Raw genomic sequence first — 114,798 nt, forward strand, 5'->3', positions numbered from 1 at the left:
GGCTGGTGAGCGCCCGCCAAAGTCTTGATCAAAGTGGACTTCCCGGCACCGTTCTGGCCGAGCAGGCAGTGCACCTCGCCCGCGCGGACCTCCAGGTCGACGCCGTCGAGGGCGCGCACGCCGGGGAACTGCTTGACGATTCCTCGCATCACGAGGAGGGGTGCCGAGTCGGTTGACGGCTCCGGCATGGGGGGCCTCCGTGGATCTTTACGGCAGGATCTCGATGGGAACTTCGCTGCGGGTTTCGATGAGGGGGCGAGCTTCGGTGAAGGGGTGTGCTCCGGCGAAGCAGGGGGCTTCGACGAGAGGGTGAGAAGGGGATCCCGCCCGTCCGGCCGGGCCGGACAGCACCAGCGTGGCGCCGCCGAGGTCGGCGTGAACGACGGCGTCACGAATCCGGTTCTCCGGCCGGACGGACGGGATGTTCGGGGGGCGATACCGGGTTCTCACGAGGTATGGCGTCTCATTCGCGCTCCCTCTCGGACGCCGGTGCCGCCAGGCGGACATCGATGGCGGTGGGGTTGGAGAGCACCCTCTCCGTGACGATCCCGGCGGCGCCGCGCGAGGCCGCGCCGAAGCCGAGATCGGAGGCGACGAACTCGCAGCGGGCGACGGATCCCTCCACGCCCAGCCGCTTCAGCTCCGCCTGCGCCACCGGGATGAGCCGGTCGGCGAGCTTGGCGAAGTAGCCGCCGATGACGATGACGCGCGGGTTGAACAGGTTGACCAGCGTGGCCGAGCCGCGCCCGAGCCAGCGGCCCACCTCTCCGATGGCCAGGTCGACCCGGGGATCGCCGGCGGCCCAGCGCAGCTCGATCTCGGCCAGCCGCTCCTCCGGGTCGCGCATCACCCCGTCGTGCATGCCGTAGGCGTGGTCGGGGGTGGCCATCCGGACCAGCGCGGCCAGGCCGACCTTCGTCTCCCAGCAGCCGATCCGGCCGCAGCCGCAGCGCTCGCCCGAGGGGTCGACCATGACGTGGCCCACCTCGCCGGCGAAGCCGTCGGCGCCGCTCAGCAGGCGCCCGCCCGAGATCACGCCGCCGCCGATGCCCACCTCGCCGGTGAGGTAGACGAGATCGGAGGTGCCGGAGGCGACGCCTCCGGTGAACTCGGCGAGGGCCGCCAGGTTGGCGTCGTTGTCCACGCTGATCGGCACGTTCGGGGGCACTCCGGCGCGTACGAGCCACTCCGCCACCGGGACGCCGTACCAGCCGAGGTTGGGGGCGACGTCCACGACGCCGGTCGCGGTGTCGACGAGACCGGGGACGGCCACGGTGATCCCGGCGATCCTGACCTCCAGGAGGTCGAGTTCGGCCATCGCCTCCCCGATCACCCGGGCCAGCTCCGTCAGGGAGCGCTCGGAGTCGCATCCCATGGCGTCGAAGCTCACCCGCCGGTCGATCAGCACCCTGCCGCCCAGGTCGGTGGCGAAGGCGGCGATGTAGTCGACGTTGACCTCGAGGCCGAGGGCGCCGACACCGGAGCCGTCCAGCGCCAGGGCGAGCCCGGGGCGGCCGACGGCGCCCGCGTGCTGCGGGCCGATCTCCTTGAGGAGGCCGCGGGCCTGCAGCTCGCTGACGAGGCTGGTGACCGTGGTCTTGTTCAGGCCGGTCTCCGTGGCGACGACCGACCTGGACCGCGGGCCGTACTCGCTGACGTGACGCAGCACCAGGGACAGGTTGGACCGGCGCACGGTGGCCTGGTCGGCGGGGGTACCGGCCGACCTGTTCGAGCTCGTCGAACCGCCGTTGCGACTGCCGGTCCAGCTACGGTGCACGTCACTCCCCTCAATTAATTTGCATGACTGGCCGAATTAAAGGCTCAGTTCCGAGGCGGGCGCAAGGTTCGAAACGTTTCGATATGCGTAACGTTTTTGTAACATGGATGCCCGTTTGCCCGCTTACGGCACAGCTGGAGACAGATATCGAGTTGTTACCGGGCTCGTGGTGCGCGGCAGGACACCTCTGTGTTACAAATCCAATTAATTTCTATCCGAGACAAATAAAAGCCAGGTGACCGCGTGATCCAGGAGCAGCACCAGGCCCGCACGGTGGGCGGAACGCCCCAGGCCGCGGGCCACGCCTCGCTCCGCCGGACGAACCTCTCCCTGGTCCTGCGCCACCTGCGCGAGCACGGGTCCACCTCGCGCTCCGACATCGCGGAGGCCACCGGCCTGCACCGGGCCACCGTCTCCAACCTGATGGTCGAGCTCCTCGACCGGCGGCTGGTCCAGGAGGTGGGCGTCGACCACGCGGGCGCGGTCGGCCGCCCCCGGCGGGCGGTGGCGCTGCACGGCGCGCACATCGGCGCCCTCGGGCTGGAGCTCAACGTCGACTACATCGCCGTGCACGGCGTCGACCTCGGGGGCAACGTCCTGGTCGACCGCCGCCTGGGCTTCGACGCGGCGGGCAGCGGCTCCGGCAACTCGCTCCGCGAACTCGGCCTGACGGCCCGCGAGGCCATCGAGGAGATGACGCGCGCCGGGGCCACCCCGGCGGGCATCGGGGTGGCGGTCCCCGGCCTGGTCGACGTCGACCACGGGGTGGTGGCCTTCGCCCCCAACCTCGACTGGCACGACGTGCCGCTGGCCGCCCGGCTGTCCTCCGCCCTGGGCCCGCTGCGCGTGCCGGTGACGGTCGACAACGACGCGAACCTCGCCGCCCTCGCCGAGTACACCTCCGGGGTGGCGGCCGGTACGGCCGACATGGTCTACCTCACCGGCGAGGTCGGCGTGGGCGGCGGCATCATCGTGGACGGCAGGCTGCTGCGCGGGGCGGACGGCTTCTCCGGCGAGGTCGGGCACCTGCCGGTCGACCCGAGCGGCGGGCGCTGCGGCTGCGGGCGCTTCGGCTGCTGGGAGACGAAGGTCGGCCTGGCCGCGCTGGTGCGCATGGCGACCCCCGAGCGGGCGTACGGACCCGGCTCCGGCCCGGTGCCCGACCCCGAGGAGCGGGTCGCCGAGATCGCCCGCGACCTGGCCGCCGGTGAACGGCAGACGCTGGTCGCGGTCGCGGAGGCCGGCCGCTGGCTCGGGCTCGGCGGCTCGATACTGGTCAACCTCTTCAACCCGCGCGTGATCGTCGTGGGCGGCTACTTCGCCACCCTGGCCGACTGGATGCTCCCCTTCGCGCAGGCGGAGCTGGAGCGCCTGGTCGTCGCGGGCCCCGCCGCCCGCTGCCGGTTCGTCGCCTCCGACCACGGCTTCGGCGCGGCCTCCCGGGGTGCCGCGAACGTGGTGATCAACCAGATCGTCAACGATCCCACCGCGATCATGCGGCCCGCGCCGCAGCCCTCCGGCGCCTGACGCGCGCGGTCCTCTCCGTGTCCGTGGAAGGCACTCGCGGTTCTTTCTGCGCTCCCTGCGCTCCCGGCTCTCCCGGCTCTCCCGGAAAGGGTCAGAGCACGTCCTCCCGCAACCGCGGGAAGACCTTGGAGACCTTGGCCAGCAGATACTCACCGTAGGTTCCGGTGAAGGCGCGCAGGTCCTGGCCGTCCCAGCGGGCACGGCCGCCGCCGACGGCCTCCCGCGAGGGCAGCGGGGGCACCTCCGCGTCCCAGGCGGGATCGAAGAAGAACGGGAACGACAGTCGCTCGTTCCCGCTGACGTTGCGCACCCGGTGCGGCGTCGAGCGGTAGAAGCCGCCGGTGAGCCGGTCCAGCATGTCGCCGATGTTGCACACGAAGGTGCCGGGGATCGGCGGGGCCTCGATCCAGCCGCTGCGGGCGTGCACCTGGAGTCCTCCGTTGCGGTCCTGGGCCAGCAGGGTGAGCAGGCCGTAGTCGGTGTGCTCCCCCACCCCCCACCCGTCGGCGCCGGGCGGGGCCGGAGGGTAGTGGAAGATCCGGAACAGTACGGTGGGGTCGGCGGTGTAGCCGCCGGCGAAGTAGTCCTCCGCCAGCCCGAGGCTGAGCGCGACGCCGCGCATGACGGACTGCCCGAGACCGGTGAGCCGGTCGAGGTATCGCAGGACCGCCTCGCCCAGCTCGGGCACCTGGGCGGGAAACAGGTTGCGGCCGTGCAGCGGCAGCCGGGCGCGGGGGTCGTCCTCGGACAGCTCGGCCCCGAAGTAGACGCCCTCCTTCAGGTCGGGACGGCCGGAGGTGAGCTCACCGCCCACCGGGAAGAACCCCCGCCAGGCACGGCCTCCCCGCTCCATGGAGATCTCCGCCTTCACCTCGGGGGGCAGCGAGAAGAAGCGGCGCGCGGCGGTGTCGAGGCGGTCGAGCAGTGACGACGGCACCCCGTGGCCGGAGACGTAGAAGAACCCGGTGTCGCGGCAGGCCCGCTCGATCTCGCGGGCGACCCGCTCGCGTTCCGCGCGGGACCCGTCCCGCACCAGGGCACTGACATCGATCACCGGTAGCCGCTCCACCAGGCCATCATCACCCATCGATCCGCTCCCGCCACCCCCCGGTCCCGATCGGACCGGCCGAACCGACCGGACCGGTCGCGCGAGCCGAACCGATCGGGACCGGGTCCGCGAGTCGAGCCGATCGGGACCGGTTTCGTGAGCCGAACCGATCGGGACCGACCGCGCGAGCCGAGCCGGTCAGGCCGGTCGGACCCGCTGGAGCGGCCGGACCGGCCGTCGCGGGGTCGCCGGGGTCTTGCGGGACGGCGGGGCCGGGCGTACGGTCCGGCCATGACCGTCGTTCACCATCCGCGCGTGGCCTGGGACGGTGCGCGCGCCTTCGTCAACGCCGCCGACGACAACGTCTACTGGTGGCTCAGCGACATGGTCGGGCGCTCCCTCGGGGTCACCCACCAGACGAGGCTTTCCATGACGCGCCTGCGCCTGCAACGCGAGGACGCCTGGCTAGCCGAGACCGCGGCCTGGCGGGTGCGCCTGGAGGGCATGCTCCAGGAGCGGCCGGACCTCGCACCGGTCGTGCTCCAGCTGATCGCGGAGACGTCGCGCCGTCTCTCCCGCTGAGAACTCCCGCCGGGAACTCCCGCTGAGAACTCGCGCCGGGAACCCTCGTTGGGAACTCGCGCCGGTAACCGGCCCGCGAGGAGCAGGCCACGAGGCGGAGTGCCCCGTTCCACGATCTTCTACGATCGGGGACGTGACCGACCCGATCTCACGTGCCAGTGCCCGGATCCTGCTGGTCGACGCCGACGACCGCCTCCTGCTGTTCCGGTACCGGGCTCCCGCGCACCGGCCCGCCGAACATTACTGGATCACGCCGGGCGGAGGAGTGGACGACGGCGAGACACTGACCGCCGCGGCGGTCCGCGAGCTGCGCGAGGAGACCGGCCTGGAGGTCACGGAAGAGCGCCTGGGACCCGTCGTGGCCCGCTCCTCCGGACTGGTCTGGTTCGGCGACGTCCGGGTCGCCGCGGTCGACTCGTTCTTCCTCCTGCGCGTCGACGGCCACACCGTCGACGCCTCGGGACAGGAGGAGCTGGAGCGCTCGGTGATCTCGGCGCACCGCTGGTGGTCCCGGCACGACCTCCTCACCACCGGGGAAACGATCTTCCCTCTCGACCTGGGAACCCTGCTGCCCGGTTTCCTGGCCGGTGACCTCCCCGCCGAACCCCTCCTGCTGCCCTGGCCCCACGACGAGTAGTGCCAGGCCGCCGGGGCGGGCACGGGTGTGCCGGTCACCGCCGTTTCGCGTGCCGCCCCAGGGATTCGAACCCTGAACAACCAGGTCCTGAACCTGGCGCCTCTGCCGTTGGGCCAGAGCGGCCGGGCGTGCCTCACGGCACGCCGGTGTCACGATGTCGCTTTCACTGCTCGTACTGCTCGCACTGCTCGTGTCGTCGGAACGGCAGGGCTCGAACCTGCGGCCTTCCGGTCCCTGGCCGGATGCTCTCCCTCCTGAGCTACGCTCCGTCACGCGTCCGGCCCGGTTGGCGTGGGCCGTACCGGACGCGTCGCGGGCCTGCCGACCGGGCGGGGGTCGCCACTCCCTTCGCCGAGTCCCAGTCCCATGCCCCGCTCTCGCGAGGGCAGAGCCGCAGCGGGGGTTCGAACCCCGTCCTGCCGGGTGGAAGCCGGCTGCCTTACCGATTCGGCCTCTGCGGCGTGCCTCCCGGGATGTCCCGGGGTGAATCCTTTCGCGCCCTCCAGGGAGAGGACGTGAACGAATTCGCGTTCACAATGCGCTGCGCTTTTCATTTGTCGGGGGCGGGAGAACGAACTTCCGCCCGCCGCGATCAGAGCGTTGTCACCAGGTGCCGGAAATGGAGAAGCCGCCTGGACCGGTGTCTCGGGCGGCTCGGTGGTTTCCCTCGCGAGGGCTATCCACCTGGCCGTCCCAGGACCAGGACACCGCTGTCCAGCAGCGGGAACGCCTCAAGCCCTTCCCGCCACACCGGTGATGCGCCGTGCTTCACTGTCGTTCCTCTCCAGGTGCGGAGCGGTCGCTCCGGCCTTTCTCCATTGAAGGGCAAAGGCGGCCTCCGATGCCAATGGTTTTATCCACCTTTTCCGTCGGCGGTGTTTTCTCGTGGCCCGTGTGGAATTCACCGGAGGCGGCCACGACGGCCCGGCCCGGTTCTGCGACCTTCTCGTCGCGGATCCCGGAGAGCCGGATCCGTACCCGCGCACGCCGACGCCCTCGGTCGCCGTCGTGGGCGCCATCGCGAGGGCCCGCAGGATCCGCCGGGACCGTCCGCCGGTTGGCGGGCGGCGGGGCCCTCATCGCGGCCACCTTGCGGTTGTGAGGGAGGCCGGGCTCACACATGATCGGTGGAAAGGGCCGATCGCGCGAACCGGCGTCCCCCTCTTCTGGTTAGGTGAGTGACATGGCACTTCATCCGAATATCGATCCCGGCCTGGCCGCCGTCCTGGAGGCGAGCCCCCTGCCCGTCGCGGACTTCGGCGCCCTGCGACTGGAGGACCTGCCCGGCCTGCGGCTCCAGGCGGACGCGGCGCGTGCGGCGATGGCCCCGCTCGCGCCGGACGAGCGGGTCACGATCGAGAACCGGACGGTCCCGGGCCCCGACGGCGACCCCGACATCCGGCTGCGGATCTACCGGCCGGTCGGGCAGCGGGGCGCCGTCCCCGGCCTGTACTGGATCCACGGCGGCGGAATGATCATGGGCGACGTCGAGATGGAGGACTCGCGCCTCAACGCGTACGCCGCCGAGCTGGGATGCGTGGTCGTCTCGGTCAACTACCGCCTCGCGCCGGAGCACCCGGACCCCGCGCCGGTCGAGGACTGCTACGCGGGCCTGGTCTGGACCGCCAAGAACGCCGCCGAGCTGGGCATCGACCCGGAGCGCATCGCGGTGAGCGGGATCAGCGCGGGCGGCGGGCTCGCCGCGGGCACGGTGCTGCTGGCGCGCGACCGCGGCGGCCCGGCTCTGGTGTTCCAGCTCCTGATCTGCCCGATGCTGGACGACCGCAACACCACCCCCTCCAGCCACGAGTTCGCCGAGGCGGTCGTGTGGAACCGGGGGGCGAACCTGCTGGGCTGGGAGGCGCTGCTGGGCGAGCGGGCGGGCGGCGACGACGTCTCCCCGTACGCGGCCCCGGCCAGGGCGGCCGACCTGTCGGGCCTGCCCCCGGCGTACATCGACGTCGGCGAGCTGGAGGTCTTCAGGGACGAGTGCTTCGACTACGCGCTGCGGCTGGTGCGGGCGGGCGTCTCCACCGAGTTCCACCTCTACCCGGGGGCCTTCCACGGCTTCGACGCGATGATCCCCGAGGCGGAGATCAGCCGCCGGGCCGCCGCCGAGCGGGTGGTCGCGCTGCGCCGGGCCCTGTTTCACTGACGGCGGGACTCAGCCGCACCAGCCGCACCAGCCGCATGGCCAGGTGCGCCCTGAGCCGGCCCGCGGAGTCGGCGAGGGAGAAGCCGAGGACGGCCTCCGCCCGCGCGATGCGGGCGGCCAGCGAGCTGTGGTGCAGGTGCACGGCGACGGCGGCCCGGCGGACCGTGCCCTCCGCGCACAGCGCGCGCACCGCCTCCAGCGCCTCGGTGCCGTACGGCCGGCGTGCGAGCTCCTCGACGGCTCGCACGTCGGGCAGGGCGGCGATCTCCTCGTCCGGTACGTGGGTGGCGAGCAGGGCCAGCGCGCCGAGACCGGCCCATTCGACCACCCGGTCGGCCGGGTGCGGGCCGGTGAAGCGCAGGGCGGTGCGGGCCGCCGCCCAGGATTCGGCGGCCCCTGCTCCGCGCGTCTCCGGCCCGACGCCGACGCGCCAGGTGCCGGGCGTCCCGGGCAGCTCGCCGGGCCCGTCGATCGCCGGGCCGACCAGCAGCGCCACGGTGTCACCCAGCCGGGCGGCGCGGACGTGGCGGCCGGCGAACCGCAGCCGGGCGGCCACGGCTCCCCCGTCGCCCCCGTCGTCTCCAGCGCCCCCGCCCCCGTCGCCCCCGTCGTCTCCAGCGCCCCCGCCCCCGTCGCCCCCGTCGTCTCCAGCGCCCCCGCCCCCATCGGCCCCGTCGTGGCCGTGACCCTCCCGATCGTCGCCGGCGAGCACGGCGAGCACCTGGAGCGGGGCCGCCGGGGCGAAGCCGAGCAGCCGCAGGGCCCGTGCCCGCTCGGCCTCGCCGGCGTCGGCCGACAGGACCAGCTCCACCAGGGCGGGGTCGGTGCCGGCCTGGGCCTGGGCGGCGGCCCGCTCCAGGGTGACCTCCGCCGCGCCCGCGAAGCGCTCCAGGACGATCTCGTCGAGGCCGTGCGCCGTCCCCTCGCGTTCCATCCACACGGCGCCGAGCTCGGAGCCGAGCCGACGGTGGATCACCGGGCCGGCAGGCTCCTCGCACGGCTCGGGCACCCCGCCGGGAACGACCCGCGTCCGCCTGCCGGTGACCGCGTCGACGAGCCCGACCGGGCACTGCGCCAGGCGCGCGGTGGCCTGGAGCAGCACCGGGACGCCGGCGTGGTTCCGCACCAGCACGTCGAAGTAGGCGATGACGCGGACGGCGCTCTCCGCGTCGGAGTCGAGCGCCGACAGCCGCAGCAGTAGTCCCTGCACGGCTCCACCCTAGGTCGCCACCCGCACTCCCGGCCAGAAATGCACATATCAGACATAAAGCATTTAAAGCGGCATATCAGACAAAAAGCGGGACGGAGAGAGATGCGGTCAGCCGGCCGGGTTCCAGCCGTCCGAGCCGGCCAGATACCTCTGCGGCGTGTAGTTCGCGGCCTGGGAGTCGCTGAGCTGCGGCCGCTTGGAGAGGAGCCGGGGCCGTATGCCGGGGGCCGTATGCCTGGAACCGGTCCCGGCCGGCGCGGGGAGGTGTCGTCACACCCGCGCCCGTGGCGGACCTTGGAGAACTCCGGGCCGAAGGGGCGGAGCCGGAAGGGCGCCGGTCCGGCCGGGTTGTCGTTCCCGGCCGGACCGGCCTGTTTCGAGCCGTTACCGCTGCCGTTACCGGCTACGGGGCTACCAGCGCTGGTGGACCTGCGGGCGGATCAGCTCGTCGTAGATCTCCCGTACGCCCGCGAGGGTGGTCTCGGGCAGCGTGTCCACGGCGGCGGCGGCCGCGTTGGCGCGGGCCTGGGCGGGGTTGCGGGCACCGGGGATGACCACGGAGACACCGGGCTGGTCGATGATCCAGCGCAGCGCGAACTGCGCCATGGTGGTCTCCGCCGGCACCAGCGGGGCCAGGCGGCGGACCGCCTCCAGGCCGGTGGCGAAGTCGACCCCGGAGAAGGTCTCGCCGACGTCGAAGGACTCGCCGTGCCGGTTGTAGGTGCGGTGGTCGTCGGCGCCGAAGACGGTGGACTCGTCGTACTTGCCGGACAGCAGGCCGCTGGCCAGCGGTACGCGGGCGATGATGCCGACCCCGGCCTCGGCCGCCGCCGGGAGCACCTTCTCCAGCGGCTTGAGCCGGAAGGCGTTGAGGATGATCTGCACGGTGGCCACGCCCGGCCGGGCGATCGCGGTCAGCGCCTCGTCGCAGGTCTCCACGCTCACCCCGTAGGCGGCCACGCGGCCCTCCTGGACGAGGGTGTCGAGGTCGTCGAAGACCCGGTCCGTCGCGTAGACCGGGGTGGGCGGGCAGTGCAGCTGCACCAGGTCCAGGGTCTCGACGCCGAGGTTGGCGCGGGAGCGGTCGGTCCACGCCCGGAAGTTGTCCAGGGTGTAGGCCGACGGCTCCTGTGCGACGCGGCGGCCCATCTTGGTGGCCACGGTCAGTCCCGGCCTGGCCTTGATCAGCTGCGAGACGATCTGCTCGCTGCGCCCGTCGCCGTACACGTCGGCGGTGTCGACGAAGGTGACCCCGGCGTCCACGGCGGCGTCGAGGGTGGCCAGGGCCTCGTCCTCGCCGACCTCACCCCAGTCGGCCCCCAGCTGCCACGCGCCGAGCCCGACGACGCCGATCCGCCTGCCTGTTCTTCCCAATTCGCGCTGTTCCACATCAGCGATCGTAGCCCGCACGACGCGGTGGGAGTCACCGGCACCCAGGGCGGCGGGTCGGCGGGACGGGTCCCCGGAAGCTACCCCGACACGCTCGGCATCACGTGGGCGTCGGGACCGGGGAAGACGAGGCTCTCGTGCTCGTCGCCCTCCCAGCGGACCACGTAGGGCGGGCTTCCGTCCTCGTTGCGCAGCTCGATGATGAATCCGATCTTGCGGGGAGCGCCGTCATGGGCGCTCTCCACGATCAGTTTGTCGCCTACGGTTGCCTTCACTGTGGCCTCCTGGATCAGCCCGGGTCAGCGGAGTGCCGGTTCTCCGGCCGTCCTCCCCTTCCATGGCATCACCCTGTGGCACATTCGTCCAGGTCAGAGGCGCGGTAAGCCGACCGGACCGCCCCGTCGGCTTCAGACTTTACTTATATAAGCCGATCCTGAGACAGTGAGGTTATGCACGCGCTCGACGTTCTCGGCGATCCGGTCCGGCGCCGGATCCTGGAGCTGCTCGCCGACGGCGAGCGGGCGGCCGGTGAGATCAGCGCCGTGGTGCAGGAGGAGTTCGGGATCTCGCAGCCCGGCGTCTCCCAGCACCTGCGCGTGCTGCGCGACAACGGGTTCGCGACCGTGCGCGCCCAGGGCACCCGGCGGCTGTACGCCGTCGACCCCGCCCCGCTGCTGGAGGTGGACAGGTGGCTCGACCGCTACCGGCACTTCTGGAACCAGCGCCTCGACGCCCTGGGCACCGAGATCGCGCGGGGGAAGCGGGAGCGTCGCCTCAGGGAGGCGGAGAGCCCGCCGCCCCCGGGCGGCCCCTGACTCCCCTTCGCCCCCTCGACCCCCGACTCCCTTTCGCCCCCTCGGCCCCTGACTCCCTTTCGCCTCCTCGACCCCTCCCTCGGAAGCGGGGTCAGGACTTCCCCGTTCGGGAGGGGTCGGCCCACAGCCTGCGCACCGTGGCGAACACCCGCTGGTCGTGGGAGATCTCGACGACGTTGCCGTCGGGGTCCTTCAGGGCGCAGATGTAGCCGACCGGGCCGGGCATGTCGCGGGGTTCCCAGTGCAGGCAGCCCAGCTCGCGCGCCCGTTCGGCGATCTCCTCGACGTCGGCGCGCTCGGGCACCTCGACGCCGATGTGCGCGAACGGCGTCAGCAGCCCCAGCTCCCTCCCCCTGTCCTTGTCGAAGGAGACGAGCACCAGGACCATCGGGGTCTCGGCCTGCCCGTCGTTGGAGAGCCAGGCGCTCTCGCCGTCGGCGTCCTGGAAGCGCTCGACCACCACCAGCGGCGTCAGCGACGTGTAGAACGCGATCGCCCTGTCGAGATCGCCCGTGGGCAGGGCGAGGTGCGTCCAGCGTGCCGTCGTCAGGTCACTCATGAAGATCCTCCGCTTCCTCCACGCAGGTTCGGATGTTCTGTATCGATATATGCCCTTCCATGTTGGTTCGTGTCGGCATGCACCGGTTCTCGGTGTCCGGGGCTCAGGTGGAGCCCCTTTCGAAGGGCCGTCCCAGCGCCCCCGGTTCGCGGCGCCGGTTCGTGAAGAGCAGCATCGCGAGCAGCGCCACCAGGTACGGCGCCACGATGAGCAGTTGTGAGTTCAGCGTCAGGCCCAGCGCGGGCAGTGCCAGGCGCATGGCGTCGGCCAGGCCGAAGAGCGCGCAGCCGAGCAGGGTGCGTCCCAGCCGCCAGCCGCCGAAGATCACCGCCGCGATGACGATGTACCCACGACCGGCCGTCATGTTCTGGTTGAACGAGCCGACCTCGCCGACCGCGAGGTACGCGCCCCCCAGCCCGGCCAGCGCGCCGCACCACAGCAGTGCCTGGCGGCGGCGCGCGTCGACCCGGATGCCGGTGACGTCGGCGGCCCGCGGATGCTCGCCGACCGCCCGCAGCTCCAGACCCCACCTGCTGCGCTCGACCAGCCACCAGGTCAGCGGGACGATGACGATCAGCAGGTAGACCGGCCAGCGCTCGACGAAGAGCGGGGCGCCGATCAGCGGGATGTCGCGCAGCCAGGGGACGCTGACCTGCGACACCTGGTGGGAGTCGAAGTCGCTGACCGTGATCAGGTAGCCGGTCAGCCCGAGGACGAGGGCGTTGAGCACCAGCCCGACCACGAAGGTGTTGATCTCCAGGCGGTGGGAGAGGTTGCCGTGGACGAGGCCGACCAGCAGCCCGATCAGCACGCCCGCGACCAGCCCGGCGGTGGCGCTGCCGGTGACACCGGCCGTGGCGACCGAGCCGAACGCGGCGCCCAGCATCATCGCCTCGACGGAGATGTTCATGGCACCGGCCCGCTCGGCGAGATACTCCCCGCACGCCGCGAAGGCCAGCGGCACGGTGAGCCGTACCCCGCTGGACAGGATGGTGGAGACGTCGTCCGCGGCGATCACAGGGCGGCCCCCTCGGCGACGGGCGCGGACCGGTGCCCGGTGTGTCCGCCGCGGACACCGGCCCCGCGGCGCCGGATCGCGGCGAGGACGGCGGGCGGGGCGACGAAGGCCAGCACCAGCAGGGCCTTGACCACGTCCACGACGAACGGGGGCACGCCGGTCGCGGCGAGGAAGCCGCCGCCGGAGCGAAGCACGCCGAACAGCAGGGCGACGGGTATCGCCCGCGACGGCCGGTTGCGGGCGACCAGGGCGACCAGCAGGCCGTCCCAGCCGATGCCCATCGCCATACCGGGCTGCAGCCGGTGGACGCCCACCGGACTGGTCAGCAGCACGGCCCCGGCCAGCCCGGCGAAGGCGCCGGAGATCGCCAGCGCCGCGCCGCCCAGCGCGCCGACGCGCACCCCGGCGTGCCTGGCGGCGATCGGGTTGAGGCCGAGCATGGTGAGCCGGAACCCCCACCGGGTGCGGGCGACCACCACCGCGACGATCACGGCTCCGGCCAGCGCGATCAGCAGGCCCCCGTTGACCTGAAGGTCCGGGTACTCACCGATCGAGCCGAGCAGGGCGCTCCCCGGCAACGGGTTGGACTGCGGCGCGACGACGGCGTCGCCGACCCGCGTCTCCCGCAGCAGCCACGGCGTGTTGACCGCGAACGCGACGAGCTGCTGGGCGACGAAGGTCATCAGCAGCGTGCTGACCACGACGTCGACGCCGCGCAGCCGGTACATCAGCGAGCTGAGACCGGCCCACGCGCCACCGGCCAGCGCGGCGACCGCCAGCACGACCACCAGCAGCGCCGGGCCGGTGACCGCCAGGCGCAGCCCCACCCAGGCGGCGAGGAGGGCGCCGACGAGCACCTGGCCCTCCTGGCCGATGTTGAACACGCCGGACCTGGCGCTGACGCACGCGCCCACGGCGACGAGCAGCAGCGGCGCCGCGTACAGCAGGGTGGAGGTCCAGGCCGCCCGGTCGGCCACGCTGCCCTGGAAGAGGGCCTGTACGGACGCGAGGGGGGAACCGCCGGTCACGGCGATCAGCAGCGACGACAGGGCGAGCGCCACGACCACACCCGCGACGGTCGCCAGGCCGGTCTTCCAGCCGGACGCGCCGGGCCCGGGGACGAGAAGGGCGAGCAGGCGGCGGCCTGACAGGTCCCGGGCGCTGTCCCGGGCGGGGTCCAGGGCCGGGGTCTCGGCGTTCCGGGCGAGGTCGCGGGCCGGGTTTTCAGGATCCGGGGCGCGGTCCCGGGGGGTTTCGTTCACGCGGGGACCCCGCCCAGTAGCATTCCGAGCCGTTCGGCCGTGGCCTCCTCCGTGGGCAGGACGCCGGTGATCCTCCCCGAGGAGATCACCGCGATCCTGGAGGTCAGCGTCATGACCTCCTCCAGCTCGGTGGAGATCAGCAGCACGGCCACCCCTCCCGACGCGACGTCGCGCAGCCGCCGGTACATGTCCTCGGTGGCGCCCACGTCCAGCCCGTACGAGGGCCGCGCCGCGACCAGGACCGCCGGACGGGCCGAGAGCTCGCGGGCGAGCACGACCCGCTGCCGGTTGCCTCCCGACAGGTCGCGCACCGGGGTGTCCGTCGACGGGGTGACGATGCCGAACTCGACCACCAGGCGGCGGGCCAGGGCGTGCGCCCTTCCGCGGTCGAGGAACACCCGGCCGCTCACGGCGTCCAGCGACTTCATGACCAGGTTCTCGGCGACGCTCATGTCCAGCACCAGCCCGGAGCCGTGCCGGTCCTCCGGCACGATGCCGAGCCCGGCGGCGTGCAGCGCCCCCGGGCGGTCCGGCTCGACCGGGCGGCCGGAGACCTCGACCGACCCCGAGTCCGGTACGACGAGCCCGGACAGCAGGTCGCCCAGGGCCGACTGGCCGTTGCCCTCGACCCCGTACAGGCCGACGATCTCACCGGGGGCGACGTCCAGGCTGAGCTCGGACAGGACGGGCACGCCACCGACGGTGACGGTCAGGCCGCGCAGCCGCAGCGCGGGTGCCGCGGGCGCCGGGGCGGTCGCCCTTTCCACTGCCGCGGGCACCGGGACACCCGCCCTTTCCGCGCTCGCCGCGCCCGCCGCGGGTTCTCCGGTCGCCGTCTTGCCCGCCGTGGTTCTCCCGGTTCCGGCCTCGTCCTCGCCCGTCACGGACTCAGTGGACTCGGCGGGCTCACCCGTTCCCGAGGGCTCGACCGGCGGGCCGGGGGCGGCGGCCTCGGGGCCCGGGGAGACCTCCCCGCCGACCATCCGCCTGGCCAGCTCTCGCGGGTCCGTCCTCGCGGTGGCGCTGCGGAAGACGACCCTTCCGCCGCGCAGTACGGTCACCCGGTCGGTGGCCGCGGTGATCTCGTCCAGCTTGTGGCTGATCAGGATGACCGCGCGGTCCTCCGAGCGGACCACGCGGCGCAGTACGCCGAACAGCTCGGCCGACTCCGCCCGGGTCAGCACGGACGTCGGCTCGTCGAGGATGAGCACCGCGGGATCCGCGCGCAGGCACTTGATCAGCTCGACCCGCTGCCGCTCCCCCGCCGAGAGCCCCGCCACCCTGGCCAGCGGGTCGACCGGCAGGCCGTAGCGCCGGGAGATCTCCCGCACCTGGTCGCGGGCCGCGGCCCTGTCGATCCTCCCGGTGTCGCCCAGGATGACGTTCTCCCAGACCGTCAGCGGGTCGATCAGGCTGAAGTGCTGGTGCACCATGCCGATGCCGAGCGCCGCCGCCTCCCTCGGGCCGCCGATCTCGACGGGCTCCTCGTGGCGCAGGACGGTCCCGGAGTCCCTTCGGACGAGCCCCATCAGGATCTTCATGAGCGTCGACTTGCCGGCCCCGTTCTCGCCGAGCAGGCCGTGGATCTCGCCCCCGTACACGCTGAGGTCCACGGCGTCGCAGGCGACGACCCGACCGTAGCGCTTGCCGACCCCCCGCAGCCGGAGCGCGGGCACCGGTGGCGAGGGGAGATCCCTCGCCGGTCCGTCTTCCGTCATGTCAGGAACCGAGCCTCTTCACTTCCGCCTTGGGGTCGATCTTCCCGCTGCCGACGTCGGCGATGAACGCCTCCAGCCTCTCCTCCTGCTCGGGGGTGGGCTCGCAGATCCTCACGGTGGGGAACGGGTCGACGCCGAGCCTCCAGACCCTCTCCACGCCCATCCGCAGCTTCGCCGCGGCGAACTCCTCCAGCGCGGCCCCGAAGTAGTCCCCGGGGCTGAAGAGCACCGAGACGTCGAAGGTGGGCCGGGTGGAGGCGCACCGGTCGGTGCCCGGGGTGAGGGTGAGCACGCCGTTGGCGTCGGCCAGCTCCGCCGACGCGTCGGTGGCCCCGCCCAGGTAGGGGTAGACGACCTTGACGCCCTGGCTGATCTGGGCCTGGGTGGCCTCCTTGGCCTTGGCGGAGTCGTTGAGGTCGCCGCTGTAGGTGACCGTCAGCGTGGCCTCGGGGACCACCAGCCGGATGCCCGCCCTGAAGGCCCTGGCCGCCGCGGTGGTGAAGTCGACCTCGGGGCCGGTCACGAACCCGGCCTTGGTCATGCCCTTCTCCTTCATGAGCAGGCCCGCCGCGTACCCGGCGGCCAGCAGGCTCTGGTCCGCCTCGTCGGTGGAGAGCATGATCCTCGGGGTCTGCGGGACGTTGTCGGACGAGGGCACGTACCAGGCGGTGCCCGCGCACACCGGCTCCTCGGCGGCGGGGATCGCGTCCCTGAGGTCCGCGGCGCCGAGGGCGACCATGTCGACCTTCTGCCGGCAGAGCGCCCGCGCGGCGTTGAGCGCCTCGCTGGTGTTGACGCCGCCGCGCTTGATGATCGTCCAGCCCTTCGAGGTGGCGAACCTCTCCGCCGTGTCGACGAAGCTCTGGTAGTAGCCCTTGTCGTTGATGTCGCCGGGGCTCAGCACGCCGATGACGACCTTGCCGTCGCCGTTGACGTCCGGCTGGCCCGCGAGCACGGTGCCGCCGTCCGCCGCCGCGGTGCCGGCCGGGGCGGGGGGCGCGGCCCGGGGTGCCGTGGCGTCGCCGCTCGCGCACCCGGCCAGTGCCACCGCGGTGAGACAGGCGGTCAGCGCGGCCGTGACCCGGCCCGGTCGATGGTATGCGGCCATGACGATCCTCTCGATCTGATGCGCGGGCGCCGCCCACGGGGCGCGGGCGGGGAACGATGCCTGGTCGCGGGCGGGAGTCTACGGGCGTGCCGCGGACGGTTCGGGGGAGACGAAGCTCGGTCGGGGTGTACGGGCGCCCTGCGGGCGGTTCGGGACGCCGCCGTTCGGACGCTGCCATTTAACAGCCGCCGTCACCCTTCGCGTCCACCGCCCGGCGGGTTCCGGCCGGGCCTCCCTCTCCGGCCCCGGCGCGTCTCCGTCCCTGACGACCCGCGCGGATCCGGCGTACGATGCGGGCATGCCGAACCTCGGGCCCGTTGAGCTGCTGATCATCGTCGTTCTGCTCGCCGTGGTCCTGGCGGTCGTCATCGGTGCCGTCGTGGCGGCCCTGAAGATCGGCCGGGCGGCCTCGGGTGGCCCGGCGCCCGTCATGGCGCCGACGCCTCAGGGGCTGCACGAGGCCGTCACCAGGTTGACGCGCCAGGGGCAGAAGATCCATGCGATCAAGGAGTTGCGCAAGTACACCGGGCTCGGCCTGGCGGAGTCCAAGGCGGTCGTCGACGCCGTGGCCATGGGACACGACCTGTGGAGCCACCCCCTCATGGCCCGTTTCCGTCCCGCCGGTCCCGTGATCCCGCCGGGCGCCGGCGGCATCGCCGTCACCGGTCCCGACCTGGCCTCTCGCGTACGTGAGCTGAAGGCGGCCGGGCATGCCGAGCAGGCGGTCCACCTGGTGTGCGGTGAGACCGGCATGGGCGAACGTGAGGCCCAGCTGTTCGTCGAGGCTCTCTGAGCCCTCCCTCGGCTCCCCCGTCTCCGAGCCCGGTTTCCGGCCCCTGGGCGCTCAGTCCGGTCCGGCCGGCCGGTCCTCGACACCGCCGTCACCGCCGTCACTGCCGACGCCGACGCCGACGAACATGGTCCGGTGCAGCACCTCGACGTGGCGGCGGGTGACCTCGACCGCCTTCAGCGGGTCGCCCGCGGCCAGGGCGGCGACGAGCTCGGCGTGCCCGCGGTTGGACTCGCGCAGGTGGTCCAGGGGGAAGGGCAGGTAGTAGCGGTAGAGCTCCCGGACGACCGAGCCGTACTGCTCCACCGCGGACGGCAGGCCGGTGGCCTCGGCCACCCCCAGGTGGAAGCGCTCGTCGTGGGTGCGGAACTCGGCCCAGCTGGAGGCCTGGTCCATGTCGGTCACCAGCCGCTCCAGCTCCTCCAGCCGCCGCGGGCCCCGGTGCGTCGCGGCCAGGTGCGCGATGCCGCACTCCAGGAGAAGCCGCTGGTCGATCAGCCGGTGGACGTCGGCGGCGGCCGAGCGGTAGGCCTCGATCTCGCGCACCCCGCCGGGCGGGGGCCGCTCGGACACCAGGGTGCCGCCGCCGCGCCCGCGCCGCCGCTCCAGGATGCCCTGGTCGCAGAGTGAGACGAGTGCCCTGCGTACGGTGATCTCCCCGACGCCGAGGGCGCGGGCGATCTCCCCCGCGGGCGGCAGCCGCTCCCCGGGTTTCAGCAGGTCCAGCTCGACGGCCATCGCGATGCGGGCACGGACCGTGTCGAGCGCGTTGAGGCGCCGGATGCCGACCAGGGCGGGGGCCTTGAGCACGATGAGGGGGCTGCCGGACGACATGCCATCACCGTACTCGCCAAAAAACAGATCATAATGACCGAAATTGCATTAAATGCTCATAATGATATATTTTTTAGTGCCTAGCCGGGAAGCAGGTGTGCCATGTCGCGTCCCCTCTCCACAGCGCTCGCCCAGGCGGTTCCCCGGCAGGCCGGGGAGCAGGTCGCGGGCTTCGCGCGAGAGGTCGGGAAACTCGCCAAGGGCTTTCCCGGGGTGCGGTTCGCCGTCTTTCCCGAACTCCACCCGCACGGCACGCGCACCACGGCGGGCGAGCGGGCCGCCGAGCCGGAGGCGTCCGCGGAGCCGCTGGAGCGGAACCGGTTCACCGAGGCCGACAGGCCGACAGACCTCCCCCTCTACCAGGGACGGATCGACCCCTCCCGCTGGACTCCGGCGGAGGGTGACTCTTCGGGAAGAACCTCGCCATGTCATCCAACGGACCTGTCCTGAGGCGTGCTCTGACGCTCGGCGAGGTCGTGACGTTCGGTCTGGCCTACCTGACGCCGCTGATCGTCCTGGCCATCTTCGGCCTCGTGGCCGAGACCACCGGGGGCACGACCGCCGCCGCGTACGCGCTCGCGCTGGTGGCCATGCTGTTCACGGCCTTCAGCTACGGCAAGATGGCCGCGGTCTACCCGATCGCCGGATCGGCCTACACCTACGTGCGGCGGACCATCGACGCGCGGGCGGGCTTCCTGGTGGGCTGGGCGGTGCTGCTCGACTACTTCTTCCTGCCCATGGTCATCTGGCTGATCGGCGGCGCCTACCTGTCGGCGCAGTTCCCCGAGGTCGCCTCGTGGGCGTGGATCGTCCTGTTCATCGTCGTGACGACCGTGCTCAACCTGATGGGCATCAAGATCGCGGCCCGGGTGAACCTCCTGCTGATGACCTTCCAGATCGCGGTGCTGCTCTTCTTCGTGCTGCTGTCGATCGGCTACGTGGCCGGTTCGTGGGGGCCCGCCTCGCTGTTCGACCTGGCGCCGTTCGACAACCGGGCCACCACGATCTCCAGCGTCGCGGCGGGGGCCGCGATCGCCGCCTACGCCCTCCTCGGCTTCGACGCCGTCACCACCCTCGCGGAGGAGACCGTCGAGCCGGGCAGGACGATCCCCCGGGCGATCCTGCTGACCGCGCTCGCCGGTGGCGTGATCTTCATCGTGGTCGCGTACTTCACGCAGCTCGTGCATCCCGGCGGTATCTTCGAGGACTCCTCCTCGGCGGCCTTCGACATCGCCAGGCTGGTCGGCGGCAGCCTGTTCGGCGCGGTCTTCCTGGCCGGCCTGGTCGTCGCCCAGTTCGCCTCCGGCCTCGCCGCACAGGCCAGCACCTCGCGGTTGCTGTACGCGATGGGGCGCGACGGGGTGCTGCCCCGCAGGGTGTTCGGCCACCTGCACCCCGTGAGCCGTACGCCGGTGTTCGGCCTGGTGATCACCGGCGCCGCGGGCCTGATCGCGCTGTGGCTGAACATGACCACCTCCACGTCGTTCATCAACTTCGGCGCCTTCACCACCTTCACCTTCGTCAACCTCAGCGTGATCGCCCACTACGTCAGGGAACGCCGGGCGGGCCGGGCGCCGGGGGTGGTGCCCTACGTCCTGGTCCCGACGATCGGGGCGGGGGTCAACCTGTGGCTGCTCAGCCGCCTCGACGCGCACGCCGTCACCCTCGGCCTGATCTGGCTCGGCCTGGGCGTGATCTATCTCGCCTGCCTCACCCGCATGTTCCGGCGACCGCCTCCCGACCTGGAGTTCGCCGAGAAGGCGCCCGCCACCGCGGGCGCGGGCGACGGCCCGCGCCCGCTCTGGTAGCCGGCGGCGTGCTCCGGGTCAGCCGGTCGTGCCGAGCACGCCGTTCGGGTCGAGCACGAACTTGGACGCGGCGCCCTGGTCGAAGTCCGCGTACCCCTGGGGCGCCTGGTCCAGCGGGATCGTCACGGCGTTGACCGCCTTGGCGATCTGCACCCTGTCGTTCAGGATCGCCTGCATCAGGTAGTGGTTGTAGCGCATGACGGGGCACTGGCCCGTGCTGAAGGTGAGCGACTTGGCCCAGCCGAGGCCGAGCCGGATGGACAGCGCCCCACGCTTCGCCGCCTCGTCGTGGGCGCCCGGGTCGCCGGTCACGTACAGGCCGGGGATGCCGAGCGCGCCGCCCGCGCGGGTGACCTCCATGAGCGAGTTGAGCACGGTGGCGGGCTGTTCCCTCCCGGAGTCGCCGCCGTGGCCGCGGGCCTCGAAGCCCACGGCGTCGACGCCGCAGTCGACCTCCGGCTCGCCGAGGATCTGCTCGATCTGGTCCCTCGGCTCGCCCCGCGACACGTCGACGGTCTCGCAGCCGAAGCTGCGGGCCTGCTCCAGGCGTTCCTTGTTCAGGTCGCCGACGATCACCACGGCCGCCCCGAGAAGGAAGGCCGAGACGCCCGCGGCGAGCCCGACCGGGCCCGCGCCGGCGATGTAGACGGTCGACCCGGGCTTCACTCCGGCTGTGACGCAGCCGTGGAAGCCGGTGGGGAAGATGTCGGTGAGCATGGCCAGGTCGAGGATCTTCTCCATCGCCTGGTCCCTGTCGGGGAACTTTAGCAGGTTCCAGTCGGCGTAGGGCACCAGGACGTACTGCGCCTGCCCGCCGACCCAGCCGCCCATGTCGACGTAGCCGTACGCCGCGCCCGGCCGGTCGGGGTTGACATTCTCGCAGATCCCGGTCTTGCCCTCCTTGCAGTTGCGGCAGCGTCCGCAGGCGATGTTGAAGGGCACCGAGACGAGGTCGCCCACCTTCGTGAACTCCACGTCCGGGCCGGTCTCGACGACCTCGCCGGTGATCTCGTGGCCGAGGACGAGGCCGACGGGCGCGGTGGTGCGGCCACGGACCATGTGCTGGTCACTGCCGCAGATGTTGGTCGCGACGGTCTTGACGATCGCGCCGTGCGGCACCTTGCGGCCCACGTTGGCCGGGGGCACCCCCGGCCCCTCCTTGAGCTCGAACGCGGGATAGTCGATCTCCCGGACCTCCACCTTGCCCGGCCCCTGGTACGTGACGGCTTTGTTACTCGGCATGACGGCCTCCTGTCTCCTCGTGGTGCCCTTCCGCGCGACGCCGACGGAGCGGGCGGCCATCATTCGCGAGGGGACGTGAGGGGGACTGTGACCACCAAGTCCGAACCAAGAGTGATTTCTCACCTTTTTTAACCATATACCTGCTGGTCACGGCGATATCGGGGAGCCATCCCCATCCGGGATCCGGGATCGTGATCCGCCTCTTGTCGGATCATGATCCGCCCGCCCCCGGGCCGGTCCGTACCCCGGTACGGACCGGCCCGGCGGACGGGTGACCGCTACGCGACGAACCGGTGGCTCGGCTCGCCGCGCAAACGTCCCTCCGGCAGTTTCCGGCCGCACAGGACCAGGATGAGATCCTGCCCCGCCCCGTACATCGGCGTCCCGTCCCCGATGGACCAGTCGACGTCATCGGCACGCAACTCGATTCCCCGGATGTCGACCCCGAAGAACTTGAGGCTCTTCTCCGCCTCGAAGCCTCCCAGGACGATGCGCAGCCGATCCTCGGGGACGTGCCGGTCGAGGCCCAGCGGCACGGTGAAGTCCAGGCCGTGGATCACCTCGTGGGTCAGCGCGCCCTCGAACCCGCCCCCCGGCGGCTTCCACGCGAAGTCCGCGTTGTCCCTCAGCAGCGCGGCGAGCTCGCCGGACGACAGGGCGGCCGCGTCGCGCCGGGCGCACCGGTCGGCCATCCTGGCGAAGTTTCCCCGCGACCTGAGCATCTCGATCACGAAGCGCGGGGTCGAGTAGTGGAACGGCATGGTCATGTGGGCCACGACCTCCCGTACCCGCCACCCGGCGCACAGGGTCGGCTCGTCCCACCTCCGCTCCGGCAGGGCGGTGAGCACGTCCGCCAGGTCGCGGCGTTCGGCGGCGATCGCCTTCCTGACTTCACTCTCCGTCGTCATGTCGATCGGTGTCCTTCTCTCCAGAGTCCCGGGAGTTCCGGGAAGGTGCTCGCTCCACCGACGAACGAGCCCGGCGCCGACGGACACCCTGGGACTACGAACCGGCGACCTCGGCGAGCCGGCGGCCGAGATAACGGCGTTCGGTGTCGGTCGCCGCCAGCTCCAGCGCCTCGCGGTAGGCGTCCGCGGCCTCGGCGGAGCGGCCCAGGCGGCGCAGCAGGTCGGCCCGGGTCGCCGGCAGCAGGTGGTATCCGGCCAGCGCCCCCGACTCCCGCAGCGCCTCCACCAGCTCCAGCCCCGCCGCCGGTCCGGCGGCCATCCCCACCGCCACCGCCCGGTTCAGCTCCACCACCGGGGAGGGCGTGAACCGCGCGAGCCACCCGTACAGCGCGGCGATCTGGGCCCAGTCGGTGTCGGCCGCGTCGGCCGCGGTGGCGTGGCAGGCGGCGATGGCGGCCTGCACCTGGTACGGGCCCGGCCTGCCGCGCCGCAGGGCACGGCCGAGCAGCTCCTCGCCCTCGGTGATCGCCGAGGTGTCCCACAGGCCGCGGTCCTGCTCCTCCAGCGTCACCAGGTTACCGGCCGCGTCGAGCCGGGTGGCGCCGCGGGCGTCGTGCAGCAGCAGCAGCGCGAGCAGCCCCGCCGCCTCGGGCTCGTCGGGCATCAGCCGCGTCAGGACGCGGGCCAGCCGGATCGCCTCGGCGCTGAGGTCGCGCCGCAGCAGGTCGGCGCCCGCCGTGGCCGAGTATCCCTCGCCGAACAGCAGGTACAGCACGCCCAGCACGGCGGGTACCCGCTCGGGCAGCAGGTGCGCGGGCGGCACCCGGTACGGGATCCCGGCGTGCCTGATCTTCAGCTTGGCCCGGAGCAGGCGCTTGGACATCGTCTGCTCGCCGACCAGGAACGCCCTGGCGATCTCCGCGGTGGTCAGCCCGGCAAGGGTGCGCAGGGTGAGCGCGACCCGGGCCTCCAGCGCCAGCGCCGGGTGGCAGCAGGTGAAGATCAGCCGCAGCCGGTCGTCCGGCACGCCGCCGTCCTCCTCCGACGCTGGTTCGTACGACATGGCGGCCACCTCTCGCAGTTTGGCCGCGCCGACCGCCTCGCGGCGCAGCCTGTCGACGGCACGGTTGCGCGCGACCGTGGTGAGCCACGCGCCGGGCCTGCGCGGGACCCCGTCCTCGGCCCAGCGCCGCAGGGCCAGCGCGAACGCGTCCTGCGCGCACTCCTCGGCGAGGTCCCAGTCGCCGGTGACCCGGATCAGGGTCGCCACGACCTGGCCCCACTCGTCCCTGAACGCCTGGGCGACCGCCACCTCGACCTCGCCCGTCAGGCCGGCCCCGGTCCCGGTCCCGGTCACGACGGCAGGAGCGGCCGGATCTCGATCGAGCCGTAGCCGGAGGCCGGGTGCCTGGAGGCGATCTCGATGGCCTCGTCGAGATCGGCGCACTCGATCATGCAGAAGCCGCCCATCTGCTCCCTGGTCTCGGCGAACGGGCCGTCGGAGAGCAGGACCTCGTCGTCGCGTACCCGCACGGTCGTGGCGTCGGCCGGTGGCCGCAGCCCGGCGCCGCCCCGCAGCACCCCGCGGCGTTCCATCTCCTCGCTCCATCCGCCGCAGCCGTCCTGGGCGTGCGCCGCCGCGGACTCGTCACCGCAGATCAGCAACATGTACTTCACGCGTCCTCCTTCTCGGGGTCCCCGTGGCCCTGGTGGCCCTGGTGGCCCTGGTGGTCCTGGTGGTCCTCGTGGTGCCGCACCCATGGTGCCGCTCCACCGACCCGACGAACAGGAACACCCGAAAAGGACAGCTCCGCCCAGGATCTTTCGCCCGCCAAGGGCGCGGCCCCGCCCTTGGCGTTCCCTCCCGTGAGCCGCCGGATCACCGGCCGGGCTCGCAGAGCGCCATCTCGCGCTCCGGCGCGGAGAAGGCCCGGTAGTTCCCCGAATGGAAGACCAGCGGCTCGCCCTCCCCTCTCCGGAAGTGCTCGACCTCCCCGACGAAGATCAGGTGGTCGCCCCCGTCGTACGTGGCCACCGAGCGGCAGGCGAAGTGGGCGAGGGTCCCGGCGAGCAGCGGCACCCCGCCCGGGGAGAGAAGGGTCTCCACCCCGGCGAACTTGTCGGGCAGCGGCGTGGCGAACCGCCGCGACAGGTGCTCCTGGCCCGCGGCCAGGACGTTGACCGCGAACCGCCCGGCCTCGGCGAAGGCCGGCGCGCTGGGAGCCCGCCGGGACAGGCACCACAGGACCAGCGGCGGGTCGAGCGAGACGGAGGTGAAGGAGTTGACGGTCACGCCCAGCCGCTCACCCCGCGGGGTGGCGGCGGTGACCACCGCCACCCCGGTGGCGAACTGCCCGAGGGCGTCGCGCAGGGATCTCATGACGCCCTCTCACTTCCCGGCCCGGGCCAGGTACTCGGCCGCGCCGGCCGGGTCCAGGAACCAGCCCGCGTAGTCGGACGGGTCGTCGAAGCCGTTGACGAAGCGGGAGGCCACCTCGGGCAGCCCTCCCGCCGCTCCCAGGATCTCCAGCACGTGCGGCGGCGGGGGCGCGAGGAGCGCGTTCGTCCAGGTGGTGGCGTGCCGGGCGTCCCGCCAGTAGCGCTCGAAGGCCCGCTCCATCCACGCCGCGTCGTACGGCCGGTCGCCGCGCTCCAGGATGTCGGACAGGTAGGAGGCCGCGCACTTGGCGGCGTTGTTGGACCCCTGCCCGGTGATCGGGTCGTTGAGCACGACCACGTCCGCCACGCCCAGGACCGTTGCGCCCGACGGGAGCGTCGCCACCGGCCTGCGCACGACCGGGGTGAAGCGCCCGGACAGGACGCCGCCCTCGTCGGTGAGCTCGACCCCGGTGGCGCGCTCGGCCTCCCAGGGCAGGAAGGTCTCCAGGATCCGCCTGCTCGTGGCCAGGTGCTCGGCGGGGGTGCGGACGTCCGCCCAGCAGTCCATCGGCCCGCCGGGGACGCCCTCGAACACCATGATCTCGCAGGGGCCGGTGACGGTGAGCGCGGGGAACACGAAGTACTCGCCGACCCCGGGGACCACGTTGAAGCACACCGCGGAGTGGTCGGGCCGCGGCGCGAGGCCGTTGACGTAGGTGAGGGCCAGGGCCCGCTGCGGGGCGCGGTACGGCGAGCGCGGCGCGTCCCGCTCGAAGAGCGAGGCGATCGGCCCCTTGCCCGCGGCGACCAGGACCAGGTCGTACTGGGCGGCGTAGTCCTCCAGGTCCTCCACGGTGGCGTCGTGGATGACGACCTTCCCGCCGAGCCGCTCCACCTCGGCCATCCAGGCGGGCATCTTCAGCCGCTGGTCGACCGAGCGGGCGGGGGCGTCGAGCCGGGCGGCCCAGCGGATCGCCGGATCGCCGTCGGGGCCGGCCACCGCGAACTGGATGCCGTCGATCGGCGGGCAGCCGTCCGCCCACAGGTCCAGGCCGAGATCACGCTCGTGGCCGAGGGCGGTGCCGAACATGGCCTGGCTGGACATGACCCGGCCGCCCCGGATGTCCTCCGGGGTCCGGTTGGAGACGACGGTGACGTCGTAGCCGTTCCGCAGCAGGCCGAGGGCGAGGTGGAGTCCCGCCTGACCGGCGCCGACGACGAGGATTCTGCGCATGGTGATGTGTCCTTCCAATGAGGGTTCGGGAGCCTCCGGGAAGCCCTGAGAAGGCTTCGGGGAAGCGGGGGAAACGGTCGATCGGCGCCTGGTGAAAAGGTACGACGGCCGCCGCCGCCCGTGCCATCCGCTCAGCGCGGGTTCCATCCACCTGACGCGAACCTTCCCGGGCCTTTCCGGAACCTCGCCACGAAGTCGTCAAGGGACACGCCGCAGGCCTGGGAACGACAAGCGCGAACACCGGGCGACGGACGTCGGGCGGTGCGGCGACCGGTGGCGGGGCGCTTACGGGCGAGGGTTGTCAGTTGCCGCGCAGCGTCTGTGACGGCGCCTGGCCGTACCGCGCGCGGTAGAGGGCGGCGAAGCGCCCCTGGTGCGGGAAGCCCCACTGGGCCGCCACGTTCGTCACGGTGCACCTGGCCGGATCGCCGGCCGCCAGCTCGTCGTGCACCCTGCCCAGGCGCACGTCCCTGAGGTAGGTCATCGGGGTCAGGCCGAGATGGCGGCGGAAGCCCTCCTGGAGCGAGCGGCCGCTGACCGCCACGGCGCGCGCGACGTCTTCGGTCGTCAGCGGCAGGTGGGCGTTGTCGTCGATGTACCGCATCGCCCGGCGCACCACCTTGGGCAGGGCGGGGGGCCGGGGCGCGGTCAGCCGTTCCAGGTAGTTGGACGGCTGCCCGGTGAGCAGGGAGGAGAGCATCGCGTTCTCCAGGTGGGCGATCGCCAGCGGCTGCGCGGCGAGCCCGTCGCCGTGCTCGGCCTCCCTGACGATCAGGTCGGCCATCGCCCTCCAGGCACGCGCCCAGCCGGTGGTCATGTCCATGCCCAGGTCGAAGACGACCGGGCGGTCGAGGCGCTCCCCGAGCATCCGCTCCAGGGCCTCCTCGACGACCGGCCGGTCGAACTTGACGATCAGCTGGGGGCAGCCCGCTCCCCAGCGCATGTCGAGATACTCCGAAGGCGACGGCAGGGACGCCAGGTCCGGTGTCGACACGATCTCCTGGCCGCCGCACCGGATCAGGCTGCGCCCGGCCAGCGGGATCTGCACCAGGAAGAAGGATTCGAGCTCCCCGGGCTCGATGCGGACGTCCGCCCCGTAGTCGAGGTAGTTCACCCGTACGGTGCCGAGCTGGACCGAGTTGAGCCGCGCGGCCAGCCGGGAGGCGTCTCCGGTGAGCTCCAGCCGGTGAGGGCAGAACACCCGGCCCACCAGCTCGCGGGTCTCGTCGAGGTCCGCGGTGTCGAAGACCGGCCTGTTGCCGAGCGGGACCGGCCCTCGCACCTCGCCCATCGACACTCCAACCCTCTGTGCCCTTGTGTGCCTGTACGCATCCGCGTGCGCCGTCGCACGCGTAGGGCGACACGAGACCGCACGCGACCGATCCCCACATGATCCACCGGCCGGACCCGGCCGACTATGGAGAAATACGCAAAGCCTCCGGGAACCGTGTCCAATAGTGGACAGGGCTCACGAGCGGGGCGCACCGGACCGCTCACGGGCGCGCGAAGCCGGCGTGAGCCACCCCCGGAGTGCCTTCATCAGGTGCCGGCGCCCTGCCCACCTTTCGAGTGAGGGCGCGTGGCCCGGCTTTGCCGTGGCTTTCACCCGCCGGTCCTACCGTGTGCTGATGACGTCTTTTCACCGGTATCTCGCGGAGGAGGTCGCGGTCGACCACGCGGCGGGGCTCATCCCCCGGCGCGAGGCGCTGCACCGCCTGACCCTTCTCGGGCTCGCGGCACCCGCCGCCGTCGCGCTGCTCGCGACCTGGGAAACCGGTGCCACGAGTCCCGGCGCGGGCGGCGCGACCGTACCCGCCGCCACCGGTTCGACCGTACCGGCCACCACCGGTTCCGGAACCGGAACGCCGACGGCGACGGCGACGGCGACGGTGTCCGGCACGCCGGGGGACGGCGCCTCGCCCGCGGGGCCCGCCCCGCTGCCGACCGAGGAGATCATCTTTTCCGGCACCGAGAGCGGCGTCACCCTCAGGGGCGCCTGGGCGGAGCCCGCGCAGCCGCGGGGCGCGGTGCTGGTCATCCACGAGAACCGCGGGCTCACCGACCACATCCGGTCGGTCGCCGGGCGGCTGGCGGCCGACGGCTACTGCGCGCTCGCCGTCGACCTGCTCTCCCGCGAGGGCGGGACCTCCTCCTTCGAGGACCCGGCGCAGGCCACCGCGGCGCTGGGCGCCATCTCCCCCGAGCGCCTCGCCTCGGACCTGAAGGCCGCCCTGGGCGAGCTGGAGCGGGGCGCCCCCGGCAAGAGGCTCGGCGTCGTCGGTTTCTGCTTCGGCGGCGCCATGACCTGGCTGCTGCTCTCCTCGGACGAGCCGCGCCTGTCGGCGGCCGTCCCGTTCTACGGACCGCTTCCCGACGACGCCGACCTGTCCGGGTCGAGGGCCGCCGTCCTGGCGATCTACGCCGAGCGGGACGAGCGGGTCAACGCCTCCCGCGACGAGGCCAGGACCGCCCTGGAGAGGGCCGGCCTGGAGCACGAGATCGTGACGTTTCCCGGCGTCGACCACGGCTTCTTCAACGACACCGGCCCGCGCTACGACGCCGGGGCCGCCGCCGAGGCGTACCGGCGCGCCCTGGACTGGTTCGGCCGCCACCTGGCCTGAGCACCCCGCCTCCCCCACGCCTCGGGGCTTGAGATCGGAGGGGTTCGCCCGCCCGGTGGCCTGTAGTCCCGGCGAGCCAGTCCCGGCGGGCCGATCCTGCCGGGCCATCGCCGTGCGCGACTTCCGGCGGCCGTCGGCGGGGGATCCTCACCGGAGGAGGGTGTGCGCCCCGCCGCCGCTCACGGCTTCAGCTTGAGCCTCTTCCTCGACGCTCCCGGGAACACGACGACCAGGTGCTGCTCCTCCCCCACGTCGTCGACCCGCACGTGGACACGGAGCCGGTAGCGGCCCTTCCCCTCGATCGCCAGGTTCGGCATCGGGGCACCCGCGCCCACGTCTCCGCCCTCGCCCTTCTCCGGCACGGTGAGCCGGCCGCTGCGGCTGACGATCGGCACCTCGTGGACCTGGTCCCACCCGGCCGTCCGCCGTGGCGGCGCGGCGCGCAAGGCCTTCACCGTGAGGCACAGACTGGTGATGTCCGCGACGTGCCCGACGAGCACCGCGGTGCTCGTCGTCCCGACGAGGGTGTCGTCGTCGTACATCTTGTCGATCGCCCGCTCCCACGTCTCTTCGGCCACTTCGTCCTCGGGGTCGTGGACCTCATAGCCGTGGTCGCCGTCGACGAACAGGAAGTACTTGGCCGTGGCCTGGACGACGCCCTTCGTACGGGGCCACGGGTCGCGGCACTCCGCGTTCTCCCCGGCGATGTAGGCGGTGTTCGCCGCCTCCGTCTCCGCGGACGACCGCAGCAGCTCGGGATGGGTCGCGCCGATGATCTCCGGGCAGACGTAGACGAGGTCCGAGGGGTAAGCGCCCCAGGTGGGCCGCGCGCTCCCGGCACGCGTCAGGATCGCCTTCTGCTCGTCGTGGTCCTTCGCACGGCACAGCGCCCGCCCGGACGCGAGGATCTGCTGGTCCGACAGGCTGTCCGGGAAGATGGGCCGGATCCCGCCATCCGTGCTCCGCGCCCGGCACAGGAACTCGGCGTCACGTTCCGCGGGTTTCAGGTCGCCGAAGCTGGGCCGGTCGTAGCAGTCCGTCGACCAGCCGGTGTAGGTGAGGTGCGGGGTCTGCTCCGGGTGGATCAGCGCGATGACCGGCAGCAGGGCCACGGCCGCCACCGCGACGCGGACCACGCGCCGCCGCACGGGAGGAAGGCCCGCGGGGCGGCCCTCGACGGGCAGTTCGCGGGCGGTCGCCGCCATCCACACGACGCTGACGAGCCCCGTCGCGTCCATCACGACCAGCATCGTCAGATCGCCGTTGGGGAACCGATCGAGGAAAAAGATGTTGAGCGGGATCGCCAGCGCGTAGACGCCCACCGACAACCACCCGGCGACCAGCGTGCCGCGGCTCCACCGGCCGTCGCGCCACTGCCCGACGACCGTGACGACGTTCGCCGCCACTCCACCCAGTATCAGGGCCAGTACGACGATGTCGCCCGATCCGAGCTCCGGGAGGTCGAGTTCGTCGAGCAGTTCGCCGGCCGTCCCGGCCAGCTCGACCGCGAACACCGCCGCGGCCGCCGCGCGCAGCACGCGGGACCGCCAGCGGATGACGAGCAGGTAGAGGACGTCGATCCCGGTCCACAGCGCGAGCTGGAATGCCGCATCGACCCCGTCGGGCAACAGCCCGAGCGGGTACCACAGCACGAGGATGTACGTCACCGCCAGATACAGCAGCCGGCGCAGCGCCTTCTCCCGGCGGTCCAGCGGTCCCGGCGCGGGGGCACGCAGGATCAGCCACAGGAGCGCGGCCTTCACCGGGGCGGCCACGAGCAGCGCCACGGTCGTCGAGGTGCCGAACCCGCCGGGCGCGTAGAACTCCGCGTAGGCCGGCGACGACCATTCGACGGCCGCCCAGAGCCAGCCGTCACCGAGCACCAGGCCCGCGGCCGTGGCCGCAAGAACCAGGCCTACCACGCCAATCCTGATAAATCGCCAGAAGCCAGCCGAAAGCACGGGACGCGATCTTAGCGCGGCACCGCAGTTCAGGCGGACGAGAGTTCAGGCGGACGAGGCGGACGAGGCGGACGAGACGGAACGAGCGGTACCGCCACGCCGGCCGCGGCGAGGAGGGCCACCGGCCGGATCGACCGGATCGACCGGATCGCCGGACCGGCCGGCGGCATCATCCGCGCCCGCATTCTCGGCACCCAGATTGTCATGATTTATCGGGAACTCCGAAACAGATCTGCCTTAAGTGGATTAATCGGCGTTTGTTACTGAAATTCTCTCGACCTGCCCCTTTCGTGGAGCGGCACCGTTTTACGTCCCTCTTCACGCGGGTATCCCTGATCCCGTACTCCCGTTCTGGCGGCGCAAGCAGAAAATCCCCATTTGTATGATGATTCAGGGAAGCCCAGTGATTTTTCAGGGCAAATCGGCGGGTTCGGACGAGCGCGCATCGCCGTGGATCATCCCCGCCGAGCACCTCGGCGACCTGGCCCCGGATCTCCGCGCGGCCATCACCGCGCGGCCGGGAGGCAGGAGGGTCGCCCGCGTCGCCCCTGCGCGAGGACCGGCCCCCGTGGCGGCGACCGCATACGTGGATCGTGGCCACCGTGGCGACACCGGCCGCCCTTCCCGGCTGTTCACCGCCGACTCCCCCGCCGTTCCGACATGCGAATGAGGGCCCTCGCGATGCACGACGACACCATGCCGGAAACCGACCGGCCCTCGTACGAGATGGTGATTCCCATTCCCCTGTCCAGGATAAGGACCAGGTTCTTCGTGCTCGCCTTTCTGACCGTCGGCTGCGCGCTTTCCGGCGTCTCCGTCCGGCTCACCCTGACGCTGATGCTCATGTGCATCGCGATCGCCCTCGCCGTGGCGGCCACCGGGGGGAGGGAGCTTGTTCACTCCCTTTTCCTCATGCCGCCGAAACGGTGATCACAATATTGCTCGAAAGGATGATCTCACATGAAAAAATCCACGCATCCGGGAATTCCGCAGCCGCAACGCAACGGCAAGGGCGGCACCGACACCGGCCCGCGGAACATCGACCTGGACCTGCAGAATCCCGACATGCTCACTCCGCCGGAAACCGACAGCGGCACCATCCCGAACATGAAGTTTCCCTACGCCATGGCCCACACCCGGATAGAGGAGGGCGGCTGGACCCGTGAGATCACCCAGCGCGAGCTGCCGATCGCCACCACGCTCGCCGGTGTCGACATGAAACTCAACCCCGGCGCCTACCGCGAGCTGCACTGGCACAAGGAGGCCGAATGGGGCTACGTGCTGGAGGGAAGCTGCCGGATCGGCGCCGTCGACCAGGAAGGCCGCAACTTCCTCGAAGACGTGGAGAAGGGCGACCTGTGGTTCTTCCCCAAAGGCGTGCCGCACTACATCCAGGCGCTGGAGGAAGGGGTGGAGTTCCTGCTCGTCTTCGACGACGGCGGCTTCTCGGAGAACTCCACCTTCATGATCAGTGACTTCTTCGCGCACACCCCCAAAAGCGTGCTGGCGAAGAACTTCGGCTGGACGCCGGAGCAGATGGCGCACATGCCGGAGAAGGAGAAGTACATCTTCAAGGGGCAGGTTCCCCCTCCCCTGGACTCCGACCGGATCGTCAGCCCCACGGGCGACGTGCCCAACACGTTCAAGCACAGGATGCACGCGCAGCAGCCGCAGCGTTTCCGGGGCGGGTCCGTCCGGGTCGCCGACTCCACGAACTTCAAGGCGGCCACCACGATCGCCGCCGCGCTGGTGGAGGTCGAGCCGGGCGGCCTGCGCGAGTTGCACTGGCACCCCACCAACGACGAGTGGCAGTACTACATCTCCGGTTCCGGCCGGATGGGGGTGTTCGCGAGTTCGGGCCTGGCCCGCACGTTCGACTTCCGGGCGGGCGACGTCGGCTACGTCCCCTTCGCCTACGGGCACTACATCGAGAACCTCGGCGACGAGCCGCTGATCTTCCTGGAGATGTTCCGTGACTCCCGGTTCGCGGACATCTCGGCCACCCAGTGGATGGCCAACCTCCCACCGCAGGTCAGCGCCGACACTTTGAACGTGCCTCGATCGATGATCGAGGCGCTGCCGAAGGAGAAGCGCCCCGTCGTCGCCTGACGCCGCCGCCCGGGGCCCGGCCTGACGCCGTCCGAGCCCCATGAGCCACGGCCGACCTGCCGGGCACGATTTCGCGGCACCCGGTCGGGCCCGCTCGGCGTCCCGTCGAGCCGGCCCGGCACGGACCTCCCCGCCTCCGGCGCTCCCGGGGCGGCGGGCACGTGCTACGAGGGCTGGACTCCGGCGCCCGACGCCCGGCGCAGGGCTTCGGGCGTCAGGTCGGCGAGGGTGGGATAGCCGTCCACGGCCATGATGAGGTCGGCCTCGGCCAGGATGGCGCGCAGGACGTGGACGACGCCGTCGGTGCCGCCCACGGCGAGGCCGTAGGCGTAGGGGCGGCCGACGCCGACGGCGGTGGCGCCGAGCGCGAGGGCCTTGACCACGTCGGCCCCGGAGCGGACGCCGGAGTCGAACAGGACCGGCAGCCCGTCCGCGGCGTCGACCACGGCGGGCAGGGCGTCGAGGGCGGCCAGGCCGCCGTTGGCCTGCCGGCCTCCGTGGTTGGAGCAGTAGATTCCGTCGACGCCGGCGTCCCTGGCCCGGCGGGCGTCGCCGGGGTGGCAGATGCCCTTCAGGAGCAGGGGCAGGCCGGTGGTCGAGCGTAGCCAGGACAGGTCGTCCCAGGTGAGGGGGTTGCCGAAGATCTGGGCCCAGTGCGCGACGGCGGCCCTCGGGTCCTCTTCGGGGGTACGGGCGAGCCGGGCGCGGAAGACCGGGTCGGAGGTGTAGTTGGCCAGGCAGTACCCGCGTAGCTGCGGGAAGTTGCCGGTGCTCAGGTCGCGGGGGCGCCAGCCGGTGACCCAGGTGTCGAGGGTGACGACGACGCCCCTGAAACCGGCGGCCTCGGCGCGGTGGATCAGGCTCTCCGCCAGTTCCCGGTCGGTGGGGGTGTAGAGCTGGAAGAGGCCGGGGGTCCGGCCCAGCTCCCCGGCCACGGCCTCCATCGGATCGGCGGACAGCGTCGAGGCGGTCATCGGGATCCCGGTGCGGGCCGCCGCCCGGGCCGTGGCCAGGTCCCCGTGCCCGTCCTGGGAGCACAGGCCGACCACCCCGATCGGGGACATGAACAGCGGGGCCGGCAGTCTCATGCCGAACAGCTCCACCGACAGCTCACGCCGTACGGCGCCGGCGAGCATCCGGGGGACGAGACCCCAGTGCCGGAAGGCGGCGACGTTGGCGCGCTGGGTGTGCTCGTCGCCCGCGCCCCCCGCGACGTACGACCACACCGAGGGCGGCAGCGCGGCCTCGGCCCTGGCCTCCAGGTCGGTGAAGGTCATCGGCAGCCCCGGCACCACGCCGCGCAGGCCGTCGGAGTAGATCTCGTTCTGGTAGTCGCCGAACTGCGAACTCATGCCACGCGCCCTTCCGCGAGATGGGAATTCGGGATGCCGCCACGGGCCGGAGCCTCGCGGGCCACCGGCCCGGCCGGGACGACCGGCAGGCCGCCGATCACGGGACGAAACCGCCGGCCGCTCATCCCGGGCTCTTTCCGAGGCGGCCCCGGTACACGCGCAGGTGCAGCGTGACCAGGTCCAGCGAGGGGACCGCGACCCCGAGCCGGTGCGCCCGCAGGACGAGATCGCCGAAGATCTGCTCCGCCTCGATGTCCCCGCCGCCGACCAGGTCGCGATACAGGGAGGAGGCGAAGGAGGAGCCCGGAAAGGCGGGAGCGCTCACCCACGGGAGGGCCGTCCCCGGAGAAGTTCGGCGGGTACGGGTACGTCGAGGTGGTTCAGCAGGGCGGCGAGCTTGCGGTCCAGTTCGAGGCCCACCTCGGTGATGTCCGGGTCGGCGAAGCTGGAGAAGTGGGTGCTCGGCTGGTCCACGGCGAACCAGGTCTCGCCTCGTGCGTCCTGGTAGATCGCCGTACGCAGCGGCGCGTACAGCAGGACGGCCGGATCACGGCGGAACATCCGCTGGGCGATCGTGTGGTTGCCCATCAGGTACTCGACACAGAGCCACCGGTCCCCGGCCAGTCCCATCAGCGGCGTGGCGTCGAAGCTCCAGTAGATGAGGAAGTCGTGCGGCGCGTCCTCGGCCGTCGCCCGCAGAACGGTGTCCCAGTCGGCGCCGTCCCTGACGAGCCGCTCGAAGCGCCCGGCGTCGAACGGGGGAACCGCGCGTTCGTAGCGCTCGCGGAACTCCTGGAACGGGGCGGGGACGCCGACGGTCAGGCGGTTCACCTCGTGCGTGACGGTGCGGATCCCGGTGTCGGTCTGCTGGGTCATGATCTCTCCGATGATGTCTCGTGATCGATGACGCGGTCGGCGATCAACGGCCCGTTCGGCCGGTGCCGACGATCCGGGCACTCACGCACGCCGGTCCGCTGTGGACGTCGCCACCGTGCTCCTCACCCGCGACCCCGGAAGCGGCGAACAGGTTCCTAACTTGCAGTTTGATAGTCAGGCCTGTGATCGACCGTATGAAGTAGACTTGCTTATTGCAAGCCAGTTATGGGCGAAAGGGGTTAAAGCCTTGGCAACCGACCGAAAAGCGCAGGTGTGGGCGCCCTGTCCGATCGGCCGGGCCGTCGACGCCGTCGGGGAGCGGTGGACGCTGCTGATCCTGCGCAACGCCACACTGGGCACGACCCGCTTCGAGGACTTCCGGTCCGAGCTGGGCATCGCCGACAACATCCTGTCCGCCCGGCTCGGCCGCCTCGTCGAGCGCGGCCTGCTCATCCGGGTGCCCTACCGCGACGGCGGGCGCACCCGCGACGAGTACCGCCTCACCGCGGCGGGCGCCGACATCCTCCCGGTGCTGCACGCCCTCGCCGCCTGGGGCCAGGAGCACACCGTGCCCGACGAGCCCGCCGAACCCATGCGGGTCGTCCACCGCACCTGCGGGCACGCCACCACCTCGGGCGGCGACTGCGACCACTGCGGACGGCCCGTGCGCCGCGAGGAGGAGGCCTGGGTACGGCCCTGGCGCTCCCCCGAGCCGACCCCTCTCGCGAGCCCCGTCACCTGAAGGCCGGCGGTCAGGCCGCGTACCGGGCGATCGCGTCCTCGTCCCAGGTGAGCCCGAGACCCGGGCCCACGGCCGCGACGCGGCCGTCGACCGGCCGGTACGGGGTGAGCAGCACCGGGCCCGCGAGGTCGAGACACTCCATCCAGTCGGCGGTGGGCGTCACCGCCATGGCGTGCGCGCTCGCCTCGACGAAGAGGTGACTGGACACCGGCAGCGAGGCCGCCTGCGCCTGTCCCGCCGCGAGCGTCCAGCCGGTGAAGCCACCGATCTTCATGATGTCGAACATGGCGAAATCGCAGGCCGACGCCGCGATGGCCGCGTGGCATCCGTTCGGGAACCACCAGTTCTCCCCGGTCTGGATCCTCGCGCCGGTGGTGCGCCGTACGTAGGAGTGGCCGTCGAGGTCCTCGGCGGCGACCGGCTCCTCCACCCAGTAGAGGTCGAACTCGCGGAGTCGCTCGATTCGCCGGCGGGCCTCCTGCGGGGCGAGCGACTGGTTGTAGTCGACCATCAGCTCGACATCGGGTCCTATGATCTCGCGGACCCGCCGTACGACCGCCACGTCGCGGGCCGCGTCCGGATAGCCGATCTTGATTTTGATCGCCCGGAACCCGTTCTCGACGGAGCTCCGCAGAGCCCGCTCCTCCCGCCGGGGGTCCATCATGCCGTAGCTGTCATAGGCCCGCAGCATGACGGGCTCGCCGCCGAGAAGGCAGGCTACGGGTTGATCGGTCAGCTTGCCGAGGGCGTCCCAGAGCGCCGTCTCGATCCCCGACGCGACCATGCCGAGCAGCCCCTGCATCCCGAGCAGCCGGAACCGCGCCTGGAGATCCCACATCCGCCGTACGGGCGAGACGGTCTCGCCCGCCAGTCCGGGGGCGAGTTCGCGGACGATCGAGGTCAGGGCGGGGAGCACCGCCGGGCTGTAGGCGAAGACGTAGGAGTGTCCGGTCACCCCGCCCTCGGTGACCACGTCGAGCAGGACGAGCGGCGCGGCCGACGTCGACCCCGACGCGGTGTGAAGGGGCCGCGCCATGGGGACGACGACCGGACGCGCGCGCACCTCCGAGATCACCGGAAGTGTCGTCATGCCGCCATCGCCTCCCGGTGACCGACGGTGTTCCGACGCCTACGGTTCGAATGCTCCTCGGAAACCATCGCCGGCACCAGGCCCGCCCCGGCAAAGAATTCGCCGTCCCGTCTCGCTCACCGGGCCCGGCCCGCCGGCGGCGAGGGCTCGTCTCACGCCCCGAAGCCGGACAGCGTCCTCGCCGGCCTCACCTCGACCAGGCCCATGGCCGCTTCGGGGACGCGGGCGGCGATCTCGAGCGCACGGTCGGCGCCGTCGCACTCCACGACGTAGAAGCCGGCCAGGACCTCCTTGGCCTCGGCGAAGGGGCCGTCGGTCGCGGTCGTCCGCCCCGCCTCCGCGCGAACCCGCCTGCCCGTGACCGGGTCGGCGAGGGCCTCCGAGACGATCAGTTCGCCGGTCGCGGCCAGCGCCTCGTTGAGGGCGATGTGCGCCTCGATCCCCTCACGGCGCCGCTCGGCGGAGAACCGGTCCCACAGCTGCCGGGACTCCGGGTTGCTGTAAATCAAGATCACATATTTCACGGCAGGGTCCCGGTCCGAGATTTTCTGGTGTGGCGTGCCGAGAGTGGTCGCCCGATTCCGAGCTGCCCGCGATGTCCCGGAACGGCCCCCGAAAGACCTCGGGGGCCGGAACGCGAGGAAGGCGGGAAGGCTAGATGCTTTTCCACAAAGGTGAGAAGGAAGCCCTCCCATGGCCTCGCGATCTTCACACTATCAGGCGGGGATCAGCTCGTGCAGCGTCCCCGGCGTGTACACCCGCGCGCCCTCCGGGAGATCGGCCGGTGCCTGAAGGCCGATGTAGGTGGTGTGTTCGCCCTTCGAGCCCTTCCGCCGCAGCAGGTCGGCCAGATGGCGGACGCGCAGGTGGTCGCGTTCGACGATCGAGCGCACCAGGAGGGAGGTCGTGACGCGGTTGCCCTCCACCTGGTTGAAGCCGGGGCGGCCCTTCAGATAGAGGTGCAGCCACTTCACCCGCCAGGCGCCGTCGTCACCGCGCAGGAAGACGAGCGGCAGGGCGACCCGCCCCGCGCCGCGCAGGTCGGACTTCATCCGCACGGTGCGCGGCTCGAACGGCATGCCCTCCTGCTCGGCGTCCCTGGTCATGTAGCCGAAGAACGCCTCGGCGGCCTCGTCGAACGCCTCGCCGTCGTAGATGTGCACCTGCGGGATGACGATCGGGCGGGTCGCCTGCGCGAGACGGATGTCGACGAACTCGCTCGCGCCCTCGGCCGCCTCGGTCAGGTCGCCGGAGTATTCGGCGAAGCCGTTGCGGTAGCTCGTCCACGAGATGTGCTCGGGATCGCCGTAGGAGGCGTCCAGCATCAGGGCCGACAGGTCGTAGTCGGTGCGCCGCCCGGACTGCCGCCAGTGGACGAAGAACCGCAGCAGCTCCCCGTCCACCGCCGACAGCGAGCCGCGCGGCAGCATGCCCAGCCCGGGCGCGACGGCCTTGGCCGACAGCGGCAGGGCGATGTCGAGCGCCTCGGGGTCGACGACCAGCGTGCCGGGGTCGGGAAGCCTGCGGATGATCTCCTCGTCCAGGACGGCCACCGCCCGCGACACGACGTCCTCCTCGATCGGGGAGCGGGCGTCGTCCGTCGCCCACGCCCTGCCCTCCCGGTTGACGAAGACACGTCCGGTCGCGGGGGCGAGCCGGTTCTGCAGGTGCTCGCGCAGTGACAGCAGGACCCGGCCCGAGGCGCCGCCCGCGGCCCTCTCGGCGGCCTCCAGCACCGCCGAGGCAGGGGAGCCGGTCCGCAGCAGGTGGTCGAGACGGCGAAGCAGCGCGCCGGGCGCCCTCTCCAGCAGCTCGACCGCCTCGCCGGTGCGGCCGGCCGAGAGGGCCGCCTCCACCTGGCTGTCGAGACCGTGCGCCCGGCGTACGCCTCGGGCGACCTCGAAGACGTGCGCGGCGCGCGGGAACTTCGGGTGCTCGCCGGGGTGGAGCCGCTCGCCGAGCCGCTTCCAGCGCTCCCGGTGCCGCGAGACGTCGCCGAGCTTGGCCGGGGAGGCGACCGCGTCCAGGGCCCGCAGCAGAGCCCGGCGCTCGGCCCGGGAGAAGGATCGGAATCTCGTGGGGCTGGCCAGCGTGACGTCACCGCCGGAACTGCCGCAGGCGAGCCGGAGCACGTCGGTCACCGTCTCCACGAGCAGCGGACGGCCCGCCGCCAGGCGCGCCTCGTTGATGACGGCGCGGTTCTCGCGCATCGGGATGCGCTCGGGCTCGTCGGCGCAGAACGCGGTCAGCGACCGCAGCGTCGCCAGGTCCTCGGCCGACGGCGGCACCTCCGAGCCCGCCATCGAGAGGTACAGCTCGCGCGCCTCCGACTCCAGGCCCGCGCCCAGTTCGAGCACGGTCACCCGGTCGCCGGCCAGCTCGATGAGCTCGGCGTGCGCGCCCAGCAGGTCGGCGTAGGTGTGCTGGTAGCGGCCGTACCTGGGCAGTGCGAGCAGGTTGAGCGCCGGCGACCGGACGGGCGTGGCGTTCACCGGATCGAGCATGGCCTCGCGCATCAGCCCGACCCAGAACTTCAAGGTGTCGGGCACGTTCTTCGGGAAGTCGATGAAGTACGCGTTGTGCTGGACGTGATCGCCGACGAGGTGGCGGACGGCCGCCAGGACCCGTACGCCGAGATCGACCACCGTCTCCCCGGGTAGCCCGGCCAGGCGTTCGAGCAGGGCCCCCGAGCACTTGAAGCCGACGCTCAGCAGCGCGGCGTCGAGCTGGCGGGCGGCCACCTCTCCCCAGTCCGGGGTGGCGGCCGCGGGGGCGTCGATGGGGACTCGAAGCCGCCTGGCGACAATGAGGCTTTCCAGAGTGTCCACAGATGCACCTTATAGGCGATAAGTGACGGTGTTCTGGGGTTTTCCGTGCCCACGCGATCAAGCATCCGGACCCCGGCACGCTCCTCGGCGCCGGGGCTCCGGTGGCGGAGCTCCGGCGGCGAGGCTCCGGGTAGCGAGGCTCCGGTAGCGAGGCTCCGGTAGCGAGGCTCCGGTAGCGAGGCTCCGGGTAGCGAGGCTCCGGGTAGCGAGGCTCCCGCGGCGAGGCTCCGGTAGAGAGGCTCAGCTCACGTCGAGGCCCGCTCGGTGGAGATGCCGCCCGGCAGGCCGGTCACGACGACCTCGCCCTCCCGGTCGACGGCCGCGCTCACCTCCGCCCCGGCGACCCGCAGGCCGCGGGCGGAGACCGCGCCCAGGGGGGCGCCGGCGAGCGGGCGCAGCAGCATCCGGCCGCCGGGCACGTCGGGGTAGAGGCCGAGGGCCGCGTGCACGACGGTCACCGCGGCGGCGGCGGACCACGCCTGCGGGCGGCAGGCGGCGGGGTAGGGCACCGGGCGCCCGAGCGCCGAGCGGTCGTCGCCGCCGAACAGCTCCGGCAGCCGGTAGCCGAACGTCTCCCCGGCCGCGAGCAGCCCCTCGGCCAGGGTCGCCGCGTGCGCGGCGAATCCGGCGCGGGCCAGCCCGGCGACCACGATGGCCGTGTCGTGCGCCCAGATCGACCCGCAGTGGTAGGACAGCGGGCTGAAGCCGCCCGCGTCCGCCGACATCGTGCGCAGGCCGAAGCCACCTGCCATCTCCGGGGAGACGAGGAGGTCGGCGATCCGAGCCTCCTCGGCCGCGGTGAGCAGGCCGGTGCCGAGCAGGTGCCCGATGTTGCTGGTCAGCGCGTCGACCGGGCGCTTGTCCCGGTCCAGGGCCAGGGCGGGGTACCTTCCCCTCGGCCCGTCCACCCAGAACTGTGCCCGGAAGCGCTCGGCCAGCGCCGCGGCGTGCTCGCGCCAGCGGGCCGCGCCGGGGCGGCCGAACGCCTCCAGCAGGTCGGCGCCCTGCCGGGCCGCCTGGTGGGCGTAGCCCTGCACCTCGACCAGGGCGATCGGCGGCTGGGCCTGGCGGCCGTCGTGGAAGCGCAGCGCGTCGCCGGAGTCCTTCCAGCCCTGGTTGGCCAGGCCCTTGCCGCTGGTGTCGACGTACTCGACGAAACCGTCCCCGTCGGGGTCGGCGGGCCCGCCGAGCCAGCCGAGGGCGGCCTCCAGGTGGGGAAGCAGCGCGGCGATCTCGCCGGCGGGAGCGCCCCAGCGCCAGGCGTCGTGCAGCAGGCCGATCCACAGCGGCGTGGCGTCGATCGTGCCGTAGTAGGCGGCGGGCAGGTGCAGGCCGTTGCCCTCGACCGCGAAGTCGTGCCGGCGCAGCTCGTGCAGGATCTTCCCGGGGGCCTCGCCGGAGCCGGGGTCGAACCTGGTCCCCTGCCTGCGGGCCAGCACCCGCAGGGTGCCCATGGCCAGTTCCGTGCCGAGCGGCAGCAGCATGCGGGCGGCCCAGATGCTGTCGCGGCCGAAGAGGGTGAGGAACCAGGGCACTCCCGCGCCGAGGAAGGTGTCGCCGGGGACGGCGGTCTCGGCCAGCCTCAGCGAGCGCAGGTCGTCCATGGACTGCTCGAAGAGCCTGCTCAGCCGGTGGTCGGTGGCGACGACCCGGGGCGCCCCCTCCCCCACCGCCCACTCGGCGGGGCGGTCGGGCGCGGTCACCACGGCCTGGGGGTCGTGCACCTCGACCCTCCAGGACAGGGTGACCCGGCCGCGCGGCACCAGCTCGACCGGCCAGCGCAGAAAACCCGTGCGCGCGTACCCGGCGGACACAGGGAACTCAGTGGACCCGGTGGACCCGGTGGACCCGGTGAAGTCGGTGGCCTCGGCCCGCGCGCCCGTGCCGGTCACCGCTACCCGGACGCCGCCGGAGCTCCAGGAGATCGTGTCGGGCGCGCTGCGCTCCGGCGCGGCCTCGGCGGTGTCGCCGCCGGACTTGACCACCTCGATGGGGGCGAAGTCGCAGCCCACCTCCAGGCTCACGACGGCGGTGACGGGGACGGTCGCGCTGGAGATGATCTCGACACGTTCTTCCATGCCACCCGGTACGACCTGCCGGAACCGCTCGATCCGTACAGTGGGATCGGGGACGGGATCACCCAGCCAGCGGGCCAGCGTGACGAACCCGGTGGCGCCCGGACCTCGCTGCGCGTGGCCGACGGCCTCGGGCTCGCGGCCGTCGATCGTCAGGGTGGCCTGCGACAGGGCGCGGGAGTCCGCGTGGAACACGCCCTGGACACCGGCCGGGCGGATCTGCCCGTCACCGCCGCTCAGCGCGACGGTCGGCGCCGCCACGGTGCTGACGAGGTCGTGCAGCAGGGGCTGGAGGCGGTGGGCCGCGGTGGAGGCGGCCACCGTGACCGCCTGCGGGGTGGGGGACGAGGCGTCGTCGAGCACGACTTACTCCCTGAGATCGTGTCGAGCCGGTGACGTCTTGACAGACGACGGCCGGGGGGTGCACATTGCGAAACACTCTCTTTACTTGAACGATCCAAGCATTACGCTCCGTTTACTTGAACGATCCAATCATGCCCCATACCTCTTTGAACGTTCAAACCCCAGAAGGGTGCATATGGCTACAAAGGTGACGATCACCGATGTCGCACGCCGTGCCGGGGTGTCGCGTCAGACGGTGTCGAACGTGCTCAACAGCCCCGAACTGGTCCGCGAGGAGACACGCGACCGGGTGCGGGAGGCCATCGACGCGCTCGGCTACCGGGCCAGCCAGGCCGCGCGGCAGATGCGGACCGGCCGTTCCCGGCTGATCGCCACGCGCATCGAGCCTGACCGCGACGGGATCAACGGCTCGGTGCTGGACCGGTTCCTGCACGGGCTCACCGCCTCGGCGGCCCGCGCCGGATACCGGATCCTGCTGTACGCGGCGGGCGACGAGCGTTCGGAGATCGACACCTTCGACGACCTGGTCGGGAGCCACGAGCCGGACGCCTTCGTGCTCACCAGCACCTACCACGGCGACGGCCGCCCCGCGTGGCTGCGCGAGCGGCGGCTGCCGTTCGTCACGTTCGGGCGGCCATGGGGAGACGCGGGAGACGCGGGAGGTGCCGCTGGAAGTGACCCGGAGCACCCCTGGGTCGACGTGGACGGCGCGGCGGGCACCGCGGCGGCCACCCGCCACCTGCTCGACTCGGGACACCGGCGGATCGGGTTCCTGGGCTGGCCGTCCGGATCCGGCGTGGGCGACGACCGCAGGTCCGGCTGGGCCAGGACCCTCGCCGGAGCCGGGATCGACCCCGCCGGGCTGGACCAGGCCACCGACGACGGGGTGGCCGACGGCGAGAAGGCGGCCCGCGACCTGCTGCGAGCCGAGCGGCCGATCACCGCGCTGGTCTGCGCCAGCGACTCGCTCGCCCTCGGCGCGCTGCACGCCGTCCGCTCCCTCACGGCCTCGGGGCAGCTGACCGCCTCGGGGCGCCTCACGGCCGAGGGCCTTCTCACGGTCGGCGGGCAGGCCGGCGGCGAGGAGGGACTGCCGGTCCGCGTGATCGGTTTCGACGACACGCCGGTGGCGAAGGCGGTGGGGCTCAGCAGCGTCAGCCAGCCGCTCGCCGAGGCAGCGGCCGGCTGCGTCGGCCTGCTCACCCGCCTGTTCGACGCGCCCGCGCTCGGCGCGCCCGGTGAACCCGGCGACCCCGAGGCCGGTGGGCCTCGCACACACGTACTGCTCCAGCCGTCCCTGGTCCTCCGGCAGTCGTCATGACCGCCTGACCGTACGACCACCTGACTCTCCTTCAGATCACCCCCCGGGAAGATTGGAAAACCACGATGAAACAGCCGACCAAGCAGCACAGCCTCCGCACCGTGGCGCTCGCCGCGCTCGCCGTGGGCACCCTGGCGACCTCGGCCGCCTGCGGCAGCGGGTTCGACGACTCCACCGGTCAGGGCGCCGCCCCGCAGAGCAGCGGGCCCGCCAAGCTGCAGGTGCTCATCGGCTCCTCCGGCGACGCGGAGACGGACGCGCTGCGCGCCGCCGCCCAGACGTGGTCGGCGTCCTCGGGCAGCACCGCGACGATCACCCCCGCCCAGGACCTGACCCAGCAGCTCGGCCAGGCCTTCGCCGGGAGCAACCCGCCGGACGTGTTCTACGTCGACGCCGCGCGCTTCGCCGACTACGCGAGCGTCGGGGCGCTGGAGCCGTACGCGGACAAGATCTCCGACGCCACCGACTTCTACCCCGGCCTGCGTGAGACGTTCACCCACGACGGCACCTTCTACTGCGTGCCCAAGGACTTCTCCACCCTGGCGCTGATCGTCAACGACGACCTGTGGAAGAAGGCGGGGCTCACCGACGCCGACGTGCCGACCACCTGGGAGCAGCTCACCTCGGTCTCCGGCAAGCTCAAGGAGAAGGTGCCGGGCGTCACCCCGCTGGTCGTCGGCGACACCCGCGACCGGGTCGGCGCGTTCATGGTGGAGGCCGGCGGCTGGATCGTCAGCCCCGACGGCAAGAAGGCGACCGCCGACACCCCCGAGAACGTCGCGGGCCTGAGCTACGTCCAGGGCCTGCTGAAGGACAAGTTCGCCCAGTTCCCCAAGCAGCTGGACGCGGGCTGGGGCGGCGAGGCGTTCGGCAAGGCCAAGGCCGTGATGACCATCGAGGGCAACTGGATCAAGGGCGCGATGAAGGCCGACTACCCGGACGTCAAGTACAGCGCCCACGAGCTGCCGGCCGGTCCCAAGGGCAAGGGCACCCTGTCCTTCACCACCTGCTGGGGCATCTCCGCCAAGAGCAAGTACAAGGAGCAGGCGATCGCCTTCGTCGAGGCGATGACCAAGGCCGACCAGCAGATGGCCTTCGCCAAGGCGTTCGGCGTGATGCCCTCGCGCCAGTCGGCCAAGGACGCCTTCACCCAGGCCTTCCCCGAGGACGCGCCGTTCGTCGACAGCGCCGAATACGCCCAGGGGCCGGTCAACGCCCCCAAGATGGACAGCGTGCTCGCCGACTTCGACACCGCGATCCAGCAGCTGCCCGCCGGTGACCCCAAGAAGATCCTGGCGAACCTGCAGAAGAACACCCAGGCCGCGCTCGGCAACTGAGCCAGCCCGGTGCGCGGTCCCCGGAACGTTCCAGGGGCCGCGCACCGGACGTGAGGGAGAGTGACGTGGCCGAGACAACGACCGCACCGCGGCGTCCCGCGCGCCGCCTTGGCGACAGGGCCAGGGAGAACATCGCGGGCTGGCTCTTCGTGGCGCCGGTGGTGGTGATCCTCACCCTGTTCATGCTGCTGCCGATCGGGATGGCGCTGTGGGTGAGCCTCACCGACTGGAACGGGCAGGGCAGCCCGTTCCGGGCGCAGGTGCCGTTCGTCGGCGTGGACAACTACACCGAGCTGTTCACCCAGGACAACCTGACGCGCCTGAACTTCATGACGAGCCTTCGCAACAACTTCTACTACGTGCTGATCGTGGTGCCCGCCCAGACGGTCCTGGCGCTCGGCCTGGCGCTGATCGTCAACCGCAGGCTGCTGAAGGGCAAGACCTTCTTCCGCACCGCGTTCTTCTTTCCCTCGGTGACCAGCTCGGTGGCGATCAGCGTCCTGTTCCTGTTCATCTTCAGCAACTCCGGCGCGGTCAACCAGCTGCTCGCGTTCGTCGGCGTCGACGGGCCCCCGTGGTTCTCCGACGCGCGAGGGGTGCTGCACGTGCTGCTGGGCTCCGTCGGCCTGGTCGATCCCGAGGCGCCCCCGGCGGCGCTGACCGGCGGCGGCCCGTTCGGGCTGTCGTGGTGGGACTGGCTGTCCGGTCCCAGCGTGGCCATGTGCACGATCATCATCCTGGTCGTGTGGACCACCTCGGGCACGTTCATGCTGATGTTCCTCGCCGCGCTCCAGGACATCCCGGTGACCCTGGAGGAGGCGAGCATGCTGGACGGCGCCACCTCCGGGCAGCGCCTGCGCTACGTGACGCTGCCGATGCTCAAGCCGACCCTGTTCCTCGTGCTCACCCTCGGCCTGATCGCCACCTGGCAGGTCTTCGACCAGGTGTACGTGATGAGCCAGGGCAAACCCGCCAAGACCACGCTCACCCCGGCCTTCCTGTCGTACCAGACGGCCTTCAAGGAGCTGGACTACGGCTCCGGCGCCGCCATCTCGTTCGTCCTGTTCGTGCTCATCGTGGTGCTGGCGGCGTTCCAGCGGTGGGTCATGCGCGACAGGGACGCCGGGGGCGGCGGCACCGCGAAGCGTTCCGCACCGCGCTCCGTCGCACCGAGCCCCGCATCACCCCCCACGTCACCCCCCACGTCACCCCCTGCGTCAACCCCTGCGTCGCGCCAGAGGAGGGCATGATGTCCGCGGTCAAGACCCGTTCCGCCCCCGCCCGTCCGGAGGGGGCGGGCGGGGGGCTCCGCTCACTGGTCTCCACCTTCGGCGGGTACGCCGTCCTGGTCTTCTTCTCGCTGGTCTTCCTCTACCCGTTCGTCATCCAGATCGCCAACTCGTTCAAGACCGAGCCCGACGCGGCGGCGAACCCGCTCTCGCCGATCCCCGACCCGGTGACCCTGGCCGGTTTCGAGCGCGTGTTCGTCGACACCGGCATGCCACTGTGGCTGGGCAACTCGGTGCTGGTGACCATCGTCATCACCGTCGGCCGGGTGTTCCTCGACTCGCTGGCCGGGTACGCGCTCGCCCGGCTGCGCTTCCGGGGGCGCAAGGCGCTCTTCACCTCGATCGTCGCGATCATGGCGGTCCCCGGGGTGGTGCTGTTCATCCCGAAGTTCCTGGTGCTGAACCAGCTCGGCATCTACGACAGCTACACCGCGCTGATCCTGCCGATCGTCGCGGACGCGGCCGGGGTGTTCATCATGAAGCAGTTCTTCGAGTCGATCCCGGTGAGCGTGGAGGAGGCGGCGCGGATCGACGGGGCGGGCCGCTTCCGCATCTTCTGGTCGGTGGTGCTGCCGATGGGACGCCCCGCCGTCATCACCCTGACGATCATCTCCTTCCAGAGCAGCTGGAACGAGTTCCCGCACACCCTGGTCGCCGTCCAGGACCCCAGCCTCTTCACCCTGCCGCGCGGCCTGGCCGACCTGGTCAGCGGCTCCCTCGGGCTCGGCAGCCAGTACCCGCTCAAGCTCGGTGCGGCGGTGCTCGCGACCATCCCGGTCGCGATCATCTTCGTGATCTTCCAGCGCTACTTCATCCGCGGCGCCAACGAGGGCGCGGACAAGGGGTGACACGGAGCCGGGACGAGGAACGGGAAAGGGCGACGGGCCACGGGGAGTAACGGCCTCGTACCGGGTATGTGTGGATGATGCTCATATTCGGTTTGCGCACGGTGGCCCATCGGCTCGGAGTGGTGACCCTGACCTGTCGCAACTGCGGCAACACGGCGGCCCAGGTGCTGTCACGGCGGGTCACCAAGTTCAGCCTGTTCTTCATCCCGTTGTTTCCGGTAAGAACGAGATACGACATGCAATGCACTTTCTGTGGAGTCTCCTACGGCGTTTCCAAGGAGGAGGCGAACCGGCTGGCGGTGCACTGACCTCCCGCGCGGCCCCCGCCCCGGCGTACCGGCGCCGGGCGCGGATCGCCCCCGAAAGAGACGTCAACGCATTTGGAGCCACCTTTATGCCAGTTTAAGATTTACTGGAAAAGCCGCTGCGTCACCTTTTACCCCGATGGGTAATTACCGCTGGTCACCGTTCCGGTGTTGATTTTCCAACCCCTTAGAACAGCGAGTAAAACGGAAAAGATGACTCACAGCGGCAACAAAAGGATTTCCTCCTCGACGCCCGGTGGGCGTGCCCAGGCCTGGGCGGCCGTGACGACGATCGCCGGGGCCTTCCTGGCGGCGTCGTGCCAGACGCCCGCCGGCGCCTCGACCCTGGAGACGAACACCACCCGATTCAACCCGCCAGCGGATCTCGTCGCCGCCCGCGTGGGCTGCCGGCTCCCCGACGCCTCCGGAAAGCCGCGTCTTCGGATGAGGGACAACTGTTCCGGCGCGCGGTGCGCGTGCCGGCTCGGCCACCGGGAATACCCCGGCGACCGGCCCGAGGCGCGCGGCCGGACCGGCGCGAAAGGCACGGCCTGGCCGAAGTACTCCGCGGGGCCGAAGGAGAAGATGAGCCGGCGGGTCGCGACGAGGGCCGCCGACCCCCCGGATCCGGCGGCCGGGCAGGAACCCGGGAGCCCATCCGGTGATCAGGGAACGCCCCCGCCCGGGAGCCCGTCCGGTGATCAAGGGACGCCCCCGCCCGGGAGCCCGTCCGGCGATCAAGAGACGGCCCGACCCGGCAACCCGTCCGGTGATCAAGGGACAGCCCCGCCCGGGAGCCCGTCCGGTGATCAAGGGACAGCCCCGCCCGGGAGCCCGTCCGGTGATCAAGGGACGGCACCGCCCGGGAGCCCGCGCGCCGCGACCGACCCCCGGGCACGATCACGGCCGATCCTGTGGGCGTGCCGGGCCCCACCGGGCCTCAGGGATCCCGGGGGCTCCCGGGAGCGCCGGGCCCCACCGGACCCGCGGGACCGGCCGGCCCCGCCGGCAGCCTCGCGACCTCGCGTGACCGCACCTCCGAGTTCACCGCGTTCGTCTCCGGCACCGGAGCGACCTCGATCCGGGCCCCCGGACGAATCCCACCTGGCACAGCGTCACCGGGCTGGCCGGATATCCCGCCAGCGTGAGCGAGGTCTCACTCGAGGAGGACCTGACCTACCTCTACGTCACGGTGGCGAACCCGACGGGCACGATCGCCCGGGCGGCCTGCGTCGTGTATCCCGCCCCCGGAGTGCTGCTGGTCCCGCCGTGGCCGGGCAACTGCGGCTCCTTCGTCAGCCTGTCCCCGCCCAACTGAGGTACGGCGGAACCTTCGAGAACAGGCACGTGCCGCGCCCGGAACCTCCGGGCGCGGCACGCCCCCTCCCCCACACAGCGGAACCAGCGGCACGCCCCTCCCCCGCACGGCGGAACAAGCGGCACACCCCCACCCCCGCACAGCGGAACCAGCGGCGCGCGCTCCTCCCACGTCACGACGACTCCCTGACGGAACGTCTTCTCCCGCTCACGTCACGACAGCCCCTGTCGAAGCACCTGTCCCCCGCGTCACGACAGCCCCTGGCGGAACGCGCTCTCCCACCTGTGTCACCGCGGAACCCACCGGCGTACTCCTCCCGCCCGCGTCACGGCCGAGCCCGTCGGCACGTCTCTCCCGCTCATGGCACGGCGAATCCGACGGCGCGCTCCTCCCGCCCGCCCCACGGCGGAACTCGTCCGGACATCCGTCCCAGGCGCCCCCGGCCCGCCCGGACGGTCGCGGCGCCGACGCCCCCTCTCACCGCCCCGATCCCCGCCCGGCGTCTCCGCGCGGCCCTCCGACCAGCGAAGACAACGGCGTATCAGATCAAAAAAGATAATTAGCGCTAACAAACAAAGAAGTGTTAATTATTTACATTTATCGTAATTGTCCTTTACGGTGCCGAATCAGCCGGTGCCCGGACGGGACCGGAACACCCGATCCCCAAGGAGACTCCGTGCAGAACGCCCGGCCGCGCTCGTACCGCCGGTCAGCCGCGATCCTGTCCGCCGCTCTCGCCGTCCTGCTCCTCGCCCCCGCCCAGGCGGCGAGCGCCAGGTCGGCGGGCCCCCTGGCGGACGCCTTCGCTCGCGCCTCCGCCGCGTACGACGTGCCGCGCGACCTGCTCGTGGCGCTCGCGTACGCGGAGACGCACCTCGACGGGCACGACGGCGAGCCGAGCGCGAGCGGCGGGTACGGGGTCATGCATCTGGTCAGCAACCCCGCCGTGCGCGCCCTGGAACGCGCGGCCCAGCTGACCGGCCAGCCGGCAGCGACGCTGAAGCAGGACGACGCGGCCAACATCGCCGGCGGCGCCGCGGTGCTGCGCTCCCACGCCGACGCGCTCGGCCTCGACGCCGCCGCCAGGAAGGACGCCGGGCGGTGGTACCCGGCGGTGGCCAAGTACGGCAACGCCTCCAGCTCCGAGACGGCCAGGCTGTACGCCGACACCGTCTACGACCTCCTCGGCAAGGGCGTCCGGGCCACCGCCGCGGGCGGCGAGGTCGTCACCGTCATGCCCGTGGAACTGCAGGCGGACCGAGGCGCCTACGAGCGCGTGCGGGAACTGGCCGCCAAGACCCCGAGCCAGGACTACCCGGCCGCGAGCTGGGTGGCCGCCCACGCCGGCAACCGGACCACGGCGAGCAGGCCGGGAAGCAACAAGATCGACCGGATCGTCGTCCACGTCACCCAGGGGGCGTACGCGGGCACGCTGTCCTGGTTCCAGAACCCCGCCGCGAAGGTCTCCGCGCACTACGTCGTCCGCTCCTCCGACGGTGACGTCACCCAGATGGTCCGCGACAAGGACATCGCCTGGCACGCCGGGAACTGGTCCTACAACTCCAGGTCGATCGGCATCGAGCACGAGGGCTTCGTCAACAACGCCTCCTGGTTCACCGACGCGATGTACCGCGCCTCGGCGGCCCTGACCCGCGCCCTGTGCGACAAGTACGGCATCCCCAAGAACCGCTCGCACATCATCGGGCACAACCAGGTCCCCGGCGCCACGCACACCGACCCGGGCTCCCACTGGGACTGGGCCAAGTACATGCGGTACGTCACGGGAAGCACCGCCCCCTGGACGGCGACCACCGACAACTCCACCTCCGGCGCGTTCACCGCGAGCGCGAACTGGACCGCCTCCACCTCCGCCGCCGGGCGCCACGGCCCCGACCACCGCCAGGCGAAGCCGGTGACCGCCAGCGACGTCGCCTGGTACCGCTTCGCCGTCCCCGCCGCGGCCACCTACCAGGTCGAGGTCTGGTACCCGGCCGCCCCGGGCCACAACGGCTCCGCCCCGTACATCGTCGCCACCTCCACCGGAAGCAAGACGGTGTACGTCGACCAGCGCGCCGGTGGCGGCGCCTGGCGAAGCATCGGGACGTTCGCCCTGAAGGCCGGGACGTACAACGCCGTCGGCGTCAGCCGCTGGACCTCCGGCACGGGACTGATCGTCGCCGACGCGGTACGCCTCACCCGGCTCTGAGCCTTCCGGGCATCGGTTCCTCACCCGGCTCCGAGCTCCCCGGACCGGCCTGGCGGCCCGCCCCACCCCGCCGGAGGCGGGCCACCAAGCCTGGGGATCACCCCTTGACGGCTCCCACCAGGCCGTTGACGAAGTAGCGCTGCAGCAGCAGGAAGAGCGCGACGACCGGGATGACGATGATCAGGGACGCGGCCATGACCTCGTTGTAGTGCGGCACGTCGCTCGACAGCAGGCTCTCCAGGCCGAGCGGCAGCGTGTAGAGGGCGGCGTCGTTGAGGGACACCCGCGTCAGGACGTACTCGTTCCAGGTCGGCACCGCGGTCAGCACCGCGACCGTGATGAGGGTGGGGCGGGCCAGCGGCAGGTAGACCGACCAGAAGATCCGGAACTCCCGCGCCCCGTCCGCGCGGGCGGCCTCGCGCAGCTCCCGGGGGATCGAGCTGAAGCCGTTGGTGAGCAGCAGCACCGTCAGCGGGGCGGTGCCGTTGACGAACGGCAGGACCAGCCCCAGGTGCGAGCCCAGGATGCCGAGGTTCTTCTCCAGGATCACCACGGGGAGCAGCACCGTGATGCCCGGCACGAACAGCAGCGAGACGAAGAACCAGAAGAGCGCCTTCCTGCCGGGGAAGTCCAGCACCGCGAAGGCGTACGAGGCGAGGCTGTAGACCACCAGCACCCCGGCGACGGTCAGCGCGGTGACCTGGAGGCTGTTGAGGAAGTACTCGAAGAAGTTCAGGCGGCTCCACGTGTCCACCAGGGTGTCCAGGGTGGGATTCGCCGGGATGAGGTTGCCGCCCTGGAGGATCTCCTCCCTGGTCTTGAAGGCGCCCGACAGCATCCACAGGAACGGGTACAGGCTGATGAGCGCGTACGCCACCAGGGCGGTGCGGGCGATGGTCCGCACGACGCGTGACCCGATCATCGAATCCTCCTGAGCAGCCGCGCGTTGACCAGGGTGAGCAGCAGGGCTCCGGCGAAGAGCAGCCAGCCCAGGGCGCTGGCCATCCCCAGGGTCTGGGCGAGGCCCTTCATGAACGAGAGCCGGTAGACCTGCAGGCCGAGCACGTCGGTGTGCCCGCCGGGCCCGCCGTTCGTCATGATCAGGAAGATCTGGAAGCCGTGCAGCGCGTCCCGCACGCCGAGCAGCACGATGGCCGCGGTGAGGGGCGTCAGCAGCGGCCAGACGATGCGGCGCAGCACCTGGCGCGGCGCGGCCCCGTCGATGTGGGCGGCCTCGATCACGTTGGGGTCGATGGCCTGCAGCCCGCTGAGGTAGAGCAGGGTCGCGACAGGAACGCTCGACCAGACCAGGATCAGGATCAACGTGGGAAGCGCGGTGTCCGGGTTGCCGAGGAAGCCCTGCGGCTGCGACAGGCTGCCCAGGCCGACCGAACCCAGGAGCACGTTGATCGCCCCGTCGGGCTCCAGCACGTAGCGCCAGGCGTAGTAGACCGCGATGCCGCTGGTGACGTAGGGCAGGAAGTACACCGAGCGGAGCACCCCGCGCAGCCGCTTGACGGAGTTCAGCGCGACCGCGAGCGGGAGCGAGACGGCCACCGTGAGCGCCGGGACGGCCACCATGACCTGGAAGGTGTTCCAGGCCGCCCGGCGCAGCTCGGGGGCGAGCGCCGGGTCGGCGTACAACAGGTCGAGGTAGTTCTGGAGGCCGACCCACTTCCACTCGGGGGTGAACCCGTTCCACTTGGCGAAGCTCAGCGCGAGGCCGGTGCCGATGGTGTAGACGCCCATCAGCAGGAACAGCGCCACCGCGGGCAGGACGAACGCCCACCCGGTCAGCCACCGCCCCCACCGGCTCCGGCCTCGGCCCCGGTCACGGCGGGGCGCCTCCTCAGGGAGCCGCCCCGCGCGATCCTCGGTGGTGAGGGTGCTCACTTCGTGGACTTCCACATGGAGCCCATGATCTTGTCCATCTCCGGCCCGGCCTGCTGCGGGGTGACCTCCTTGAGCGGCGTCAGCCTGACCATCAGGTTCCCGGGATTGACCTGGTCGTAGTCGGAGGGGAAGAAGGTGGTGTCACCGGCGTCGTAGGTGGCCTCCGGGGCACCGGTGAAGTACTTCTGCAGCGACGCCAGATCGGGCCCGATCAGGGTCTCGGCCTCCGCGCCCAGGTCGGTCGCCGGCAGGTCGAGCGAGGTTTTGGCGACGATGCCCGCACCCTTGGGCGAGGTCACGAAGTCCAGCCACTTGACCGCCGCCTCCCGGTTCTTGCTGGTGGCGGTGACGCCGAGGGAGGTGAGCGCCAGGGGCGCCATCACGATCTCCTTGTTGAGCCCCTCGGCGGAAGGCGGGATCGGGAAGGCGAGCACCTTGTCGGGGGTCATCCCGTTCTGCGCGAGGAACGCAAGCGTGAAGGTGCCGCCGATGTTGAAGGCGGACTTGCCCTGCGCGAAGGCGATGTCCGCCTCGTCGATGCCGAGCGACGTCGTACCTGGCATCCAGTACGGGGTGAGCTCGCTGTACAGCTCCAGCGTCTTGATGCCGTCCGGCGAGCCGAAGCCCTGCGCGGCGCCCTTGGCGAACAGCGCCTGGAACCTCTCCTTGCCCAGGTAGGAGTGGGCCAGCGGCTGGTAGGCCCAGTTGAAGCCGGTCTGGGTGACCTTGAGCCCCAGGGAGAGGCCGCCCTGCTTGGGGTCCTTGCCGGTGGTCGCCTTGAGCGCGGCGAGGAAGTCCTCCCACGTCTTCGGCGGGGTGTCCGGGTCGAGCCCGGCGGCCTTCAGCTTCTCCTTGTTCGCGTAGACGATGCCGAACGCGCCGGCCGTGAACGGCACGCTGAACAGGGTGCCCGCCTTGACCTGCTTGAACGGTGAGTCGTTGGCCGCGAGGTCGATCCGCTTCTGGGTCATCAGCCCGGCCTCGCGGGTGGTCGGCAGCAGCCGCTGCTTCCAGGCGTCGGAGACGTCGGCGGCCAGGTCGACCAGGAGGCCCGAGGAGCCGACCTCCAGGTCCTCGCCGCCCGCGTGCAGCTCCAGCACGTCCGGCAGGTCGCCGGTCTGCGCGGAGCTCTGCACCTTGCTGACGAACACGTCGTCGGGGGTGATCGCCTCGATGGTGACGGCGATGCCGGTCTCGGTCTTGAACTGCTCGGCGGCCTTGGCCAGGGCGTCGGCGTGGGTCCGCTTGAACGTCCACATCTTCAGCGTCTGGCCGGCCGCCTGCCCGCCCTGCCCGCCGGTCTGGCCACCGCCCGACCCGCCGCCCGCGCAGGCGGCCGCGGTGAGTCCCACCGCGAGCGCCAGACCGGCGGCGAGGACCCGCTTGCCTGCTCTCATGTCGCGTCCTTCCCCGCCGCGGCGGTACGTACGGTGCGCGCGGCACGGTCCGCGCACGACGGTCCGGTGCTCCCGCGTCTGGCGGGCTCCGCCACCCTGCGGGCGCCTTGGGCGCTGTGGGGTGATCGGTATGGGCCGGTTGGCATCGGCATCGTCACTTCCTCGGGGGGTCGCGGAGGATGAGTCCGGGCTCTCGCCCGTGCCCCGGCGGGGATCCGGATCACAGGGCGGCGGCTACGCAAATCGTTAAGATTGGTTCCGAAACTTACACGCAACACAGCGGGTGTCAAGGGTTACCCCGGAGTGGAGGGACCGCGGCCGGGCGCGGCGGAACGCCCGGACCCGCGTGCGTGGCGCGACGATTCGGACCCGCACGCACGGCGGAGCGTTCAGCTCGCACGCGCGACACGGCGTTCAGGCCCGCACGTTCAGCTCGTACGCACGGACGTGACGTGCGGGCCCGCACGCGTGACGGAACGATTCGGACCCGCGCGTACGGCGGAACGTTCAAGCTCGCACGCACGACGTGACGCAGGTCCGCACGTTCAGCTCGTAAGCACGGACGTGACGTGCGGGCCCGCACGCGCGGCGGGGCGTTCAGGCCGACCGGCGGCGGACCAGCCGGGCCGGGATGACCATCTCGGCGGAGGACTCCGCCGCCCCGCCCCGCAGCCGTTCCAGCAGGCGGCGGCCACACGCCTGGCCGATCTCCCTGGCCGGGTTGGCCATGGTGGTCAGCCCCGGCGAGACGAGGCTCGCGGCCTCGATGTCGTCGAACCCCATGACGGCCAGGTCCTCGGGAACGCGCAGCCCCCGCTCCCCGGCCGTGTCGAGCGCCCCGATGGCCATGATGTCGTTGGCGCACAGCACGGCGTCCGGAGGTTCCGGCAGGTCGAGCAGGCGGGCGGTGCCCGAGGACCCGCCCGCCCGGCTGAAGTGGGTGTGCGCCACGAGCCGGGGGTCGGCGTCCGCTCCGGCGGCCAGCAACGCGGAACGGTAACCCGCGACGCGCTCGGCCGCGGGCCCCTCCGCGTGCGGGCCGCAGACGAAGCCGATCCTGCGGTAGCCGCGTTCCAGCAGGTAGCGGGTGGCCTCGGCGGCCCCGCCCTCGTCGTCGCTGTGCACGACGTCGACACCGGCCTGGACCAGGCGGCCCCCGAGCCGCACGACGGGGATGCCCGCCCCGATGACGGGCAGCAGGTCCTCGGCGTGCGTGTGGAAGACCGCGAAGGCGAGGCCGTCGACCTGCCGGGCGATCATCTGCTCGATGGCGGCGCGCTCCAGCTCCCGGTCGCCGTCGGTGTTGCTGATGATCTCGTCGTAGCCCGCCGGTCCCAGCACGTCCTGGAGCCCGCGCGCCAGCGCCGGGTAGAAGGGGTTGGTGATGTCCGGGATGATCAGCCCGATCGTCTGGCTCCTGCTCGTGCGCAGCCCGCGGGCGAGGACGTTGGGCCGGTATCCCAGCTGGTCGATCGCGGCCAGCACGCGCCGGCGCGTCTCCTCGGCCACCGGGCGGCGCCCGTTCAGCGCGTGCGACACCGTGGTCGCGCTCACCCCCGCGAGCTGCGCGACCCTGGTGATGCTGGGACGGTCACCGCGGACCGGCCCGCGGACGCCCAGCCCCGGGACACCTGTGTCCTCGCTTCCCCCCGAGGCCCACTCCCGCGCTCCCTGGTTTTCCCGCGCTTTCCCCTCCTGCTGCGTTCCCTGCGTTGCCTGTGTTCTCTGTGTTCCCTGCGCGGGCTCGTCCGCCGGGAGCCGCGCCGCCCCGGCGGACGGGACCCGCGGCGGGCCACCACGCGCGAGATCCGGCAGGTCACGGCCCGGCAGGTCACGGTCCGGCGAGCCATGACCCGGCGAGTCACGGCCGGGCAGGTCACGATCCAGCGGGTCACGGCCCGACGGGGCGAGGCTCGGCGAGTCGCGGGAGAGGAGGTCGAGGGCGGCGCCCAGCTCGTGGCGACCTAGGGTCGCGGCGTCCTCGAACGCGGCACCAGCGGCGATCCTGAGCAGGGTGGACTCCCAGACCTCGCGGACGGCCGCCAGGACGAGCGCGGCCACCACCCCGGCCCCGAGCGCCCCGGCCGCGCCGGGCTCACCCGCCCCCGCGCCGGACTCGATCGCCTCGCGCAGCGCGCGCTCCTGGCCCGCGAACATCTCCCGGGAGTACGACCGCAGCGCCGGGCTGTCGCGGTAGACGCGCGCGTGAACGGCGACCGCCTCGGCGTCGTCAGTGTCGCCAGTGTCGCCAGTGTCGTCGGTGTCGATCCCGTCAGCTGCGTCGTCCGTGCCCTCCCCCGCATCGGACGAGGGCCGGGTCATGACGCGGCGGATCGCGTCGACGGGCCGCTCCCCCGCCACGCGCTCCCGCAGGGCCAGCTCGGGAGCGGGCCACCCGAGCGGGTCGGCCTCGAAGAAGATCTGCTCCTTGACCGGGAAGTGATTGAAGACCGTCTTGGTCGAGACGTCGGCCACCGCCGCTATCTCGGCCACCGTCACGGTCTCGAAGCCGCGCTCGGCGAACAGGCGGCGCGCCGTGCCCGCGATGGCACGCCGCGTCTCCCCTTTCCTCCGCTCACGCCGCGTGGGGGGTCGCTCCTCGGAGGGTGCCGGGACCATGGGAGGATCTTACATCGACACACTCCTTACACCCACTATAACGACAAGTTTCTCAGGGCGGCTCGATGCCGCCGTCGGGCCGGCGCACCCGGGCCGACCAGCGTTCGTGGAGGTGCTCCAGCGGCGGATACTTGGCCGCCAGCGTCTCGTCCAGGTCGATTCCCCAGCCTGGCGCGTCGTTCGGGTAGAGGTATCCGTTGACGGGGCCGATCGTGCCGGGGAAGACCTCGTGGACGGCCCCGGGATAGATGTGCCCCTCCTGGATCTGGAAGGCGGGGGTGGTCACGTCGAGCGCCACGTTGGCGGCGGCGCCCACCGGTGAGACGTCCGCCGGCGAGTGCCAGGCGGTGCCCACGCCGGTCAGCTCGCAGAGCGCGACCAGCTTGCGCGCGGGGGTGAGCCCGCCCACCGACGAGACGTGCAGCCGCAGCAGGTCGACCCCGCCCTCGCGGACGATCCTGGCCGCGTCGGCGACGGAGCTGAGCTGCTCGCCCGCCGCGATGGGCATCGGGGCGGCCTCGCGTACCTCGGGCAGGCGGTCGTAGAACTCCGGCGCTATCGGATCCTCCAGGAAGAAGAGCCGGTACGGTTCGAGCGCCCGCGCGAGGGCGATCGCCTGCTTGGGGGTGAGCCGCGAGTGCACGTCGTGCATCAGGCCCGGCTCCTCCCCCAGCTCCCGGCGGGCCCGCTCGAACAGCTTCGGGGTGTCGCGCAGGTAGCGCTGCACGTCCCATCCGTCGGGGTACGGGGAGCCGGGGTAGCCGCCCGGCGAGCCCGGCGAGCCGTAGTGGCCGAGTCCCGGCGCCCCCGTCTGGAGCCGTACGTGGCGGTATCCGGAGGCCAGGATCGCCTGGGCCTCCTCGATCGTCTCCTCCACGGTGGCCGCGCCCGCGTGCAGGTAGGTGTCGGCCGCGGCGCGCACCCGGCCGCCGAGGAGCTCGTACACGGGCATGCCCGCACGCTTGCCCGCGATGTCCCAGAGTGCCTGGTCGACTCCCGACAGGGCGCTGTTCAGGACCGGGCCGCCCCTCCAGTAGGAGGAGAAGTGGACCATCCTGGTGATGTCCTCGATGTCGGCGGGGTGGCGGCCGACGAGGAGGGGGCCGACGTGGTGTTCCACCGCGGCGGCCACGGCGTGGAAGCGCTGGGTGAAGGTCGCGCAGCCCAGGCCGTACAGGCCGGGGTCGCTGGTGTCGACCCGGACCACCACGAGGGGCACGCCCTCGGGGGCGGTGACGATCGGCCGCACCCCCGTTACGCGGAGGGCGTCCCTGGCGGGCCAGGGGGCCTGGGTCTCGGGCATGGGAAGGGATGTCACGCGGCCTCCGCGGCGTCCGGTACGGGAAGGGATGTCACGCGGTCTCCGCCGCGCCCGGCACGGGGAAGGGGTGCCGGACGGTGAGGCCGAGCAGGCGGCGGGCCTCTCCCAGGTCGATCGGGACGGCCCTGCCCGGCACCGGCGCCCGCCGCTCGACCCCGGGGTGGAAGCGGTCGAGCAGTTCCTCGGTGGGCTGCGGGGCCAGCGTGTCCTCGGCCGTCACGAAGATCGCGCGGTAGCCCTCGATCGGCCGGGTGAGCGCCCGCCAGGTGGCGAGGGCGGCGTCCCTGCCGTCGAGGTAGGTCCACAGCTCGGCGGCGCCGGAGCCGGGGTCCTGCGCGTACTCCTCCGCGCGCTTGTCGAGCTTGTCCCCCGGCCCGCCGAGCAGGGGGAAGCGCAGCGCGACGACCGTCATGCCGTGGCGGCGCGCCATCATCGCCGCGGTCGCCTCGTCGGCCTGCTTCGACAGCCCGTACGGGTCCTCGACCTGCAGGGGCAGCGACTCGTCGATCGGCAGGTAGGCCGGGTGCAGCGGGCGCGAGGCCCAGGGGAGGCCGAGCACGGAGTAACTGCTCGCGATGGCGGCCCGGCGCACTCCCGCCTGGCCCGCCTCCTCCAGGACCACGAAGGTCGCCCGGGTGTTGCCGCAGAAGACCTCCTCGGGCGTGCCGAGGACCGGGGCCGGGATCGCGGCGAAGTGCGCGACGGCGTCCACGCCGTCGAGCGCGTCGCGCACCGTCGCCGGGTCTCCCACGTCCCCGACGACCACCCGGCCCGCCACCGGCCCGCCCGGGTCGTGCAGGTCGAGGGCGGTGGCCGCCACGCCCCGGTGCGCGAGCAGGTCGAGCATCAGCCGCCCCAGCCTGCCCGCGGCCCCGGTCACCAGGACCCGCCGTGGGACCTCACCCATGCGTCACCACCTGCGGCGGGAAGGGCACGCCTGTGTTGCAAATCGATTTGTACATATGAGATCAGCTTGCTACCCCGCCATTGCCGTGTCAATAGCGGTGCGCCCCGGGCGCGTCGGGACGCGCCCGGGAGGTCTCCGAGGTGGCGTCGTCCACCACCGGCGCCCGCCGGTCACGACCCGGCACCATGCCCATCGTCCGCCTCCGGCATCCGCCGGTCACGGCCCCGTATCCAACGTCCAGCCTCCGACGTCCGCCGGTCGCGCCCCCGGCACCGTGTCCGGGGGCAGCCGGCCGTGTCCGGGGGCAGCCGGCCGTGTCCGGGGGCAGCCGGCCGTGTCCGTGGTCAGCCGGCCCGCGAGGCGCGCCGGCGGCGTGCCAGGGCCGCCCCGCCGAGGACCGTGCCGGCCAGCCCCAGCACCATGGCCACGACGGCCCCGGCCCGCCCGTTCCCGGTGCCGGGGCCGCCGGTGGAGGTGGCCAGGTGCAGCACCGCGAGAGCCGTGCCGACCGGCCCCGCCACCAGGGCCACGAAGGCTCCGGCCCGTCCGTTCCCGGTGCCGAGACGACTTCCGGTGCCGGCACGGCCCGTGGAGCGGGCCAGGGCCAGCCCGCCGGCGACCAGGCCGACCAGCACCACCGCTATGGCCAGGTTGGCCCCGGTCCGCCCGTCGCCGATGACACCGCCGGGGGCGACCGTCATCAGGACTCCTGATGGGCTCATCTTTCCTCTTCTCTTTCGTGTGTCCCGCTCCCGGGGTCCTCGTGCGCTCCGTTCCCGGGGCCGGGTGTGGCCCCGATCATGTCCTCCGGCCGCGCCGCCCGTCGTCCCGCGTGCGGACGCACTTCGCGCTGCCGCGGACGGCGCACCCGGTTGCCGCGGGCGCCGCAGGCGCCGGGAAGGTACCGCGTACGTGGTAGACGACCGTTCATCCGTCAGCCGGATCCGCCCGCGGCGGCATCCGGATAGGTTGCCCGCATGAGCACAGGACGGCCCGGGGTCCGGGCCGGTGTCGGGGATTGGGTGATCGCCGTCGGCGTGGCGGCGGTGCTGCTGGTCACCGGGCTGTCCGGGCAGCGCTCCGCCACCGGCCTCGACCTGCTCGGCTACGCGCTGCCGGTGGCGGGCGGCCTGGCGCTGGCCGCGCGCCGCCGGGCGCCGGTTCCCGTCCTGGTCGTCACCGGGCTGTGCGCGGCAGGTCACCAGGCGGCCGGTTTCGACGTGCCGGCCGTCGCCTACCTGTTCGCGGTGTACGCGGCCGTGCGGGCGGGACACCGCACCGCCACGGTGGTGGCGAGCGTGGCCATGCTGGCCGCCCTCCCCCTCGCGGCCCTGGCCTCGGGCCTGCACGACACGGGCGAGGCGTTCGCGCAGGCCCGGGGTGCCCTGGAGCTGGCCTGGCTGATCGCGGCCGGTGCCGCGGGCGAGGCGTTGCGGCAGGCCGAGCGGCGGGCGGACGAGGCCGAGCGCACCCGGGAGGAGACCGCGCGGCGCCGCGCCGACGAGGAGCGGCTGCGCATCGCGCGGGAACTGCACGACTCGCTCACCCACCAGATCTCGATCATCAAGGTGCAGGCCGAGGTCGCCGTCCACGTGGCCCGCAGGCGTGGCGAGCGGGTGCCCGAGGCCCTGCTCGCGATCCAGGAGGCCGGACGTGAGGCGACCCGGGAGCTGCGCGCGACCCTGGAGGCGCTGCGCGACGACGACACGACCCCGCCGCGCGGGCTCGACCACGTCGCGGAACTGGTGGAACGAGCCCGGACGACCGGCCTGGACGCGACGCTGACGATCGAGGGACGGCGGCACGACGTACCGGCCGCGGTGGAGCGGACCGTCTACCGGATCGTCCAGGAGTCGCTCACCAATGTGGCCCGTCACGCGGACGCCACCACGGCGTCGGTCCGGATCGACTGCCGTCCGAACGCCCTCGCGATCCGCGTCGACGACGACGGCAGGGCCACGCCGGGCACCGCGCCGGTGCCCGGTGTCGGGCTGCTCGGGATGCGCGAACGGGTCGCCGCCCTCGGCGGCCGGCTCCGGGCGGAACCGCGCGGCGAGGGCGGCTTCACCGTCCAGGCCGAACTCCCGGTGGACCGGACGCCGTGATCCGTGTCCTGCTGGTCGACGACCAGCCGCTCATCCGCAGCGGGTTTCGCGCGATCCTCGACCTCGAGGACGACATCGAGGTGGTGGCCGAGGCCGGCGACGGGCTGGAGGGCCTGGCCCAGGCCAGGGCACACCTGCCCGACGTCGCCCTCGTCGACGTCCAGATGCCGGTCGTCGACGGCATCGAGGCGACCCGGCGCATCGCCGCGGACCCGGCACTGGCCGGGGTGCACGTCGTGATCCTGACCAACTACGGCTTCGACGAGTACGTCTTCGACGCCCTGCGCGCCGGCGCGGCCGGATTCCTCGTCAAGGACATCGTGCCGGAGGACTTCCTGCACGCCGTCCGCGTCGCCGCGCGCGGCGACGCCCTGCTCGCGCCGTCGATCACCCGCAAGCTGATCGACCGGTACGTCGCCCAGCCCCTGGACGCGAGGACGGGCACCGGGCTGGAGGGGCTGACCAACCGCGAGCGCGAGGCCGTCGCCCTGGTCGCGCGGGGCCTGTCCAACGACGAGATCGCCGGCCGCATGGTGATCAGCTCGCTGACCGCGAAGACCCACGTCAACCGGGCCATGACCAAGCTCCGCGCCCGGGACCGCGCACAGCTCGTGGTCCTCGCGTACGAGTCAGGCCTGGTGGCCCCGCGCGACCGCTGACCTCGACGGCCCGCAGGGGGCCGGGGCGCGCCCGGGGAGGAGCGTCATAACGAGCCCCGATGGGACCTTTAAATGTTAGGAAACTTTCCTAAAGACATTGACGGATCGCTGTCGAGGTCGGTTGGATGGGCGGTCATCAAGCCCCCTCGGCCGAGATCTCTCGCCACCCCCTTGGCCTGTCAGGCCAGCGAGGAGCTCCACATGCTCAGACGCATCCGAACGACGGCAGCCGCGATCCTGGGTGCCACGGCGCTCGCCGTCACCACCCTCGCCGCCCCCGCGGCCGGTGCCGCGCCGCTGCCGAACCTCCCGGCCGCGCGAGTGCAGGCGCAGGCCGCCCCGGCGACCTTCACCCACCCCGGTGTCCTGGTCAGCAGGGCCCAGCTCGACTTCGTCCGGTCGAAGGTCAACGCGGGCGCCCAGCCGTGGAAGGGCGCCTTCGACCAGATGATGGGGCACTCCCTGGCGTCGCTGTCGCGGACCCCCAAGCCGCGCGCGATCGTGGAGTGCGGCTCCTACTCCAACCCCAACAACGGCTGCACCGACGAGCGCCAGGACGCGCTCGCCGCGTACACCATGGCTCTGGCCTGGTACATCACGCAGGACAGCAGGTACGCCCAGAAGGCCATCCAGATCATGGACGCCTGGTCCGCGGTGATCAGGGATCACACCAACAGCAACGCCCCGCTGCAGACCGGGTGGGCCGGGTCGTCGTGGCCCAGGGCCGCGGAGATCATCCGCTACACCTACACCGGGTGGTCCGCCGCCTCCGTCAACCGCTTCTCCACCATGCTGCGCACCGTCTACCTACCGAAGATCATCAACGGTTCCAACAGCAACGGCAACTGGGAACTGAGCATGATGGAGGCCGCGCTCGGCATCTCCGTCTTCCTCGAGGACCGGACGAGCTACGACAAGGCCGTGGCCAAGTTCCGCGGGCGGGTGCCGGCCTTCATCTACATCTCGTCCGACGGCGCGCTTCCCAAGGCGCCTCCGGGGAGCGGCATCGACACCCGCGCCGAGATCATCAACTACTGGCAGGGCCAGTCCACCTTCATGGACGGCCTCACCCAGGAGACCTGCCGCGACTTCACCCACACCGGGTACGGGCTGTCGGCCATCTCGCACTTCGCCGAGACCACCCGGATCCAGGGCCAGGACCTCTACCCGGAGATCAGCGAGCGGCTGCGTCACGCGCTGGGCATGCAGGCGAAGTACCAGCTCGGCGCCGCCGTGCCGTCCTCGCTGTGCGGGGGCACCCTCCACCTCGGGCTGGGCCCGATCACCGAGGTCGGCTTCAACGCCCTGAACACCCGGATGGGCATCGCCATGACGAACACCCAGCGTCTCACCGAGCAGCAGCGCCCGGCCGGGACGAACGTCCTCTTCGTCGCCTGGGAGACCCTGACCCACGCCGCCAACCCCGCGTGATCGAGGCACCTCCCACCCGGTGAGGGCCTGACCGCTCCTCCGTCCCCCGCCCCAACGGGCGGGGGACGGAGCCGCGCGTCCGGGCCCGGTTCCCCGGCCGGAAAAGACCGCGGATCGGGGAGCCGGCGGCGGGCCCGCCGGACCGCACCGCCGCCACCTCGTCCGGCCGGCTCACACGCGGCGTCAGTTCGTACGACCCACGCCGCGCGCGGATCCCGGGTGAGTTCGTACGACCCACGCCGCGCGCGGATCCCGGGTCAGTCCGTACGCCGCACACCACACGCGGATGCCTGGTCAGTCCGTACGCCGCACGCGGATGCCGTGGGCGTCGGCCCGCTGGACACCGCCGGCGTCCACGTTGGAGATCCTGACCAGACCCTCGACCGTGCCCTTCTTGCCGTTGCCGGTCAGCTTGAGGATCAGCATTCCCGGGTCGCTCCCGTGGGAGGAGTGCGGGTCGCCGGAGAGCGGGTTCGGCCCCCGCGTCGAGGCGAAGGCCCACTTGTGGTCCGGGGAGACGGCGAAGAGGTCGACCGTCGGGTCCGCGCTGAACGGCGAGACGAGGTCGACCGTGTCGACGTGGGCACCGCTCGCCCCGTCGAAGACCTCGGCGACGTTGGCGTCGCGGTCACCGGCCCACACGTACCGCTCCCCGTCGGACGCGAGGACGCCGTGGGCGTCGCGCTCGGACGTGTCGTCGTTGAGGAGCAGCTGCACCGGCGGGGTGTTGGGCGGGTTCGCGGGCGAGTAGCCGCCCATCGGCAGCCGGAAGACGGTGAACTGGTCGAGGTTGCTGTGCGTGCCCCCGCCCCCGTTGCCGAAGACGGTGCCCTTCGCCTCGACGAACCCGCACCCGTTCGCCGGGATCCTGGTCGCGTCGTACTCCCCCACGATGGACATCGGCGTCGTGTGCCAGTCGACCACGAGCATCCCGCCGCCCCGCAGGCTGACGAAGACCGGGCCGTTGTCCGAGGCGATGAACGGGCAGATCGGCGCGTTGTCCGGCCGGAGCGCGGGTGACTGGCACGGCGCGCCGTTCGGAGTGGTGCAACCGGCCAGGTCGACCGTCGCGGCCGGCTGCTGGACGAAGGTGTTCGAGGCGTAGTCGGTGCTGACGCGCTCCAGTTTCTTGCCGTTCTGGTTGGCGATGATCAGGTACCTGTCGTCCTCGGTGGGCCAGAGGGCGTGGGCCTGCCGCACGCCCCCCGCTCCGGCCTCGGTGAGGAGACAGGTGAGCGGCTGCCGGGTGCGGGCGTCGAAGACGACCACGTGGCCGCTGGCGACGAAGGCGAGCGCGGCGTGGGTGTCGGCCTTGTTGAAAACGATCATGTGCGGGCGCACGGGCACGCTGCCGGTCCTGGCCAGGCAGAGGGACGTGGTCGCGCCGCCCAGATCCATGACGTGGACGGGTCGCGCCGACGACAACTGTTTGGTGACGTCACGTCCGGAGTACACGCTGACGGTGCCGCCGTGGGCGAGCCCGTTGGTGTTGGACTGGTCGACCAGCCACACCTCGTACGACTTCTCGGCAGCCACGTGAAACGGCGCCCCCGCGCCCAGAACGAACAGCGCCAGCACCGCGACGACCACGGCCCGCCACTTCCCCATGCGCCCTCCAGAACAGCTCCGGCCGGAGTATCTCCCCGTATCCCTGTGGAGCCGACTGTTTTCTACTTTTAGCCCCCAATCTCGATAAGTCCAGGAATTGTGTGATTTGTAAAGAAAGGAGTCAGACTTCCCCGCATCCGAGCGAGGAAGACGGGCTTTCGAGAAGCGCTCAAACCTCCGCGAGAGCAGCAAGAAAACATAAAACCAATTCGATATGTAAAGCCACGAACGGCCCCGGCGATGGTAACCACCACCGGCACGACGCGGTGCTGCGGAGGCGGCGCGGAGGCGGTGTGAAAGCCGGGCGGGGGCCGATGCGCTCCGAGCGTTCCGAGCGCCCCCGGACGCGTGGTCGCTATATTGGCGCCCATGAACGCGCTGGTCCGACGCCCGCTGGGCCAGACCGCCCTGTCCGTGACATCGCTCGGCCTGGGGCTGGCGGCCCTCGGCCGTCCCGCCTACATCACGCTCGGCCGCGCCGAGGACCTCGGTGACGGCCGGGACGTCGCCGCGATGCGGTCGCGCACCTGGGCCGTGCTCGACGCGGCGTGGGCGGCGGGCGTGCGCTACCTCGACACGGCGCGCTCGTACGGGCGGGCGGAGGAGTTCCTCGCCGGGTGGCTGCGCGAGCGCGGGATCGCCCCGGGGGCCGTCACGGTCGGTTCGAAGTGGGGATACGCCTACGTCGGTGACTGGCGGCTGGACGCCGAGCGGCACGAGGTGAAGGAGCTCACCGCCGACCGGTTCCGCGTCCAGCTGGAACAGACACGCGAGCTGCTCGGCGAGCACCTGTCGCTCTACCAGATCCACTCGGCGACGGTCGAGAGCGGCGTGCTCGACGACGAGGACGTGCTCGACGGGTTGCGCGCGTTGCGGGCCGAGGGGGTCGCGATCGGGCTGTCGACGAGCGGGCCGCGCCAGGCGGACACGGTCGGGCGGGCGATCGGGGCCGGGCTGTTCGACACGGTGCAGTCGACGTGGAACCTGCTGGAACGCTCGGCCGGTGAGGCTCTCGGGCGAGCGTACGAGGCGGGGATGGGTGTGATCGTCAAGGAGGGCGTGGCGAACGGCCGGTTGACCGTCCGGGCGGCACCCGCCGCGCTCGTGGCCGCCGCGCGTGAGAGGAACACCACGCCGGACGCGCTCGCCCTGGCGGCCGTACTGGCCAGGCCCTGGGCCGGGGTGGTGCTGAGCGGCGCGGTCTCGGCCGGGCAGCTGCGCGACAACCTCGCCGCGGCCGGGACCGGTTGGGACGCGGAGCTGGAGGAGCGGCTCGCCGGGCTGGTGGAGGAGCCGGAAGACTACTGGGCGAAGCGCGGCGCCCTGCCCTGGAGCTGACCGGCCCCGCATCCGGGAACGCCCCGGACCCGGTACCGGCCCGGACCTGGTAGCGGGCCGGACCTGGTACCGGGCCGGAGCCCGGGATCCTCACCAGGCCCGGGACCTCTCCGATCCCGGTATCCCCGCCGTACCCGGAACCTCCTCAGGCCCGGGGCCTCTCCGAGGGTGCGGCTCAGGGAGGGGCGCGCAGCGGGGTACGGCCGAGATTGCCGATCAGCTCGGGAAGGGAGTCGAAGACGTGGTCGGCCCCGGCCTCGCGAAGCTCCCCGGGCGAGAAGCCTCCGGTGCGGACCCCGATGCCGGGTATGCCCGCCCTGCGGGCGGCGAGGAAGTCCCAGGTGGAGTCTCCCACCGCGACACCCGACGCGCCCTCGACCTTGGCGAGCGCCACCTGGAGCAGGTCGGGCGCGGGCTTGGTCGCCTCGACGTCCTCCGACGTGGTCCACGCCCGGCAGCGTGACCGGCCGTCGATGAGGTCGAGGAAGTGCTCGACGTGCTGCGGCTTGCCCGACGAGGCCAGCACGATGGTGAACCCGCGCCCGCCGAGCTCGTCCAGGAGTTCCGTGGCTCCCTCGACAGGCCGTATGTCGTCGAGGAACACGTCGAACTCCTCCACCCAAGCGTCGCGCAGCGCGTCGCCGTGCCGCCGCTCGACGTCGTCACCGGCGAGGGCGGCCACCAGCTGGTCCCCGCCCATGCCGACGTGCCGGTGGATGCGCCACACCGGCAGCCACACGTCGTAGCGCCCGAACGCCTTGAACCAGGCGAGCGCGTGCTGGTAGTTGGTGTCGACCAGGGTGCCGTCGATGTCGAGGATGGCGGTGTCGGCCATGTGGGGGATGTGCCCCCGCCCGTACGGCGTCATTCGGAACGGCGTCCCCGGGATTGGGGAAAGAACCTGCCTGACGCGCTTTGCGAAGAAAGCGTCGCGGGACGGCAAGACCCGTCGCCGCGGCCAGATCGCCGATCTTCCAGCATCGCCCCTCCATGTGGATCACCCAGATCGACGGTGTTGCCCGGCGCGACGTCGGACGCGAGCTCGAACCTCGCCGATTTCCCTTGGTCGCGCCTCCACCGCCGGTTGCGCACGCGGTCTCGATCGCTAGAATTCTCGGTTATGACGTACTCGTTCTTCTTCAACCTCCGCTGAGCCCCCGTCGGCGAAACGAGGCACACCCCGTCGTCGACGACGCGGGACGGCGCAGCGCCGTCCCGGGCTGACGTGGGAGAAGAACGATCACTATGCGCATTCGCGCGAGTTTTCTCACCGCACCGCGTCCCGGCGTCCTCACCGTCTCGTGACGGCGGCGCGCCTGGTGGCGCGGTGCGTTCACGGGCTGGAGCCGACGGTCGCGGCCGAGATACTCCAGCTCGGACTCGGAACGGTCACCCAGCTGGGGCATCGCGAGGTCCATTTCCGTACGTTCCCGTCGGGGCCGCGAGCCGTCGGGCTGAGCACGGCGGACGACGTGTTCCTGCTCGCCGCGCAGCGGCCCGACATCGGCACGACCAAGCGGGACCTCACCGGGCTCGCCCGGCTCGCCGACGCCGCCGACGTCGGCACGCTGATGCGGCTGCGGGAGGAGCAGGGAGGTCCCGGCGCGGTCTCCGGGGTCGCCGGGGTCGCCGGGGTCGCCGGGGTCGAGGTGTCGGCGTCGTTCCTGGGCAGGCGTACCTTCAACCGGTACGACGCCGAGGACGCCGTCGGCCAGGTCCTGGCGCGGCGGCTGGGTACCGGCTACCACTCGCGGCGGGCGGGCGTCGGGCCGCCGCCCGCGCACAGCGGGTGGCGGCTGACCCTCGACGGCGCGCGGGCCACCCTCATGCTGAGGATCAGCGACCGGCCCCTGCACCGGCGCGCCTACAAACGGCGCTCCATCCCGGGGACCCTGCATCCCCCGCTGGCCGCCGCGATGGTGCGGATGGCCGACATCCATCCCGGGCACACGGTCCTCGACCCCTGCTGCGGCGCCGGAACCCTGCTGATCGAGGCCGGGCTCCACCGGCCGCGGGCCCTTCTCCGCGGCTTCGACCTGTCCGCGGAGTCGTTGCGGGCGGCGAGAGAGAACGCGGCGGGGCTGCCGATCTCCCTCGGCCGGGCCGACGCCGGTCACCTGCCGCTGCCGGACGGCGGCGTCGACCGCGTCCTGTGCAATCCGCCCTGGAACGGCCAGGTCGCCGCGCGGGGACGGCTCTCCGCCTCCCCCTCGCACTGGTGGGCGGAGTTGCGCCGTGTCCTGGCTCCCGGCGGCATGGCCGTGGTCCTGCTTCCCGACGCCGGTGACATCGCGGCCGGGATCCGGCAGCGGTTCGTCCCGCTGCACGTCCAGCGTGTCCGGATCTCCGGCGCGCAGCCCTTCCTCGTCCAGTTCGCGGCGCCCGGCGAGCGAAGGGGGTCGTGACCATGGGCCCGTCCCGGCGGGAGGAGACGCCGGACGGGCCCCTATCGGGTCCTGAGCTGGTTGAGGGTGTGGCCGGTGGCCCGCTTGAACAGGTATTCGGCCCGTTCGTAGGAGAGCCTGCGACGGCCTGTCTCCGGGCACAGGTCGTCGGGTGCCGGGGGCCGGCCGGGGCCGGGCCTGCGGTCGGACAGGAAGAGCGGGCCCCGGCGACGGCCCGCGACGAGGTACGGGAGGAGTTCGGCGGTCCCGGAGCGCCAGTGCACCCAGCCGGATCCGGTGGCCACCTTCCCGCGCCTCCCGGCCAGATCGAGATCCTCGACGTTGAGCGAGAGCACCGGGCCCGCCCCGGCCGCGCTCTCGTGGAGCAGCAGCCACAGGGCGCGCTCGCGCGGGGCGATGTCCGGACGCTCCCAGAGCGCCTCGATCCGCGGCCGGTCCATGGGACGGGTGCGCCCCCGAGGTTCGGGCCTGCGCCCGATCCCGGCGGCCAGGTCACGGGGCACTCCACCGCCCACGCCACCGCCCTGGTCACCGCCCTGGTCGGCGGCCGACGCCCCATGGCCGGCAGCCGGCGAATCCGAGGTGACGATCGACCGGGCGGCGGCCCAGGCGCGGAAGGAGCGGACGGCCCCGCGGTGGCGGTTCCACGTGGCGGGGGCCGCGTCTCCCCACGCGGCACCGAAGATCTCCGCGACCCGCGCGGCGGTCACGTCCGGCAGCGGGATGTCGTCACCGAGGTCGCGGCGCAGCCGATTCATCGTCTGGCGGTAGGAGCGGACGGTCGCGGCGTCCAGGTCGTCACGGGCGAGGAAGGCGTCGGCGGCCTCGGCCAGGGTGACGACCGCCCTCGGCGTACCCCCTCCCGGTCCGGCCGCCCCCCGCGCGGTGATGTCGGCGCAGGCCGCGGCGCGGCCCGTGAGGATGGCGCGTTCCGGGCCGTTGAGGGTGAGGGCGGCGGCGCGTTCGAACTCCCGCCGGGCCTCCTCGTGGCGGCCGAGCCTGGCCAGCAGGTCACCGCGCACGCTGGGCAGGCGGTGGTAGCCCTTGAACACCGGCTCGCCGACCAGCGTGTCGACGAGCGCCAGACCCGCTTCCGGGCCCCGCGCCATGGCCAGCGCGACCGCGCGGTTGAGCTGCACGACAGGGGTGGGCAGCACCCGGGCGAGCGCCTCGTAGAGGGCGGTGATCTGTGTCCAGTCGGTCTCCTCCGCCGTACGGGCCCGCGCGTGGCACGCGGCGATGGCGGCCTGCAGCACGTACGGGCCGAAAGGCGCGGCGCACCGCCTGGCGCGCAGCAGGGCCGTGAATCCCCGGTGGATGAGGAGCTGGTCCCAGCGCCCGCGGTTCTGCTCGTGCAGCGCGACGGGCTCCCCCGACGCTCCCGTCCTGGCGGCCGACCGCGACGCCTGGAGCTCCATCAGCGCGACCAGGCCGTGCACCTCGGCCTCGCCGGGCGCGAGTCCGGCCAGCAGGCGGCCCAGGCGCAGCGCCTCCTGGCAGAGGTCCTGGCGCATCAGGTCGTCGCCGGCGCTCGCCGCGTACCCCTCGTTGAACACCAGGTAGACGACCCCGAGGACCGACGACAGGCGCGCCGCCCGATCCGGGCCCTCCGGGACCTCGAAGGGGATCCTGAGGGCGGCGAGGGTGCGCTTGGCCCGGACGACGCGCTGCGCGACGGTCGGCTCGGAGACGAGGAACGCCCGTGCGATCTCCTCGGTGCGCAGCCCGCCGAGCAGCCGCAGCGTCAGAGCCACCCGGGACTCGGCGGGCAGCGCCGGGTGGCACGAGACGAACATCAGGCGCAGGACGTCGTCGCCCACCTCGCCGCCGAGGGCCGCGTCGATGTCGGCCTCGGCGCTCCCCGTGCTCCCGCGGGCCCCGGCGGTGTCCTGCCCGGTGGCGAGGTCGTGGGCGAGTTGCTCGTGCCGGAGACCGAGCCGCTCCTCGCGGCGCAGGTGGTCGATGGCGCGGCGCTTGGCGACGGCCATCAGCCAGGCGCCCGGGTTGTCCGGGACGCCTGCCTCCGGCCACTGTTCGAGGGCCGCCAGGAGCGCGTCCTGCGCGAGCTCCTCGGCCAGCCCCACATCGCCCACCATCCGGACGAGCCCGGCGACGATCCTCGCCGACTCCATCTTCCAGACCGCGTCGACCGCGCGGTGGGCGTCCCCGGACATCACGTGCCCGATCAGAGCACCCTGAGGACCGGGTACGCAAGCGCCCGGTCAGCCCTCCGGGCCGAAGACCTGCTGGATGTCCCCTTCGCCGTCGCCGACGATCCTCCAGAAGCGCCGGGCCAGCTCGACGGCCTCCTCCTTCGAGCGCGCCTCGACGAGCGCGAAGCTGACGATCGCCTCCTTCGCCTCGGTGAACGGCCCGTCGGTGACGGTGATCTCGCCGCCGGAGGCCGAGATGTGGGTGCCGGCCGGGTCCAGGCCGCCGGTCGCCAGCAGCACTCCGGCCCTGGTCATCTCCTCGACGAAGGCGGCCATCTCGGCGTACATCGCCTCGGTCGGGGGTGCCGCGTCGCCGCCCTTGGTCGTCATCAGGAACCGCATCGCCATATCTCCTTCGGGTGGTCAGGTGACCGATCCTCGCCGGTCCTCGGCCACGCGTCGAACGGACCGGCCGGAAATCGACACGTACCGCCCGACCTGGGCGGCGGCCGGATGTGACAGGGAATGCGATGTGACGGGGAATGCCGATCCGGTCCGGGTGGTCGCAGCTCAGGGGCGTGACGGAGGCTCTCCGGAGGGGCGGCGTCGATTTCCGGCCGGTCCGTTCGACGCGTCAGCGAGGCCGGGCGAACCGGCGGACCGAGAACGGCGACGGACCTCCGTCGCGCCGAGAGGAACAGACATGACCGCCACCCAGCCCGGCATCGCCACCGGCTCCACCCGCTCCAACGGCTCCACCGGTAACTCCGTCACCCCCGCGACGCGCGTGCTGCTCGCCTGCTCCGTCGCCGCCGCTCCCCTCTTCGCGGTCGTGTCGCTGGCGCAGGTCTTCACCCGCGAGGGGTTCGACCTGACGCGCCACCCCCTGAGCATGCTCGCCACCGGCGACCTCGGCTGGCTCCAGATCGCCAACTTCCTGCTCAGCGGCGCCCTGACGGTCGCCGGGGCGGTCGGCCTGCGCCACGTCGTGCGCGGCACGCCCGGCGGTACGTGGGCGCCCCGGCTGATCCTGGTCAACGGCGTCATGATGGCCGCCGCCGGTGTCTTCGTGATGGACCCGGGCGACGGATTCCCCGCGGGCACCCCCCTGGGCCAGACGGGCACGTTGAGCTGGCACGCGCTCATGCACCTGGTCGCCGGGTCCATCGCGTTCACCGCCCTCATCGCCGCCTGCTTCGTCCTGGGCCGCCACTTCTCCCGCGCCGGTCGCCCCGGTTTCGCCGCGGCCTCGCGGCTCAGCGGCCTGGTGTTCGCCCTCGGCGACGGCTGGGCGATGTCGGGCGGGCGGGCCGGTTCCCTGACCCTGGCCGTCGGCGCGATCACCGCGATGGTGTGGATCTCCGTGGTGGCCGCGGACAAGCGGGCCGCGCTCCGCTAGGCCGTACTCCACCGGGACCGCCTCCACGGGCCGGGGCTCCCTCGCGACGCGAGGGAGCCCCGGCCTTTCCCGCTCCCGCCCGTCGTACCGTCCCCGTTCCGGACCGTGGAGGAGATCTCCGTCCCTAGGTACGGCCGGCGGCGGCCGCGTCCGGAAGGCCGCGCATCACGCGGAGCGCCAGAGCCGCCACGAACGCGAACAGGACCGCCGACGCGAGCAGCAGCCGCACGCTGAGGCCCTCCGGGTCGGGCCACGCGGTGAGCACCACGGCGGTCACGGCGGTCACGACGCACACCGCGACCCAGCCCCACCGCCCGAGCGCGGCGAACCGGCGGGCGAACACCAGGCATCCCACCGTCATCCCGCCGACCGCCAGCATGGGCCCGAGACCGTGCACGGCACCGTGCCAGCTGATCTCGGGTGCCCCGGCCGGCGCGCCCGGCGGGTACCCGGCGCCCGCGTCGGTGACGAAGACCCCGCCCACGATCAGCCCCGCCCCCAGAAGGCCGACCAGCAGCGGGCCCCAGGTTCCGCCCCGGCCGGGGCGCAGCGCCCGCCACAGGCCGACGGCGCAGGCCACGTACAGCACGCCGGTCACGGTGAAGTTGGCGATCTGGATCCACCCCAGGTCCCCGAGACTCAGCAGGCTGATCGGGTGGCGGCCCAGGTCGTACCCCTCGCGGGTGAACGCCTGGATCAGCACCACCGCGACGAACAGCGGGCCCGCGACGACGCCGCAGGCCGGCAACTTGTACTTCACGGTTCTGTCTCCTCGCCTGGCACCCCTGCGGTGCCGCTCGGCGGAGACGTCGGAGCCACCGGCCCCGTTCCGGACATCCCCCGTCAGCACGTCGCGAGAATCAGCCGTCCGCCGTACGCGCGCGGCCACGACCGGCTGGTTTGCCACTTTCACGGGTGTTGTGAAGGATGCGCGAATGATCTCCCCCAGCCCGCCGCGGCGCCGTCCGCCGTCGTTCCTGCCCGGTGGCCTGAGCCAGCAGCTCGGTATGTGCGTCCCGGCAGCCACGATCGCCTTCCCCGCCCTGCTCCTGCTGAACACCGGCTTCGGCGAGATCGGCAGGCTGCAGATGGCCGCGCTCCTGATACCGCTGCTGCTGGCCCTCCCCCTCGGCGTGCTGGTCGACCGGGTGCGGCGCGGGTCGGCCCTGGTGGTGACGGGCCTGCTGGGCGCGGGGACGCTCGCCTCCCTCGCGGTCGTCTCCTGGCTGGGGGTGGCCGGGTTCCCGCACTTCGCGGTGGCCATCGTGGTACTGGCGATCGTGTGGACCACGGGAGAGGTCACCCGGGACGCCTACGTCCCGTCCGTCGTCGGCCGCGACCGGCTGGTCCCGGTGAACGCCGCCTTGTTCTGCGTGGCGTCGATCGGTTCCCTCGCCGCTCCGCTGATGCTCGTCGACGACGTCGTCGTGCCGGCCGTCCTGGCGGTCATGGCCGTGGCGTCCGCCGCCTCGGTGCCGCTGTTCCGCCGCCTCGACGTGTCCGAGGAGCCGCCGGGGCCCCGGGCGGGCTGGTGGCGTGAGGCCGTGGCGGGGGTGCGCTTCACCCTGACCCGGCCGGTGCTGCGGGCGATGACCGTGTACCTGGTGGTGTCGGCGCTGCTGGCGCCACTGGCCGACGCGGTGAGCGGGCGTCCGCCGCGCGGGGACGGCGGCCACGAGGACCTCGTCACGGTCCTGTCGCTTGTGATCAAGGTCGCACCGTCGGCCGGAGCGCTGGTCGCGGTGCTGCTGCACCGGCGCGTCGGCGCTCTCCGGCTGGCGTGGCTGGCCGTCGTGGTGACCCAGCCGTTCGTGCTCCTGCGCGCCCTGACCGGCACGCCGGCAGGCCCGCTCTGGTATCTGCTCGGCGAGTTCGTCCCCTGGGCCGGGTGGACGGTCACCGCGCTGGCCTTGCTCAGCCACCGGCAGGTGATCACACCGGGCCGGCTGCTGGGACGTACGGGCACCACGCTGATCCTGTTCACCGGTTCGGCGGCGATCGCCGGGACGTTCGTGGGAACGCGGTACCTGACCTATGTCACCCCCTTCTTCGGCGAGGCCCTCCTCACCGAGGCGGGGCCCCTGGTGGAGCTGCCGGTGCTCGCGCTCTGCGTGCTCGGCACCCTCGCCTCGGCGATCCCGCTGCTGAGGGCCGCCCGGCTCGCCGGGTCCGCGCTTCCGGCGAGCACCGCGCCGGGGGTTTGCCCGCGCGAGGACTGACGACCACGGCCGCCACCGGTGACGTCACCGTCATGGTCACCGACGCGGTCACCGGCGCGGTCACCGGCGCGGCACACACTCGGGGGCAGGGTTTTCCGCCCCTGCCGCCGAGCATTCGTCTCAGCAAAAACCCGCCGCCCGAGAATGCTTTTTACCCGCCTGCAATATCGCATCTTTTCGCCTTAATATCCCGTCACCTCCACCGCAGGACGACCGGTTCCCGAAGCGGGCCCGAAGCGCGCCGGACACGGGGAAAGAGGAGAGGCGAGAGCTCCGCCGCCGGGGTGTCCGGGCTACGACGACAGAACCTTTGAGTGAATTGTCGCTTTCCTCGCCCCCCGGGACATCTGAGGTCCACCGCTGTTCATCACGCGAATCGGCGGCCTCGTGAAAGTTTCACAACACCCGTGGATGCGTTGTTGATTTGCCCCGAACATCGCGCTTGTGATCCACTACCTCCCATCCCATCCGATGCGAATACCTCATGAACGGATTCCACCCCCATGAGTACCTCTCGCGAGTCTGACTGGCAGCCCGTGGAGCTCGACGCCGATCGGCCGCATTCGGCCCGCATCTGGAACTACTGGCTGGGTGGGAAGGACAACTACCCCGCCGACCGCGAGGCCGGGGACATGGTCGAGGGGCTCATCCCCGGCATCGTCGACTCGGCCCGCGCCGACCGGGCGTTCCTCGGCCGCTGCATCAAGCACCTCGTCGCCGACGCCGGGATCCGCCAGTTCCTCGACATCGGCACGGGCCTGCCCACCGCCGACAACACGCACGAGGTGGCGCAGCGGCTCGCCCCGGAGTCACGGGTCGTCTACGTCGACAACGACCCGCTGGTCCTGGTGCACGCCCGCGCCCTGCTCGTCAGCAACCCCGAGGGCGCCACCACCTACATCGACGCCGACCTGCGCGACCCCCACCACATCCTGCGGGTGGCGGCGGAGACCCTCGACCTCACCAAGCCCGTCGCGCTGATGCTGCTGGGGATCCTGCACCACCTCACCGATGACGACGAGGTCGTGAAGGTCGTACGGGACCTGGTCGACGCCGTCCCGCCGGGCAGCCACCTGGTGATCGCGCACGCCACCGCGGAGGTTCACGGCGAGGCCATGCACGAGGCGATGCGGCAGTTCATGGAACGGGGCGGCACCCCGATCGTGGCCCGCGACCGCGGCCACCTCGCCTCGTTCTTCGACGGCCTGGACCTCCTGGAGCCCGGGGTGGTCTCCTGCTCGCGATGGCGCCCGGAACACACCCCGTGGGGCGAGCCCGCGGAGGTCTCCCAGTTCTGCGGCGTCGCCCGCAAACCCTGACGCCTGCGTCCGGACGCGGTCCGGACGCACCCCCGGGCGTGGCAACGGCCTCCACGATCCCGGCACGTGACCGGCGGCGAGATCACCCGACGCGACCAGCGCGCCGAGTTTATTCGGGGCGCTCCGGTGCAGTCTCATAGTCGTTCGGTCGTCGTCCCCTGCGGCGACTAAACACCCCAAATGGGGATATAACGCTACAAAATATGATTTATGATCCTTGACTTTGGGTTGTAAATCAACGATCCAGCCAGGCTGTCGCGAAGATCGACATGGGAGGCCGTCTCCATGAACCCCGCTCAGGATCCCGTCGCACCACCCCCCGGCGCCGCGCTGCTCGTCGTCATGGGTGTGACCGGTTCCGGCAAGACCACCGTGGGCGCCGCCCTCAGCCAGCGGTTGCGGCTGCCGTTCGCCGACGCCGACGACTTCCACAGCGAGGCCAACATCGCCAAGATGTCGGACGGGATCCCCCTCGACGACAAGGACCGGCTGCCCTGGCTGCGCTCGATCGGCGCCTGGCTCGCCGAGCACGCCGCCACCGGGGGCGTCGCGAGTTGCTCGGCGCTCAAACGGGGCTACCGGGACATCCTGCGGGAGGCCGCGCCGACGGTGACCTTCGTCCACCTCCACGGCGACATGGACGCCGTACGCCGCAGAGTGGCCGGCCGCCCGGGGCACTTCATGCCCGCCTCGCTGGTCGAGTCGCAGTTCAAGACCCTGGAGCCCCTGGAGCCCGACGAGCAGGGGATCGTCCTCGACTTCGCCAGGAGCGTCGACGAGCTCGTGGACGCCTACCTCGCCGCGACGGCCCGGACGCCCCCGGCGGCCACCTCCCGGGACGGGGACGGGGACCGGAATCCGGACCCGGGCAGGGACGCCGGCGAGGCCGGGAGCGCGAGGTGAGCCCCCTGCTGACCGCGCTCGCCGAGCCCGCCGCCACCTCCCCCGGCAGGCTCGTCCCGGCCGCGCTCGTCGGCATCGCGCTGATCGTCGTACTGATCACGTACTTCAAGCTGCACCCTTTCCTGAGCCTCACCCTCGGCTCGCTGGCGGTCGGGGCCGTCGCGGGCCTGGCGATGACCGACACCATCGCCGCCTTCACCGACGGGTTCGGCAGCACCGCGGCCGGGGTCGGCACGCTCATCGCGCTCGGCGCGATGTTCGGCAAGCTGCTCGCCGACTCCGGCGGGGCCGACGAGATCGTGGACACGATCGTCGGCCGGTCCAGCCCCCGCTCCCTGCCCTGGGCGATGGCCGCGGTGGGCGCGCTGATCGGCCTGCCGATGTTCTTCGAGATCGGCCTCGTCCTGCTGATGCCGGTCATCTTCCTGGTCGCGCGCCGCTCCGGCGTCTCCCTGATCCGGGTGGGCATACCCGCGCTCGCGGGCCTTTCCGTGATGCACGGGCTCGTCCCCCCGCACCCCGGCCCGCTGGTCGCCATCGACGCGCTCAAGGCCGATCTCGGCATCACGCTGGGCCTGGGCGTGCTCGTCGCCATCCCGACGGTCGCCATCGCCGGACCGCTGTTCGCCAAGTACGCGGCCCGCTGGGTGGACGTACCGGCACCGGAGCTCTACGAGACCCGGCCCCCGGCCGAGGACACCAGGCGGCCGTCGTTCGGCGTCACCCTGGCCACCGTGCTGCTGCCGGTCGTGCTGATGATGGGCAAGGCCCTCGCCGACATCCTCGCCCCCGAGGGCAACGTCCTGCGCACCGTGCTCGACTTCCTCGGTACGCCGCTGGTGGCGCTGCTCATCGCCGTCATCGTGGCGATGTTCACCCTGGGCCTCGGCGCCGGCATGGACAGGAAGGCGGTCGCGAAGTCCCTGGAGCAGTCGCTGCCGCCGATCGCGGGCATCCTGCTGATCGTGGCCGCCGGCGGCGGTTTCAAGCAGACGCTGATCGACACCGGGATCGGCGACCTCATCGCCACGTGGGTGGAGAACAGCGGCCTGTCGGTGCTGCTGCTCGCCTGGCTGGTCGCGGTGCTCATCCGGCTGGCGACGGGCTCGGCGACCGTCGCGACCGTCACCGCCTCGGGGATCCTGGCCCCGCTGGTCGCCAACCTCAGCGTCGGGGAGACCTCGCTGCTCGTGCTCGCCATCGGCGCGGGATCGCTGTTCTTCTCCCACGTCAACGACGCGGGCTTCTGGCTGGTCAAGGAGTACTTCGGGCTCACCGTGGGCCAGAACATCAAGACCTGGTCGGTGATGGAGACGATCATCTCGGTGACCGGCCTGGTCTTCGTCCTGCTCCTGAGCCTTTTCCTGTAAGCCTTCACGGGACGCGGTGTCCGGTCAGCACGAGTGCTTTCCGGAGACCGTGTCGCGCAGGCAGCGGACGGCGGAGTCGACCCGCTCCAGGGCTTCCTCGTCACCGGACCCGGGGTCGGGCGGCTCTCGCCCCTCGCGGACGTCCGCCGCGATCCTCTCCAGGGTGTCCGCCAGGCCCCGGACGGCCTCCTCGGGCGGTGGCGGCACGCCGCGCTCGGTGCGCGCGACGGTGGTGGCGGTCGCGTCGGCCACCCGTTCCAGCGCGGCCATCGCGGGCATCCAGGTGGTGACGCGCCTGCTGATCACGGGCGGCTCGGCCATCGCCCGCTGGAAGACCGTCCGCAGGTCGGCCAGGGCGTCGTAGGCCCTGCGGCGCAGCCGCGCCCTGCCGGTGTGCCCGGCGTCGAAGGCGTGCCGCAGGTAGTCGGCGGTGGCCGTCACCGCGTCGGCGAACCTCGGCCCGACCGGCGCCTCCCAGCTCGCCGACCACGGCAGGTATCCCAGCACCAGGACGATCACGCATCCGACCGTCGTGTCCACCAGCCGGATCCCGCCCAGCCGGGGGCCCCCGCGCGTCAGCAGGTCAACCAGGAGCAGGACCAGCGGCGCCTGGAAGGTCGACATCAGCCCCCAGTTGCGTTGCAGGCCGTACGGCAGGAGCGCCGCGCACACCGCGATGGGGATCAGGAGCAGCGGGCCGTACGGCACCAGGACGAGCACGAGGGTGCCGATCAGCGTGCCCACGACGGTCCCGAGCGCGCGCTGCACGGCACGCGCGAACACCGACCCGAAGTCGGGCTTGAGCACCAGCGCGACGGTCAGCATCATCCAGTAGGACCGCTCGAACCAGCCGAACCCGCTGAGCGTGGCGGCGACGCCCATGCAGAGCGCGAGCCTGACCGTGTAGACGCGGACGAGGTGGCCCCGCCACATCCCCTCCACCGCGTCCCGGAGCCGGGAGCGGTAGCCGACCGGTTCGTACGGCAGCTGGTCCGCCGCGACCTCTGCCCCGGACACCAGCTCGACGGCCCCCCGCACGGCGGAGTACAGGGCGCGCGCGGCGGGCGAGTCGTACCGCGCGCGGGGCGGCATCTGAGGCCGGGGCCCGCCGGCGAGCGACGTGGCGACGGCCCTGAGGGCGGACGCGAGCTCGGCGGGCGGCTCGCGCCGCTCGTAGCGCAGCGACAGCAGGGCGTTGCGGAGCAGCGAGGCCTGGTTCAGCAGGGCGATCAGGCGGGTGCGGTCGGGATCCAGCCCTCCCGCCGGGGTGCGGGCGCCGAGCACGACGTCGTAGCCGGCCTTGAGGGCGGTGTCGAACTCCTTCAGCGCGGAGGCGTCGTGCTCGGTGAACAGCCGGTCGAGAGCCGTGTAGACCGCGATCACGGCGGCCCTCTCCGGCGCCCTGGGATGGAACGGCCAGTCGGCGACCCCCAGCACGATCACCCAGAGCGCGCCCAGCAGGAACGCCAGCGCGTTCGCGCTCGGCGGCCCCGGCAGCCTCACACCGGTGGCGATCACGGTCATCACCAGCAGCTGCAGCCCCGCCGCCGAACCCGTGGCGCCGCTCGTGCTGACGAACGCGGACACCACCGAGACGGCCACCAGGACCGGGACCGTCCACCAGCCGTGGCCGTGGACCGCGGCCCCGATGAGGTACCCCAGCGCCCCGGCGGCACCGGCCGCGCCCATCCGGGTGATCCTGACCCGGTAGGGGCCGCCCCGGTCGGCCAGCCCGGCGTTCATGGCGCCCATGGCGGGCATCAGACCGGCCACCGCGTTCCCCGAGGCGAACCCCATGAGGAGCGGGACGGTCACCGCCACGGCCATGCGCAGCATCGGCCACCACTGGAGCGGCGCGGGTGCGGGCCTGACCGTCTCGACCAGCCAGCCGGGGGCGGCGTCGGTCAGCCGGTCGGCGGCCCGCCGGAAGAGCGGGGGCATCGCTCGCCGTGCTCAGTCCGCCGGCACGCCGGGCGGGCCCGGCCGCGCGGTGGTCGCTTCACGGTTCACGGCGCATCCCTACCCGCCCGTCCCGCCGGGTTATCCCCGCGTTCACCGACGAAGGCTTGACCACCGCCTTGCCCCGTCCGCCTTGGCCCCGGCCCTGTGCCGGGGCCCGCACCGGCACCATGAACGGGCACCGTGTCCCCGCGACCGGCGGGCGCGGGTGGCGCTCAGGGGACGATGGCGTCCACGTACCCCCCGTCGACGCGGAGGGCGCCGCCCGTGGTGGCGGAGGCCTGCGGCGAGCTGAGGTAGACGACCATGTTGGCGATCTCCTCCGGCTCGATCAGCCGTTGCAGGAGCGAGTTCGGGCGGTGTTCCAGCATGAAGACACGCTGGGCCTCGTCCCAGGGCAGGTTCCGGTCGACGAGCTCGTAGACGAACTCCTCCACGCCGCCGGTGTGGGTGGGACCGGCGATCACCGAGTTGACGGTGACGCCGCTGCCCGCCGCCCTCTTGGCGAAGCCGCGCGAGACGGCCAGGAGGGCGGTCTTGGACATGCCGTACTGGATCATCTCGATGGGGGTGACGATCGCGGAGTCGCTGGCGATGTACTGGACGCGCCCCCAGGAGCGAGCCGTCATCCCCGGCAGGTAGGCGCGGGTGAGGCGGACCGCCGACAGGACGTTCACCTCGAAGTAGCGGCGCCACTCCTCGTCGGTGATCTCCAGGGCGTCCTTCGACTCGAAGATCCCGAGGTTGTTGACCAGGATGTCGACGTCCGGCAGGAGGTCCACGGCGCGGTCCGCGCCCTCCTCGGTGGCGAGGTCGGCGGCGAGCGCGACGACCCGCGCGCCGGGGACCTCCGCGCGCAGCGCGTCGGCGGCGGCCTCCACCTTGTCGGGTTTGCGGCCGTTGACGGCCACCGTCGCGCCCGCCCTGGCCAGGCCGGCGGCGATGGCCGCCCCGATGCCCTGGGTGGATCCGGTGACCAGCGCCGTCTTGCCGGTGAGATCGATATGCATGCGTCACGTCCTTGGAACCCGGTGTGGAGCCGCCCGCCGATGCGGGCGGGCGCTTCACCACCTGGCGATATGTCGTCCAGCTGACCCGGTGTTCGTTCCCGTGTCCGCCGGGGTGGAACGCGCGGACGGTGATCGTTTGCGGGAAACGGATGGGAATGACAGTGATTTTTCCTGATAATTCACTCATGTCTCCGCTGGGCACCGCCGCGTACCGGGGCGAGACCGGCCTCCCGCCGCTGGTGGCCCGCGCGGTCGCCGCGGCCGGGCGGCACGGGTTCGCGTTCTCCTGCCTCCCCGAGCAGGGCCGCCTGCTGCGCGCCCTCGCGGGCGGCGCCACCCGCCGGATCGCCGAGACGGGAACGGGGTACGGGGTGGGCCTGGCCTGGCTCGCCACCGGTGCGCGGCCGGGGGTCGAGACGATCAGCGTCGAGCGGGACGGGCACCGGGCGGAGGTCGCCGCCGAGATCTTCGCCGCCACCCCCGGCGTCCGCGTCCTGCACGCCGACTGGACCGAGGTGTACGCGCACGGGCCCTACGACCTCCTGGTGCTGGACGGCGGCGGCCAGGGTAAGGACGGCGGGGCCGCCGCCGACCCCGAGCGGCTGCTCGTCCCCGGTGGCGTGCTGGTCGTCGACGACTTCACCCCGTCGGCCACCTGGCCTCCGGAGCATCTCGGCCACCCCGACTCCGCCCGCGTCCACTGGCTGGAGCACCCGGCGCTCCGGGCCGTCGACATCCCCCTGTCAGACACCCTCAGCACCGTCGTCGGGGTCCGCCGCTAGACACCGAGGAGTACCGGACTCACCTGTCGTCACCGTCCCAGGCGAAGGCGTGGAACGGCGGGTCGAGAGGGGCGTCGATCAGCCGGTTGGCGAAGGTCGAGATCGTGTACGCACCGACGCCGAGGACCACGTCGAGCGCGTTCCGCGCGCTGTGGCCCGCGTCGAGGAACGCCCGCGTCTCCTCGTCGCCGACCGCGCCGTGACGGTCCATGACGGCGAGGGTGAACGACCGGAGCGCCTCCGCGCGAGCGTCCGGGAGGGGACGCCGCTCCCGGAGCGCCTCGACGAGCTCGGGCCGGGCCTCCAGCCTGACCAGCGTGGCGGTGTGCATCGCCACGCAGACCTGGCAGCGGTTGCGGGTGGCGACCGTCATGATGACGATCTCGCGGTCGACCGGGTCGAGGGCGGTCTGCTCGAAGGCGGCACTGGCCGCCAGGAACCCCTTGAGCAACTGCGGGGAGGTGGCCATCCGGCCGACCGCCGTGGGGACATGGCCGAACTTCCGTTTCACGCCCTCGACGGTGGAGCGGGCGTCGGGCGGGGCGCTCTCGGCGGTGTGGGTGACGAAAAGGGCATGGACATCGGTGGACATAGGACCTTCTCCTGGATTCTCCGAGCCCGGAACGCGGGCTCCGCGATCGCACTTCGGGGCGATATCGTCAATGAAGTTGTCTATATAGTAAACATGGTTGACGACTTTGGCAACGATCCGCCCGCGGACACGACCCCGGTCTCGGCTAAATTGGTTTTCCCAACTCAGACTGCTAGGTTGGATATACCAACCTAGGACCGGGGAAACTCTACGATGGTCTCGTGACCTGGGAACCGTCTCGCGGCGTCCTCGCACCATCCACGTAAGGAAGATCATGCGGATCAACGGCTCTGTGGCTCTCGTCACCGGCGGTAATCGCGGGCTCGGCGAGCGGTTCGTCCAGGAACTTCGCGAACGCGGCGCGTCGAAGATCTACGCCGCCGCGCGCAACCCCGACACGATCACCACTCCCGGCGTGGTGCCCATCGCGCTGGACGTCACCGACCCGGCGGCCGTACGCGCGGCGGCCGAGCTGGCGCAGGACGTCACCCTGCTCGTCAACAACGCCGGGAGTTCCACCAAGGCGGGGCTGCTCGACGGGGACCTCGACGCCTTCCGGCTCGAGATGGAGACCCACTACTTCGGCACGCTCGCCATGAGCCGGGCCTTCGCCCCGGTCCTCGCCCGCAACGGCGGCGGGGCCGTCCTCAACGTCCTGTCGGTGCTGTCCTGGCTCGCGCTCCCCAGCAGCGCGGCCTACTCCGCGGCCAAGTCGGCGGCCTGGTCGTTGACCAACGCGCTGCGCCTGGGGCTCGCCGAGCAGAAGACCCTGGTCACCGCCCTGCACGTCGGATACATGGACACCGACATGGCCGCGCACGTCAGCACGCCCAAGAGCGACCCCTCGGTCGTCGCCCGCGCCGCCCTCGACGGCGTGGAGGCGGGGCTGTACGAGGTCCTCGCCGACGAGACCAGCGCGAACGTCAAGGCCGCGCTCTCCGGCGACCTCACCGCGCTCTACCCGGGGCTGCCCGAGATCCTGTCCCGGACCCGCTGAACGGGCGCCGGCCTCCCGGGGCCACCCCGGGCTCCCGGCCCGGTGCTCAGGCGCCGCGGGCGGCGGCGACGAAATCCCTGATGAGGGCGGGGTCCTTCACCCCGGGCGCGGTCTCCACGCCGCTCGACACGTCGACCCCCCAGGGCCGGGCCGCGGCGATCGCCGCCCCCACGTTCGACGGGTCCAGTCCCCCGGCCAGCATCCAGCGGCCCGCCGGGCGGCCGCGTACGGCGGCCCAGTCCCAGGGCTCCCCCGAGCCCGGCCTGGGCGCGTCGACGATGAGCAGGTCCTCGTCGAGGGCGCCGCAGCGCAGGTCGGTGTCCGCGGCCCCGGCGCGGACCAGCGTGAGGCCGAGGTCCTTCAGCGCGGTGAAGTCCTCGTGCGGGTGGTCGCCGTGCAGCTGGACGGCGCGCAGTCCCGCCTCCAGCGTGACCGCCCTGACCTCCTCGGAGGGCTCACCGGCGAACACCCCCACGGTCAGCACGTGCGGGGGCACCTCGGCGGCCAGCTCCCTCGCCCGCGCGGGGGTGACCCGCCGCGAGCTCCTGGTGAGGACGAACCCGATGGCGTCGGCTCCCGCCTCGACGGCGGCCGTCACATGCCCGGGCTCGCGCAGCCCGCAGATCTTCACGTACACCCTGTGTACGGTAGCCCCTTCCCCGCACCCGGAATGCCGGGAACGTGTCAGAGGGCGTTCAGGAACCTCGCGGCGATCGGCGCCGCGATCTTGCCCCCGGCGCCGCCGTTCCTGACGAACACCGCGAAGGCCAGCGAGTCCCGGTAGCCGATGAACCAGGCGTGGTCCCCGTTGTTCTCGACCTCGGCGGTGCCGGTCTTGCCCGCGGTGCCCGGCGGGAGCCCGGCCTGGGAGGCCGTTCCCTGGGTGACCACGGCGCCCATCATCGTCCGCAGGCTCGCGGCCACCCCCTCGTCCAGCGGCACCGGGGCCGGCGAGTCCGCGGGGGGCTCCTCCGTCATGATCGCGGGCTTCCACACGCCGCTCGCGACCGCGGCGGCGACCTCGGCCATGCAGAGCGGGCTGGCCTGCACCGAGTTCTGGCCGATGGCGTCGGACCCCAGCTGGTCCGGGCTTCCGTACGGCTGGATCCGGCAGGAGCTCAGCCCCGGCTTCTCCCGGAAGCCGAACCGGTCGGCCGCCTCGGAGCGCAACCGGTCGTCGCGCAGCCGCTCGTACGTCTGCTGGGCGAAGGTGGTGTTGCAGGAGAGCGCGAAGGCCGTGGTGAGCGGCACGGCGCCGTGGTCGACGCCGTCGGAGTCGCTGAAGCTCCTGCCGTTCGGGATGGTGTAGGTGGCCGGGCAGGCGACCGGCGAGTCCTGGGTCAGGCCGGTGCGGAGCAGCGCGGCGGCGGTCACGACCTTGAACGTCGAGCCTGGCGGGTAGAGGCCGTTGAACGCCTCCTTGCCGCCCAGCGTGTCCGCCACCGCGCGCACCTGGGCCGTCTGGACGTCCACGGCCACGATCGCGGCGGGCTGCCCGACACCGTCCAGGGCGCGGGCCGCGGCGGCCTGCACGGGCCGGGAGATCGTGGTCCTCGTCCCCGAGGCCTGCTGGGGCGGGGAGGCCAGCAGCACCTGGCCGGAGGGCTCCTCCCGCAGCTCCAGGTCGACCGCCGTGTCACTCAGCCCGCTGAAGTAGTGGCCCGCCCTGCTGTCGCGGGGGAACGGCTCCCCCTCACGGGTCAGCGTGGCCGGGCGCCGTACCTCGGTCTCCTTCAGCCGCAGGCTTCCGCCGTTCCTGAGCGAGGGGTGCATCGTCTCGGGGCTCCAGCGCACCTTCCATATCCCGAACCGCAGCTCCAGGCGCAGGACGGACTCGAACGGCCACTCGCCCAGCCCGGTGACCTGCCGCACCCCCCTGAAGGACATCTCGGCCGCCTCCTCGCCGTTGAGGCTCAGCTCTCCGGCGGCGAGGGAGAGCGAGGAGACCCGCAGGTCGGCGTCGAACCCGCGGTGCCGGACGCCGAAGTCGGCCGGGGGGTCGACGACCATGCCCGCCATGCCGATGAAGTCGCCGGACTGCCAGGCGGTCAGGTAGTTCGCCGCGACCGTCCCGGGGCCGCCCTGCGGGGTCGGCGTGACCGGGGTGAGCGTGACCAGGTTCGGCGGCGGGGAGATAGGCACCGGGCTGGGCGAGTTCCCGGCCCTCGTCACGGTCGCCCTGGCCTTCGGGGTGTCGGCGTCGTCGGAGTCACCGGCCGGCGTGGGACGCGACGACGGCGAGGCCTCCACCGCCCCCGAGGAGGCCACCACCCCGTACACGCCGAAGACGAGGATCGCGGTCGCGGAGAAGATCAGCGCGAGGAGCCTTCGATCACGCATGCCGTTTACTCCCCCGGGTTTGCAGAGTTGCATACCAGAGAAAAGATCGTAAAGGTGATGAGAAGCGGTTAACCAGGTTTTTCTGGACTTCGGTATGACACCGTAGCTCTTGACGATCCTCGGAGACGCTCGACGGCCGCCCGGCGGGCCTCGGCGGTCGCCCCGCGGGCCCGCCCTCGACGACCGACAACGGCCGCTCGACGGACCCGCCCTCGACGACCGACCGGCCGTCCCCTCCCCCGGCGTCCCCGGCGTCCCCCGGTTCGCGCCTCCCTAGCGCAGGCCGTCGAAGAGGTCGTCCTCGCGGTCGGCCGCGGCGGGAACGTGGTTGATGTGGCGGATGAAGGCCTCGTGCGCGAACATCCGGTGCCGCGCCTCGTCGGGCATGCGCAGGAAGAAGACGCCGTCGCCCTGGCTCGCGTGCGCCTCCAGCGCCCTGCGCTTGCGCTCCACCTGGTCGGACACGTCGACCACTGCGGTGATCTGCTCCTCGGGGACCCCGAAGTCGTCGGGGAACTCGAGGCCCTCGGGGGCGTCGCCGGTCGAGCGGAGGAAGTCGAACAGTTCGGCCATCCGCTCGCGGGGCACGGCCGTGTAGTAGAGCTTGCCGGGAATGCCGCTGGCCTCGGCCGCCGCCACCGCGATCCGGTGGGCCTGGATGTGGTCGGGGTGGCCGTAGCCGCCGTTCTCGTCGTAGGTCACGACGACCTGCGGGCGGTAGTGCTCCATCAGCGCGACGAGACGGCCGACGGCCTGCTCGAAGGGGACGTTGGCGAAGGACTCGGGCGCCTCGTTGGCGGCCCAGCCGACCATGCCCGAATCACGGTAGCCGAGCAGCTCGACATGGGAGATCCCCAGATGGGCCGCCGACTCCCGGAGCTCCTCCAGCCGCAGCGCGCGCACCGCCGCCTCGTCGTGGCCTGGCTCCCCCGGCTTCACCCCGCCTGGGCCGTCACCCTGCTCGCCGTTCGTGCAGGTGACCAGGACGGTACGGACGCCCTCGTCCGCGTACCTGGCGAGGATCCCGCCGGTGCTGATCACCTCGTCGTCGGGATGGGCGTGAACGGCCATCAACGTCAGCTTCTCATCCATATTTTCACCCGTTCCCGTAAAAGCCCTGCGGACCGGCCCACTCTACGGGGGCCGCGGCAGAGCCGGGACCGGCCGGAACGCCGGAGGTCAGCCCGCGTACCTGGTGCCCCCGTCCTCCAGCAGGACCTCGGTGCCGGTCGCGGCGGACCGGTTGGCCGAGACCCCGACCATCACACTGGCGACGCCCGCCCGGTGCCCCGCCTGGCGGCCCAGCGGGTCCTCCCCCGCGCCGCGGAAGACGTCGTCCAGCATGAGGGCGTCGCCGCCGCCGTGGCCGCCCGCGCCCGAGGGGATGGTGATCTCCTCGGGCTCGTGCCAGTGCCGCTGCAGGACGAGCCGCTCGAAGGCGCCGGTGGCGTGCGCCTTGTCGGCGGCGGTCGGGTCGATCGCGGCCCTCGGCGGGGTCCAGGCGCGCTCGACGACCTCCAGCTCCAGCCGTCCCCCGGTGCCGTTCATCGCCACCCGGTAGCCCTCGAAGGGGCCGTGGGCGTTGAGGGAGTAGGTGAGCGTCGCGCCGCGCGAGTAACCGGCGAGGACGGCCATGTTGTCCTCGATGGTCACGCCGTCGTCGAACACGTCCTGGTCGCGCAGGTAGCCGTCCTCGTGCTCGGCGTCCAGGTAGAGGCGCTTGAGCCGGGGGTCGGCGGAGATGTCGAGGAGGTAGGGGTCGGTGCCGAGCCCCGGCGCGCCGTGGGCGCGTGCCGGCCGGTCGCGCAGGCCGCGGGCGCGGGCGTTGCCGGCCCCGTAGAACCGCAGCGCCGACCGGGCGTAGACCGAGCGGGCGGTGTCGTCCAGCCACCAGTTGACCAGGTCGAAGTGGTGGGTGGACTTGTGCACCAGCAGGCCGCCGGAGTTGGCCTTGTCGCGGTGCCAGCGGCGGAAGTAGTCGGCCCCGTGGATGGTGTCCAGCACCCACTCGAAGTGCACGGAGGTGACGTCGCCGATCGCCCCGTCGGCGACCAGGCGGCGGACGGCGCTGTTGCGCGGCGAGTAGCGGTAGTTGAAGGTGACGATGAGCCGTCCGGTGCTGCGCTCGGCGGCCTCGACGATGGCCGCGCAGTCCTCGGCGGTGGTGCACAGCGGCTTCTCCACGATGACGTCCTTGCCCGCCTCCAGCGCGGCGACGACGTAACGGGCGTGGGTGGCGTCGACGGTGGCGACCACGACGGCGTCCGCGAGCCGGAGCATCTCGCCGAACTCCTCCGGCGCGAAGCACGGGACCTCGTGCCCGATCCGGTCGAGGTAGTAGCCGATCCGGGTCCGGTTGACGTCGCAGAGGGCGACGATCTCGCCGGTGTCGCTCCACTCACCGAGCAGCGCGTCGATGTACAGCTGTACGCGGTGACCGAGCCCGACGAAGGCGTATCGCATCAAGAACTCCATGGGTGAAGACAGGAGTGCCGTACGGCTCGGCGCGAGCCGTACGGCACGTCAGCGGATCCCGGCCGCTCCCGGCTACTCGCGGCTACTTGGTGATGGCGGCGTTGGCCTCGGCGAGGAAGGCCCTCGCCGCGTCGTCTGGGGTGGCCTTGTTGAACAGCACCGAGTCGCTGGCGCGCTTGAGGATGTCCTCCATCTCCATGGCGCCCTTCGGCGGGATCGAGATCGGGCTCAGCTCACCCCTGATCGAGTCGATGAAGGCCAGCACCTTCTGGTCGGTCGGGGTCAGCTTGTCCTTGATGGCCGCGACGACCTTGGAGTTGGTCGGCAGGCCGCGGTCGCTGAGCAGGATGCCACCGGCCTCGGGGTCGTTGACGAGGAAGTCCACGAACTTCTGGGCGGCGTCGGCCTTCTCGGTCTTGGACGAGATCGTGTAGTACATCGCCGGCTGCAGGAACATGCCCGCGGTGGTCGCGCCCTCGGCCTTCGGCATCCGCAGCAGGTCGAGCTCCTGGCCGGAGCCCTTGCTCAGCGCGGTGAGCTGGTTGCTCCACCAGCTGCCGAACGCGCTGGCGTTCGTGGCGAGCAGGGCCTGGTCGACCTTGGTGCCGGTCTCCAGCATCAGGGCGGCGTCCGGACCGGCCTTGGTGGAGATGATCTTCTGCAGGAGGGCCCACCAGTCCTTGATGGTCTGCTCCGACAGGCCGATCTTGCCGTTCTGGTAGAACTGCTCCCCGCGTTGGGCGGCGAACAGCTGCAGGAAGGCGGGGTTCTCGTTGTACTCGGTGCCCCAGACCTTGCCGTCGCCCTTCTGGGTCACCCGCTGGGCGAGCGTGATGTACTCGTCCCAGGTCCAGGTCGTGTCGTCGGGGACCTTGAAGCCGGCCTTCTCCACCGCCGCCTTGTTGACGATCATCGGGAAGGTGTTGACGCCGGTGGGGATGGCGTACTGCTTGCCGTCGACCTGACCGGCCTTGAGCACCTCCTGGTCGAGGTCGGCGGTGTTGACCTTGCCGTTGAGGTCGGCGAGGGTGGCGCGGCCGGAGTACTCGGCCAGGCCGCGGATCTCGATGGACATGACGTCCGGGGCGTCACCGGCCGCGGTCTTGGTGGCCAGCTTCTCGTAGTAGCTGTCCCAGTCGGAGAAGTCGCCCTCGACGTCGATCGTCGGGTTCTTCTTCTCGAACGCGGCGATGGCCGACTCCGTCAGCTTCTGCCGGGCGTCGCTGCCCCAGTACGAGAAGACGACCTTCGTCTTCCCGTCGGACTCACTGCTGTCGTCACTGCCACACGCGGCGGCCGACATGGCTAACAGGGTGACGGCGGTGGCCGCCAGGATGCGCTTCATCGAGATACCTCCGGGGGGATGGGGGATGGGAGGGGTTATTTGAGACCGGTGGTCGCCATGCCTCGGACAAGATACTTCTGGCCCGCGAGGAAGAAACCGAAGATCGGTCCGAGGGAGATGATCGACATCGCGAACAGCGGGCCCCAGGAGGACTCCCCGCTGGAGTCCATGAACTGCCGGAGCGCGACGGGGACGGTGAGGTTGTCGGAGTTGGTCAGGTAGAGGTTCTGGGTGAAGAAGTCGTTCCACGTCCAGATGAAGGTGAAGATCGCGGTGGTCGCCAGCGCCGGGACGCACAAAGGCAGGATCACCTGGACGAACGTGCGCCAGTAGCCCGCGCCGTCGATCGCCGCCGCCTCGTCCAGCTCCCGGGGAAGGGTGCGGATGAACTGCACCATCAGGAAGATGAAGAACGCGTCGGTCGCGAGGAACTTCGGCGCGACGATGGGCCAGATCGTGTTGATCCAGTCGATCTTGGCGAACACGATGTACTGCGGGACGACCGTGACGTGGTGCGGCAGCATGATCGAGCCGAGCATGATCGCGAACCACATCTTCTTCAGCGGGAACTCCAGCCGGGCGAAGGCGTAGGCCGCGAGCGAGCAGGCGATCAGGTTGCCGAGCACCGCCAGCGCGGTGAGGACCGCCGAGTTCCACAGGTAGTAGCCGAAGGAGTGCTTCAGGGCGTCCCAGCCCTCGGTGTAGTTCTCGGCCGTCACCGCGGTCGGCATCAGCCCCGGCTCCCGGAAGATCAGCTCCTCGGGCTTGAACGAGCTGGAGACCATCCACAGCAGCGGATAGAGCATGAACAGCCCGGCTCCGATGAGGAGCACGTGCCTGAGCACACGCGGGGCGGGCCGGAAGAGGACCGGCACGCGCTTACTTCTCGTCGCCATAGAAAACCCAGAATCGAGACATGAGGAAGTTGACACCGGTCAGCGCGGCGATGATGAGCAGCAGCACCCAGGCCATTCCGGCCGCGTAACCCATTTCGTAGTTCTTGAAGCCCTTGATGTAGAGGTAGAGCGTGTAGAAGAGGGTCGAGTCGACCGGCCCGCCGTTGCCGCCGCTGACGATGAACGACTGGGTGAACGACTGGAACGACTTGATCACCTCCAGCACCAGGTTGAAGAAGATGATCGGGGTGAGCAGCGGCAGGGTGATCGAGCGGAAGTTGCGCCACCTGCCGGCGCCGTCGACCGAGGCCGCCTCGTACAGGCTCTGCGGGATCTGCCGGAGCCCGGCCAGGAAGATGACCATCGGGGCGCCGAACGTCCAGATGTGCAGGACGATCAGCGTCCACAGCGCGGTGTCGGGACTGGTCACCCAGCCCTGCCCCTCGTAGCCGAACAGGCCGAGGAACGAGTTGACGATGCCGTCGGTCCCGAAGATCTTCCGCCAGAGGATCGAGATCGCCACGCTGCCGCCGAGCAGCGACGGCAGGTAGAAGATCGAGCGGTAGAACGGCAGGCCGCGCAGGCCCTTGTCCAGCACGAGCGCCAGCGCCAGGGCGAAGGCGAGCTGCAGCGGGACGGACACCAGCACGTAGGTCGTCGTCACCTGCAGCGACGCCATGAACCGGTCGTCCTGGGTGAACATCTTCTCGTAGTTGGCGAACCCGACCCACTTGGCCTCGGTCAGCAGGCTGTAGTCGGTGAACGACAGGTAGAGCGAGGCGACCATCGGGCCGAGTGTGATCGCGAACAGGCCGATGAACCAAGGGGCCAGGAAAAGATAGGCCGCCCGCGCCTGCGATCGGCTGCGGTGGCTTTTGAGACGCCCGGGTTGGGGGGCGCCCGCCTTTTCCGGGGGCGCGACCGGCACCTCGGTCGTCCCCGCCGGTGCGGGACTCAGCGTCATCACTGGCCCTTCGGGGAGTTGGTGAATGGGATGCGCTTTTCCTATAGCTTCACAAACTAGAACGTCAACCCTTTGCAGTGAGCTAGCTCACGAATCGTAACCTTCGGTTTTATCGTTATCGCAGGTCAGACGGGATATCCCTTGTCGGAGGCCAAACGGAAAAATCTCGTTCGAGCACGAGTTAGTACAACCGATTGCAGTAACGGATCGTGGTCTGTCCCGGGCGCGGCGAGCACGAAGTGCCTGGTGGCCGCCCTCCGGACAGGGCGTCCGGTTCAGGCGCGGCACGTACGCGGAGAGATCGCCCGCGCGGCCGGGCCGGCACCACAGCAAGGCGGCCCGCGGCGAAAAGGCCGGTGCTCAGCCGGTCACGACGGAAGAAAGAACCGCGACTTCACGGGGGCGCCGCCCCCGGCGTCCCCTCCGGGACACCGGGCGAACGGCGGCCGGACAGCAGGCGGCCAGGCGACCGCACGGCAGGCCGCAGGCGGCCGGGCAACCGAGCGGCGGGCGGGGCCAGGCGTACGCGGGCGACTCAAGGGCGGGGCAAGGCAGGCGCGAGCGATCAGACGGCAAGCGGGGCAAGGCAGGCGCGAGCGACCGGACGGCGGACGGGGCAAGGCAGAGGCGGGCAACCGGACAGCGGACGGGGCAAGGCAGAGACGGGCGACCGGACAGCGGGCGGGGCCAGGCGGGCGCGAGCGGTCAGACGGCGGGCGGGGTCAGGTGGGCGCGAGCGGTCAGACGGCGGGCGGGGTCAGGTGGCGCGGTGGGCTCGCGCGGGCGGTGCGGTGGACTCGCGGACCACCAGGTGGGTCTCCAGGACGGTCGCCGCGCTCATCGACTGGATGAGCAGGTCCACCGCCATCCGGCCGGCGTCGCTCGCGGGCATCGCGACCGTGGTGAGCTTGGGACGGTGCAGCCGTCCGGTGATGCTGTCGTCGAAGCCGATCACGCTGATGTCGTCCGGCACCCCGATGCCCAGGACCTCCAGCCCCTCGATCAGGCCGATGGCGACGAGGTCGTTGTAGGCGAGCACGCCGGTCACCTCCGCCTCGGCGACCTTGGGCGCGGCGGCGATGCCGCCCTCCTCGGTCGGGGAGTTGGGGCCGATGACGACCGTGTCGAGCCCGGGGAACTCCGAGACGGCCTTGCGGATCTCGCCGCTGGTCCACGAGCCGGCGGGGCCCGCCACCAGGGCGACGCGCCGGTGACCGAGCCCCACGAGGTGCTCCAGGGCGGCCCTGGCGCCGTTCGCGACGTCCATGACGACCGTGGTCAGCCCGCGGATGCGCCGGTTGACCAGCACGAACGAGACCTGCTCGGAGAGCTTCTCCAGGGCCTTGTTCGACAGTCGCGGGCTGCACAGCACGATGCCGTCGACCTGCTTGGAGAAGGCCAGTACGAGGTTCTCCTCCTCCACGGGGTCCTCGCCGGTGTCGGCCACGAACAGGTGGTAGTCCTGGCGCCGGGCGGCGGCCTGCGCGGCCTTGATCAGCGGGGGGAAGAACGGGTTGGCCAGATCGGCCACGATCAGCCCGATGTTGTTGGTGCGGCCCGTCTTGAGCGAGCGGGCCGCCCGGTTGGGCCGGTAGTCGAGCTGCTCGGCCGCGGCCAGCACCCGGGTCCGGGTCTCGGCGTTCACCAGATGGGGCGCCGAGAAGGTCCGGGAGACCGTCGACACATGAACGCCTGATGCCTGGGCGACGTCCCGGATGGTCACTGACATGCCGCACACCCTAACGCAATCGTTTGCAGATCGGTCAACCATCCTGAGACCGGTTGCCGGTGATTGACCCCGCTCACTTGACGTATTGTCCTGCCGGACGCGATTGTTTACTGCAACTGATTGCAGTCTCCAGAAGGAGTCCACACGGTGAGCAGAGTGCTCGTCACCGGCAGCGCGGGCCGGCTCGGCCGCAGCGTGGTCACCTCGCTCGCGGCGGCCGGACATGAGGTGATCGGCGTGGACAGCGCGCCGGGCACCCCGCCCGAGGCCGCCTCGGCCCTTCCCGCGGACCTCACCGACCTGGGTGAGGCCTACTCGGTGATCGCGCGGTTCCGGCCGGAGGCGGTGGTCCACCTGGCGGCCATCGCGGTGCCGTTCAGCCGCTCCGAGCCCACCACCTTCCGCGTCAACACCCAGCTCGCCTTCAACCTGTGCGCGGCGTCGGTCGGCCTCGGCGTGGAGAAGCTCATCGTGGCGAGCAGCCCCACGGTGATCGGGTACGGCGCGCCGGGCGGCTGGACACCCGCCTACCTGCCGCTGGACGAGGAGCACCCGACCAGGCCCTGGAACGCCTACAACCTGTCGAAGGTGGTGGCCGAGCAGACCGTGCAGACGTTCGCCCGGACCACCGAGACCACCCGGATCGCCGCCTTCCGCCCCTGCTTCGTCGTCGCGCCGGAGGAGTGGGAGGGAGCGCCCACCCAGTCCGGGCACACGATCACCGAGCGGCTGGACCGGCCCGAGATAGGCGGGCTCTCCCTGTTCAACTATCTCGACGCCCGCGACGCAGGCGACTTCGTCGACACGCTGCTCACCAGGCTCCCCCTGCTGGAGACGAACGGCGAGATCTTCTTCGCGGGCGCCGCCGACGCCCTGGCGCGCGAGCCGCTGGCCGAGCTGCTGCCGGCCGTCATCCCGGAGACGAAGGCCTTCGCGGCCCACCTGACCGGCACCGCCCCCGCCTTCTCCTCCGCCAAGGCGGAGCGACTGCTCGGCTGGACCGCCAAGCGCGGCTGGCGCACCGAACTCTCCTGAACTCTCCCGAAAGAGAGACCCTGATCATGAACCTCGATGGTGTCCTGTTCTTCCCCGTGACCCCCTTCGGCCCGGACGGCGGGCTCGCGCCCGGCGTGCTGGCCGACCACGTCCGACGGGGGCTCGAACACCGGCCGGGCGGCGTGTTCGCCGCCTGCGGGACCGGCGAGTTCACCGCGCTGTCGGAGGCCGAGCACGCCGAGGTCGTCCGGGTCGCGGTGGAGACGACGGCCGGGGCCGCCCCGGTGTTCGCCGGAGCGGGCGGGCCGATCGGCGCGGCGCTCGCCCAGGCGCGGGCCGCCCGCGAGGCGGGCGCCTCCGGGCTGCTGCTCATGCCGCCCTACCTCGCCCAGGGGCCGGGCTTCCCCGAGTACGTGCGGGCGATCGCCGCCGAGCTCCCGGTGATCATCTACCAGCGCGGGCCGATCGTGCTCGAACCGGAGGCGGCCGTCGAGCTGGCCGGGATCCCCGGGGTCATCGGGCTGAAGGACGGCCTCGGCGACATCGACCGGATGCAGCGGATCGTGCTGGCCGTCCGGGAGGTCCACCCGGACTTCCTGTTCTTCAACGGACTGCCGACCGCCGAGCTGACCCAGCCCGCCTACCGGGCCCTGGGCGTCGGCCTGTACTCCAGCGCGGTGTTCTGCTTCGCGCCCGAGATCGCCAACGCCTACCTACACGGCGACGAGCGGCTGCTCACCGAGTTCTACGCGCCGCTGGTGCGATTGCGCTCCAAGGTGCCCGGCTACGCGGTCTCGCTGGTCAAGGCGGGCGTACGGCTGCGCGGGCTGGACGCCGGCGCGGTCCGGCCGCCGCTGGTCCCGGTGGCGCCCGAGCACGAGGCCGAGCTCGAAGCGCTGATCAAGTCGGGACTCGCCCTGGTCGCGTCATGATCAAGGATCTGACGGTCTCGCTGCGGTCGGTGCCCCTGGCCCGGCCCTGGGGCGCGGACGTGCCCTGCAACCACGCTCTGCTCGTCACGGTCACGCTGGACGACGGGCGGCAGGGCACCGGCCTGGCCTGGACGCCGCAGATCGGCGCCCAGGCGATCAAGGCCCTGCTGGAGCACGACGTCCGCGACGCGGTGATCGGCCTGCCGGCGCATCCGGAGCTCGTGTGGGACCGGCTGTCGGCCCGTCTCGGCGAGGCGGGCCGGTCCGGGATCGTGCCGATCGCCCTGGCCGGGGTGGACCTCGCGCTGTGGGACCTGCGCTGCGGCGAGCGCCCGCTGACCGAGGTCCTCGGCGCGCGGCGCGAGAGCGTCCCCGTCTACGGCAGCGGGGTCAACCTCCACTACCCGCTGGAGGAACTCCGCGCGCAGGCCGGACGGTGGGTCGCCACCGGGTACACCGCGGTCAAGATCAAGGTCGGCCGTCCCTCGCTCGCCGAGGACGTCGAGCGGGTGGCGGCGGTCCGCGAGGTGATCGGCCCCGACCGGCTGCTGATGATCGACGCCAACCAGCGGTGGGACCTGCACCGGGCCCGGACCGCGCTGCGGGCCCTGGAGAGGTACGACCTGTTCTGGATCGAGGAGCCGCTGCCCGCCGACGACCTGGCCGCCCAGGTGGAGCTGCGGCGCAACGTCGCCACCCCGGTCGCGGTCGGCGAGAACGTCGCCACCGTCCACGGGTTCCGCGACCTGCTGACCGCGGGCGCCTGCGACGTCCTGCAGCCGAACCTGGTGCGGGTCGGCGGGATCACGCCCTTCCTGCGGATCGCCGAACTCGCCCGCGCTTTCAACGTCCCGGTCTATCCGCATCTGCTCACCGAGCTGTCGGGCCAGCTCGCCCTCGCGCTGCACCATCCCGCGATGGTGGAGATGGTGGAGGACGCCGCGCTGACCGACCTCGGGCTGCTCGCCCACCCCCTCCCCGTGGAGATCACCGGGCCGGAGCTGCGGGCGACCGGGGCACCGACGAGGTGGTCGGCGTGAAGCCGGTGCGCGTGGTGGTCGCCGGGATCCACGGCCACGGGCGAAACCACGTGGAGAACGTCCGGCGGCTGGCCGCGACCGGCCGGGCCGAGCTCGCCGGGGTCTGCGACACCCGCCCGGCGCCCGGCCTGGACGTGCCGTTCTCGGCGGACCTGCCGTCACTGATCGCCGAGACGGGGGCGGAGGTCGCGGTGATCGCGACGCCGATCCACACCCACGCGCCGCTCGCGGTCGCGGCCCTGCGGGCCGGGGCGCACGTGCTGCTGGAGAAGCCGCCCGCGCCGTCGGTGGAGGAGTTCGAGCGCATCTCCGCCGCCGTGGCCGAGACGGGACTGGCCTGCCAGGTCGGCTTCCAGTCGCTCGGCTCGGCCGCCGTACCCGCGGCGGCCGGACTGCTGGGTGAGCCGATCCGCGCCATCGGCGTCGCCGGGTCCTGGACGCGCCCGTACACCTACTACTCTCGCGCGCCCTGGGCCGGGCACCGGCGGCTGGACGGCGTGGACGTCATGGACGGCGCGCTGACCAACCCGTTCGCGCACGCGGTGGCCACCGCGCTGGCCGTCGCCGGGGCGGACGCGGTCTCCTCCGTCGAGGGGATCGAGCTGGAGCTGTACCGGGCCAACGCGATCTCCTGCGACGACACCTCCAGCGCCCGGGTCCGCCTCGCCGACGGAACCGTCATCGCGATCACCGTGAGCCTGTGCGGCGACCGCAGGACCGAGCCCTACCTGCACCTGCACGGCGAGACCCGCTCCGCCCTGCTCTTCTACACCCTCGACGAGATCGAGGTGGACGGCGTCCGTACCGGTTTCGGCCGGGTCGACCTCCTGGGCAACCTCCTGGCGCACATCGGGGAGGGCGAGGAGTTGCTGGTGCCGCTGGAGCGGACCGGCGGCTTCACCCGGCTGCTCGACGAGATCCGGCGCGCGCCCGACCCGCTGCCCGTCGACGGCGCCCGCGTCGAGCCGTCCCGGCTCGTGCTTCCGGGCATCGACGTCCTGGCCGTACGCGCGGCGGCGGAGCTGAGGACCCTGTCGGAGGTCGGCTTCCCCGGCGGCCTCGCTCCCCTGCCGAGCACCTGGCCGGAGTCGTCGCTGCGCGCCGGTTCGCGGGAGGTCGCGACGTACACCCAGCGGGGCGACCTCCAGCCGACGGACGCGCCGCGGCCCCACCTGCATCCGGTCCGCACCCTCGGCGGGACGGTCGTGACCGAGACCCAGCCCGCGGACCACGTGCACCATTTCGGGGCGGGGGTGGCGATCTCGGACGTCAACGGGGTCAACTTCTGGGGCGGCTCCACCTACGTGCCCGGCGTCGGCCCGCGGATCCTTCCCAACCACGGGCGGCAGCGGCGGCGCTCGCTGCGCCCCGTGGACGGCGGCTTCGCCGAGCGGCTCGACTGGGTCGGCCCGGACGGCACCGTCCTGGCCGCCGAGGAGCGGACCCTTGTGGCCCGCACCCTGCCGGACGCCTGGGCCCTGGACTTCGCCTTCACCCTGGACAACCGGACCGGCGAGCCGTTGTCGATCCAGAGCTCGGCCTGCAAGGGCCGGACCGGCGCCGGCTACGGCGGGTTCTTCTGGCGCGCGCCCAAGGACTCCCCCGGGCTGGACGTCCTCGCCGAGGGTGCCTCGGGCGAGCGGGCCGTGCACGGCAGCCTCTCCCCCTGGCTCGCGCTGACCTGCGACGACTGGAGCCTGCTGTTCGTGCAGACCCTCGGGCTCGACCCGTGGTTCGTCCGCGTCGCCGAGTATCCGGGTGTCGGACCGGCCCTTGCCTGGGACGCGCCGCTGACCGTCCCCGACCGGCTGGAACGCGCGATCACCGTCGTGGTCGCCGACGGACGGCTCGCCCCCGAACGGGCCGCCGCCCTCGCCGGGGAGCTCGCCGTCTCCTGAGGACCCTCGCCACGGGGCGCCCTGACGGGCCGGCGCCCCGTGGCGGGCCGTGACGGCGAAGGACGCGTCCGGGCGTACGACCCGGAAGGCGCCCCTCGAACGACCTTCGCGACCTGAAGCGTGATCCGCGAGCAACGTCCTCGCCCGGCCGCCGGGCCGATCCGGGCCCTGTCGATGTCGATTGGGTGGGGTCGTCGCCGCGTGCTATAAATAATGACTGTTCATTATTTAATGGGGAGGGTCCATGGCGGGGCGGCCGCGCACGATCAGCGAGGAGCGCATCATGGTCGCGCTCGCCGCGGCGGTCGGACGGGTGGGACCGGGCCGGCTGACGCTGGCCGACGTCGCCAAGGAGGCCGGGGTGTCGACGGGCGTGCTCGTCGGGCGGTACGGCAGCAAGCGCGACCTGCTGCTCGGATTCGTCCGGTGGAACCTGGCCGAGAAGGCGTTCGTCCAGCGGATGCGGGCCGCGTTCGAGTCCGCCGCCGATCCGGTGGAGGGGCTGATCCGGGCGGTGGTGCGCAGCGCCGGGCCCGACGTCGAGCCGGAGGAGTTCGCCAACCACCTGGCGTTCCTGCACCTGGAGCTGGCCGACCCCGAGTTCCGCGAGCTTCTGGGCGAGCACGACGCGGCGGTCCGCGCCGAGCTCGTCACCTGCCTGCGGTCGGCGGTGGCGAGCGGGCACGTGGTGGCGGGCGCCGACGTGGACGCGCTCGCCGCCGCCGTCGACTCCATCCGCAACGGCACCCAGCTCACCTGGGCGATGACCAGGTCGGAGCCGCTGGCCGAGGCGCTCCACCGGGACCTGGGCACACTGCTCTCCCCCTACCGGCGCGACAAGGAGAACCGGTGACAGACGAACCAGTGACGGACGAATCGGTGCCAGGCAAGCCGGTGACGGACAGGCCGCTGGCGGGGCAGGTCGCCCTCGTGAGCGGAGCCACCCGCGGCGGGGGCCGGGGGGTGGCCGTCCAGCTCGGCGTGGCCGGTGCGACCGTCTACGTCACCGGCCGCAGCACGGCGGCGGCGAGGTCGCCGATGAACCGTCCCGAGACCATCGAGGAGACCGCCGGCCTGGTGACCGCCGCCGGCGGTCACGGCATCGCCGTCCCCACCGACCACCTGGACGTCGACCAGGTCCGCGAGCTGGTGGCGCGGATCGACCGCGAGCAGGACGGCAGGCTCGACATCCTGGTCAACAACGTCTGGGGCGGGGACCCGCTGACGGTGTGGGACAAGCCACTGTGGGAGCAGCCTCTCGACGGCGGCCTGCAACTGCAGCGGCAGGCGGTGCACACGCACATCATCACCAGCTGGCACGCGCTGCCGCTGATGGTGGCCCGCCGCCGCGGCCTTGTCGTGGAGGTCACCGACGGCACCGACGAGCAGGACTACCGGGGCACCTTCTTCTACGACCTGGCCAAGGCAAGTGTCATCCGGATGGCACGGGCGCAGGCGGGCGACCTGCGCCCGTACGGCGTCACCGCCCTCGCGATCACGCCCGGTTTCCTGCGGTCGGAGGCGATGCTCGACCACTTCGGCGTCACCGAGGCCACCTGGCGCGACGGCATCGCGCGGGATCCCTACTTCGCGCTGTCGGAGACCCCCGTCTACCTCGGCCGCGCGGTGGCCGCGCTCGCCGCCGACCCCGAGGTGGCCCGCTGGAGCGGGCGGTCGCTGTCGACCTGGCAGCTGGTCAAGGAGTACGGCTTCACCGACGCCGACGGCTCCCGGCCCGACTGGGGCGGCTACTACGGCGCGACCCAGCGCCATGGCGACGGCGTCGGCGGCGTCGCCCCCGAGGACTACCGATGACCCCGTGACGGCCGATGCCCCCGTGATGCCGACGACCTCGTGACGGCCGATACCCCCGTGATGCCGACGACCTCGCGACGACCGACGACCTCGCGACGGCCGCGCCGGCCATTGTCCGGGCGAAGGACAGGCGCGGGCGTCCAGGGGCGGAGGGCGGCCGTCCAGGCGGGAGGACGGCAGGCCGCTACTCGGGCGGAGGATAGAGGTCGAACCCGTACAGGCCCTGGTCACCGCCCGCGGCCAGGGCGAAGCCGCTGGGGAACCAGGCCAGGCAGGTGAGGCCCGCCTCGACCCTGGCCCCGGCGGCGAACGGCTCGCCGTACCTGTCCCACACCCGGATGGTGCCGTCGTCGGAGCACGTGGCGAGCAGGTTGCTGTCCGGGGAGATGGCCACGCCGCGGATCCTTCCCGCGCCGCCGGACAGCCTCGCCCGTTCCCTGCCACCCGCCGACCAGACACGGGCGCCGCCGTCGTCGAAGCAGGCGGCCAGCCAGGTGCCGTCAGGGGCGATCGTCACCCCCCGGGCCGGTCCCGGGCACCCCTTGAGCGAGGCCCGCGCCCTGCCGTCGGCCCCCCACAGACCGGCCGTCCCGTTGGCGGAGAAGATGGCGAACCACCTGCCGTTCGGTGCCACGGTGATCTCACCGATGGCCTCCACCCTGCCTCTCAGGGTGGCGTACCTGCGGCCGTCCGGTCTCCAGAGCTGGATCCTCCCGTAGATGGACAGGGTGGCGAGCCAGGCGCCGTCCGGGGAGATGAGGAGGTGTGCCGTCGCCCTGACGTTCGCGACCAGGACGGCGCGCTCGGTGCCGTCGGCCCACCACACGCGGGCGGTGCCGTCTTCCGAGCAGGTGGCCAGCCAGCCGCTGTCGGGGGCGATCACGACCTCGCGCACCGGCCCGGTGTGACCGTTCAGCACCGCCCTCCTGCTGCCGCCCGCGCCCCACAGCCGTACGGTCCGGTCGGCCGACCAGGTGGCCAGCCAGGTGCTGTCGGGGGCGATCGCCACCCCGCGCAGGCGTCCCGCGTGCCCCGTGGGGATGGCCCGCCTGCGGCCACCGGCGCCGCGTATCCGGACGACGTGGTCGGCGGACCACACGGCCATCCACGTCTTGTCCGGCGAGACCGTGCCGCGGTGACCGTTCTCCAGGGGGACGCTGAGGGTGGCCCCCTCTATCCTGTCCTCGTTCCAGAGTCTCACCGACCCGTCACCGGAGTGCGTGGCGATCCAGCTCCCCTCGGGGGAGATCGTCACCTGGCGCACCGTCCCGGTCCGGCCCCTGCGGCTCTGCCTGGCGGCGCGCTCCGACTGCCAGATCCGGATCGTCCCCTCGTCGGAGCAGGCGGCCAGCCAGGTGCTGTCGGGTGCGATCACCACCTGGCGGACCGTGCCGGCGTGACCCGTCAGAGCCGCCCGCTCGGCACCGTCGGCCTCCCACAACCGCACACTCCGATCACCGGAAAGCGTCGCCAGCCAGCTGCCGTCCGGCGCGATCACCACCTGGCGGACCGTGCCGGCGTGACCCGTCAGAGCCGCCCGCTCGGCACCGTCGGCCTCCCACAACCGCACACTCCGATCACCGGAAAGCGTCGCCAGCCAGCTGCCGTCCGGCGCGATCACCACCTGGCGGACCGCCCCCGCGTCGCCCGTCAGGACGGCCCGCTGCCTGCCGTCGGCCTCCCACAGCCGTACGGGACCAGTGGGCGCCCAGGTGGCCAGCCACGAGCCGTCGGGAGAGACGCGCATGCCCGACCCCGTCCCGGCGTGCCCGGTCAGGACGGCCCGCTCGACGCCGTCGGTCCCCCACAGCCGCACGCTCCCGTCTCCGGAGAGGGTCGCCAGCCACGAGGCGTCCGGGGAGACGGCCAGCTCGGAGACCATGCCGATCGGCCTCTCCCTGCCGGAGACCTTCTCGTTCTCCTGGCTCCAGCCGCGCATCCTCAGGACGTCCTTCAGGCTTCGCGACTTGATCCTCACCCTGACCCGGCTCCTGAGGATCAGGCGTCTCTTCCCGCCGGGGCTCCACAGGGCGACCCTTCCCCTCGTGGAGCGGGTGGCCAGCCACGAACCGTCCGGTGCGACCGTCATCCCGGCGAGCCCTCCCGTCCCGTTCCGCAGGACGGCGCGCCTGCTCCCGTCGGCGTTCCAGAGGCGGCCCTTCCCCCGCGCGGAAAGGGTGGCCAGCCACGAGCCGTCCGGTGCGACCGCCATCGCGGCGAGCCTTCCCATCCCGTTCCGCAGGACGGCCCGCTCGGTGCCGCCGATCCCCCATATCTGCACCCTCCTGCTCCCGGAACGGGTCACCAGCCACGAGCCGTCCGGCGCGACGACGACCTCGTGAACCGGCCTGCCGTGGGTGGCCAGCGTCGTCCGGGTGGTGCCGTCGGTCTTCCAGACCTGCGCGCCGCCGTGGCGGGCGTGCACGACGAACCGCGAGCCGTCCGGTGTGACCGACACCTCGTTGAGCCGTCTCGTCGCCGAGGTCAGGGTTCGCAGGAGGCAGGTGCCGCCGTCCTCGGGCAGCGGCCAGCGGGCCCGCAGGAAGGTGGTCTCGTTCTCCTGGCTGTAGCGCTCGACAGACGCCCGCATCGGCGGGAACGCGTAGAGGCGGGCCAGCAGGTTCGCCGTGGAGACCGCCTCCGACTCGAAGGGGGTGAGCAGGTGGGCGCTGCGGGCGATCAACCGGCGGACCCCGGCGACCGAGCGGGAGGTCGACAGCGCCAGATCCGACTCCGCCGCGGCCACCCCGAACGCGCGTACGCGGGCGACGAACCAGCGCACGTCGTGCAGGAGCGACTCCAGCTCCCGGTATCTCCTCGCCTCGGAGAGGTGGAACAGCAGGTGGTCCCAGAGGTAGGGAACGGTCAGGGGCAGCCGCCACCATTCTGCGTCCGCCGTGAGGTCGTCGTCGGGTATCAGGTTCCTGGCCTCGTCGAGGAGGTCGCGGTTGGCGGCCTCGACGCGCTCCTTGCCCAGGCCGCCCTCCGAGCGGACGGCGGAGCGGACGACGTCGTGGATCGTGATCGACGGCGCCGCTCCCCTGGCGTGCCGCCTGCTGATCAGCGAGAGGTCCTGGAGCCTCCCGCAGAGCCGTTCGGCCTGCTTGGAGGTGAGCCCCGCGGTGCCGCGCCAGAGAAGCTCGACGACGGCGGCCGGTATCTCGACGTCCTCGGGGAAGACGCCCAGCTCCAGGAAGCGGGCGCGGTCGAACGCGCCGAGGGCCTCGAGGCTGTGCTCGACGACGGCGAGCACAGCGGTCTCCCGCTGGGAGGCGGCGGTGACGTCCAGGACGGCCGGCACGGTCCGGCCGAGCCGCTCGACCGCCCGGCGCGCGGCGACGTCGGCGTTCGTGCCCGTGGCGTGCTCGTCGCGCAGCCGCGCGTTGACGAGGGACAGCAGCAGCGGCCATCTCCCCGTCAGGCCCACCAGGTCGCTGACGACCCCGGGGTTCATCGGCGGCAGCCCCCGGCTCAGCACCTGGACGGCCACCCGCGGCGCCATCTCGTCGACGATCATCGCGATCGCCTTCGGGGGCAGTGCCCGGGGCAGCCTGGTCGTCACCAGCACCCGGGACCTCGCGGCCGCCGACAAAAAGGGGCGCAGCTGCTTGAGGCTCCACACGTCGTCGACCACCAGCAGCACGCGGCCCCGCTCCGCCAGCGCCTCGGCCATCCGGTGACCGGCCTGCTCGGGGCTGGAGAACTCCGGCCGGACGCCCAGCACGGCCTCGGTGACGTCGTTGGCGAGCGCCGCGATGTCGGCACCGGCGCGGTCGCGGCCCACGGTGACCCATAGGACGCCGCCGCCGAACCGTTTCCTCACCTCGTCGCTGTGACACGCCTCCAGGGCCAGGGAGGTCTTGCCGAACCCGCCCGCCCCGGCGAGACCGGTGGTCAGCCCGACGGTGCCCGAGCCCCTCATCGTCAGGGTGGAGATCACGTCGTCCAGCTCGGTTCTCTCGACCCATCCCGGCTGCCTGTGCGGCACCAGGAAGAGCCCGCCGCGCGTGCGCGACTCCCTCAGTTTCGGCGTCAGCCAGGTCAGCAGGACGACAAGGAAAGCGGTTAATCCGAAAATCGCCACCCATTCGATCCTGCGCTCGACGACCGTGTCCGGGAGATATTCCTCGACCATTCGCACCGGAAGTCCGACCAGAATTCCGAAAACCACCAGAATCACCGTGGCGACATCGGCGATTCTTTTTGTGCGACGAGCCACCGCCCACCCCTACAGTGCCGACCCCTGCCCCGACGGGCGCCGGGACCCTGGACGCACGATATCTGTTCCCCATTGCCCCCGAGTTGAATCACCGATGTTTTGGCAATTAAAGCGCATGCGAAAAGCCGTGTTGCACACTTTGAGCTGCTATGTCCACGGCGTCGCCCCCGCCATTCCAGCCCTCATTCAAGGGAGATCCTTTTCCGTGACGCCACGGTCGCCCTTGGTGACCGCCCGGACCGCCCGGACCGCCCCGGAGCCCGGCCGCGAGAGGAAGGCGGGGGAACGACGAAACCGCCCCCGCGCCCACCGGGCCGGGGACGGCACGTGAGGCCGTCGGGCCACGGAGGGCGCGGAAGCGGTTCGGATCGTCTCGACCGGACCGGAGCCACCCGATCGGACAGGAACGACCGGGCGGGAACGGCCGGGCCGAGGCGATCAGACTCGATCGACCAGACCTGAGCGATCAGATCCGAACGGCCGGACCTACCGGACCTGCCAGACCTGCCAGACCTGCCGGATCTGCCGGATCTGCCGGATCTGCCGGATCTCCGATCAGCGCTGCAGGTCGACGCAAGAGTAGAAGGCGTTGGCGGTGTCGGCGATGTTCCAGACGGCGAGGACCTTCAGGCGACCGGTCCTGCCACCCAGGTTCACGTTGTGCGAGACGGTGGCGCCGGGCTGCCTGCCGCCGTCGTTGAACACCGCGATGCGGGTGTTGCCGATGAAGTACTCCCACGTGCTGGTGGCGTGGCGGGCGGTGAGCACCCAGTTGAAGGTGACCGAGTTGCCCACACTCGTCGCCGGCCACCCCTTGCTCTCGTTGCTGAGCTGCGAGAACCGGCCGACGTTGCCGTGGCAGTTCTTCAGGCCCTTGGGACCTTCCACGCTCTGGGGCTCGTAGATGATGTCGCCGCAGCCGGTGACCCGGCCCTGGGCGCACATGGCCTGACGGCTCGGCGGCGACGAGATGTAGCCGTGCGCGTTGGCGGGTGACGCGACGAACACGGTCGAGGCGACGGCGATGATCGCCATCGCGAGGAAGGTGACCGTTCTGCGCATGTCCTGCTCCTTCGCTGGGGGGTGACTCGAATATAAAAGAAAGTTTCCTAACAGTAAACATTCGAGTCATGAAAGATTCGGGAGCCGGTCAGGCGTGACGGCCTCTTCGGCCGAGCCTCGGGAGCGACGTTTCCCACGGTCGGCCGCCCGGTCGCCCTTTTCGGGGATGACGGCCTCGACGTGGCGTCGGAGCAGGTGGACGCGGTTGCCGCGAGAGGAGCAGGCCCTGTCGGCGGCCACCGCGGCAGGGCGGGTGCGCGGGCGGCCTGCAGCTGGGTGTGCTCGCCCGGCAGCTGGATGTGCTCGCCCGGCCGTTTCGCGAACCTGGAACCGGTCCCCATCGGGACCCGGCGGACGTCTCTCGAGGGGGCGTGCCCCTACGGAACTCTGGCGACCATGCCGAAGACGCCGGGCTTCGCGGGGTCGGGGATGGGGTCGAAGTCGTCCTCGGGACGCCAGCCCTGAACGGGGACGATGCCCGGAGCCAGGAGTTCCAGGCCCTCCAGCCACGCGGCCATGTCCGCGCGGGTGCGGCCGACGGCGCCTCCCTGACGGGTGTGGCCGTACAGCTCGTGGCCCTTCCTCGCCAGGTCTCCGGTCAGCTCGCCGGGGTGGCCGTGGGAAATGACCACGTGGCTGCCGGACACCAGGAGGCGACGGAGCTCGGCGACGATGCTGGCCGCCTCCTTGTCATCGGGAATGAAGTGCAGGACGGCCAGCAGCAACACCCCCACCGGCTGGGTGAAGTCCAGGTAGTCCTGGACCGTGGAGTCCTGGAGGAGGGCTGCCGGGTCGCGGATGTCGGCCGGGACGACCCTCGTGCCGGGGTTGTCGGCGAGCAGCGCGCGGGCATGGACGAGCACCACGGGATCGTTGTCGACGTAGACCACCCGTGAGTTCGGCGCCACGCGCTGGGCCACCTGATGAACGTTCTCCTGCGTCGGCAACCCGGCGCCGATGTCGAGGAACTGGCGGACGCCCGCGTCGACGAGGACGCGCACGGCCCGGCCCAGGAAGGCACGGTTGGCCCTGGCGTTCTCGCGCGCGTTCGGCACGGCCCGGAGCACCACGTCGGCGGCCTCGCGATCCGCGGCGAAGTGGTCCTTACCGCCCAGCAAGTAGTCGTATATGCGCGCCGCACTCGGCACGCTCAAGTCCACGCCCGGTATGTCCATGGGCGAAAGGCTAGTGAATCAAGCTCCTTCGCCGGCGATTTTCCCGCAAGGGCCGGACATCGCCCCTCGGCCGCCCGAGCGAGGTCTGCGCGCTCACCAGGAGTCGCCCCGGATCGCCGCGGTCACCCCGGAGAGGACCGATCGGCGGGCCAACCGGAAGAAGACCGGAAGATGAAAAGTTCAGCGGGCCGGAGCGCTACCGGCGGCGCGACACCGCCGAACACCGTTTCCAGAACACCGTTTCCAGAAGATCAAGCCCTGGCTGGGGCCGGCCACCCGCTACGACAGAACCCCGGCAGGCCACGAGACCGGCCCCTGTCCCCGAGGCTCGGTCATGTGGCTGAGGCTCCTCACCTCAACCACATGATCCGAACTCTGAACAGCTTCTAGACCGCTTCCGCCCGGACACGCAGGGCCGCCTCGACCATGTTCCTGAGGCTGGCCTCCGTCTCCGGGTAGCCGCGGGTCTTCAGGCCGCAGTCGGGGTTGACCCAGAGCAGGGCCGGATCCACCGAGGCCGCGGCCGTGCGCAGGGCGGTCTCGATCTCACCGGCCGAGGGCACCCTGGGCGAGTGGATGTCCCACACGCCGGGCCCGATGCCGCGCGCGTAGCCGAAGGCGCGCAGGTCGTCCAGGAGTTCCATCCGGGAGCGGGCCGCCTCGACGCTGGTCACGTCGGCGTCCAGGTCGCCGATCGCACCGATGATCTCCCCGAACTCCGAGTAGCACATGTGGGTGTGGATCTGCGTGCTGTCGGCGACCCCGCTGGTGGCGAGCCGGAACGCGGCGACCGCCCACTCCAGGTAGGCCTCGCGGTCGGCTCGCCGCAGCGGCAGCAGCTCGCGCAGCGCGGGCTCGTCGACCTGGATGATCCTGATGCCCGCCGCCTCCAGGTCGCGGGTCTCGTCGCGCAGGGCGAGCGCCACCTGCCTGGCGGTCTCGCCCAGCGGCTGGTCGTCGCGGACGAAGGACCAGGCCAGCATCGTCACCGGGCCGGTCAGCATGCCCTTGACCGGCTTCTTCGTCCGCGACTGCGCGTAGGAGGCCCAGCGCACCGTCATCGGCTCGGGACGCGAGACGTCGCCGAACAGGATCGGCGGGCGGACGTAGCGGCTGCCGTACGACTGCACCCAGCCGTGCTCGGTGGCGGCGTAGCCCTCCAGCATCTCCGCGAAGTACTGGACCATGTCGTTACGCTCGGGCTCGCCGTGCACCAGCACGTCCAGGCCGATGTCCTCCTGCAGCGCGATGACGCGGTCGATCTCGGCCTCCATCCTGCGCTCGTACCCGGCCCTGTCGATCTCGCCCGAGCGCATGGCGGCGCGGGCCTGGCGCACCTCGCCGGTCTGCGGGAAGGACCCGATGGTGGTGGTGGCCAGCGGCGGCAGGCCCAGGTCGGCGTTCTGCACGGCGAGCCGCTCGGCGTGCGGGGCGCGCGAGGTGCCCTCGCCCAGGGCGTCCAGCCTGGCCCGCACCCGGGGGTTGAGGAACCGCTCCGCGGCGCTCTCCCCCGCGATGACCTCCTCGCCGTTCAGCGCCCTGCCGATCCGTACGACCTCGGCGACCTTCTGCCTGGCGAAGGCGAGCCGCCCGCGCAGCCGCGGGTCCAGCGAGGTCTCGGCGTCCAGGTCGAGCGGGACGTGCAGCAGCGAGCAGGAGGTGCTCACCACCAGCCGGTCGCTCAGCCCGAGCAGCGCCGCGCAGGTCGCCAGCGCCTTCGCGGTGTCGGTACGCCAGACGTTGCGGCCGTCGACGACCCCGGCGACGAGGGTCTTGCCGGGCAGCCCGCCGACGGCGGCCAGCGCCTCCAGGTTGCCGGGCGCCGAGACGAAGTCCAGGCCGACGGCCTCGACCGGGCCGCGGGCCAGGATCTCCAGCGCGGGCCCGATCTCGCCGAAGTAGGTCGCCACCAGCAGCCGGGGGCGGCTGCTCAGTTCACCCAGCCGCACGTAGGCCCGGCGCAACGCGGCCAGCTCCTCCTTTGTACGGTCGGCGGCGAGCACCGGCTCGTCCAGCTGCACCTCGGCCACCCCCGCCGCGGCCATCCGTTCCAGCAGCTCGGCGTAGGTCTCCAGCAGGCCGTCCAGCAGCCGCAGCGGCGCGAAGCCGGGCTCGGTGGACTTGGCCAACAACAGGAACGACAGCGGCCCGACCAGCACCGGCCGGGTCTCGACGCCCAGCCGCCGCGCCTCGGCGTGCTCGGCCAGCGGCTTGCTCCAGTCGAGCCGGAACCGGGTCTCGGGGCCCAGCTCCGGGACCAGGTAGTGGTAGTTGGTGTCGAACCACTTGGTCATCTCCAGCGGCGCCACCCCCTCGGCACCCCGGGCCATCGCGAAGTACGGATCCGCCGCCCCGGAAAACCGCTCAGGCACCGCGCCCACCAGCGCGATCGCATCCAGCACCTGGTCATACAGCGAGAACGTGTTGGACGGCACCGCATCCAGCCCCGCCCCCGACAGCTCCCGCCACACCCCTTGCCGCAACCCCGCGGCCGTCCCCTGAAGACCGGCGGCATCGACCCGCCCAGCCCAGTAATCCTCCGTCGCCCGCTTCAACTCGCGACGATCCCCGATACGGGGGTAACCCAAAACAGTCGTGGTGACCTTGCTCATGGCGTCCTTCCCTCGGCTCATGCCATGCCGACCCACGGCCGCGAGCGAGGACATGCGAAAGACGCATCCCAGGCCCTCCCACGAGGCCACGGATCACCGCACACCGGACGGCGCACGGGCGACTGGCAGGTCTTCGGACTCGCGGGCACCACACACAACCCCTACTGACCGTCGCTTCCCAGATGCGCACACACCCAGTGCCAATGACGGCGTTCGTTCCCACTCACCGCTGCGGGGCAGCCCCGGAATCACACCGGGTTCCCTCTTACGACTCCCGGCACCGCAACGGCGCCGGGAGAACCAACCGCGCCACGAGCATAACCCGCCCTGCCGAGGAGACCATGCTCCCCCTGTCCAAGTGGCGCTATGCAGGAAGCGGCCACCGACGCGGCGCCCCCTTCTGGACCGAGTCTGCTCGGCAACACATCGCTACTGCTCGCAAGGTCGCCAAGGAACGGGCTCATCGTGAAATGGAGTGACTTCATAAGACTGCGTTCCAGCCGCCCGGAAGCCATCTTCACTCTTCTGTACCGGATACAGGGAAGTGATCTAGGCTTGGCCACATGACTGGCTACCTTCAGGTTTCGACCACAGTGGACAGCCGTGATGCGGCGATGAATCTTCTCAGATCTGCCATCCGTGCGAAATTGGCAGCATCGGGTCAAGTCTTCGGGCCTGCACAGTCTGTTTTCTGGCATGAGGGGAAAATAGGCGAAGGGGAAGAGTGGCAGATCTTCCTGAGGACGACCGCGGATCGCTACTCGGACTTGGAGTCACATTTGATATCCGAGCATCCGTGGAACAACCCTGAAGTGACCTTCACATCGATTGACGGTGGATCGGCTCCGTACTTGGAATGGCTGAGAAAGACGACGGCATAGCCATACGGTCGAATAGTTCGGCGACAGATGGCAGCGACCTATGATTCTCAAGTCGCTCAAGAACGGCACTGGCGCGCTGGCGTGGACGAATTGACGCGACATCCACGGAAAGGCTCAGTGACTGACTCAGCGCGGCAGATGCGCGTTCGATCTCCCCGGCGTCTAGATACGCTTCTGAAAGCCAGGTCATATAGAGGGACTTGTCTCGGGCGTGGGTGTCCTCGTACTTCGAGAGGGCATCCTCAAGAACGGCAATACCCTTAACGGGTTGATTCAGCGCGACCCAGCACCGTCCCGTCATGATCTGAAGTTCGAGCCGGTCAACCCAGAGCGCCCAATCTGGATTTGGCTCGCCACTGCTCTCCTCAAGTGCCCTACCGGCTTCTTCGAGGGCTCTTTCGACCTCAACCTGGTATCTCTGCCCTTCAGACGCGTACGCCCATGCCGCCCGCTCCAGCAGGAGTGCCCTGACCGCAGAGGGAGTCCCTCGCTCCGCCACCCGGCACGAAGCATCCGCTTCCTGAATCCCCGGAGAGCCGTAACTCACTTTCTGATAAGCCAGGAACGCCAGCGAGTTGGCAAGAAGAGCGGTGTCTCCGGCATCGGTGGCGGCCGACAGGCTTTTCTTGAAAAGCTGCCTCGCCCTCTTGGCCCATCCTGCGTCGAAGGCAGCCCATCCCGCCTGTTGTGCTTGCTCGCTGACCACGCTTAGAAGCGCTCTTCCCGTCTTCTCCGTATAACTGGCCTCGTTGACGAGTGTGCTCGTTCTCTCAAGCTCGGCAGCATAGAGAGGATAGGTTTCGGCGCCACCTAGGTAATCGTCGATTCGACGCAGCCGCGCAATGCGCTTGCGAAGCGAAACGACAAGCTCATCATTGACGCGTCGCCCCTGAGGAAGACCCTCAAACGGTACTGGAATAGCGGCAATGCCCACAGTCGCCACGGAGGCACCGAGAAATTCCCTGCGTAGCACATCATCCTCCGGCTCAGTGCGTGACGTGCTTTCCGCGCTGAACAGTTCATTCTCGTCCAGGTCGAAAGCGCGGCAGTAAAGCAGTCGGTATGGATCCCTCGGCTTATGCCTGCCCGCTTCCCAGTCTTTGATCATGCGGGTGACGGAATCCCGTCCCGGCATACGGCTACGCGTGCGTTCGTCGGCCAGTTCGGTCAACGCTCGGGCCATTTCCCGCTGAGTCCACAGCCGGTTACGCCGTTCGGCGCGTAGCCGTCGCGCCCAAGCTGGAACGTCGCGCATCGCGTTACCTCTGGAGATAGGGGTCTGCGTCTCTCCCTCAGTCTCCCCTATTCCCCTTCTGCTGAGCCTGTTACTCCTCTTCTCTCCCCTGGTCTCCCCTGTCCCGCCCTATCTCCGCGTGCTGGTGGGGCGCTGTCATGGGAGGACCGTGAAAAAGCGGAACCCGCAGGCGCGGTCACGCCGTACGGGTTCCTTGATCGCACAGAGAGGTGCGACCCATGGACAACTGTAGAGCCGTCCCGCCTGTCGTTGACGAGGCGACGGTGGAGAGCCAAGACAAGGCGCTGGCCGTGGTTCAGCGGCTTCTCACCGAGCGGGGAATCCGTGCTCACCGCCATCACACGATCAGCCTGGGGCTGTTCGCCAACAGTGAGGCCGCCTGGCCCGACCAGCCTCCGCTCCGATCGTGGATGGAGCGACACCCGCCGGAGCTGACCGTGAAGGGTCCGCAAGGCTGGCGCGTAGCCACGGTGACCATGGGTCCACGCTCAGGCTGCTACCTGGTGTCCATCCGTAACGGCGCCGATCTTCAAACCGTCAGGCAGGAACAGCCGGAAAAGGTGGTTGACCTGATCCTGGCCGCTCGTGGGATGTGACCGTGTACGGCTGGGTCATCCTGGGCGACGCGGCCATCAAGCGCGTCAACGGCCAAGAGATCATCATCACTGCCGGGAAGTCGGGCAACCTCGGGGCGGCCATCAGAGCGTGGGAGGACAACGAACGTCACCGGATGGCGTACGAACTGGGCAACCTCGGTCGCCTGGTCAATGACGCGTTGGACCGGCTACGACAGGCCAGGGACACCTGATGGCGGCTCGGGTAGGTCACTCCCGCTGTTGGTGACCATGTCATCCGGTGGCAACCCGACCCGAAGCACAGGGCCGCCAGGCCCGCGCATCGGAAGCGGGGCGGCAGAGGTGTTACTCCCACTATTCGAGTGTTCCTGATGAACATGAGCGGAGCAGCCGGCGCAATCCGAAGGACCCCGTAGGGGCCGCGTAGCGGTTGGGCCGGTGGTCGGAGCGGGCGGCAGTGCGTTCACGGTCGGCGCGGTGTTCGGTACGGCGGGCGGGCTGGTGCGGCGGGCGGCGGGGTCCGGCCATCCGCGCCGGGCGGGCGCGGGATGGGACCGGCCTCCAGGCCGCATGCCCGGCCCCGATGTCCGTCCGGCGCGGATGGGCGCGCCGCGCCGGACTGCGGCGCGAAGCGCTGACGCCCTGATGATGCAGATGAACCTACAACTTCTTCATCCCGAAACAACCAAGGTGTGATCAAGGTCGGCGCGCGTCAGTACGAACGCCTATAAGACGGTTCGTGAAAAACCGCTGAAGTTCACTACGGCTGGTCACATAGGGAACGAAGGAGGGCGCCGATGCTGCCCCAGCCGTAGTCGGCGACAGGCGAAGTGCGCGATCGTTACGGCCTAACTGGACGCTCACTCCCAAACGTCACAGGTCTGCGGGCCTCCAGCCTGTTGCATACATCTCAAAAGCCGCAATGGCTCTTTGCAGTCGCGGGCTCACGTCTTGGCCCGCGATATACTCCTTTAGCTGCTCAACCGCTATGGCTAGCTGGCCCTCGCCGCCAAAAACGGAAGTTAGCGCGCCCCAAGCAAGTTGGTCTTCGAAATTAATGACAACGCTCCCCAGCGAATTAGTCCGACTCGGGGAAAGGGCGGTTTCGAGAAGGCGAGCAGTCACTGCTGGAGTCATAGCGGACTCGATAGCAGGTTCACCCGATTCCGCATCACAATCAACGGACTGCACGACCGTGCGAAGCAATTCCCTCTCTGAGTGCAGAGTTTCTGCCGGAGCAGACTTGATGTACTCACGAATATCAACTCGCAGTACTTTTTCCATTTCTGGACTGATCATTTGACCTGCAGATTCCCTTTGTTTTCCTACAATAGACAGGAACATCAGGCGAGCGTATGGGCTTTGCGTCGCTTCATATATCGTCCGCGCTATCACGTCAACATCATCTGAGGCAACACGTTGCATTAGCTTCTTCACCGGCCGAAGAACCGTGTAGTCCCTACCGTAATCCAGCATCTTGGCCGACTCTTCACTGAAGCGGGGAAACAATCCCAGGAGAGCGATTACGACTGTCGGAATGTTGTTGTCATTGATCTCATCAACATGGGCAAGGAAACGGTCGAGCGCATCCTCCAAATAACGATCTGGAATCACGGAGAGGGCACTCGCAAACTCATGTTCATTTCCAGCAGCGTAAACAATCGAGTCGACATGCTTGCTCGGCGAAATGCCGGATGGTAGCTCTCGGTGAAGGTAATACTTCAGGACAGTTGAGTGGGCTACTCGCCGGTCACGTCGCCACTCCTGTAACGAGTCATTTCCGTGCCACAAGTTTTCCGTGTAAAGCTGAGCGGCAGGGAAGATGTACCTAATGAGGGCTCGACCTACATCGTAGGGTAGCTCTTTCTGTATAGCAGACACTTTCTCAGCGTCTGCCGTGAACGTATCCTGGTTGCGTGTACCAGTTTGCCAGTTAGAGACATTCGTCAGTGCGCCAACATTTTGAGCTATAAGATCGTGCGCAGTCGGTCGCATTACACGGATAGCTTCCAGTGCTATGAGATCCGAAAGAGAAACTTCATCGCCCGCAGATCGAACAGTGAGAGGGAGAGATGACAAGAACCTCTTCACATCTCTCACTGTGTTAAAAAGTGGCCTGACGACTTGCCAGAACACATCAGGAAAGCGGTCCTCACCGAGACTGGGCATCGCGATGTCGGCGAGAACCTCTAACATCCCAATCCTGAGAACCGACGCCAAAGCTTCATCTGCGGCCAGCGGTACTTCTACTGAGGTCTTTACGATCTTCTCTAGGTAAGCTGCACCGTCGAGACCTTCTTCGCCGAGGGCGTTTTCTACCACCTTTCTATCAAAACATAGAAGGTAAACTACGTTAGGAAAAGAGCCATTGAGTCGAACAAGCCTGAATAGATCGCGTATCTCCTGGCGCGTGAGCCGATCAATGTCATCGATAAGAACAATGATCCTTCCGTCCAGCTGACTCAAAGCATCAGAAATCTCAATTCTTTGCTCGTGGATGCTTGTATTGAGAGCCTGAGATACTCCCTCCGATGTTTTTTGAGCAACATCGATGATTGCTGCTGCTCCGGGTATGAATTTTAGAGGCGAGAGAGAGGCGGAGTATTTGTTGAACTTCTCGGCAATACTGGCAGTGGCATCTTTAAGCCGCTTCTTTCGGCTTCTTCCGCCGCTCAGCTGCCGAGCCATTTCATCAAAGAAGAAACGGATCAAGTAGTCGGTTCCCGAGAAAAACCATGGATTGAACTCAACGACTTGCACCGCTTCTTGTTCGCGCAGGATGTTGGCAGTTAGGTTCAGTAGCGATGTCTTGCCTGTTCCCCATTTCCCCGTGATTGCCACCACCGCGCCGCGTTCAACGTTCATGGCTTGCACTTCGTCAGCTATTGCAGTCGCTAAGAGCGACCGGTTCAGCAGGTCATCCTCGACGTTGAGAATCGGATCATCCCCTGCAAAGAGGGCGGATCGTCCATTGGGGGTGAGAATCGGCTCGCTCATAACGTCCACCTCGCTGGCTGGGGCCCGTACGTTGGTCGGCCTACCGTACTTCGTGATGAGCTTCGACCGACTCGTCCTAGTGGTCTTTGGTGCGTGGGCGGCGCTGGCCGCGACCGGCCGAAGAGCCGCAGCGCGGCCAGCGACCGCCCGACGCGCGCAGGCCGCCGCAGGCGGACTGCCTTGACCAAGTAATGAAAATCCTCGCGGATCGACCCGCCAACGCGTCTCGATCATGTAACTCAGGGACCTACAGGGCCGGTTGCCCAGACGTCCTAGCAGCTCAGAGTATTGATCACCTCAATGAGTCACTACGCCGAGCGCTCTCCCGCGAATAGTTGCCTTTGCGGTTGAACTAGTGGTAGTTGGTGTCGAACCACTTGGTCATCTCCAGCGGCGCCACCCCCTCGGCACCCCGGGCCATCGCGAAGTACGGATCCGCCGCCCCGGAAAACCGCTCAGGCACCGCGCCCACCAGCGCGATCGCATCCAGCACCTGGTCATACAGCGAGAACGTGTTGGACGGCACCGCATCCAGCCCCGCCCCCGACAGCTCCCGCCACACCCC

General features: G+C 71.3%; 97 protein-coding genes, 3 tRNA genes, 2 pseudogenes and 1 riboswitch (1 of these 103 only partly in view). Of the genes and pseudogenes, 40 read left to right on the plus strand and 62 right to left on the minus strand.

All coding sequences use genetic code 11. The features are described from left to right. A partial coding sequence (locus AC5L38_RS34295; RefSeq protein ID WP_440087978.1) for an ATP-binding cassette domain-containing protein occupies positions 1-188 on the minus strand: 188 nt, incomplete at its 3' end. A 275-nt stretch (positions 189-463) separates the two neighbouring features. Further along, entirely contained in the window at positions 464-1,777 is a 1,314-nt protein-coding gene (locus tag AC5L38_RS34300; RefSeq protein WP_495246957.1) for an ROK family protein, read from the minus strand. Positions 1,778-2,020: 243 nt separating this feature from the next. On the opposite strand from AC5L38_RS34300, the gene AC5L38_RS34305 reads away from it, so the two are divergent. Continuing rightward, entirely contained in the window at positions 2,021-3,304 is a 1,284-nt protein-coding gene (locus tag AC5L38_RS34305) for an ROK family protein (protein ID WP_495246958.1), read from the plus strand. Positions 3,305-3,395: 91 nt separating this feature from the next. On the opposite strand, the gene AC5L38_RS34310 is transcribed toward AC5L38_RS34305, so the two are convergent. Next, the gene (locus AC5L38_RS34310) at positions 3,396-4,391 is read right to left on the minus strand and encodes an isopenicillin N synthase family dioxygenase (protein ID WP_495246959.1); all 996 of its coding nucleotides are present in this window, start codon (positions 4,389-4,391) and stop codon (positions 3,396-3,398) included. Between the two features lie 252 nt (positions 4,392-4,643). Here AC5L38_RS34310 and AC5L38_RS34315 point away from each other — a divergent pair, with 252 nt between their 5' ends. Then, positions 4,644-4,934: a hypothetical protein gene (locus AC5L38_RS34315; RefSeq protein ID WP_495246960.1), complete on the plus strand. Its 291-nt coding sequence runs from the start codon at positions 4,644-4,646 to the stop codon at positions 4,932-4,934. A gap of 133 nt (positions 4,935-5,067) precedes the next feature. After that, on the plus strand, positions 5,068-5,571 hold the full coding sequence (locus AC5L38_RS34320) for an NUDIX hydrolase (protein ID WP_495246961.1): 504 nt from the start codon (positions 5,068-5,070) through the stop codon (positions 5,569-5,571). Positions 5,572-5,621: 50 nt separating this feature from the next. On the opposite strand, the gene AC5L38_RS34325 is transcribed toward AC5L38_RS34320, so the two are convergent. The 3 genes from AC5L38_RS34325 to AC5L38_RS34335 all read right to left on the minus strand — a co-directional run bounded on the left by AC5L38_RS34325 (position 5,622) and on the right by AC5L38_RS34335 (position 6,032). Further along, a tRNA-Leu gene (locus AC5L38_RS34325) sits at positions 5,622-5,694 on the minus strand. Positions 5,695-5,767: 73 nt separating this feature from the next. After that, a tRNA-Pro gene (locus tag AC5L38_RS34330) sits at positions 5,768-5,840 on the minus strand. A 120-nt stretch (positions 5,841-5,960) separates the two neighbouring features. After that, positions 5,961-6,032, minus strand: a tRNA-Gly gene (locus tag AC5L38_RS34335). Positions 6,033-6,754: 722 nt separating this feature from the next. Between AC5L38_RS34335 and AC5L38_RS34340 the strand changes: the two genes are divergently transcribed. Further along, positions 6,755-7,726, plus strand: a complete 972-nt coding sequence (locus AC5L38_RS34340) for an alpha/beta hydrolase (protein ID WP_495246962.1) — start codon at positions 6,755-6,757, stop codon at positions 7,724-7,726. Here AC5L38_RS34340 and AC5L38_RS34345 read toward each other — a convergent pair. From AC5L38_RS34345 to AC5L38_RS34355, 3 genes are all read right to left on the minus strand, one after another. After that, entirely contained in the window at positions 7,668-8,936 is a 1,269-nt protein-coding gene (locus AC5L38_RS34345; protein ID WP_495246963.1) for a helix-turn-helix domain-containing protein, read from the minus strand. The genes AC5L38_RS34340 and AC5L38_RS34345 overlap by 59 nt on opposite strands. Positions 8,937-9,347: 411 nt before the next feature. Further along, entirely contained in the window at positions 9,348-10,325 is a 978-nt protein-coding gene (locus AC5L38_RS34350) for an aldo/keto reductase (RefSeq protein WP_495246964.1), read from the minus strand. A gap of 80 nt (positions 10,326-10,405) precedes the next feature. Further along, positions 10,406-10,600 (minus strand): DUF1918 domain-containing protein, encoded by a 195-nt coding sequence (locus AC5L38_RS34355; protein WP_495246965.1) that lies wholly within the window; start codon positions 10,598-10,600, stop codon positions 10,406-10,408. 174 nt (positions 10,601-10,774) lie between these two features. On the opposite strand from AC5L38_RS34355, the gene AC5L38_RS34360 reads away from it, so the two are divergent. Continuing rightward, positions 10,775-11,140, plus strand: coding sequence for an ArsR/SmtB family transcription factor (locus AC5L38_RS34360; protein WP_495246966.1), 366 nt, complete (start codon positions 10,775-10,777; stop codon positions 11,138-11,140). Positions 11,141-11,231: 91 nt separating this feature from the next. Here the strand turns inward: AC5L38_RS34360 and AC5L38_RS34365 are convergent, their stop codons facing one another. The 5 genes from AC5L38_RS34365 to AC5L38_RS34385 form a co-directional block, all read right to left on the minus strand. Further along, positions 11,232-11,699 carry a VOC family protein gene (locus AC5L38_RS34365; RefSeq protein ID WP_495246967.1) on the minus strand — a complete coding sequence of 156 codons (468 nt, stop codon included), beginning with the start codon at positions 11,697-11,699 and terminating at the stop codon, positions 11,232-11,234. A 103-nt stretch (positions 11,700-11,802) separates the two neighbouring features. Then, complete coding sequence (locus AC5L38_RS34370) at positions 11,803-12,717, minus strand: ABC transporter permease (protein ID WP_495246968.1); 915 nt, start codon at positions 12,715-12,717, stop codon at positions 11,803-11,805. After that, positions 12,714-13,979 carry an ABC transporter permease gene (locus AC5L38_RS34375; RefSeq protein ID WP_495246969.1) on the minus strand — a complete coding sequence of 422 codons (1,266 nt, stop codon included), beginning with the start codon at positions 13,977-13,979 and terminating at the stop codon, positions 12,714-12,716. The genes AC5L38_RS34370 and AC5L38_RS34375 overlap by 4 nt, the downstream gene beginning before the upstream one ends. Beyond that, a complete protein-coding gene (locus AC5L38_RS34380) occupies positions 13,976-15,697 on the minus strand; it encodes an ABC transporter ATP-binding protein (RefSeq protein WP_495246970.1) in 1,722 nt (573 codons plus the stop codon). Before AC5L38_RS34380 ends, AC5L38_RS34375 begins: the two co-directional genes overlap by 4 nt. 1 nt (position 15,698) lies before the next feature. After that, a complete protein-coding gene (locus AC5L38_RS34385) occupies positions 15,699-16,805 on the minus strand; it encodes a BMP family ABC transporter substrate-binding protein (RefSeq protein ID WP_495246971.1) in 1,107 nt (368 codons plus the stop codon). Positions 16,806-17,103: 298 nt separating this feature from the next. Between AC5L38_RS34385 and AC5L38_RS34390 the strand changes: the two genes are divergently transcribed. After that, the gene (locus AC5L38_RS34390; RefSeq protein ID WP_495246972.1) at positions 17,104-17,598 is read left to right on the plus strand and encodes a ribosomal protein L7/L12; all 495 of its coding nucleotides are present in this window, start codon (positions 17,104-17,106) and stop codon (positions 17,596-17,598) included. A gap of 51 nt (positions 17,599-17,649) precedes the next feature. Here the strand turns inward: AC5L38_RS34390 and AC5L38_RS34395 are convergent, their stop codons facing one another. Further along, positions 17,650-18,429, minus strand: coding sequence for a FadR/GntR family transcriptional regulator (locus AC5L38_RS34395; RefSeq protein ID WP_495246973.1), 780 nt, complete (start codon positions 18,427-18,429; stop codon positions 17,650-17,652). A gap of 102 nt (positions 18,430-18,531) precedes the next feature. Here AC5L38_RS34395 and AC5L38_RS34400 point away from each other — a divergent pair, with 102 nt between their 5' ends. Both AC5L38_RS34400 and AC5L38_RS34405 read left to right on the plus strand, forming a co-directional pair. Next, positions 18,532-18,879: a hypothetical protein gene (locus AC5L38_RS34400; protein WP_495246974.1), complete on the plus strand. Its 348-nt coding sequence runs from the start codon at positions 18,532-18,534 to the stop codon at positions 18,877-18,879. After that, positions 18,855-20,237, plus strand: coding sequence for an APC family permease (locus tag AC5L38_RS34405; protein ID WP_495246975.1), 1,383 nt, complete (start codon positions 18,855-18,857; stop codon positions 20,235-20,237). The genes AC5L38_RS34400 and AC5L38_RS34405 overlap by 25 nt, the downstream gene beginning before the upstream one ends. An 18-nt stretch (positions 20,238-20,255) precedes the next feature. On the opposite strand, the gene fdhA is transcribed toward AC5L38_RS34405, so the two are convergent. The 7 genes from fdhA to AC5L38_RS34440 form a co-directional block, all read right to left on the minus strand. Beyond that, positions 20,256-21,479, minus strand: a complete 1,224-nt coding sequence (gene fdhA, locus AC5L38_RS34410) for a formaldehyde dehydrogenase, glutathione-independent (protein ID WP_495246976.1) — start codon at positions 21,477-21,479, stop codon at positions 20,256-20,258. 278 nt (positions 21,480-21,757) lie between these two features. Next, on the minus strand, positions 21,758-22,387 hold the full coding sequence (locus AC5L38_RS34415; protein ID WP_495246977.1) for a maleylpyruvate isomerase family mycothiol-dependent enzyme: 630 nt from the start codon (positions 22,385-22,387) through the stop codon (positions 21,758-21,760). Positions 22,388-22,481: 94 nt separating this feature from the next. Continuing rightward, on the minus strand, positions 22,482-23,744 hold the full coding sequence (locus AC5L38_RS34420) for an RNA polymerase sigma factor (RefSeq protein ID WP_495246978.1): 1,263 nt from the start codon (positions 23,742-23,744) through the stop codon (positions 22,482-22,484). After that, positions 23,741-24,055, minus strand: coding sequence for a YciI family protein (locus tag AC5L38_RS34425; RefSeq protein WP_495247089.1), 315 nt, complete (start codon positions 24,053-24,055; stop codon positions 23,741-23,743). Before AC5L38_RS34425 ends, AC5L38_RS34420 begins: the two co-directional genes overlap by 4 nt. 211 nt (positions 24,056-24,266) lie before the next feature. Continuing rightward, on the minus strand, positions 24,267-24,767 hold the full coding sequence (locus AC5L38_RS34430) for a flavin reductase family protein (RefSeq protein WP_495246979.1): 501 nt from the start codon (positions 24,765-24,767) through the stop codon (positions 24,267-24,269). 9 nt (positions 24,768-24,776) lie between these two features. Continuing rightward, positions 24,777-26,000 carry a styrene monooxygenase/indole monooxygenase family protein gene (locus tag AC5L38_RS34435; RefSeq protein WP_495246980.1) on the minus strand — a complete coding sequence of 408 codons (1,224 nt, stop codon included), beginning with the start codon at positions 25,998-26,000 and terminating at the stop codon, positions 24,777-24,779. A 301-nt stretch (positions 26,001-26,301) separates the two neighbouring features. Beyond that, on the minus strand, positions 26,302-27,291 hold the full coding sequence (locus AC5L38_RS34440; protein ID WP_495246981.1) for an AraC family transcriptional regulator: 990 nt from the start codon (positions 27,289-27,291) through the stop codon (positions 26,302-26,304). Between the two features lie 337 nt (positions 27,292-27,628). Between AC5L38_RS34440 and AC5L38_RS34445 the strand changes: the two genes are divergently transcribed. Then, on the plus strand, positions 27,629-28,621 hold the full coding sequence (locus tag AC5L38_RS34445) for a dienelactone hydrolase family protein (RefSeq protein ID WP_495246982.1): 993 nt from the start codon (positions 27,629-27,631) through the stop codon (positions 28,619-28,621). A gap of 179 nt (positions 28,622-28,800) precedes the next feature. On the opposite strand, the gene AC5L38_RS34450 is transcribed toward AC5L38_RS34445, so the two are convergent. Further along, the gene (locus tag AC5L38_RS34450) at positions 28,801-30,543 is read right to left on the minus strand and encodes a hypothetical protein (protein ID WP_495246983.1); all 1,743 of its coding nucleotides are present in this window, start codon (positions 30,541-30,543) and stop codon (positions 28,801-28,803) included. A 720-nt stretch (positions 30,544-31,263) separates the two neighbouring features. Here AC5L38_RS34450 and AC5L38_RS34455 point away from each other — a divergent pair. Continuing rightward, entirely contained in the window at positions 31,264-31,512 is a 249-nt protein-coding gene (locus AC5L38_RS34455) for a hypothetical protein (RefSeq protein WP_495246984.1), read from the plus strand. 30 nt (positions 31,513-31,542) lie between these two features. Beyond that, complete coding sequence (locus AC5L38_RS34460) at positions 31,543-32,691, plus strand: oxalate decarboxylase family bicupin (protein ID WP_495246985.1); 1,149 nt, start codon at positions 31,543-31,545, stop codon at positions 32,689-32,691. A 164-nt stretch (positions 32,692-32,855) separates the two neighbouring features. Here the strand turns inward: AC5L38_RS34460 and AC5L38_RS34465 are convergent, their stop codons facing one another. The 3 genes from AC5L38_RS34465 to AC5L38_RS34475 form a co-directional block, all read right to left on the minus strand. Next, complete coding sequence (locus tag AC5L38_RS34465; protein WP_495246986.1) at positions 32,856-34,043, minus strand: alpha-hydroxy-acid oxidizing protein; 1,188 nt, start codon at positions 34,041-34,043, stop codon at positions 32,856-32,858. A gap of 121 nt (positions 34,044-34,164) precedes the next feature. Then, entirely contained in the window at positions 34,165-34,368 is a 204-nt protein-coding gene (locus tag AC5L38_RS34470; protein WP_495246987.1) for a ketopantoate reductase C-terminal domain-containing protein, read from the minus strand. Further along, a complete protein-coding gene (locus tag AC5L38_RS34475; RefSeq protein ID WP_495246988.1) occupies positions 34,365-34,919 on the minus strand; it encodes a DUF302 domain-containing protein in 555 nt (184 codons plus the stop codon). The genes AC5L38_RS34470 and AC5L38_RS34475 overlap by 4 nt, the downstream gene beginning before the upstream one ends. Before the next feature lie 247 nt (positions 34,920-35,166). On the opposite strand from AC5L38_RS34475, the gene AC5L38_RS34480 reads away from it, so the two are divergent. Further along, a complete protein-coding gene (locus tag AC5L38_RS34480) occupies positions 35,167-35,661 on the plus strand; it encodes a winged helix-turn-helix transcriptional regulator (protein ID WP_495246989.1) in 495 nt (164 codons plus the stop codon). Positions 35,662-35,671: 10 nt separating this feature from the next. Here AC5L38_RS34480 and AC5L38_RS34485 read toward each other — a convergent pair whose 3' ends face one another. The 4 genes from AC5L38_RS34485 to AC5L38_RS34500 form a co-directional block, all read right to left on the minus strand. Next, positions 35,672-36,751 carry an enolase C-terminal domain-like protein gene (locus AC5L38_RS34485; protein ID WP_495246990.1) on the minus strand — a complete coding sequence of 360 codons (1,080 nt, stop codon included), beginning with the start codon at positions 36,749-36,751 and terminating at the stop codon, positions 35,672-35,674. Between the two features lie 152 nt (positions 36,752-36,903). Then, entirely contained in the window at positions 36,904-37,266 is a 363-nt protein-coding gene (locus tag AC5L38_RS34490; RefSeq protein ID WP_495246991.1) for a YciI family protein, read from the minus strand. Positions 37,267-37,467: 201 nt separating this feature from the next. Further along, a complete protein-coding gene (locus tag AC5L38_RS34495) occupies positions 37,468-39,579 on the minus strand; it encodes a TerD family protein (RefSeq protein ID WP_495246992.1) in 2,112 nt (703 codons plus the stop codon). Positions 39,580-39,824: 245 nt separating this feature from the next. Beyond that, a complete protein-coding gene (locus AC5L38_RS34500; RefSeq protein ID WP_495246993.1) occupies positions 39,825-42,017 on the minus strand; it encodes an amylo-alpha-1,6-glucosidase in 2,193 nt (730 codons plus the stop codon). Positions 42,018-42,204: 187 nt separating this feature from the next. Between AC5L38_RS34500 and AC5L38_RS34505 the strand changes: the two genes are divergently transcribed. The 5 genes from AC5L38_RS34505 to AC5L38_RS34525 all read left to right on the plus strand — a co-directional run bounded on the left by AC5L38_RS34505 (position 42,205) and on the right by AC5L38_RS34525 (position 47,120). After that, the gene (locus AC5L38_RS34505; protein ID WP_495246994.1) at positions 42,205-43,338 is read left to right on the plus strand and encodes a LacI family DNA-binding transcriptional regulator; all 1,134 of its coding nucleotides are present in this window, start codon (positions 42,205-42,207) and stop codon (positions 43,336-43,338) included. A 65-nt stretch (positions 43,339-43,403) separates the two neighbouring features. Further along, complete coding sequence (locus AC5L38_RS34510; RefSeq protein WP_495246995.1) at positions 43,404-44,675, plus strand: sugar ABC transporter substrate-binding protein; 1,272 nt, start codon at positions 43,404-43,406, stop codon at positions 44,673-44,675. A 65-nt stretch (positions 44,676-44,740) separates the two neighbouring features. Continuing rightward, on the plus strand, positions 44,741-45,925 hold the full coding sequence (locus tag AC5L38_RS34515) for a carbohydrate ABC transporter permease (RefSeq protein ID WP_495246996.1): 1,185 nt from the start codon (positions 44,741-44,743) through the stop codon (positions 45,923-45,925). Continuing rightward, positions 45,925-46,812, plus strand: a complete 888-nt coding sequence (locus tag AC5L38_RS34520; RefSeq protein ID WP_495246997.1) for a carbohydrate ABC transporter permease — start codon at positions 45,925-45,927, stop codon at positions 46,810-46,812. Before AC5L38_RS34515 ends, AC5L38_RS34520 begins: the two co-directional genes overlap by 1 nt. A 74-nt stretch (positions 46,813-46,886) precedes the next feature. Next, positions 46,887-47,120, plus strand: a complete 234-nt coding sequence (locus tag AC5L38_RS34525) for a zinc-ribbon domain-containing protein (protein WP_495246998.1) — start codon at positions 46,887-46,889, stop codon at positions 47,118-47,120. Between the two features lie 215 nt (positions 47,121-47,335). On the opposite strand, the gene AC5L38_RS34530 is transcribed toward AC5L38_RS34525, so the two are convergent. Beyond that, on the minus strand, positions 47,336-47,476 hold the full coding sequence (locus tag AC5L38_RS34530) for a hypothetical protein (protein ID WP_495246999.1): 141 nt from the start codon (positions 47,474-47,476) through the stop codon (positions 47,336-47,338). A 785-nt stretch (positions 47,477-48,261) separates the two neighbouring features. Here AC5L38_RS34530 and AC5L38_RS34535 point away from each other — a divergent pair. Together AC5L38_RS34535 and AC5L38_RS34540 are read left to right on the plus strand one after the other, a co-directional pair. Next, entirely contained in the window at positions 48,262-48,435 is a 174-nt protein-coding gene (locus AC5L38_RS34535) for a hypothetical protein (RefSeq protein WP_495247000.1), read from the plus strand. 676 nt (positions 48,436-49,111) lie between these two features. Further along, complete coding sequence (locus tag AC5L38_RS34540; RefSeq protein ID WP_495247001.1) at positions 49,112-50,641, plus strand: golvesin C-terminal-like domain-containing protein; 1,530 nt, start codon at positions 49,112-49,114, stop codon at positions 50,639-50,641. A 97-nt stretch (positions 50,642-50,738) separates the two neighbouring features. On the opposite strand, the gene AC5L38_RS34545 is transcribed toward AC5L38_RS34540, so the two are convergent. The 7 genes from AC5L38_RS34545 to AC5L38_RS34575 form a co-directional block, all read right to left on the minus strand. Continuing rightward, complete coding sequence (locus tag AC5L38_RS34545; protein WP_495247002.1) at positions 50,739-51,563, minus strand: carbohydrate ABC transporter permease; 825 nt, start codon at positions 51,561-51,563, stop codon at positions 50,739-50,741. Beyond that, a complete protein-coding gene (locus tag AC5L38_RS34550; RefSeq protein WP_495247003.1) occupies positions 51,560-52,549 on the minus strand; it encodes a carbohydrate ABC transporter permease in 990 nt (329 codons plus the stop codon). The genes AC5L38_RS34545 and AC5L38_RS34550 overlap by 4 nt, the downstream gene beginning before the upstream one ends. Beyond that, positions 52,531-53,931, minus strand: coding sequence for an extracellular solute-binding protein (locus AC5L38_RS34555; RefSeq protein WP_495247004.1), 1,401 nt, complete (start codon positions 53,929-53,931; stop codon positions 52,531-52,533). The genes AC5L38_RS34550 and AC5L38_RS34555 overlap by 19 nt, the downstream gene beginning before the upstream one ends. Positions 53,932-54,528: 597 nt before the next feature. Next, positions 54,529-56,550 (minus strand): substrate-binding domain-containing protein, encoded by a 2,022-nt coding sequence (locus tag AC5L38_RS34560; protein WP_495247005.1) that lies wholly within the window; start codon positions 56,548-56,550, stop codon positions 54,529-54,531. Positions 56,551-56,602: 52 nt separating this feature from the next. Next, positions 56,603-57,868, minus strand: coding sequence for an enolase C-terminal domain-like protein (locus AC5L38_RS34565; RefSeq protein WP_495247006.1), 1,266 nt, complete (start codon positions 57,866-57,868; stop codon positions 56,603-56,605). 34 nt (positions 57,869-57,902) lie between these two features. Further along, positions 57,903-58,778 (minus strand): NAD-dependent epimerase/dehydratase family protein, encoded by an 876-nt coding sequence (locus AC5L38_RS34570; protein ID WP_495247007.1) that lies wholly within the window; start codon positions 58,776-58,778, stop codon positions 57,903-57,905. 344 nt (positions 58,779-59,122) lie between these two features. Beyond that, a complete protein-coding gene (locus AC5L38_RS34575) occupies positions 59,123-59,479 on the minus strand; it encodes a DUF6223 family protein (protein ID WP_495247008.1) in 357 nt (118 codons plus the stop codon). A gap of 276 nt (positions 59,480-59,755) precedes the next feature. On the opposite strand from AC5L38_RS34575, the gene AC5L38_RS34580 reads away from it, so the two are divergent. From AC5L38_RS34580 to AC5L38_RS34590, 3 genes are all read left to right on the plus strand, one after another. Continuing rightward, positions 59,756-60,883 (plus strand): sensor histidine kinase, encoded by a 1,128-nt coding sequence (locus tag AC5L38_RS34580; RefSeq protein ID WP_495247009.1) that lies wholly within the window; start codon positions 59,756-59,758, stop codon positions 60,881-60,883. Beyond that, positions 60,880-61,542, plus strand: a complete 663-nt coding sequence (locus tag AC5L38_RS34585) for a response regulator (protein ID WP_495247010.1) — start codon at positions 60,880-60,882, stop codon at positions 61,540-61,542. The genes AC5L38_RS34580 and AC5L38_RS34585 overlap by 4 nt, the downstream gene beginning before the upstream one ends. A gap of 201 nt (positions 61,543-61,743) precedes the next feature. Next, positions 61,744-62,973 (plus strand): alginate lyase family protein, encoded by a 1,230-nt coding sequence (locus tag AC5L38_RS34590; RefSeq protein WP_495247011.1) that lies wholly within the window; start codon positions 61,744-61,746, stop codon positions 62,971-62,973. Between the two features lie 294 nt (positions 62,974-63,267). On the opposite strand, the gene AC5L38_RS34595 is transcribed toward AC5L38_RS34590, so the two are convergent. Beyond that, a complete protein-coding gene (locus tag AC5L38_RS34595) occupies positions 63,268-64,581 on the minus strand; it encodes a hypothetical protein (protein WP_495247012.1) in 1,314 nt (437 codons plus the stop codon). Between the two features lie 369 nt (positions 64,582-64,950). On the opposite strand from AC5L38_RS34595, the gene AC5L38_RS34600 reads away from it, so the two are divergent. Beyond that, positions 64,951-65,919 carry an aldo/keto reductase gene (locus AC5L38_RS34600; protein ID WP_495247013.1) on the plus strand — a complete coding sequence of 323 codons (969 nt, stop codon included), beginning with the start codon at positions 64,951-64,953 and terminating at the stop codon, positions 65,917-65,919. Between the two features lie 175 nt (positions 65,920-66,094). Here the strand turns inward: AC5L38_RS34600 and AC5L38_RS34605 are convergent, their stop codons facing one another. After that, positions 66,095-66,754 (minus strand): HAD family hydrolase, encoded by a 660-nt coding sequence (locus tag AC5L38_RS34605; protein WP_495247014.1) that lies wholly within the window; start codon positions 66,752-66,754, stop codon positions 66,095-66,097. Positions 66,755-67,220: 466 nt separating this feature from the next. On the opposite strand from AC5L38_RS34605, the gene AC5L38_RS34610 reads away from it, so the two are divergent. Beyond that, the gene (locus AC5L38_RS34610; protein WP_495247015.1) at positions 67,221-68,324 is read left to right on the plus strand and encodes a TRM11 family SAM-dependent methyltransferase; all 1,104 of its coding nucleotides are present in this window, start codon (positions 67,221-67,223) and stop codon (positions 68,322-68,324) included. An 890-nt stretch (positions 68,325-69,214) separates the two neighbouring features. On the opposite strand, the pseudogene AC5L38_RS34615 reads toward AC5L38_RS34610, so the two are convergent. Together AC5L38_RS34615 and AC5L38_RS34620 are read right to left on the minus strand one after the other, a co-directional pair. Further along, a pseudogene (locus AC5L38_RS34615) lies at positions 69,215-70,498 on the minus strand (RNA polymerase sigma factor); the annotation flags it as partial. Positions 70,499-70,546: 48 nt separating this feature from the next. After that, complete coding sequence (locus AC5L38_RS34620; protein WP_495247016.1) at positions 70,547-70,879, minus strand: YciI family protein; 333 nt, start codon at positions 70,877-70,879, stop codon at positions 70,547-70,549. A 301-nt stretch (positions 70,880-71,180) separates the two neighbouring features. Between AC5L38_RS34620 and AC5L38_RS34625 the strand changes: the two genes are divergently transcribed. After that, positions 71,181-71,876, plus strand: a complete 696-nt coding sequence (locus AC5L38_RS34625; RefSeq protein ID WP_495247017.1) for a DUF998 domain-containing protein — start codon at positions 71,181-71,183, stop codon at positions 71,874-71,876. A 124-nt stretch (positions 71,877-72,000) separates the two neighbouring features. Here AC5L38_RS34625 and AC5L38_RS34630 read toward each other — a convergent pair whose 3' ends face one another. Next, the gene (locus tag AC5L38_RS34630; RefSeq protein WP_495247018.1) at positions 72,001-72,636 is read right to left on the minus strand and encodes a DUF998 domain-containing protein; all 636 of its coding nucleotides are present in this window, start codon (positions 72,634-72,636) and stop codon (positions 72,001-72,003) included. Positions 72,637-72,811: 175 nt separating this feature from the next. On the opposite strand from AC5L38_RS34630, the gene AC5L38_RS34635 reads away from it, so the two are divergent. From AC5L38_RS34635 to AC5L38_RS34650, 4 genes are all read left to right on the plus strand, one after another. Continuing rightward, positions 72,812-74,095 (plus strand): MFS transporter, encoded by a 1,284-nt coding sequence (locus AC5L38_RS34635; RefSeq protein WP_495247019.1) that lies wholly within the window; start codon positions 72,812-72,814, stop codon positions 74,093-74,095. 503 nt (positions 74,096-74,598) lie between these two features. Then, the gene (locus AC5L38_RS34640; RefSeq protein WP_495247020.1) at positions 74,599-75,414 is read left to right on the plus strand and encodes an SAM-dependent methyltransferase; all 816 of its coding nucleotides are present in this window, start codon (positions 74,599-74,601) and stop codon (positions 75,412-75,414) included. A 285-nt stretch (positions 75,415-75,699) separates the two neighbouring features. After that, positions 75,700-76,317, plus strand: a complete 618-nt coding sequence (locus tag AC5L38_RS34645; protein ID WP_495247021.1) for a gluconokinase — start codon at positions 75,700-75,702, stop codon at positions 76,315-76,317. Further along, positions 76,314-77,687 (plus strand): GntP family permease, encoded by a 1,374-nt coding sequence (locus tag AC5L38_RS34650; RefSeq protein ID WP_495247022.1) that lies wholly within the window; start codon positions 76,314-76,316, stop codon positions 77,685-77,687. The genes AC5L38_RS34645 and AC5L38_RS34650 overlap by 4 nt, the downstream gene beginning before the upstream one ends. A gap of 24 nt (positions 77,688-77,711) precedes the next feature. On the opposite strand, the gene AC5L38_RS34655 is transcribed toward AC5L38_RS34650, so the two are convergent. Together AC5L38_RS34655 and AC5L38_RS34660 are read right to left on the minus strand one after the other, a co-directional pair. After that, on the minus strand, positions 77,712-79,628 hold the full coding sequence (locus AC5L38_RS34655; protein ID WP_495247023.1) for an FUSC family protein: 1,917 nt from the start codon (positions 79,626-79,628) through the stop codon (positions 77,712-77,714). A gap of 233 nt (positions 79,629-79,861) precedes the next feature. After that, on the minus strand, positions 79,862-80,656 hold the full coding sequence (locus tag AC5L38_RS34660; RefSeq protein ID WP_495247024.1) for an SDR family NAD(P)-dependent oxidoreductase: 795 nt from the start codon (positions 80,654-80,656) through the stop codon (positions 79,862-79,864). A 185-nt stretch (positions 80,657-80,841) separates the two neighbouring features. Between AC5L38_RS34660 and AC5L38_RS34665 the strand changes: the two genes are divergently transcribed. Next, complete coding sequence (locus AC5L38_RS34665; RefSeq protein WP_495247025.1) at positions 80,842-81,438, plus strand: O-methyltransferase; 597 nt, start codon at positions 80,842-80,844, stop codon at positions 81,436-81,438. A gap of 19 nt (positions 81,439-81,457) precedes the next feature. Here AC5L38_RS34665 and AC5L38_RS34670 read toward each other — a convergent pair whose 3' ends face one another. After that, positions 81,458-82,030, minus strand: a complete 573-nt coding sequence (locus AC5L38_RS34670; RefSeq protein WP_495247026.1) for a carboxymuconolactone decarboxylase family protein — start codon at positions 82,028-82,030, stop codon at positions 81,458-81,460. A gap of 274 nt (positions 82,031-82,304) precedes the next feature. On the opposite strand from AC5L38_RS34670, the gene AC5L38_RS34675 reads away from it, so the two are divergent. Next, positions 82,305-83,027 (plus strand): SDR family oxidoreductase, encoded by a 723-nt coding sequence (locus AC5L38_RS34675; RefSeq protein ID WP_495247027.1) that lies wholly within the window; start codon positions 82,305-82,307, stop codon positions 83,025-83,027. A gap of 46 nt (positions 83,028-83,073) precedes the next feature. Here the strand turns inward: AC5L38_RS34675 and AC5L38_RS34680 are convergent, their stop codons facing one another. The 8 genes from AC5L38_RS34680 to AC5L38_RS34715 all read right to left on the minus strand — a co-directional run bounded on the left by AC5L38_RS34680 (position 83,074) and on the right by AC5L38_RS34715 (position 92,776). Then, positions 83,074-83,664, minus strand: coding sequence for a phosphoribosylanthranilate isomerase (locus tag AC5L38_RS34680; RefSeq protein WP_495247028.1), 591 nt, complete (start codon positions 83,662-83,664; stop codon positions 83,074-83,076). 47 nt (positions 83,665-83,711) lie between these two features. Next, on the minus strand, positions 83,712-85,367 hold the full coding sequence (locus tag AC5L38_RS34685) for a penicillin-binding transpeptidase domain-containing protein (RefSeq protein ID WP_495247029.1): 1,656 nt from the start codon (positions 85,365-85,367) through the stop codon (positions 83,712-83,714). Positions 85,368-85,640: 273 nt separating this feature from the next. Then, entirely contained in the window at positions 85,641-86,459 is an 819-nt protein-coding gene (locus AC5L38_RS34690) for a PIG-L family deacetylase (RefSeq protein ID WP_495247030.1), read from the minus strand. 87 nt (positions 86,460-86,546) lie between these two features. Then, positions 86,547-87,830 (minus strand): Gfo/Idh/MocA family protein, encoded by a 1,284-nt coding sequence (locus AC5L38_RS34695; RefSeq protein WP_495247031.1) that lies wholly within the window; start codon positions 87,828-87,830, stop codon positions 86,547-86,549. Between the two features lie 94 nt (positions 87,831-87,924). Then, complete coding sequence (locus AC5L38_RS34700) at positions 87,925-89,187, minus strand: ABC transporter substrate-binding protein (protein ID WP_495247033.1); 1,263 nt, start codon at positions 89,185-89,187, stop codon at positions 87,925-87,927. A gap of 35 nt (positions 89,188-89,222) precedes the next feature. Beyond that, positions 89,223-90,083, minus strand: coding sequence for a carbohydrate ABC transporter permease (locus AC5L38_RS34705; protein WP_495247034.1), 861 nt, complete (start codon positions 90,081-90,083; stop codon positions 89,223-89,225). Continuing rightward, the gene (locus AC5L38_RS34710; protein WP_495247035.1) at positions 90,067-91,047 is read right to left on the minus strand and encodes a carbohydrate ABC transporter permease; all 981 of its coding nucleotides are present in this window, start codon (positions 91,045-91,047) and stop codon (positions 90,067-90,069) included. Before AC5L38_RS34710 ends, AC5L38_RS34705 begins: the two co-directional genes overlap by 17 nt. Before the next feature lie 757 nt (positions 91,048-91,804). Continuing rightward, positions 91,805-92,776, minus strand: coding sequence for a LacI family DNA-binding transcriptional regulator (locus AC5L38_RS34715; RefSeq protein ID WP_495247036.1), 972 nt, complete (start codon positions 92,774-92,776; stop codon positions 91,805-91,807). A gap of 147 nt (positions 92,777-92,923) precedes the next feature. On the opposite strand from AC5L38_RS34715, the gene AC5L38_RS34720 reads away from it, so the two are divergent. The 6 genes from AC5L38_RS34720 to AC5L38_RS34745 all read left to right on the plus strand — a co-directional run bounded on the left by AC5L38_RS34720 (position 92,924) and on the right by AC5L38_RS34745 (position 99,457). Continuing rightward, positions 92,924-93,811, plus strand: coding sequence for an NAD-dependent epimerase/dehydratase family protein (locus AC5L38_RS34720; protein ID WP_495247037.1), 888 nt, complete (start codon positions 92,924-92,926; stop codon positions 93,809-93,811). A 26-nt stretch (positions 93,812-93,837) separates the two neighbouring features. Next, positions 93,838-94,704, plus strand: a complete 867-nt coding sequence (locus AC5L38_RS34725) for a 5-dehydro-4-deoxyglucarate dehydratase (RefSeq protein ID WP_495247038.1) — start codon at positions 93,838-93,840, stop codon at positions 94,702-94,704. Beyond that, the gene (locus tag AC5L38_RS34730) at positions 94,701-95,744 is read left to right on the plus strand and encodes a mandelate racemase/muconate lactonizing enzyme family protein (protein WP_495247039.1); all 1,044 of its coding nucleotides are present in this window, start codon (positions 94,701-94,703) and stop codon (positions 95,742-95,744) included. Before AC5L38_RS34725 ends, AC5L38_RS34730 begins: the two co-directional genes overlap by 4 nt. Beyond that, complete coding sequence (locus tag AC5L38_RS34735; protein ID WP_495247040.1) at positions 95,741-97,642, plus strand: DUF6807 family protein; 1,902 nt, start codon at positions 95,741-95,743, stop codon at positions 97,640-97,642. Before AC5L38_RS34730 ends, AC5L38_RS34735 begins: the two co-directional genes overlap by 4 nt. 244 nt (positions 97,643-97,886) lie before the next feature. Beyond that, positions 97,887-98,495, plus strand: coding sequence for a TetR/AcrR family transcriptional regulator (locus AC5L38_RS34740; protein WP_495247041.1), 609 nt, complete (start codon positions 97,887-97,889; stop codon positions 98,493-98,495). 41 nt (positions 98,496-98,536) lie between these two features. Further along, the gene (locus tag AC5L38_RS34745; protein ID WP_495247090.1) at positions 98,537-99,457 is read left to right on the plus strand and encodes an SDR family oxidoreductase; all 921 of its coding nucleotides are present in this window, start codon (positions 98,537-98,539) and stop codon (positions 99,455-99,457) included. 184 nt (positions 99,458-99,641) lie between these two features. Here the strand turns inward: AC5L38_RS34745 and AC5L38_RS34750 are convergent, their stop codons facing one another. The 5 genes and pseudogenes from AC5L38_RS34750 to metE all read right to left on the minus strand — a co-directional run bounded on the left by AC5L38_RS34750 (position 99,642) and on the right by metE (position 108,525). Further along, positions 99,642-103,592, minus strand: a complete 3,951-nt coding sequence (locus AC5L38_RS34750; RefSeq protein ID WP_495247042.1) for an NB-ARC domain-containing protein — start codon at positions 103,590-103,592, stop codon at positions 99,642-99,644. A gap of 639 nt (positions 103,593-104,231) precedes the next feature. Then, a complete protein-coding gene (locus AC5L38_RS34755) occupies positions 104,232-104,738 on the minus strand; it encodes a lytic polysaccharide monooxygenase auxiliary activity family 9 protein (RefSeq protein WP_495247043.1) in 507 nt (168 codons plus the stop codon). Between the two features lie 114 nt (positions 104,739-104,852). Further along, positions 104,853-105,008: pseudogene (locus AC5L38_RS34760) on the minus strand (IS5-like element ISDge16 family transposase); the annotation flags it as partial. Positions 105,009-105,115: 107 nt separating this feature from the next. Next, the gene (locus AC5L38_RS34765) at positions 105,116-105,913 is read right to left on the minus strand and encodes an SAM-dependent methyltransferase (RefSeq protein WP_495247044.1); all 798 of its coding nucleotides are present in this window, start codon (positions 105,911-105,913) and stop codon (positions 105,116-105,118) included. A 386-nt stretch (positions 105,914-106,299) separates the two neighbouring features. Further along, complete coding sequence (gene metE / locus AC5L38_RS34770) at positions 106,300-108,525, minus strand: 5-methyltetrahydropteroyltriglutamate--homocysteine S-methyltransferase (RefSeq protein WP_495247045.1); 2,226 nt, start codon at positions 108,523-108,525, stop codon at positions 106,300-106,302. Positions 108,526-108,632: 107 nt separating this feature from the next. Further along, a riboswitch (cobalamin riboswitch) is annotated at positions 108,633-108,845 on the minus strand. 294 nt (positions 108,846-109,139) lie between these two features. Here metE and cutA point away from each other — a divergent pair. Continuing rightward, on the plus strand, positions 109,140-109,406 hold the full coding sequence (gene cutA / locus AC5L38_RS34775; RefSeq protein WP_495247091.1) for a divalent-cation tolerance protein CutA: 267 nt from the start codon (positions 109,140-109,142) through the stop codon (positions 109,404-109,406). Here cutA and AC5L38_RS34780 read toward each other — a convergent pair. Further along, positions 109,345-110,661 (minus strand): NsdA family TPR-like regulatory protein, encoded by a 1,317-nt coding sequence (locus tag AC5L38_RS34780; protein WP_495247046.1) that lies wholly within the window; start codon positions 110,659-110,661, stop codon positions 109,345-109,347. The genes cutA and AC5L38_RS34780 overlap by 62 nt on opposite strands. Before the next feature lie 218 nt (positions 110,662-110,879). Here AC5L38_RS34780 and AC5L38_RS34785 point away from each other — a divergent pair, with 218 nt between their 5' ends. Then, positions 110,880-111,257 (plus strand): hypothetical protein, encoded by a 378-nt coding sequence (locus tag AC5L38_RS34785; protein WP_495247047.1) that lies wholly within the window; start codon positions 110,880-110,882, stop codon positions 111,255-111,257. 2 nt (positions 111,258-111,259) lie between these two features. After that, positions 111,260-111,469, plus strand: a complete 210-nt coding sequence (locus tag AC5L38_RS34790) for a hypothetical protein (protein ID WP_495247048.1) — start codon at positions 111,260-111,262, stop codon at positions 111,467-111,469. Between the two features lie 640 nt (positions 111,470-112,109). On the opposite strand, the gene AC5L38_RS34795 is transcribed toward AC5L38_RS34790, so the two are convergent. Next, complete coding sequence (locus tag AC5L38_RS34795) at positions 112,110-114,233, minus strand: KAP family P-loop NTPase fold protein (RefSeq protein WP_495247049.1); 2,124 nt, start codon at positions 114,231-114,233, stop codon at positions 112,110-112,112. A gap of 352 nt (positions 114,234-114,585) precedes the next feature. Further along, positions 114,586-114,798 carry the 3' portion of a hypothetical protein gene (locus AC5L38_RS34800; RefSeq protein WP_495247050.1) on the minus strand. 138 nt of this gene lie beyond the right edge of the window, so the window shows 213 of its 351 coding nt (coding positions 139-351); the start codon falls outside the window, past its right edge — the gene reads right to left on this strand; its stop codon occupies positions 114,586-114,588.

Source organism: Streptosporangium nanhuense (genome assembly GCF_059358815.1).

Bases quoted from the DNA above. Each gene is read 5' to 3' on its own strand.
- AC5L38_RS34475 (WP_495246988.1), bottom strand. From the start codon at position 34,919: ATGACCCAGCAGACCGACACCGGGATCCGCACCGTCACGCACGAGGTG.
- AC5L38_RS34660 (WP_495247024.1), bottom strand. From the start codon at position 80,656: ATGCATATCGATCTCACCGGCAAGACGGCGCTGGTCACCGGATCCACC.
- AC5L38_RS34590 (WP_495247011.1), top strand. From the start codon at position 61,744: ATGCTCAGACGCATCCGAACGACGGCAGCCGCGATCCTGGGTGCCACG.
- AC5L38_RS34780 (WP_495247046.1), bottom strand. From the start codon at position 110,661: ATGCGCGACGTTCCAGCTTGGGCGCGACGGCTACGCGCCGAACGGCGT.
- AC5L38_RS34785 (WP_495247047.1), top strand. From the start codon at position 110,880: ATGGACAACTGTAGAGCCGTCCCGCCTGTCGTTGACGAGGCGACGGTG.
- AC5L38_RS34765 (WP_495247044.1), bottom strand. From the start codon at position 105,913: ATGGACATACCGGGCGTGGACTTGAGCGTGCCGAGTGCGGCGCGCATA.
- AC5L38_RS34435 (WP_495246980.1), bottom strand. From the start codon at position 26,000: ATGCGCAGAATCCTCGTCGTCGGCGCCGGTCAGGCGGGACTCCACCTC.
- AC5L38_RS34395 (WP_495246973.1), bottom strand. From the start codon at position 18,429: ATGTCGTCCGGCAGCCCCCTCATCGTGCTCAAGGCCCCCGCCCTGGTC.
- AC5L38_RS34545 (WP_495247002.1), bottom strand. From the start codon at position 51,563: ATGATCGGGTCACGCGTCGTGCGGACCATCGCCCGCACCGCCCTGGTG.
- AC5L38_RS34570 (WP_495247007.1), bottom strand. From the start codon at position 58,778: ATGGGTGAGGTCCCACGGCGGGTCCTGGTGACCGGGGCCGCGGGCAGG.
- AC5L38_RS34340 (WP_495246962.1), top strand. From the start codon at position 6,755: ATGGCACTTCATCCGAATATCGATCCCGGCCTGGCCGCCGTCCTGGAG.
- AC5L38_RS34690 (WP_495247030.1), bottom strand. From the start codon at position 86,459: ATGGATGAGAAGCTGACGTTGATGGCCGTTCACGCCCATCCCGACGAC.
- AC5L38_RS34460 (WP_495246985.1), top strand. From the start codon at position 31,543: ATGAAAAAATCCACGCATCCGGGAATTCCGCAGCCGCAACGCAACGGC.
- AC5L38_RS34655 (WP_495247023.1), bottom strand. From the start codon at position 79,628: ATGCCCCCGCTCTTCCGGCGGGCCGCCGACCGGCTGACCGACGCCGCC.
- AC5L38_RS34740 (WP_495247041.1), top strand. From the start codon at position 97,887: ATGGCGGGGCGGCCGCGCACGATCAGCGAGGAGCGCATCATGGTCGCG.
- AC5L38_RS34645 (WP_495247021.1), top strand. From the start codon at position 75,700: ATGAACCCCGCTCAGGATCCCGTCGCACCACCCCCCGGCGCCGCGCTG.
- AC5L38_RS34600 (WP_495247013.1), top strand. From the start codon at position 64,951: ATGAACGCGCTGGTCCGACGCCCGCTGGGCCAGACCGCCCTGTCCGTG.
- AC5L38_RS34635 (WP_495247019.1), top strand. From the start codon at position 72,812: ATGATCTCCCCCAGCCCGCCGCGGCGCCGTCCGCCGTCGTTCCTGCCC.
- AC5L38_RS34365 (WP_495246967.1), bottom strand. From the start codon at position 11,699: ATGAGTGACCTGACGACGGCACGCTGGACGCACCTCGCCCTGCCCACG.
- AC5L38_RS34360 (WP_495246966.1), top strand. From the start codon at position 10,775: ATGCACGCGCTCGACGTTCTCGGCGATCCGGTCCGGCGCCGGATCCTG.
- AC5L38_RS34665 (WP_495247025.1), top strand. From the start codon at position 80,842: ATGTCTCCGCTGGGCACCGCCGCGTACCGGGGCGAGACCGGCCTCCCG.
- AC5L38_RS34390 (WP_495246972.1), top strand. From the start codon at position 17,104: ATGCCGAACCTCGGGCCCGTTGAGCTGCTGATCATCGTCGTTCTGCTC.
- AC5L38_RS34520 (WP_495246997.1), top strand. From the start codon at position 45,925: ATGTCCGCGGTCAAGACCCGTTCCGCCCCCGCCCGTCCGGAGGGGGCG.
- AC5L38_RS34380 (WP_495246970.1), bottom strand. From the start codon at position 15,697: ATGACGGAAGACGGACCGGCGAGGGATCTCCCCTCGCCACCGGTGCCC.
- AC5L38_RS34400 (WP_495246974.1), top strand. From the start codon at position 18,532: ATGTCGCGTCCCCTCTCCACAGCGCTCGCCCAGGCGGTTCCCCGGCAG.
- AC5L38_RS34385 (WP_495246971.1), bottom strand. From the start codon at position 16,805: ATGGCCGCATACCATCGACCGGGCCGGGTCACGGCCGCGCTGACCGCC.
- fdhA (WP_495246976.1), bottom strand. From the start codon at position 21,479: ATGCCGAGTAACAAAGCCGTCACGTACCAGGGGCCGGGCAAGGTGGAG.
- AC5L38_RS34430 (WP_495246979.1), bottom strand. From the start codon at position 24,767: ATGAGATCCCTGCGCGACGCCCTCGGGCAGTTCGCCACCGGGGTGGCG.
- AC5L38_RS34725 (WP_495247038.1), top strand. From the start codon at position 93,838: ATGAACCTCGATGGTGTCCTGTTCTTCCCCGTGACCCCCTTCGGCCCG.
- AC5L38_RS34580 (WP_495247009.1), top strand. From the start codon at position 59,756: ATGAGCACAGGACGGCCCGGGGTCCGGGCCGGTGTCGGGGATTGGGTG.
- AC5L38_RS34700 (WP_495247033.1), bottom strand. From the start codon at position 89,187: ATGAAGCGCATCCTGGCGGCCACCGCCGTCACCCTGTTAGCCATGTCG.
- AC5L38_RS34510 (WP_495246995.1), top strand. From the start codon at position 43,404: ATGAAACAGCCGACCAAGCAGCACAGCCTCCGCACCGTGGCGCTCGCC.
- AC5L38_RS34730 (WP_495247039.1), top strand. From the start codon at position 94,701: ATGATCAAGGATCTGACGGTCTCGCTGCGGTCGGTGCCCCTGGCCCGG.
- AC5L38_RS34715 (WP_495247036.1), bottom strand. From the start codon at position 92,776: ATGTCAGTGACCATCCGGGACGTCGCCCAGGCATCAGGCGTTCATGTG.
- AC5L38_RS34620 (WP_495247016.1), bottom strand. From the start codon at position 70,879: ATGCGGTTCCTGATGACGACCAAGGGCGGCGACGCGGCACCCCCGACC.
- AC5L38_RS34685 (WP_495247029.1), bottom strand. From the start codon at position 85,367: ATGCGTGATCGAAGGCTCCTCGCGCTGATCTTCTCCGCGACCGCGATC.
- AC5L38_RS34575 (WP_495247008.1), bottom strand. From the start codon at position 59,479: ATGACGGTCGCCCCCGGCGGTGTCATCGGCGACGGGCGGACCGGGGCC.
- AC5L38_RS34425 (WP_495247089.1), bottom strand. From the start codon at position 24,055: ATGTTGCTGATCTGCGGTGACGAGTCCGCGGCGGCGCACGCCCAGGAC.
- AC5L38_RS34605 (WP_495247014.1), bottom strand. From the start codon at position 66,754: ATGGCCGACACCGCCATCCTCGACATCGACGGCACCCTGGTCGACACC.
- cutA (WP_495247091.1), top strand. From the start codon at position 109,140: ATGAATCTTCTCAGATCTGCCATCCGTGCGAAATTGGCAGCATCGGGT.
- AC5L38_RS34465 (WP_495246986.1), bottom strand. From the start codon at position 34,043: ATGAGTTCGCAGTTCGGCGACTACCAGAACGAGATCTACTCCGACGGC.
- AC5L38_RS34455 (WP_495246984.1), top strand. From the start codon at position 31,264: ATGCACGACGACACCATGCCGGAAACCGACCGGCCCTCGTACGAGATG.
- AC5L38_RS34755 (WP_495247043.1), bottom strand. From the start codon at position 104,738: ATGCGCAGAACGGTCACCTTCCTCGCGATGGCGATCATCGCCGTCGCC.
- AC5L38_RS34795 (WP_495247049.1), bottom strand. From the start codon at position 114,233: ATGAGCGAGCCGATTCTCACCCCCAATGGACGATCCGCCCTCTTTGCA.
- AC5L38_RS34695 (WP_495247031.1), bottom strand. From the start codon at position 87,830: ATGCGATACGCCTTCGTCGGGCTCGGTCACCGCGTACAGCTGTACATC.
- AC5L38_RS34525 (WP_495246998.1), top strand. From the start codon at position 46,887: ATGATGCTCATATTCGGTTTGCGCACGGTGGCCCATCGGCTCGGAGTG.
- AC5L38_RS34560 (WP_495247005.1), bottom strand. From the start codon at position 56,550: ATGGTCCCGGCACCCTCCGAGGAGCGACCCCCCACGCGGCGTGAGCGG.
- AC5L38_RS34485 (WP_495246990.1), bottom strand. From the start codon at position 36,751: ATGACGACACTTCCGGTGATCTCGGAGGTGCGCGCGCGTCCGGTCGTC.
- AC5L38_RS34640 (WP_495247020.1), top strand. From the start codon at position 74,599: ATGAGTACCTCTCGCGAGTCTGACTGGCAGCCCGTGGAGCTCGACGCC.
- AC5L38_RS34625 (WP_495247017.1), top strand. From the start codon at position 71,181: ATGACCGCCACCCAGCCCGGCATCGCCACCGGCTCCACCCGCTCCAAC.
- AC5L38_RS34310 (WP_495246959.1), bottom strand. From the start codon at position 4,391: ATGGGTGATGATGGCCTGGTGGAGCGGCTACCGGTGATCGATGTCAGT.
- AC5L38_RS34415 (WP_495246977.1), bottom strand. From the start codon at position 22,387: ATGACGACGGAGAGTGAAGTCAGGAAGGCGATCGCCGCCGAACGCCGC.
- AC5L38_RS34315 (WP_495246960.1), top strand. From the start codon at position 4,644: ATGACCGTCGTTCACCATCCGCGCGTGGCCTGGGACGGTGCGCGCGCC.
- AC5L38_RS34405 (WP_495246975.1), top strand. From the start codon at position 18,855: ATGTCATCCAACGGACCTGTCCTGAGGCGTGCTCTGACGCTCGGCGAG.
- AC5L38_RS34750 (WP_495247042.1), bottom strand. From the start codon at position 103,592: ATGGTCGAGGAATATCTCCCGGACACGGTCGTCGAGCGCAGGATCGAA.
- AC5L38_RS34675 (WP_495247027.1), top strand. From the start codon at position 82,305: ATGCGGATCAACGGCTCTGTGGCTCTCGTCACCGGCGGTAATCGCGGG.
- AC5L38_RS34440 (WP_495246981.1), bottom strand. From the start codon at position 27,291: ATGGGCGAGGTGCGAGGGCCGGTCCCGCTCGGCAACAGGCCGGTCTTC.
- AC5L38_RS34705 (WP_495247034.1), bottom strand. From the start codon at position 90,083: ATGGCGACGAGAAGTAAGCGCGTGCCGGTCCTCTTCCGGCCCGCCCCG.
- metE (WP_495247045.1), bottom strand. From the start codon at position 108,525: ATGAGCAAGGTCACCACGACTGTTTTGGGTTACCCCCGTATCGGGGAT.
- AC5L38_RS34595 (WP_495247012.1), bottom strand. From the start codon at position 64,581: ATGGGGAAGTGGCGGGCCGTGGTCGTCGCGGTGCTGGCGCTGTTCGTT.
- AC5L38_RS34670 (WP_495247026.1), bottom strand. From the start codon at position 82,030: ATGTCCACCGATGTCCATGCCCTTTTCGTCACCCACACCGCCGAGAGC.
- AC5L38_RS34710 (WP_495247035.1), bottom strand. From the start codon at position 91,047: ATGACGCTGAGTCCCGCACCGGCGGGGACGACCGAGGTGCCGGTCGCG.
- AC5L38_RS34555 (WP_495247004.1), bottom strand. From the start codon at position 53,931: ATGAGAGCAGGCAAGCGGGTCCTCGCCGCCGGTCTGGCGCTCGCGGTG.
- AC5L38_RS34445 (WP_495246982.1), top strand. From the start codon at position 27,629: ATGACGTCTTTTCACCGGTATCTCGCGGAGGAGGTCGCGGTCGACCAC.